Raw genomic sequence first — 111,147 nt, forward strand, 5'->3', positions numbered from 1 at the left:
AAGTCCGACGTGCGCACCAACCAGAACGCCACCAACAACATCTTCGGCTGAGCCTTCGCGCCCCGCTGACTGAATCCAGACACTGACTACCGATACCGGAGACCATCATGACCACGCTGACCATCCAGGACCTGTCCGCCGCCGCAACCCTCGACCGCAAGCGCATGCACGCCGTGCGCGGCGGCATGTCGTACCTGCCCTTCGCCGCCGTCTACATGCCGATCAAGGCGTTGGTCGACAAGAGCATCAGCGCCGTGCAGAGCATCGCGCAGATGCAGTCCGTCACCAACCTGAACGGCAATGGCTCGGCCTTCCTGGACCACGTCAAATCCGACGTGCACACCAACCAGAACGCCACCAACAACATCTTCGGCTGAAACCCGATGCGCAGCGCGCGCGGAGCCTGCCCGACCGCAGCAATCTCCGCGCCTGCCACCCCCACACCGATTCCAAGGAGCCCCATCATGTCAACCATCCTCGTCCGCGACCTTGCCCTGAGCAAGGAACTCGACCGTGCCTCGCTGGGTGCCGTACGCGGCGGCAGCTCGTGGCTCAGCCGCGGTGTCGGCGATGTCGGCCCGCTCGCCAACGTCACCGTCAACGTCAACCAGAACATCGCGCAGCTGCAAAGCATCAACGTCAACACGCTCAACAACAGCTTTGTCGGCCCCGGCGTCGGCCCGGTGCGCGTCAACGTCAACCCGTCGCAATGGGCCGGCAACTTTGCCGCCGTCTGAGCGCAGCGCGCGGCGGCCCGCGGCAGGATCGCGGGACCGCCTCGCCGCCTATACTGAAGCGGTCCCGCGGCCGCAAGGCCGTGGTCCCGCTTGACCGGAGACAGCCATGGCAGTGATCGTCATCAAGGATTTGCCCGACAGCATGGATCTCGACCGGCAGGCCATGACCACCATCCTCGGTGGCGGGCGCACTGCCGGCGGCCAGGCATGGCATGGCTTGCGGCGCCAGGGCGCCGCGCGCATCGTCGACTACCCGGGTGGCCTGCCCGGCAACCGCCATGTGATGCCGCGCGAGGCGCCGCTTGGCCGGCTGCCGCGCAAGTCCGCGGGCAAGGATGCCGGGGACTGAAAGCGACCGCCGGCCCAAATGAAAAGCCCGCCATCTCTGGCGGGCTTTGGATGCGGACGGGCCCGGACCGCCTGGGTCACGCGGTCAGCAGTTCGGTCATTCTGTATCCATGCAGGCTTCCCATGATTCCGCCCATGACGCGGACGCCCATCCGGACCACCCGGAGAGTCGCAGGAAGACTGGCGCCTGGAGTCAATGACCGCAGTGCTTGCCGCGAACAGCGGCGCAATGCCGCTGAAGGAGGTCAAGCGGGAGCGTTTTCGTCCGCCCCGTGCGGGCATCCTGTGTGCTCGCGCCTAAAGTATAGGCGGGGCATTTCCGCTTTCAACCAGCGGGCCGGTCACTGCTACGCAGGTGCTGCAGCGCAGACATATCCGGTTACGTTTTCGCAGTGCAACAAAATTCTGGCACTCTGCTATAATCCGCGCCGTGAGTTTCGCAACTGTGAGATCCGCCAAGCGCCCGGCTTGCTGCCGCGGCGAATCCGCTGCCCTCCCAAGCTCTGTTTCCTCGCTGCCGGACGCCTAGTCATCACAAATGGCCCCAGCCGCCCAGCAGAACGCACCGCTCACCTGACGTCGCCTCGTCTCCGATCCTGTTGAACAGCCTGAACTGAGCTGTTTGCCTGCCAGGGACATGGCCGGACCGCCCCGCGGTAACCAGCCACCACCCTGCCTGCCGCCGTACTGCCAGCTGTGTCTGTCGTAACGGCCTCACCGATTGGCGCCGAAGCCTTTTTAAGACTTTGCACTGCGCCCACCCCATTCTGCGTTTCGGGGTGCCATGCATTTATTTGACCATTCGACATGACCCAGCACGACATTCGTGCGGAGCAAGCTATTGCCTCCGCGACCGACGCTTCGATCACTTCCGACGCTGCCCAGAGCCCGCTCGACAAGCTCGACGCCCTGCTCAACCCCAGCCCGGCAGTTGAAGAAGCCCCGGCCGTGGAAAGCGGTTTCGCCAAGCTTGGCCTCGATGCGGCCATCCTGCGCGCCCTCTCCGAACTGAACTACAACACGCCCACGCCGGTGCAGGCCCAGGCCATCCCGGCCTTCCTGGCCGGCCGCGACCTGCTGGTCTCGAGCCAGACCGGCTCGGGCAAGACCGCCGCGTTCATGCTGCCCGCGATCCAGCGCATCAGCGAAATGCCGGCGCCGCAGCGCGCCACCGAGCCCGCCAAGCGCATGAAGGGCAAGCGCCCCCGTCCGGCCCCGGCCCAGCCGGCGCTGCTGGTGCTGACGCCCACGCGCGAACTGGCGCTGCAGGTGACCGAGGCCGCCGCCAAGTACGGCCGCAACCTGCGCCGCATCGTCTGCGCCAGCATCCTGGGCGGCATGCCCTACCCCAAGCAGCTGGCCATGCTGGCCAAGATGCCTGACATCCTGGTGGCGACGCCGGGCCGCCTGCTCGACCATATCGATGCCGGCCGCATCGACCTGTCGGCGCTGCAGATGCTGGTGTTCGACGAAGCCGACCGCATGCTCGACATGGGCTTTGCCGACGACATCGACGCCATCGTCAATGCCACCCCGGCTTCGCGCCAGACGCTGATGTTCTCGGCCACGCTGGATGCGCGCATCGCCCAGCTGGCGTCGCGCCAGCTGAAGGATCCGCAGCGCATCGAGATCGCCGCGGCCCGCGCCGACCAGAGCCATATCGAGCAGCGCCTGCACTTCACCGACGACATGTCGCACAAGGAGCGCCTGCTGGACCACCTGCTGCGCGACGCGTCGCTCAAGCAGGCGATCGTCTTCACCGCCACCAAGCGCGATGCCGATTCGCTGGCCGAGCGCCTGTCCGACACCGGCTTCTCCGCCGGCGCGCTGCACGGCGACATGACCCAGGGCGCGCGCAACCGCACCCTGACCGCGCTGCGCCGCGGCAACCTGCGCGTGCTGGTGGCCACCGACGTGGCCGCGCGCGGCATCGACGTGCCCGATATCACCCACGTGGTCAACTTCGACCTGCCCAAGCAGGCCGAGGACTACGTGCACCGCATCGGCCGTACCGGCCGCGCGGGCCGCTCGGGCATCGCCATCAACCTGGTCAACCACAACGACATGTTCCAGTGGCGCCGGATCGAGCGCTTCACCAACCAGCGCGTCGACGCGTCGGTGATCGAGGGCCTGGAGCCGCGCCGCGCGCCCAAGCCGCGCTCGAACTTCGGCGGCAAGCCGGGTGGCGGCCGCGGTGACTTCCGCGGCAACGGCGGCGGCAATGGCGGCTACCGTGGCGGCGAACGCAGCTTCGGCGACCGCAAGTTCGGCGGCGACAACCGCACCGGTTTTGGCGAGCGCAAGTTCGGTGGCGAGAGCCGCGGCTTCGGCAATCGCACGGAAGGCGCGCGCCCGTTCGGCGACGACAACCGTGGCGGCTTCGGCAACCGCGAAGGCGGCTACCGTGGCCAGGGCGGCGGCTACCGCGGCGCCAGCGACGGTGCCCGCGGCTTCGGCAACCGTGACGGCGGCCGTCCGTTCGGCGACGATCCGCGCGGCGGCTTCGGCAACCGTGACGGCAACCGCGGCTTCGGCGAAGGCCGCGGCAATGGCGGCGGCTACCGTGGCAATGGCGGCAGCGGCGAAGGCCGCAGCTTCGGCAACCGCGACGGCAACCGCGGCTTTGGCGGTGGCTTCGCCGGCAACGGCGGCAACGGCGGCAACCGCAACAGCCGCTCGCGCTACGAGCGTTGAGCGCGCGGTGCGCTGAGCGCACCTGCCGCATGACAAAACAGGGCACCCTCGGGTGCCCTGTTTTTTTGCTGGCGCCGCTACAACGCGCAGGTACGAAAGCCGATGAAGGACAGGTCGTCCTCGGGCAGCCTCGCCCAGCGCGCGCGCACATGGCGCAGCCGCGCCGGACTGGCGAACGAGACCGCGCGCACCGCCTGGTGCGTGCCGAAGCGCCCCACCATGTCGCCGTCGGACGGCGCGGCGACAAAGCCGGCATACGGCTCGTATGGCGTGGCGGTCCACTCGCGCAGCGCGCCCCACTGCAGGCCGCGGTTCTGGGTCGCGGCGAGTTCCCATTCCGATTCCGCCGGCAGGCGCCGGCCGGCCCAGACGCACCACGCCTGCGCCTCGTACAGCGTGACGTGGCGCACCGCCTCGTCGGGATTGAGCGTGCGCAGCGTGCCGAAGCGTTCCAGCATCCACGCGCGCGACTCCGGATGGCGCGACCAGTAGCGCGGCGCGGAGCGTTCCTGCGTCATCAGCCATTGCCGTCCCGCCGACGACCACCAGGCCGGATGCTCGTAGCCGCCGTCCTCGACGAATTCGAGGAACTGCGCGTTGCTGACCAGCGCCATGTCGATTTCGAACGCGGGCACGTAGGTCGGCTGAGGCGGCAACTCGTCAGGCCAGGCAAAGCCATCGGCGTCGCTCCAGCCGAGGGTGAAGCGCCCGCCCGGGAAATGCAGCGTGCCGCCATGACCGGCGGGCGGCGCCGGCGCCGCGCCGGCGGCCTCCGCGGGGGCCATGCCAAGCGCCTGCAGCAGCGCGGCCACGCCCTCGCCCTGCGCGTCTTCATGCAGCAGCGCGCGACGGTACGGGTACAGCGTCAGGTCGGTGTCGTCGGGCAGCAGCGCAATCCGGCGCAGCACGCCGTCGAGCACCTCGGCGGCATAGCGCTTGACCACCGCGACGTCGGGCAGCGCGATCTCCCAGCGCTCGTCGGGCCCGATGCGGTCGGGATCGAACCATTCATCGGCGCCGTCCAGCAGCGACGGCTCCGATGCCACCGGCACCGGCACGCCGCCGCGATCGACCTGGCGCACGCCGCGCAGGCACCACCACTCCGCATGCCAGGCAACGTGGCCGAGCGTCCACAGCGGCGGATCGGCATCGTACTGGCGCGGCACGTCCCAGGCGCGGCGGGTCTGCCCGAACGGCGCCAGCCACGCCAGCGTGCGGCTGCGCGTGTCGACCAGTGCCTGCGCCAGCCCTTCGCGCGGCAGCCGGCGCGGGTCCGACCACGTCGCCTTGCCGCCGGTGAAGTAGAGATCGGGAAGCATGGGAAAGCCGCTCATCGGGAAGTCCGCGCAGGGGGTGGAGGATGGACAGGCAGCGGTCCGGATGGCTGCGGGCGACCGGGGGCAGCCGTGGCCGGAGGTGGCGCGCCGTGACACGCCGCGCCGGACTGCGGCCATTATGACACTACCCGACCCACGGGCCGGTCAGCCGCGCGCGTGGAACACCGCGAACCAGCCGCGCGGGTCGGACCAGTACACCGGGTCGTCGAAACCGGCGGCTTCGAGCAGCAGCGCGAAGTCCTCCGGGCGGTATTTGTATGAATCCTCGGTATGGATGCGCTCGCCCGCGGCGAACTCGCGCGCGCCGCCGTCCCATTGCACGCGCACGTCGCGGCTTGCCTGCAGGTGCATCTGGATGCGCGAGGCCGCGCGGTCGAAGCTGGCCTGGTGGCGCCAGTCGTCCAGCGCGAAATCGGTGCCGACGATGCGGTTCACGTTGCGCAGCACATTGCGGTTGAAGGCCGCGGTGACGCCCAGCGCATCGTCATAGGCCGATACCAGCGTGGCTTCGTCCTTGTGCAGGTCCACGCCGATCAGCACGCCGTCGCCGCGCCCGGCCGCGCCGCGCAGGCGCTGCAGCAGCGCCAGCGCCTCCACCGGGGCGAAATTGCCGATGCTCGAGCCCGGATAGAAGAACAAGCGCCTGCCGCGCCTGACCTGGGCCGGCAGGTCGAACGGCGCGCACAGGTCGGCGCCCAGCCCGAGCATCGGGATCTCGGGATGCTGCTGCTGCAGCGACGACAGCGTCGCGCGCAGAAACTCGACCGAGATATCCACCGCCACGTACTGCGCCGGGCGCAGGCTGCCGAACAACCGCGCCGCCTTCTCGCAGTTGCCGGCGCCCAGGTCCACCAGCACGCAGCCGCTGCCCGCGCGTGCGGCGATGGCGGGCGCCGCGCTGGCAAAGATCGCGGCCTCGGTGCGGGTCGGGTAGTACTCGGGCAGGTCGGTGATGGCTTCGAACAGGCGCGAACCCAGCACGTCGTAGAAGAACTTGGGACTGATCGCCGCCTGCGCGGCGCGCAGGCCGGACAGCACCTGCTCGCGCAGCGCGCCGCTGTCTTCGCGGTACTGCTGCACGAACTCCGGCTGCGGCGGGCGCTGCGCGCGGCCGTTGGCCAGCGCCACCAGCGCCGGCGGCGCCACGGCATGGCCGTTATGGTGGTTCAGGGGCGGGAGGGGGGTCTGTGGAGCTTTGTGGCGCGAGGGCGGGTTGGGCGGGTTCGGGACAACCGGCATGTCGTTTCCTTGTGTGGTCGCAAATGGGCACTGCTTCACTGCGTATTCCCCAAGGCCGCGCTGTGCATGTCGTGCGCGCCGGTCTCCGCAATGCGCGCCTGTGCTGTCCGGGGCGCATCGGTCGGAGCCGAACCTCAAGGATAGGCCGATCCGGCGGATCGCGCAGCCCCATGGCCGGGCCCGATACAAAATCGCCATCCACGCGGCGGCGCCCTGGCGTGGCCGGATGGCGCGACGGGGCGAGACGATTACGGCACCCGTGCGAACTTGAGTCAGTATCTTTCCTAATGGGGCATGTCCCTTGCAGTTCGTTTATAATCCCGCCCAACGCGGCCCTGAACCGGCCGTGCCCTCAAAGGGGAGTAGCTCCGGGGCTGATGCCCTTAGCACAATCGTCATTCCGGGACCGCAGTCCCCGGTTGTGCTGACTACCGGCGCGCATACCGCGCCAGTGGTCGAGCAAGACCTTTGCAACCTGGACTTCATGGTTTGCAAAGGCGCCCCCACGCTCCCGTGCCCGTGAATCCAGGCGAACCCAATGCGCGCGCTTGCGCTGATTCGTACCTGAGGAGAGTTCATGGAGTGGTTTACCGATCTGTTCACGATGCAGTTCCTGACGGCGCTGCTGTCCATCGTCGTCATTGACCTGGTGCTGGCCGGCGACAATGCCATCGTGATCGCGCTGGCGGCACGCAACCTGCCGCCCCACCTGCAGAAGAAGGCCATTATCTGGGGTACCGTGGGTGCCGTGGTGGTCCGCTCGGCCATGACGATCGGCGTGGTCTGGCTGCTGAAGATTCCGGGCCTGATGCTGGTGGGCGGCCTGGCGCTGGTGTGGATTGCCTACAAGCTGCTGTCCGACGAAGGCGACGGCGACGAGCATGGCAGCGGTGCCTCGACCCTGTGGGGCGCGATGAAGACCATCATCATCGCCGACGCGGTGATGGGCGTGGACAACGTGCTGGCCGTGGCCGGCGCCGCGCACGGCAGCTTCCTGCTGGTGGTGCTGGGCCTGCTGATCTCCATCCCCATCGTGGTGTGGGGCTCGAGCCTGGTGCTCAAGCTGATGGCCCGCTTCCCGGTCATCATCTACCTGGGCGCCGGCGTGCTGGCGTTCACGGCGGTCAAGATGATCGTGCACGAGCCGATGATCAAGGCGTTCTTCGAAGCCAACCCGGTGGTCAACTGGGGCCTGTACGTGCTGATCGTCGGCGGCGTGCTGGGCGCCGGCTACCTGGTGCAGAAGCGCCGCGAGCAGCAGCAGGAACCGGCCGGCAGCCACTAAGCCTGCCCCGGCGCCAGGGCCCCGTGCCCTTGCCCTGCCGCAAAAGACGGGCCGCCCGGAGGGGCGGCCCGTCTTGCTTTAAAATGCCAGCTTTGCGGGCCCACGCGCCCGCGCCACCTTCCATCCCGCCCCGCGCCGATGAAACAGTACCTCGACTTCATGCGCCATGTTTACGAGCATGGCACCGACAAGGCCGACCGCACCGGCACCGGCACGCGCTCGGTGTTCGGCTACCAGATGCGCTTCGACCTGCGCGAAGGCTTCCCGGTGGTCACCACCAAGAAGCTGCACCTGAAGTCGATCATCTATGAACTGCTGTGGTTCCTGCAGGGCTCGACCAACGTGCGCTGGCTGCAGGAGCACGGCGTCACCATCTGGGACGAGTGGGCCGACGAGCACGGCGAACTGGGCCCGGTCTACGGCTCGCAATGGCGTTCGTGGCCCGCGCCGGATGGCCGCCATATCGACCAGATCTCCGAGCTGGTGGCACAGATCCGCGCCAACCCGGATTCGCGCCGGCTGATCGTGTCGGCCTGGAACGTGGCCGACATCCCGCGCATGAAGCTGCCGCCCTGCCACGCGTTCTTCCAGTTCTACGTGGCCGACGGCCGGCTCTCGTGCCAGCTGTACCAGCGCAGCGCCGACATCTTCCTGGGGGTGCCGTTCAATATCGCCAGCTATGCGCTGCTGACCCACATGATGGCGCAGCAGACCGGGCTGGAAGTGGGCGACTTCATCTGGACCGGCGGCGACTGCCACCTGTACAACAACCATTTCGAGCAGGTGCAGACGCAGCTGGCGCGCGCGCCGCTGGCGCTGCCGCAACTGAAGATCCTGCGCCAGCCCGACAGCCTCTTCGACTACCGCTACGAAGACTTCGAACTGGCCGGCTACCAGTCGCACCCCGCGATCAAGGCACCGGTGGCCGTATGACGCTGCTGACACTGGTTGTAGCGCGCGCCCGCAACGGCACCATCGGCCGCGACAATACGCTGCCGTGGCGCCTGCCGGAAGACCTGGCGCACTTCAAGCGCACCACCATGGGCGCGCCCGTGATCATGGGGCGCAAGACCTGGGATTCGATCGGCCGTCCGCTGCCGGGGCGCCGCAATATCGTGGTCAGCCGCAACCCGGACCTGCGCATCGAGGGGGCCGAGGTGGCACCCTCGCTGGAAGAAGCCCAACGCCTGTGCGTGGGCGCCGAGCAGATCTTCCTGATCGGCGGCGCGCAGCTGTATGCCGAGGCCATGCCGAGCGCGGACCGGCTGGTGGTGACCGAGATCGATGCCGATGTGGAAGGCGATGCTTTCTTCCCCGCGATCGACCCGACGCAATGGCTGGAGGTCTCGCGCGAGACGCATCATTCGGAGGCGAACGGCTTTGACTATGCGTTCGTCACGTATGAGCGGCCGCCGTCGGAAGAATCGTGACCGGCGCATGAAATAAAGAAAGCGGGCCTTGGCCCGCTTTTTTCTGGGCGGTCGATGCTGCTCAGTTGCCCGCGATCGTCATCTGCTCGAGCAGGATCGAGCCGGTCTCCTTGGTGCCGCGCACCAGCGCATCCGCGCCGATCGCGACGATCTGCCGGAACATCTCGGCCATGTTGCCGGCGATGGTGATTTCCTCGACCGGATACTGGATCACGCCATTCTCGACCCAGTAGCCCGACGCGCCGCGCGAATAGTCGCCGGTGACGTAGTTGACGCCCTGCCCCATCAGCTCGGTCACCAGCAGGCCGGTGCCAAGCTTGCGCAGCATGGCGGGGAAATCGTCGCCGGGCTGGCTCAGGCTGCTCGACAGCGTCAGGTTGTGCGAGCCGCCGGCATTGCCGGTGGTCTGCATGCCGAGCTTGCGCGCCGAATAGGTGGACAGGAAATAGCCCTGCACCACGCCGTCCTTGACCACGTCGCGCTCGCGGGTGCGCACGCCTTCCTCGTCGAACGGCGCGCTGCCCATGGCGCCGGGGGTATGCGGCTGCTCATGGATCTGGATATGCGGGGCGAACACGGCCTGGCCCAGCGAATCGCACAGGAAGGTGGACTTGCGGTACAGCGCGCCGCCCGACACCGCCTGCACGAAGGCGCCCAGCAGCCCCGCGGCCAGCGGCGCCTCGAACAGCACCGGGCAGCGGCGCGTCGACAGCTTGCGCGCCTGCAGCCGCGCCAGCGCGCGCTCGGCGGCGTAGCGGCCGATGTCCTCGGGCGCGGCCAGCGCCAGCGGCGAGCGCTTGGACGAATACCAGTCGTCGCGCTGCATGCCGCTGCCGCTGCCGGCGATCGGCGCGCACGAGATGAAATGGCGCGAATACGGATAGCCGCCGGTGAAGCCGCGCGTGGTCGCCAGCACGAACTGCGAATGCTGGGCCGAGACGCTGGCGCCGTCGCTGTTGCGGATGCGCGGCGATACCGCGAAGGCCGCGGCCTCGGCGCGGGTGGCGATGTCGATGGCGGCTTCGGCGTCGAGCGCCCACGGGTGGAACAGGTCCAGGTCCTGCGGCGCGCGCTCGAGCAATTCTTCTTCGGCGAGGCCGGCGCAGTCATCCTCCGCGGTGAAGCGGGCGATGTTGTAGGCCGCTTCGGCGGTGGCGCGCAGCGCGGCCGGCGAGAAGTCGGAGGTGCTGGCGTTGCCGCGGCGCTTGCCGATCATCACCGTGACCCCGACCACCTTGTCGCGGTTCTGCTCGATGGTTTCCACCTGCCCCTTGCGCACCGACACCGACAGGCCGCTGCCTTCGGAGATCTCGGTGGCGGCGTCGGTCGCCCCCAGTTCGCGTGCCACCCGCAGCACATCGGCGGCCATCTCGCTGAGCTGGGCCTGGGTGTAGGTGAAATGCGCGGTCTGTTCGGCGATCTGGTCCATGCTGGGCGGGTGTCATCAAAAGTCCAAGCGGCAATCATAGCAAGATAAAATGCCGGGCATGACGCGAAATTCCCGTAACTCCCAAGGCGCGCGCTTTCCCGGAGGCTTTGCCCCCGAGCCGGAAGACGACGAACCGAAAAGCAAGTCGCAGCGCAAGCGCGACATGACCGCCCTGCAGGACCTCGGCGCCGAACTTGAAGCACTGCCCAAGGACCGCCTGGCGCGCGTGCCGATGCCCGAGGCGCTCGCCGATGCCATCCATGAGGCGCGCCGCATCAACAGCCACGAAGGCAAGCGCCGCCAGATGCAGTACGTCGGCAAGATCATGCGCGGCCTCGAGGACGAAGAGGTCGAGGTGATCCGGCAAGCGCTGGAGGGCTTCAAGGGCACCAGCAAGGCCGAAACCGCCCGCATGCATCTGATCGAGCGCTGGCGCGAGCTGCTGCTGGCCGACGACGCTGCGCTGACGCGTTTCCTCGGCGAGCATCCCGGCATCGACGTGCAGGCGCTGCGCAACACCATCCGCAACGCACGCAGGGAAAAAGAGCTGGGCAAGCCGCCGCGCTATTTCCGCGAGCTGTTCCAGGCAATCAAGACGGCGCTGGACCTGAAGGACGGCAAGGGCCGCGCCGCCGACGAACCCACCCCCGACCATCCGGAGCCCGAGGCATGACCCAGACCACCCAGCCGGTTGTCCGCCACCACCCCGACGAACTCGTGGTCGGCTTCGTTTCGATCTCGGACCGCGCCTCGGCCGGCACCTACCAGGACGAGGGCATCCCGGCGCTGCGCGACTGGTTCGGACGCACGCTGACCTCGCCCTGGCAGGCGGTGGAGCGCCTGATCCCCGACGAGCAGGCGCAGATCTCGCGCACGCTGATCGAGCTGGTCGACGTGGCCGGCTGCGACCTGGTGCTGACCACCGGCGGCACCGGCCCGGCGCGCCGCGACGTGACGCCCGAGGCCACGCTGGCGGTGGGCACCAAGGAAATGCCGGGATTCGGCGAGCAGATGCGCCAGGTCAGCCTGCATTTCGTGCCGACCGCGATCCTGTCGCGCCAGGTGGCGGTGGTGCGCGAGACCGCCAGCCGCGCCGCGCTGATCATCAACCTGCCCGGCCAGCCGCGCGCCATCCGCGAAACCCTGGAAGGCCTGCGCGATGCCGACGGCAAGCCGGTGGTGCCAGGCATCTTTGCCGCGGTGCCGTACTGCATCGACCTGATCGGCGGCCCGTACATGGAAACCGACGAGGCCATCGTCAAGGCCTGGCGTCCCAAGAACGCCGTGCGCGCCAAGCCCGCGGCCTGATCCGCACGGTCCGCCCGCCGGCGCGCGCCGAGCGGGCATGCCGCCTCAGCGCAGCCCGAGGTACAGCCCGACTGGCACGAACACCACCGCGGCGATATTGCCGAGCAGCACGATCGACGCGACCTGGTCCGGCTCCTGCCGGAAATGGTCCGCCACCAGGAAATTCAGCACCGCCGGCGGCAACGCCGCAAACACGAACAGCAAGCCGCGCTGCAGCTCGGTCAGCGGCACCCACTGCGCCAGCGCCAGCGCCACCGCGATGCCGGTCAGCGGGCACACCGCCGCGCCGACCAGCCCCATACCCCAGTTGCGCAGGCTCACATCCTTCATGCGCACGCCCAGCGCAAACAGCATCAGCGGCACTGTGGCATCGCCCAGCAGCTTGACCGACTGGTAGACCGGGTCCGGCAGCGTGAACCACGGCCGCGCCAGCGCCAGCGCCACGCCCGCCACGGTGGCCAGCACCATCGGGTTGCGGGCGATCTGCGCCAGCGACGCATGCCGGTTGACGATCTTCATGCCGATGGTGAAGTGCATCAGGTTCGACGCCGCGAACAGCGCCACCGCCGGCGCCAGCCCGGCCGGGCCGAAGGCGAACACGGACAGCGGCAAACCCATGTTGCCGCAGTTGTTGAACATCATCGGCGGCACGAAGGTGCGCGGATCGACCTTCATCCAGCGCGCCAGCCCCCACGCCAGCACGCCCGAGCCCAGCACCACCGCCACCGCGCAGCCCAGCAGCACCAGCTGGTCGGCCAGCACGAAGTCCTTGCTGACGAAGGCCGACACCACCAGCAGCGGCGCGATCACGTCCAGCGTGGCGCGGTTGATGCCGGCCATGTCCGGATGGGCCTTGCGCCCGTACAGCCACCCGACCAGGATGATCAGGATGACCGGCGTGATGATGGAGACGATGCGCTCGAACATGGGCAGGCGGACGGGAACGCGCCGCCTGCACGGCACGGCGCGCCGGGAATGGTGATGGGCTTGCGCGAGCCGCGCTCCGCTTACTGCGCCGGCGTGCCGGCGGCCGGGGCCTCGCCGGAGGGCGCCGCGCCGGGCGCGGCGTGACGGATAAAGTGGGTGCGGTAGTAGCGCAGCTCTTCCACCGACTCCAGGATGTCGGCCAGCGCCGTATGCAGCTGGCGCTTGACGAAGCCCTTGTGGATGGCCGGCTCCCAGCGCTTGCACAGCTCCTTGAGCGTCGACACGTCGAGGTTGCGGTAGTGGAAGAACGCTTCCAGCTTGGGCATGTAGCGCGCCATGAAGCGACGGTCCTGGCAGATCGAGTTGCCGCACATCGGCGACTTGCCCGCCGGCACCCAGCGCTTGAGGAAGGCCAGCAGCTCGGCTTCGGCCTGCTCTTCGGTCAGGGTCGAGGCTTTGACCTTGTCGATCAGGCCCGAGCGGCCGTGGGTGCCCTTGTTCCAGTTGTCCATGCCGTCGAGCACGGCATCGCTCTGGTGGATCACCAGCACCGGGCCTTCGGCCAGGATATTCAGCTCGGAGTCGGTAATCACCACCGCCACTTCGATGATGCGGTCGGTATCCGGCTGCAGGCCGGTCATTTCCATGTCCAGCCAGATCAGGTTGTTTTCGCTTTTGACGGATTTGGCGGCGGCTTGGCTTGTCATCGGGACTGCGGGAGATAGGGATTTGGGGAAAGCGGCCGCGGCGGCGCCGGGCGCGAACAATTTATAATTCTCGCATATCCGTCCGGGATGGCTGATCGCGCACCAGTGCGGCGCCGTTTCCGGAATTCCCGGACCGCCGCCTGCCCCACCCTGCGGCGCGGTCCCCACGGGCACCCGTCGCCTGCAACGCCGGGCGCCCGCACCCACAAGGCGCTTGCCGATGTTCACGATTGTCTTTCTCGCCGCCCTGGTGCTGATGGTGCTGACCAAGCTGTGGCTGGCCGCGCGCCAGGTGCGCCATGTCGCGCAGCACCGCGCCGCCGTGCCGGCGCGCTTTGCCGACACCATCAGCCTGGCCTCGCACCAGAAGGCCGCCGACTACACCATCGCCCGCACGCGGCTGTCGATGCTGGAGGTGCTGGCCGGCGCCGCGGTGCTGATCGCCTTCACCATGCTGGGCGGGTTGCAGTGGCTCAACCAGTTCTGGCTGGGCGTCTTCGGCCCGGGCTATGCCTACGGCGTGGCGCTGGTGGCCAGCGTGGCGCTGATCGGCGGCCTGGTCGACCTGCCGTTCTCGCTGTATGGCCAGTTCGGCATCGAGCAGCGCTTCGGCTTCAACAAGATGACCTTCGGGTTGTGGCTGGCCGACCTGGTCAAGATGCTGCTGGTGGCCAGCGCGCTGGGCCTGCCGCTGCTGCTGGCGGTGCTGTGGCTGATGGATCGCGCCGGCTCGCTGTGGTGGGTGTGGACCTGGCTGGTGTGGATGGCCTTCAACCTGTTCCTGCTGGTGGTGTTCCCGACCTTTATCGCGCCGCTGTTCAACAAGTTCGAGCCGCTCGACGACGCGTCGCTGCGCCAGCGCATCGAAAGCCTGATGCAGCGCTGCGGCTTTGCCAGCAAGGGGCTGTTCGTGATGGACGGCAGCAAGCGCAGCGCGCACGGCAATGCCTACTTCACCGGCTTCGGCGCGGCCAAGCGCATCGTCTTCTTCGACACGCTGCTGTCGCGCCTGACGGGCGACGAGATCGAGGCGGTGCTAGCGCACGAGCTGGGCCACTTCAAGCGCCGCCACGTGGCCAAGCGCATCGCCGTGACCTTCGCGCTGAGCCTGGTGTTCCTGGCGCTGCTGGGCTGGCTGGCGACGCGCAGCTGGTTCTACACCGGGCTGGGGGTGGCGCCCAACCTGGGCGTGTCCAACAGCGCGCTGGCGCTGGTGCTGTTCTTCCTGACGCTGCCGGTCTTCACCTTCCTGCTGGGGCCGCTGTCGAGCCAGTCGTCGCGCCGCCATGAATTCGAGGCCGATGCCTTCGCCGCCGACCAGACCAACGCCAGCCACCTGGTGTCGGCGCTGGTGAAGCTGTACAAGGACAATGCCTCGACGCTGACGCCCGACCCGCTCTACAGCGCCTTCTACTACTCGCATCCGCCCGCGGCGCAGCGGATCGACCGCCTGCTGGCGCACGCATGAGCCGCGCCACGCGTCACCGCAACGCCGGCGGCGGCACCCACGCCGGCACCGCCACCGAATCCGCGCTGATCGTCGCCGCCCATGGCCGCCACTACGTGGTCGAGCTGGGCGACGGCGCGCGCATGCACGCCTTCCCGCGCGGCAAGAAAAGCGACTGCGCGGTGGGCGACCACGTCAGCGTCGAGCGCGCCGCCGCCGACCAGTGCGTAATCACCGGGGTTTCGCCGCGCAAGAACCTGCTGCACCGCTCGGACCAGTTCAAGTCCAAGCTGCTCGCGGCCAACATCGACCAGGTCATCATCGTGCTGGCCACCGAGCCGGGATTCTCCGAAGACCTGCTCGGGCGCGCGCTGGTATCGGCCGAGGCGCTCGGGATCCGGCCGCTGGTGGTGCTCAACAAGACCGACCTGCCCGAACGGCTGGAAGAGGCGCGCGGCCGCCTGGCGCTGTACCGCGGGCTGGGCTACGACACGCTGGAACTGTCGGTGCGCGCCGATCCGGCGCAGGCGCTGGCCGCGCTGCGGCCGCGCGTGGCGGGGCTCGCCAGCATCCTGATCGGGCAATCGGGCATGGGCAAGTCGTCGCTGCTGAACCTGCTGATCCCGGGCGTCGACGCGCAGACGCGCGAGATCTCGGCCAAGCTCGATTCCGGCAAGCACACCACCACCTTCACCCGGCTCTACCACCTGCCGGCGGACTGGGGTACCGTCGATGGCCGCCAGGGGGCGCTGATCGATTCGCCGGGCTTCCAGGAATTCGGGCTCTACCACCTCAGCGAGGGCATGCTGGAACGCGCCTTTCCGGAATTCCGCCCGTTGCTGACCGCGTGCCGCTTCTACAACTGCCATCACGTCAACGAGCCCGGCTGCGGCGTGCTGGCCGCGGTGGCCTCCGGCGATATCTCGGAGCGCCGGCACCAGCTCTACACGCAGCTGCTGCACGAATCCAGCCAGCAGAAGCCGTGGTAAGGTAAGCGCACCTGGGTTCCCGGTGCGCTGTCATGAAACTGCTGTTGTCCGCCACGTCCCTCGTCCACGCGGCCCATTGCCAGAACGTGCTGCGCGCGGCCGGCATCCGGGCGGAGCTGCGCAATACCTGGCTGGCCGGCGCGACCGGCGAGATCCCGTTCCGCGAGAGCGCGCCGCAGGTGTGGCTGGTCGATGACGAGATGGAGGCGCAGGCGTGGGCGGTGCTCAATGCCGCGGCCAACCCGGTGCCGGGGCCCAGCTGGCAATGCGACCGTTGCGGCGAATGGCACGAGGCGCAGTTCGGCGCGTGCTGGCGCTGCGGCGCGGCGCGCGGCTAACCTGCCTCGATCGACCGGCCACTTGCCGGTCAGGCGCTCAACCCACCCACAGCGCCAGCGACAGCATCGCCAGCAGCAGCATCCACAACACCACCGCGCGCCACACCAGCCCCACCGCCGATTGCAGCGTGCGCACGCCGGGCTCGGTGCCGAACTCGGGCGGTGCCGGCTCAGGGCCGCCGTTGGCGCCGTCGGCGTCTTCCATGCCGGGCGCATAGTCCACCGCCGGGCCGGCCACGCTGGTGCGCAGCACCACCGTGGAATCGTCCTCGGCCAGCGGCGTGCCCAGGCGCACGCCCAGCGCGCCGCCGCCGCTCGCCAGCAGGATGCCGTTGACGGCATCGTTCCACTTGCGCGCATGGTTGCGCCAGGCGTAGACCGCGTCCTCGAAGTTGCCGACGATGGCAAAGCCGATCGAGGTCAGCCGCGACGGAACCCAGTCCAGCAGGTAGAAGGCGCGCGCGGCAAAGCGGCCCAGCGCCGGGCTGCGCTCGGTCGACGGCAGGTTCCAGTGGCGGCCCAGGTATTCGGCGGTGCGGTACAGCACCACGCCACCGGGGCCGACCGGCACCAGGAACCAGAAGAACACGCCGAACACATGCCGGTGCACGGCGATGATCGCCGCTTCCAGCGTATGGCGCACGATTTCGGACACCGGCATCTCGACCGTGTCGAGCCCGGTCCACTCGTGCAGCAGCGTGCGCGCGGTATGGAGGTCGTCGCGGTTGAGCGCCTCGTGGATATCGGTGAAGTAATGGCTGAACTGGCGGAAGCCCAGCGTCATGTACAGCACCAGCACGTTCCACGCGAGCGTCAGCGCCACGCTGATCGACGCCAGCAGGTAGTGCACCACGATCACCGCCAGCGTCAGCGGCAGCACCACGGTCAGCCAGGCCAGCGCGGCGTCGCGCGGGCGGCCGGTGTCGAAGGCGTGCTCGGCGCGGTCGCCGAGCGCGCGCACGATCTCGTAGATCGGGTTGTTGCGGCCCAGGGCGCGGAACTGCTCGGCAATCAGCGCCAGGAGAATGGAAACAAAGGTCATCTTGGTACGGGGTGCTCCAAGGGCACGCCGGCCCGTTGGGGCCGGCCGGCGCGACTGGCCAGCGATGTGCCGGCGCAGGCGCAAGGCATAGCGAGAAGATAGCACAGCGCTACCCGCCGGCACCCGCGACGCGCCGCGCCAAAGGCAAAAGCCCGCCATGGGGCGGGCTCTTGCATGGGGCCGCAAGCGATCCTCAGGGCAGGTCGAACACCAGCACTTCGGCGCCATCGCCGCCGGACAGCGCGACCTCGGCCACGTCTTCCAGCCGGGCGGCGTCGCCGGCCTCGAGCGCCTTGCCGTTGACCGTGACCCGGCCGCGCGCCACGTGCACATAGGCGCGGCGCCCCGGCGCCAGCGCCAGCGTGGCGGCCTCGTCGCCGTCGAACAGGCCGGCGTAGAGCCGGATGTCCTGGTGCACCAGCACCGAGCCGTCGGCGCCGTCGGCGCTTGCCACCAGGCGCAGCTTGCCGCGCTTGTCGGCCGCGTCGAAGTGCTTTTCCTCGTAGCCGGGATCGATGCCGTTTTCGGCCGGGATGATCCAGATCTGCAGGAAGTGGGTGGTGTCGTGCGCGGCGTGGTTGTATTCCGAATGGCGCACGCCGGTGCCGGCGCTCATGCGCTGCACGTCGCCCGGGCGGATCACGCTGCCGTTGCCCATGCTGTCCTTGTGCGCCAGCTCGCCTTCGAGCACGTAACTGATGATTTCCATGTCGCGGTGGCCATGGGTGCCAAAGCCCATGCCCGGCGCGACGCGGTCTTCATTGATCACGCGCAGCGGCCCGTACTGCACATGCTGCGGGTCGTAGTAGTCGGCGAATGAGAACGAATGATAGGACTTCAGCCAGCCGTGATCGGCGTACCCACGCTCTGCGGACTTTCTGATTTCAATCATTTTGATGGCCCTCCTTGAGCCTTTTCGCCGACAGCACCGTCTGGCTAACCGTGTCGCGGCATGTGTTTTCGCTTTGGATGCTAGGCAGTTTAGGCCTTCAGGCGTATATTTACGGGGACCACCTTAGAAGCAGTCATTCAGAATTTCTGAACATGGCCCTCTCGCTAGAATCCCTCGAAGTCCTCGACGCCATCGAACGCAAGGGCAGCTTTGCCGCCGCCGCCCACGAGATGGGCAAGGTCCCCTCCGCGCTGACCTACGTGGTGCGCAAGCTGGAAGAAGACCTCGACGTGCTGCTGTTCGACCGGCGCCGCCATCGCGCCGAACTGACGCCCGCCGGCCGCGCCCTGCTCGACGAGGGCCGCCACCTGCTGCACGCCGCCGACGACCTCGCGCGGCGCGTCAAGCGCCTGGCCACCGGCTGGGAGGCCACCCTCACCATCGTGGTCGACGATCTGATCAACTTCCGCGCGCTGCTGCCGGTGATCCACGATTTCTATGCCGAGAACACCGCGACCCGGCTGCGCTTTTCCAAGGAAGTGCTGGGCGGCGCGTGGGACGCCCTGGTCAGCAACCGCGCCGACCTGGTGATCGGCGGCGCCTACGATGCGCCCAGCACGCAGGGCTTCCAGATCCGGCCGCTGGGGTCGGTGCCCTTTGTCTTCGCCGTGGCCGCGCATCATCCGCTCGCCACCGAGGAGGGCCCGCTCACCACCATCCAGATCGCCAAGCATCGCATCGTCGCGGTGGGCGATACCTCGCGCAACCTGCCGGCCCGCACCCATGGCGTGCTGGCCGGCCAGGACGTGCTGGTGGTGCCGACCATGCGCGACAAGCTCGAAGCGCAGATCCGCGGCCTCGGCTGCGGCTGGCTGCCGGCGCCGATGGCGCAGCCGCATATCGAAAGCGGCGTGCTGCAGGCGCGCGAAACCGTCGAGGTGCGCGCGCCGGGCAACTTCAAGGTGGCATGGCGCACCAGCAACCGCGGCAAGGCGCTGCAGTGGTGGGCCGGCAAGCTGGAAGACCCGCGCCTGGCGCAGGCGCTGCTGCAGCAACCCGACTTCGCCGGCTGAGGGCGGGCTGATGGCAGAGCGGGCTGCAACCGCAGTGCAGGAGAGCGCCGCGCGCGGCTATCGCGGCCGCTTCGCGCCCTCGCCCACCGGGCCGCTGCACATGGGCTCGCTGGTGACCGCGCTGGGCAGCTGGCTGGATGCGCGCGCGCATGGCGGGCAATGGCTGGTGCGCATCGAGGACATCGACACGCCGCGCTGCGTGCGCGACGCGGACCACGACATCCTGCGCACGCTGGAGCGCGTCGGCATGACGCCCGACGAGCCGCCGGTGTGGCAGAGCCGGCGCGAGCCGCACTATGCCGAGGCGCTGCGCCGGCTCGATGCCGCGGGGCAGCTCTACCCGTGCGGCTGCTCGCGCAAGGAGATCGCCGATTCGCTGGTGCACGTGCGCGAGCGCCACCAGACCCTGGGCTATCCCGGCACCTGCCGCCACGGCCTGAACGGCAAGCTGCCGCGCGCGTGGCGCGTGCGCGTGCCGGACGGGCCGGCCGCCGTCGTGTGCTTCGACGACCGCTGGCAGGGACGCCAGTGCCAGAACCTCGAAACCGAGCTGGGCGACTTCGTGCTGCGCCGCGCCGACGGGTTGTGGGCCTACCAGCTGGCGGTGGTGGTCGACGACGGACTGCAGGGCATCACGCATATCGTGCGCGGCGCCGACCTGCTCGACTCCACGCCGCGGCAGATCCACCTGCAGCACCTGCTGGGGCTGCCCACGCCGGCCTACCTGCACGTGCCGGTGGTGGTGAACCAGGCCGGCGAGAAGCTCAGCAAGCAGAGCGGCGCACAGCCGATCGACACCAGCGCCCCGCTGGACGCGCTGCGCGAGGCCGGCGCGCACCTGGGACTGTCGAATCCCGCCGGCACGGTCCAGGACTGGCTGGCGCGGGCCACCGACGGCTGGCGCGAGCGGCTGGCCACGCTGCCGCTGCCGGCATCGGTCTAGCCGCCGCAAAAACAAATGGCCCGCGCAGGCGGGCCATTCATCGGAACGACAATCCGTTCAGGACTTGCGCGGCACACCGCCGAGCAAGGCCGCCACCGGCCGCTTGGGCGCCTGGCGGCCGCGCGTGAGCGCGGCGGCGACTTCGTCGGCGGCCTTGGCCTGCGCCGCGCTGGCGGGGCTGGGCTCATACGGGCGCGAGAAGAATGGGTCGTCCGAAGCGCGGAAGGCCTGGCGGCTGGCGCCGTGGTCGTGGCGGCGCGGACGGTCTTCGCTGTCGGCGCTGCCGCGCGCGCGGCGCACGTCGCTGCGCTCGCGGCGGCGCTCGCCGTCGGCCTGGCGGGCACGCTCGCCGGTGGGATCGAAGCCCTCCAGCTTGCCGCGCGGGATGCTGCGCTTGATCAGCTTTTCGATATCGGACAGCAGGCGCTCGTCATTGCCCGGCACGTAGATCGACAGCGCATCGCCGCTGGCGCCGGCGCGGCCGGTCCGGCCGATGCGATGCACGTAATCCTCGGCGCTGTACGGCACGTCGAAGTTGATCACGCACGGCATGTCGGGGATATCCAGCCCACGCGCCGCCACGTCGGTGGCGACCAGCGCATCGATGGTGCCGCTCTTGAAGCCGTCGAGCGTTTGCATGCGCTCGGTCTGGGTCTTGTCGCCATGGATCGCGGCGGCGTTGATGCCCTCGCGCTCCAGGTGGCGCGCCAGCCGCGAGCAGCCAATCTTGCTGTTGACGAAGACGATGCACTGGCGCGACATGCCCTGCGCCGCGCGCTGCTTGAGCAGGTGCACCACCGCGGCCTGCTTGTGGCCGTCCTCGACCTGGTACACCGCCTGGCGCACGTTCTCGTTGGTCGAGTTGCTGCGTGCCACTTCGATGGTGACCGGCTGCTTCAGGTAGCTGGAGGCCAGCCGCTTGATTTCCGGCGAGAACGTGGCCGAGAACAGCAGCGTCTGGCGCTGCGCCGGCAGCAGGTTGATGATGCGCTGCAGGTCCGGCAGGAAGCCCATGTCGAGCATGCGGTCGGCTTCGTCCAGCACCAGCATCTGCACCTGCGACAGGTTCACCGACTTCTGCTGCACGTGGTCGAGCAGGCGGCCGGGGGTGGCCACCAGGATCTCGACGCCGCGGCGCAGCGCGTCGGTCTGCGGGTTCATGTCGACGCCGCCGAACACCACCGTGCTGCGCAGGTCGGTGTGCTTGGCGTAGCGGGCGACGTTGTCGTAGACCTGGTCGGCCAGCTCGCGCGTCGGGGTCAGCATCAGCGCGCGCACCGGGTGGCGCGCCGGCGAAGCGCTGGCATTGGCCAGCGGCAGCAGGCGCTGGATGATCGGCAGCGCGAAGCCGGCGGTCTTGCCGGTGCCGGTCTGCGCGGCGCCCATCACGTCCTTGCCCAGCAGCACCACCGGAATGGCCTGCGCCTGGATCGGCGTGGGAGAGGTATAGCCCTGCTCGGACAAGGCCCGCAGGATGCGCGCGTCGAGGCCGAAGCTGTCGAAGGTCTGCACGGCGGTCGCAACCGCGGTGGTAGGTTCTGGTGCGTTCGTAGTGGTCATGGGTATCGGTATTGGCGGGAGGCGAACCCGGCACAAACGGATACGCGTCTGGAACTCATCTCGCCCTGAATCTCGCCTGGCGCCAGGGAGTTTCCGGCGCGGCCCTGCTGGCTACAGCATTTGGCCAAGAGAATCAAAGACTTAGATTTTAGCACCTCTGCCCGCGCAGTGGGCGCTCCAGCGCCGCCGTGCGGCGCACGCGACAAGCCGGCGCCAGCGGCTGGCGCACGCGCACATTGTCAAGACATTGTCATATCGGCCAAGCAAGATGCCGGCGGCGCGGCGGCCATGCCGGACCGCGCGCCTTCTTCACATCGAGACCGACATGGACTTCGAGCTGTTTCGCCTGACCTGCCAGCAATTCCTGCGCACCTCCAGCCAGTTCCTGGGACTGGCAGCGGCCGGCCGCCAGGCCACGCTGCCGATACCGGCGCTACCGACGCTGCCGGCGAGCCAGCCGCAGGGCCGGCAGCCCGCCTGAACCGCAGCGGGCCGCCGGCTCGTCATCCGCACGCTCAGTCGCCGCGGATGCCGTTGTCCTGGATCACCTTGCCCCACTTGCTGTAGTCGGCCTTCATGCGCGCGGCCAACTGCTCCGGCGGCAGATAAGCGGCCACGGTACCGGCGCCCAGCATCTTCTGCTGCACGGTCGGATCGGCCAGCGCCTTCTTCAGCTCGGCCGACAACGTCGCCACCACTTCCCTGGGCGTGCCGGCCGGCGCCAGCAGCCCGCCCCATGCGGTGGCGTCGAAGCCCGGGAAGCCCTGCTCGGCCACCGTCTTGACCTCCGGCGTAAAGCTGACGCGCTTGTTCGAGCCCACCGCGATCGGGCGCAGCTTGCCGGCCTTGATATGCGGCAGCGCCGCGATCATGTCCGAGAACATCATCGGCACCTGGCCAGCCAGCAGGTCGGAGATCGCCGGCGCGCTGCCCTTGTAGGGCACGTGCTGGACGTCGAAGTTGCCCAGGTTCTTCAGCAGCTCGGTCGACAGGTGGCCGAAGCTGCCGTTGCCCGCGCTGGTGTAGTTGAGCGCGCCCGGCCTGGCCTTGGCCTTGGCGATGTACTGCTGCAGGCTGGTCACGTCCGGCATCGCCTGCGGATTGACCACCATCACGATCGGCAGGTCATAGGCGGCGCCGATCGGCGCGAAATCCTTGAAGATGTCGTAGCCCTTGCGGTTGATCAGGTGCGGCGCCAGCAGCGTGGGCGTGGCCAGCACCAGCAGCGTGTAGCCGTCGGCGGGGCTCTTGGCGACGTTCTCGGCGCCGATGGTGCCGGAGGCGCCGGGGCGGTTGTCCACCACCACCGGCTGCTTCAGCGTTTCGCTCATCTTCTGGCCGATGATGCGCGCGGCGGTGTCGGTCGGGCCGCCCGGCGGGAACGGCACCACCAGCCGGATCGGCTTGCTGGGGTAGGTTTCGGCCAAAGCGGGTGCGGCGGCGAGCGGCAGCGTGGCGCTCAGGAGCACGGCGCCCAGGCGGCGCTGGAAGGTACGGCGGCTGGTGTTCTGCATGGTGTGACTGTGTCCTCGGGTGAATCGCGGTGAATCAGAATCGGTTTTCTGGTGCGGCGGCCGTTACAGCCGCATGGTGCCGGCCTGGAACAGCCGTGCATCCATCTGGCGCAGGTCGGGCGCCACCGCCACCGGCGTGGCGCACTGGTCGAGCACGTCGCGCTGCAGGTCGACACCGGGAGCGATCTCGACCAGCGTGAGGCGCGCTTCGCCGACCTCGCTGGGGCGCATCTCGAACACCGCGCGCTCGGTGATGTACACCACCGGGATGCCCAGCGATGCCACGTAGGGGCCGTTGAAGCTCAGGTGCGACACCTCCGGCACGATCTTCTTGACGCGGCCCTCGCGCACGATCCGCAGGCTGCCGTCGCCGGCGCGCACTTCCAGCCCGCCCGCCGTCAGCGTGCCCATGAACACCACCGCACGCGCGCTCTGGGTGATGTTGATGAAGCCGCCGACGCCGGCAATCAGCGCGCCCTCGCCTTCACCGAACTTGCTGACATTGACGTTGCCCTGGCCATCCAGTTCGGCCAGACCCAGGATCGCCAGGTCGATGCCGCCGCCTTCGTAGAAATCGAACTGCGCGGGCTGGTCCACCACCGCTTCGGGGTAGGCCGAGGCACCGAAGCTGAGGCCATCCGCGGGCGTGCCGCCGATGGGACCGGCTTCGACCGTCAGCGTGAAGCCGTCCAGCCCGGCCTGGTGCGCGAGCATCCCCACCGCGGCCGGCATGCCGACCCCCAGGTTGACCACGCGCGGCGCGCGCCGCGCCAGTTCCATCACCGCGCGGCGCTGCACGATGGTGCGCGCGTCGAGCGGCACGGCCTCGGGCGACGGAGCGGCGGCATCATCTGCGTCATCGGCAGCGCCCTCGCCCTGCCACGGCGTGACGTAGGCCGGGTTGAAGGATTCCGCGAACGTCATCTGGTGGTTGGCGGGGTTGTCGCAGACCACCACGTAGTCGACCAGGATGCCGGGAACGTGGATGGCCTGCAGGATCTCGTGGTGATCGACCAGGCTTTCGACCTGTGCGATCACGATGCCGCCCGAGTTGTGCGCCGCCTGCGCCAGTGCCAGCAGTTCATGGTGGAAGGCTTCGCGGTGGGTGCTGAGGTTGCCGCGCGCGTCGGCGGCGGTGCAGCGGATCAGCGCGCAGTCGATCGGGAAGCTGGGGTAGAACAGGTATTCGTCGCCGCGGAACTCGACCGCATCGACCCAGCACGCCTTGCCCTCGGCGATGGCGCGGCGCGCGCGCTGGTTGACAGCGCCGCCGTGGTAGCGCGCGTCCTGCGCGGTGCGCGGGTCGACAAAGGTGTGCAGGCCAATTTTCGTCATCACGCCGGGCTTGCCGCCGGCAATGGCGCGGTACAGGTGGGTCAGCACGCCCTGCGGCAGGTTGTAGCCCTCGCACTGCTCGGCCATCGCCAGCGTGGCCAGCCGCGTGGCCGAGCGCCAGTGGCCGCCGACCACGGTGGCAGTCATGCCGGCGTTGCCGAAATGGTTCACGCCGCGCGCGCCGCGGTCGCCCTGCCCGGCCGAGTAGACCAGCGTCAGGTCGCGCGGCAGGCCGTGCTGCAGGAAGCGCTGCTCCAGCGCCTCGGTCACGGCCTCGGCATGGCCGGCGCCGACAAAGCCCGCGCTGGCCACGGTCCAGCCATCCTGCACGAGCGCCGCCGCTTCACGCGCGGTGATTACCTTCATCGCTGTCTCCGTTTCTGGTCGTACCGTCCCGCATCGCTGGCGGCACGCTTTCCGTGAATTCGTTTTGCGAACATTTGTTCGGAAAACGCTATCATACGGAGATGCTGCCGCTCGGCGCAAGCCCTCCGCAAAGGCATCGACCAGCACGTGCCTGATCGTTCATTTCACCACCGCTCTCTGCCAGACGCCCTATGCCGCAAGCCGAAACCGCCAAGAAGGAAGAACTGCTGGAATCGCTGAGCAAGGGCCTGGCGCTGCTGCGCCTGCTGGGTGCTGGCGCGGAGCGCCTGACCATGCAGGAGGTCGCCGACCAGCTCGACGTGACCCGCGCCGCCGCGCGCCGGCTGCTGCTGACGCTGGAGCACAACGGCTACGTGGCGCAGGACGGCCGCCACTTTGCGCTGACGCCGCGGGTGATGGAACTGGGCTACGCCTACTTTGCCTCGATGAGCCTGCCGCAGATGGCGCGGCCCTACCTGCAGCAGCTATGCGAGTCCCTGGGCGAAAGCTGCTCGCTGGGCGTGCTCGATGCCGAATCGGTGGTGCTGGTGGCGCGCGAGGAGCCGCGCCAGCTGCTGCGCGTGGACATGGCGCTGGGGCGGCGTATGCCGGCGTACGCGCATTCGCTGGGCCGGGTGCTGCTGGCTGGCCTGGACGACACCGCGCTGGAGGCCTACCTGGCGGGCGCGACGCTGCGCAAGCTGACGCCGTTCACGGTCAGCTCGCGCACCACGCTGGCGCGCACGCTGCGCCAGGTGCGCGCCGATGGCTACTGCGTGCTGGTCAGCGAACTGGTCGACGGCTACGCCGGGATCTCGGTGCCGCTGCGCGACCAGGCCGGCAAGGTGGTGGCCGGGCTGGGCTTCAGCATGGTCCTGGGCAGCCGCGACCGGGCCCACCTGGAAACGCGCTTCCTGGCGCCGCTGCGCGAGGCCGCCGCCCGCATCGAAGCCATCCTGCAGGCGCGCTGAGCCGCGGCCCGGCCAAATTAGAAAAGCCCCGCGTGCCGGGGAGGCAGCGGGGCTCAAGCGGTAGCGGGGCAATCGGTTCGACCACCCACGCCGTCGATCTTGGCGCAACGCGCCGGCGCGGGCATCCCCCAAATGCGGGCCATTGCATGCGCCGTGGCGGGCAGGCCGCAGGCGCGCCCTGCAAAGCCAGTCAATCATGGCCCGGTCACACGCTTGCAGGAATCCGGGTTTTCTCCGAGCGGGTTTTCGCCAGCTTCCGGTCGGCGGCCGGATGCGGTCTACTGGTCTCACATCGACGCCCCTGGCACCGCCCCCACGCCGGATTGCCACCGCCGATGGTGCTGTAACACTAGTCCAATGACCGGGAGACAGACCATGGTGACGAAAAAAGAAGAGGCTTTCGTACTGAAGAACCTCCTCGCGCTTGCCGCAGTGGAAACCCTGGGCGGCGCGATCGCCCTGGGCATGGTCTTCCACCTGATCTGAGCCGCCGCTGCGGGCGCGCGGCCATGCCGGCGCCCGGTCCGATCACGCCTCGACAATCACCTCGAAGCCGCCGAAGATCATCCGCTGCCCGTCGAACGGCATCGGATCCATGCCCTCCTTCAGCCGCGGGTCCGCCATCGCCGCCTTCATGCCGGTGTCGCGCTTCTCGCGCGACGGCCACAGGATCCACGCGAACACCACCGCTTCATCGTCCTTGCGCTGGACCGCCATCGTAAAGGACGTGACCTTGCCTTCCGGCACATCGTCGCCCCAGCATTCCACCACCTGCAGCGCGCCATGTTCCTTGAACACTGCGGCGGCCTTTTGCGCCACCTCGCGATATCGGTCGCGGTTGGCCTGGGCAACGGCGAGCACAAAGCCATCGATATAGGACATGGGCATCCCTCCTGGTCAGGGTGATCGGTCGCGTCCGCCCGGACGCGAATACGTCTGACTACCATAGTCGATCGCCGCGGCCTCGGCGCGCGATGTGCTGCACGCGCGGTCTGCCTCGCCTATCATGGAGTCGCGCAAGCGCCGCCGCAGCCACTGCCCGGGGCGGCCGTGCACAGTAACTGGAGACCCCCGCATGACCCGAATCACCGATCCGTCCGGCGCCGAACTGTCGCAGCTCGACCTGGAACTGCTGCGCCGGTCGATTGCGCTGTCCGACGAATCCAGGGCCCGCGGCCGCCATCCGTTCGCCGCGCTGGTGGCCGACGCGGCCGGCAATGTCATCGCCAGCGCCGGCAATAATTCGATGCCGCCCGAAGGCGACCCGACCCAGCACGCCGAACTGGTTGCCGCCGCGCAGGCCGCGCGGGTGCTGCCGCCCGAACAGCTTGCCGGTTGCACGCTCTACACCAGCGCGGAGCCGTGCTGCATGTGCGCGGGCGCGGTCTACTGGACCGGCATCGGGCGCGTGGTCTATGCGCTGTCGGAACACAAGCTGCTGGGGCTGACCGGCGACCATCCGGAGAACCCGACCTCCTCGCTGCCGTGCCGCGAAGTGTTTGCGCGCGGGCAGCGCAAGGTCGAGGTGGTGGGGCCGGTGCTGGAAGACGAAGCCGCGGCATCGCACGCGGGCTTCTGGCAGTAGCGCGGTATCCGCCGTCCGCCTCCCGGGCGGACGGCATCGGGAAGGCATCCGACCCTGTCATCGGCACGTCACCACGCCTTCCTACACTCGCCTGGCTCCGGCTCGCAGCAGCCGCCATCACAACCCAGCCAGGTGACTCCATGCTTCCCCGCAGACTGCCCACAACCCTGGCCGCCATGCTGATCGCGGCGGCATTGCTCGCCGCCTGCGGCGGCGACGGCGGCCCCACCCTGTCGCCCACTGCAACGCTGGCGCCGAGCGCCGAGCCGGTCAAGCCGGGACAGCCCGGCAAGCCGGACCAGCGCCCCGATCCGGTGATCCGCTGCGCGCCCTGAACCTTCCGCCAGTCCCCACGCCAATCCCGACAAGACCATGGTCTCTCGCCGCAATTTCCTGCAGGCCGCAGCCGGCACCGGCTTTGCCGCCGCCGCGCTGGCCGCGTTCCCGCCCAGCATCCGCAAGGCCCTGGCCATTCCGGCCAACAATGCCACCGGCACCATCCAGGATGTCGAGCACGTGGTGATCCTGATGCAGGAGAACCGCTCCTTCGACCACTACTTCGGCACGCTGCGCGGCGTGCGCGGCTTCGGCGACCGCTTTACCATCCCGCTGCCCGGCGCGCGCCAGGTATGGCAGCAACAGCGCGCCAGCGGCGCGGTGCTGACGCCGTACCACCTCGACGGTACCAGCAACAACGCGCAGCGCGCCGCCGGCACCCCGCACGCGTGGCTCGACAGCCAGCAGGCCTGGGACCACGGCCGCATGGCCAACTGGCCGACGTACAAGACCAGCACGTCGATGGGCTACTTCAGGGAACAGGAAATCCCGTTCCAGTTCGCGCTGGCCAACGCCTTCACGCTGTGCGACGCGTACCACTGCTCGATGCATACCGGCACCGATGCCAACCGCGCCTTCCACCTGACCGGCACCAACGGCCCGACCGCGGCCAACGTCGCCTTCGTCAACAACGAGTGGGACGCGATCGACGGGCTGCCGGCCTCGGCCAACACCGGCTACACCTGGAAGACCTATGCCGAGCGCCTGGAAGACGCCGGCATCAGCTGGATCTGCTACCAGAACATGCCGGACGAATGGGGCGACAACATGCTGGGCGCGTTCCAGCAGTTCCGCAAGGCCAACCTGGCGTCGGGCTATCCGGTCTCCAGCGGCGGCGCGCCGGGCGCGCCCTATGCCGACACCGGCCAGCCGCTGCCGTACCACGCCTACGATGCCGCCACCGACAATCCCGGCAACCCGCTCTACAAGGGCGTGGCCAACACCCTGCCCGGCACCCGCCCCGACGAGTATCTCGATGCCTTCCGCCGCGACATCCGCGAAGGCCTGCTGCCGCAGGTGTCGTGGATCAACGCGCCGTCGATCTACTGCGAGCATCCCGGGCCCTCCAGCCCGGTGCAGGGCGCCTGGTTCCTGCAGGAGGTGCTGGACGCGCTGACCGCGGTGCCCGAGGTCTGGAGCAAGACCGTGCTGCTGGTCAACTTCGACGAGAACGACGGCTATTTCGACCACGTGCCATCGCCCTCGGCGCCGTCGCTGAATCCCGACCAGACCCTCGCCGGCAAGTCGACGCTGAGCGATGCCGAGATGCAGGCCGAGTACTTCAACCAGCCGGCGCCGCCGGGCAGCCGCACCCAGCCCGCGGCGGACGGCCGCGTCTACGGCCCGGGGCCGCGCGTGCCGCTGTACGTGATCTCGCCGTGGAGCCGCGGCGGCTGGGTCAACTCGCAGGTGTTCGACCACACCTCCGTGCTGCGCTTCCTGGAGACGCGCTTCGGCGTGGCCGAGCCCCATATCAGCCCGTTCCGCCGCGCCGTGTGCGGCGACCTGACCAGCGCCTTCAACTTCAGCACGCCCAACAACGAGGCGCTGCCCACGCTCGGCGGCCGCACCACGCGCAGCGACGCCGACCAGTTGCGCCGCGCGCAGCAGGCCCTGCCCGCGGTGCCGCTGCCCGCCGACATGCAACTGCCGCAGCAGGCTGCCGGCACGCGCCCGTCGCGCGCGCTACCGTATGAGCTGCACACCAGCGCGCGCTGCAGCGCCGTGGGCCAGGTCGAACTGGTGTTCGCCAACACCGGCACGCAGGCCGCGGTATTCCACGTCTACGACCGCCTCCAGCTGGGACGCATCCCGCGCCGCTATATGGTGGAGGCCGGCAAGTCGCTCAGCGATAGCTGGCATGCCTTCCAGGACAATGCCGGGCAATACGACCTGTGGGTGCTCGGCCCCAACGGCTTCCATCGCCATTTCCGCGGCGACACCCGCCGCATCGGCGAGACCGGCATCGCCCCAGAGATCCGCGTCTGCTACGACATTGCCAACGGCGACGTCTATGTCGACCTGATCAACCCCGGCGACAAGGCCTGCCACTTCCTCATCGAGCCGCTGGCCTACCGCGGCGATGGCCCGTGGAAAGCCAGCGTCGGTGCCAACAGCAGCAAGTCGCAGCACTGGCAGCTGGAGCAAAGCGGCCAATGGTATGACTTCGCGGTGACCTGCGACGCCGATCCGGCCTTCTACCGCCGCTTTGCCGGCCGGGTCGAGACCGGCCGGCATACGGTGAGCGATCCGGCCATGGGGACCGCGGCGCAGGGCTGAGGCAGCGGGCCCGCGCCGCCGCGCGTGGTTCAACCGTCCTGCGCCGCGCGCTGTCCCGCCGCGCCCGCGACGGCACGCGACGCGCCCGGCTCGGCCAGCGCCGACTGAAGCCACTGCGTCCAGGCCGGCATCAGTGCGGCGCTCATTGCCGCGAGCTGCGCCGCGCAGGTCTTGCCGGCCTCCTGCCAGTCTGTCAGCGCGCGCAGCAGCGCCAGGCTGATGTCGTTGCCATCGCGTGCCTCCCCCACGTCTTCGAGACAGCGCGCCAGCGCCTCGCGAACGGCGTCGTGGTAGCCGGCCCTGGCCTGCGACGCGCGCGCGGCCAGGTCGGCCTCGATGGCATCCAGGCCGCGCCACGCGTGCGCGACGCCGGCCAGGTCGAGGCGGTCGCGCTGCGCGCGCCACCATTGCGCTTGCTGTGCGGCGCGTTCTTCGGCATATCGGTTCAGCACGGCCAGCGCCTGGCGCGCCGGCGCCCGGGCCGCGGCCGGATCGGCGGCGCTGAATGGTGACTGCGCGAGCACGGTGGCGGCTTGCAGCTGGCATAGGGTCAGGTCCAGCGCGGTACGGCTGGCGCTTGCCCATTGGGCTTGCAGGATCGAAAGCATGGCGGATCTCCTTGCGGTGGAGCAGTGGATCGAAGGGGCCGGAACGGCAGCGCTCACTGCGGCGCGGCGCCAAGTCGGCGGACCATGCGCATGACCGCGGACATCTGCGGCGCCTCGCGCGAGAAGAAGTCCGGCTGGGCCGGGTCGTCGCTGGTATAGCCCCAGAAATCCCAGCACCCGAGCGGGTTATGCCGCGACGCCACGACCTGCGGAAACAGCACCACGATGCGGTTGGCCTCGGCGCTCTCCAGGTAGCCGGCGCCACGGACGAAGCGTTCGCCGATGGTGCCCTCGCCCTGCAGGCAGCCATGGAAGGCCACGTGCACGCGGCAAGCCGCAGCACCGCCGTCGCCGCCCGCGCCGCACTCGCGCGGCACGTAGGCATAACCGCTGTCGGCCAGCAGCGCCTTGCCGCCGGGATCGAAGGCGCGCTGGTCAAAGCGCAGCAACTCGCCCGCCGGCCGCGCCGCCGGCTTCAGCGCACCATAGATCCACTGCAGGATCTGGCGCGCCTGCTCGAGCCCGCAGTTGTTGATGTAGGGCGATGCGCTCACCGCGCAGGCGGCGTCGCCCGCCTGGCTGGTGATGAAGGCATGGCCGGCCGCGACATCGGCCACATACTGCAGCTGCGACGCCGGCACACCGGCCAGGGTATAGAACCGCCCCACCTGCGCGGCGACGCGTGGCAGCACGGTCTGGTCGCGCGTGCCGGAAAACACGTAGACGCGCTGCCGCGCGAGGTTCTGCACCGGATCGATGCGGCCATCGCGGGCAAAGGTGCGCGCCGCGTCCACCGCCGCCTGCGCATCGGGGCCGGTATCGCCGACCGGCTGCATGCACTGGGTCGCTGCGGCAGTCGCGGGCGGCGTGGGCGCGAACAGGCCGGCGCAGTAGAACGGTCCGCCCGCGACCACGCCGGCGCCGACCATGGTGCCGGAATACGCCACGTGGAACTGCGTGGCCATGAACGCACCGGACGACAGCCCCGACACCGAGGTCTGCGCCAGGTCCGCGCCCAGCGCGGGCAGCGCCTGCGCGGCGAGGCCCCCGCTGACGCCGAGCGCGCACGCTGCGGCAAGTGCCCGGTAGCGGGCGGTTGGCTTGCATCGAATCATGATGGCTCCAGCACGGCGACGGGAATCGGAGCGCCGCGCGGATCGCGGCAGGCAGCACGCTGGTCGCCATGCGGCGGCTGCGTGGACCATTGTCGGGAGCCACCGCCACGCCGGGCCATTGGGCAAATGCGGTAGCGCGCCACACTGCCATGCACGCGCTATGCATCGCGGGTCTGCTGCGGCGGCAACTCCAGCCATCCCCGCTGCACGCTCAGGAACAGCAGGGCGCACACATTGCTGGCGCCCGCCTTCTGCAGCAGCCGGGCCCGATGCGTGCGCGCGGTCTGGTCGCTGATGCCGAGCGCGCGCGCGATTTCCTTGTCGCTCAGGCCGCGCCCGAGCCATTCCAGATATTCGCGCTCGCGTTGCGAGAATGGATTATCCGCGGCTGCCGGCCCGCTTTTTTAAACAGCTCATGCTGGCGCGCGAGATAGTACAGGGTCAATTGCGAGGATTTTCGCAATTGCATTTTCGCGAGCAAATGCTCACGGTGCTTGCGCGCCGTGGATACGGAAAATGCGAGACGTGCGGCGATCTCGCGATCGCTCATGCCGCGCGCAATAAAGGCGAGCACCGTCTCTTCCCGAGTGGTGAGATTCATGCGGAGGACTCCATGCGATGGAACGAGTGGTTCCGTCGCAGGAGCGGCAGCCGCGCGTCTATCTGTGCATCAGTGCATCACAGGACCCTTCGTGCAAGGCTAGTGCGGACCTACGAGCGGAACCGGGGACAGCCCGGCCGGGCTCCAGATCACTGCTTTTGTTTTCGAACTCTTGCGGTGTTGCGCCGGCATGGGATTGCGCACTTCCCGACGGTGCGCTCCGGAATTTCCGGATGCCGGCAGCAGAGGCGAATTCTAGGTGCTGGTTTTTATATTTAAAAGCCCATTCATGCTGCGCGATATTTAACTCTGATTGTTGTCCGGCATTATCCACTGCCAATACCGCATTTGCCCAATGGCGACGGCGCGCCGGAAAAACCAAGAATGATTCCACCTGTCCGGTGCCGCGCCATGGCGCAGCAACGCGGCAGGCGCGGCATCCGGAGCCAGCCCTGCGCGGCCCGCCGCCCTCGCTTCCTCAATCCACGCAGTCATTCAAAGGAGTCGTCATGACCTACCCCATCCACGCCGCCGTCCTGGCGCCGCAAGGTGTGCTCGGCAATCTCGTCAGCGGTATCGGCAGCCTGCTGCCGTTCGCCGCGCAGCCGATGCTGGTGCCCCAAAGCGCGATGACCGACGCGGTTGCTCCGGCGGTGCGAGACGGCGTGCAGGCCGTGGTCACGCACTATGTGAACCCGGTGATCGGCCATGCGGCCGGCGCCGCCGCCGGCGCGCTGGCCCAGCATATTCCGTTCCCCGAGCCCGTTCATACCGGCCCGATCGGCAACGCGATCTCGGTGCATGCGCCGGGATTCATCCAGGCGGCCGGCACTGCTGTGGGCTATCCGACCGCTGCCATCCATGGCGCCAACATCGTTCGCGAAGGCGCGCGCTACCTGCCGTTTTCCGCCATGCCCGCAGTCACGCTGGCACCGCAGGGCGTGTTCGGTTCGCTGATCGGCGCGGTGGCACCGACCCTGGGCCATGCCGTCGGCGGCCTGCTGGGCAATGCCAACGTGGGCCAGCAGATCGGTACCGTGGCCGGCCATCTCGGCGGCCTGCTGCCGTTCTCGGCGCAGCCGCAGGCGGCGCTGGCACCGCAGGGCGTGTTCGGCTCGCTGATCGGCGCGGTGGCGCCGACCCTCGGCCATGCCGTCGGCGGCCTGCTGGGCAATGCCAACGTGGGCCATGGCCGGCCATCTCGGCGGCCTGCTGCCGTTCTCGGCGCAGCCGCAAGTGGTCTATGCCTGAAGGCGCATGACGTCCTGGGCATGACCGTGGCGCTCGACGGCGCCGCCGCGGGCCGGCGTACGCGCCGGCCCGCCCGAATCGATGCGCGCGCCGCCTGGCGCCGCGGTGGAGACAGCAAATGGAACGAGACAAGAAAGGCGAGGCCGTGGCGCTGGACGCCGGCCGCAAGCAATACCTGATCGCGCCGCGGCGCCACGTACTGGCCCGGCAGGCGGGCGTGGCGCCGATGTCGGCCAGCGAACTGCACAGCACGGTGACGCAGCTGCCCGGCGTTGAAGTGGTGCATGTGGTCGAAGGCCACAAGAACACGCACCTGCATTCGGTACGGCCCGACGAGGCCGCCCACACCTATGTGGTCAAGCTCGACGCCGCGCACGCGCAGATGCTGCAAGCCACGGCGCCGCCGCACATGATCGTCGAGGAAGACCATCCCCTCGGCTATGGCCGCAAGGCCGAACTCGAGACCTCGGACCGGCTGCATCCGCAATCGGCGTTCGATGGTCCGGTATCGCGCGAGGTGCTGGTGCGGGTGCTGGGCACCGGCGACACGCCGCTGCCGGGCGTGGCCATCACGCTGGCGGGCGATGGCTTCCCCGCAACCGCCACCACCGATGCCAGCGGCGAAGCAACGCTGACGCTGGTGCAGCAGCAGCCCGGCCCGGCGCGCTCGCTGTTCGTGCGGCCGCTCAGTGGCTACTGGAACAAGTACCTGCTGTCGCCCAATGTCGTTTCCGGCCAGGCCAATGTGATACGCGTGACGCCGCTGTCGCAGCCGAATCCGGACGTGCCGCCGCAAGGTCGCTTTGGCTGGGGCCAGCGGCTGATGGGGCTGGACCAACTCACGCGCAGCTTCGGCGGCCGCGGCGTGCGCGTCGCCGTGGTCGACTCGGGCGCCGATGCCGCGCACCCGCTGCTGGCGCATATCCGTCATGGCATGGACTTGACCGGCACCGGCACCAACGCCAACGACACCTGGCGCCTCGACACCATCGGCCACGGCTCGCACTGCGCCGGCGTAGTCGGCGCGCGGCCGCAGCCGGGTGCGCCGGCCTCTGCCAGCGCAGAGGCCCAGGCCACCATGCTCGGCTTCGCACCAGAGGCGGAAATGCATGCGCTCAAGATCTTTCCAGGCGGGCAGTTCAGCACGCTGCTGCGCGCGCTGGACTACTGCATCGACCACGACGTCGACGTGGTCAACCTGAGCCTGGGCGCGCCCCAGCCGTCGCAGGCGGTCGAGCAGAAGCTGATCGAAGCCGTGCACAGCGGCGTGGCCTGCATTGTCGCTGCCGGCAACTCGGGCGGACCGGTGCAGTACCCGGCGGCCTCCGCGTCGGTGCTGGCGGTCTCGGCGCTGGGCCTGCAGAGCGAACTGCCGCACGACGTGTGGGAACGAACCCAGGTAGTGCAGCACGCGGCCACGCGCGCCGGGCTGTTCGCGCCGACGTTCTCGTGCTTCGGCCCGCAGATCGCGGTGTGCGGCCCCGGTGTGGGAATCATCTCGACCGTGCCGGGCGCCGCCTTCATGCCCGACTCCGGCACCTCGATGGCCGCGCCGCATATCGCCGGGCTGGCCGCGCTGCTGCTGTCCGATCCGCAGCTGGCGGCGTGGATGGGTCCGCGCGGACCGCGCCGCGTCGCGGCGCTGTTCCAGCTGATCCGCGCCATCAGTTCGCCGGTCGTTGCGCACGATCCCGAGAACCGCTTCGGCAGCGGACTGCCGCAGCTGCAGAACCTGCAGCGCCTGCTGGGCCGGCCGCAGTAGCACGCACCGCCCGCCCGCGCGGGAAACCACGCGGCCCGGGCCACCGGGCCGCCCTCCTACTTCCACAGATCATGCGCACGCTCGACTTCACCGCCGCGCCGTTGCGGCGCGCCGCTGCCGCGGCCGCCGAACCCCTCGCGGCACCGCCCCGGCTTGCCGCGGCGACGGCTGCCCCGTTGCCGCTCGATGGCCAGCTGCGCCGCGAATGCGAGGCCATGGCCAGCCATGCGCTGCGGCTCGGCATCGCCATGCCGGCCGGCTGGACCATGCTGCTCGGCAGCGCTCACGAAGCGGTCGCGGCAGCGTCGGCTTCGTCGCAGCAGCAGGCCGGGACGGGCCTTGCCGCGCAGCAGCTCGCACAACTCCACCAGGACCTGGCCCGCGCCATCGCGCCCGCCACGCCGCAATGCATCACGCTGCTTGACGATGAGCGCCGCCGCGCGCATCCGCTGGCCTGCCTGGGACCCGTGCCGCTGGTGCGCGCATTGACCGGGACCGCGGTGTGCTGCCTGGTGGCGGTGGTACTGACCGGCTTGCCGGCAGAGGTGTCGATGGAGAACATGCGCGCCGGCATCCTGGCCTCGTCGGGCCGCACGCTGCTGTTCAACATGCTGTTCCTGCTGTTCTGCGCCGGGCTGGGGGCCTCGTTTGCGTCGCTGTTCCAGGTGCACGGCTACATCGCCAGGGGCACCTATGACCCCAAGTACGACGCCGCCTACGCCGCGCAACTGATCCTTGGGATCATGTCCGGGCTGATCCTGGTCGAGATGCTGCCGCCGCAGTTGTTCGATTCGGCCGGCATGCGCAGCTTCGGCAAGCCGGCCTTGTCGATGCTGGGCGGCTTCTCCGCCACCGCGGTGCATCGCCTGCTGCAGCGCATCGTCGAGATCGTCGAGACCGCGGTGCGCGGCAGCACGCCGCGCGAGCCGCGCAAGGAGTAGCGCCATGCTGTTCCTCTACAGCCTGCCCAGCACCGGCATGGCCGCCATCGTGGTCACGACCATCGTCGCGGTGGTGCTGGCCGGCTATGCGGTCGCGCGCCGCTTCGCGCTGATCGAGCTCGATGCCGAGCAGCGCGCAATGGCGGTGTCGATGGTCTCGATCATCACCACCATCAACTCGCTGCTGGTCGCCTTTGCCGCGATCAACGTCTGGGACACCTACAACGCCGCCGACCGCACCGTCGCCGCGGAAGCCACCGCCGCGGGCGAACTCGCGCGCGACCTGGCCGCATTCGACAGCAGCGCCGCCGATGCCGCCGCGGCGGCATTGCGCACCTACCTGGTGATGGTGGTGCATGAGGAATGGCCGCGCATGCAGCGCCTGGGCAGGCCCGATGCGCACACCGAGCAGCGCTTCGACGCGATGTTCGATCTGGCCAACCGGATCCGTCCGCTCGACAGCCGCCAGACCGTGCTGCTGGGCGAAGTGCTGATGCGCGTCAACGAGATGGTCAAGTACCGCCAGCAACGGATCCTGACGCTGCATGCGGCGATGCCGAACACCTTGTGGGGCGTGATCCTGATTGTCAGCGCCCTGTCGTTCGCGCTGCTGTACGTGCTGCCGGCAACGCCCTTCAACCTGGCGCTGATCACCGCTTGGGCCATCACCATCGGCCTGGCGTTCTTCTTCCTGCTCGCGGTCGACCGGCCCTTCGCCGGCGAATTCAGCGTCAGCGCCGACCCGCTGCAGCACACCATCGACACCCTGGTGGCAAACGGCATGTGGCCGGAGTCGCAACCGGCGTCACAGCCGATGCCATATGCAGCGCCATAACGGCACGCCGCAACGGCCGCCATCACAACAAGGAGACACGAGATGCAGATGACCCCGGAACAATTCCGCGCCGCCACCGGACTGAGCGAGCCGCAATGCGAGCGCTGGTTCGCGCGCCTGTGCGAAGCGATGCAGGCGTACGACATCACCGGCGCGGCGCGCATGGCCGCGTTCCTGGCGCAGACCGGGCACGAGTCGCTCGGCTACCAGTTCACGCATGAGCTGTGGGGCCCGACGCCGGCGCAGGCGCTGTACGAGCCGCCGTCGCGCAAGGCCATGGCGCTCGGCAATGTGCGGCCGGGCGATGGCAAGCGCTTCCGCGGCCGGGGGCTGATCCAGATTACCGGCCGCGCCAACTATGCGGCATGCGGCGCCGCGCTCGGCGCCGACCTGACCGGCACCCCCGAACTGCTGGAACAGGACGCCTGGGCCGCCCGCTCGGCGGCATGGTGGTGGCGCACGCACGGTTGCAATGCACTGGCCGACAGCGGCGACTTCATCGCGCTGACGCGGCGCATCAATGGTGGCACCAACGGACTCGAGGACCGCCTGCGCCGCTGGAAGGTCGCCACCGCGGCGCTGGCCTGAAGCGACACGGCATCCATGAAAAAAGGGGCTACGGCATTTACCGTAACCCCTTTTCACTGCATTGGTGGGCCTCCCGTGAGTCGAACACGGCACCAACGGATTATGAGTCCGCTGCTCTAACCAGGCATGAGCTAGAGGCCCTTGGAAGCGTTTAGTTGCCTTCCAGGAAACTCTTCAGCTTGTCGGAGCGGCTCGGGTGGCGCAGCTTGCGCAGTGCCTTGGCCTCGATCTGGCGGATACGTTCGCGCGTGACGTCGAACTGCTTGCCGACCTCTTCCAGCGTGTGGTCGGTGCTCATTTCGATGCCGAAGCGCATGCGCAGCACCTTGGCTTCGCGCGGCGTGAGCGAGTCCAGCACGTCCTTGACGACGTCGCGCATGGAACCGTGCAGCGCCGCTTCGGCCGGGGCCAGCGTGTTGGTGTCCTCGATGAAGTCGCCCAGATGGGAGTCGTCGTCGTCACCGATCGGCGTTTCCATGGAGATCGGTTCCTTGGCGATCTTCATGATCTTGCGGATCTTGTCTTCCGGCATCTCCATCTTCTCGGCCAGCGTTGCCGGATCCGGCTCGTTGCCGGTTTCCTGCAGGATCTGGCGCGAGATGCGGTTCATCTTGTTGATGGTCTCGATCATGTGCACCGGAATACGGATGGTGCGCGCCTGGTCGGCGATCGAGCGCGTGATGGCCTGGCGGATCCACCACGTGGCATAGGTCGAGAACTTGTAGCCGCGACGGTATTCGAACTTGTCCACCGCCTTCATCAGGCCGATGTTGCCTTCCTGGATCAGGTCGAGGAACTGCAGGCCGCGGTTGGTGTACTTCTTGGCGATCGAGATCACCAGGCGCAGGTTGGCCTCGGTCATCTCGCGCTTGGCTTCGCGCGCGCGGCGCTCGCCTTCCGACATCTTGCGGTTGACGTCCTTCAGTTCCTTCAGCGGCAGCACCACGCGCGCCTGCAGGTCGATCAGCTTCTGCTGCAGCTCGTGCACGGCCGGCACGTTGCGCTCGACGATGGTGCTGTAGCCCTTGCCGTCGGCCACCACGGTGTGGATCCACTCGAGGTTGGTCTCGTTGCCCGGGAAGCGGGCGACAAAGTCCGAGCGCGGCATGCCGCACTTGTCGACCACGATGTTCAGGATGGCCCGCTCGAGCTTGCGCACTTCGTCGACCTGGCCGCGCAGCGTGTCGCACAGGCGCTCGACGTTGCGGGCGGTGAAGCGGATGCCCATCAGCTCGGCCTGGATCGCTTCCTGCGCCTTGACGTAGGGCTTGGACTTGTAGCCTTCCTTCTCGAACGCACGGCGCATCTTGTCGAACTGCTCGGCGATCACGCGGAATTTCTCCAGCGCGTTCTGCTTCAGTTCTTCCAGCTGGCGCGCGGACGCGCCGGCGCCGGCGCCGCCTTCGTCGTCATCGTCCTCGTCGCCTTCCTCGTCTTCGTCGGACTCGAGGTCCTCGTCGTCGGCCGCCGCGGCCGGGGCCGACGGGGCTTCCGGGGTTTCGTCGGCGTTCGGGTCGATCAGGCCGTCGACGAACTCGTCGATCTTGATCTCGTCGTTGGCGACGCGCTCGGCATGGGCCAGGATCTCGGAGATGGTGACCGGGCACGCCGAGATCGCCATCACCATGTCCTTCAGGCCGGCCTCGATGCGCTTGGCGATCTCGATTTCGCCTTCGCGCGTCAGCAGCTCGACCGTGCCCATCTCGCGCATGTACATGCGCACCGGGTCGGTGGTGCGGCCGAACTCGGAGTCGACCGTGGACAGGGCCGCCTCGGCCTCTTCCTCGGCTTCTTCCTCGCTGGTCGCGGACGGTGCGTTGTCGTTGAGCAGCAGCGTCTCGGCATCCGGCGCCTGTTCATAGACCGCGATGCCGATGTCGTTCAGCGTCGCGACCAGGGTGTCGATCGTTTCCGAATCGACCATGTCGTCCGGCAGGTGATCGTTGATTTCCGCGTAGGTCAGGTAGCCGCGCGACTTGCCCAGCTTGATCAGCGCCTTGAGCTTCTGGCGACGCAGCTCGAGCTCTTCCTCGGTGCCTTGCTGGGTCGAGGCGAACTCCTTGAGCAGGGCCTTTTCCTTGGCCTTGCGGTCCTTGGCTTTCTGCTTTTCGGTCTTCGGCGCCGCCGGGGTTGCCGGCGCGCGCGTATCGTTCTCGTAAAACTCTTCGGTCACGTCGTCTGTTGTGCTGTCGTCGTGCTGCATCTCGGCCTTGGGCTTGCGGCCACGCTTTTTCGGCTCCGGCTTGATTGCCGGCGCAGCGGGACGCTCGGATGCAACGGATGCAGGTGTCGCGGCACGCGCCTTGGCGGCCGTCGCGGCCGCGCCTTGCTTGGCGCCTCCGCTCTTGGCGCCGGCGGCTGCCGCTCGCTTGCTCTCGACTTCGGTATTCTGCTGTTTCGCCACGGTGATACTCTTGCCTTTCACTGGTGCAGATGCTGCTGCAGATGCGGCGACCTTGCCGCTCGTACTGGCGCTCTTGCCGCTCTCGCGTGCCGAAGTCGAGGCCTTTGTCTTTTCGGATGTGCGGGTTCTGGTGGGAGTCGTCACGGCGGGCGCTTGCGCGCGGCGCACGGACTTTGATGGCGCAGACCGGGCTGGCGTCTTGACGGTCGCGGTCGATGTCTTCGCCGCCGTGGTTTTCACAGACGCCTTGCCGCTCCCTGATTGGGGAGCTTTAGAGGTAACCCTTTCGGTTGCTTTGGCCTTTGCCATTGGCACGCTCACTTTCACCAGAACTGGAGAGAAAGATTTCGCAATCCAAACCGGCTATTGTAGCACGCCACGCATAGCCGGCTCCCTGTCAGGTGAGGTTTTCACCTGAAAAATCAAGGCTTAAGCTCGGCGCGGCCGGGCCCGGTCCCTGATCCACTGCTTGTCCAACGCTTGTTGCCGCCTCCCGGTTGAAGGCCAGGGCGCCCGCTGGCGCCTCAGCCCAGTTGGCGCCGCCGGTGGATTTCGCCCACCAGCCAGCGCATGCGCTGCTTGGCTGCCTCGTCGGCCGTGCCGGCGACCACCTCCGCCTGCAGGCTGTCGAGTTCGCGCCGCAGCGGCTCGGCCAGCAGCTTGGTGATGGCCGCATCGAATTCCTGTGTTGCAGGTGTCTCTTCAATCTCCTCGCGCAATACCACCGTGCGCGCCGCGGCATAGACCTCGGCATACGGCGACTGGGCCAGGTGCTCGCTGAAGGCCGCGAAATTCACTTCGCCCTGGACGCCGTCGCACGCGCTGACCAGGTGCGCCAGCACTTCGCTGTCGCCACCCTCGCCTTCCAGCAGCAACGCCCGGGCATCCTCGTCGAGCCGTGCCGACAGCGTCGGGTAGCACATCAGCAACTGGATCACCCGCTGCTCCAGCCCGGTCGGGGCCTGGCGGCGCGCGCGCGGGCGCGGCTGGGCGAAGCGCCCGACCCGTGCCGGATCACTGCGCAGGCCGCAGATCGCCTCGATCTCCGCGGGTGTGGTACCAGTGGCATCGGCAAGTTCGCGCACGATCTGTAGCCGCAGCCCGCCCGCCGGCATCGCCTGCAGCAGCGGCTTGGCGTCGTACTGGGCGCGGGCGCGGCCCTCGGGCTGGCGCAGGTCCAGTTCCTCGGTCACCGACTGCAGCAGGAAGCGCGACAGGGGCATGGCATTGCGCACCTGCGCGGCGAAGGCCTCGGTGCCCTCTTCGCGCACATAGCTGTCGGGGTCGTGCTCGGCCGGCAGGAACAGGAAGCGGATGGTCTTGTTGTCGGCCACGTGCGGCAGGCAGGCTTCCAGTGCCCGCCTGGCGGCGCGCCGCCCTGCCAAATCGCCGTCGAACGAGAACACCACCGCGTCGGCCTGGCGCAGCAGCTTCTGCACGTGCACAGGCGTGCACGCCGTGCCCAGGGTGGCGACGGCGTTGGCAAAACCGAGCTGGGCCAGTGCCACGACGTCCATATATCCTTCGACCACCAGCACATAGCCGGTTTCCCGGATGGCATGGCGGGCCTCGAACAAGCCATAAAGCTCGGTGCCCTTGCTGAAAAGCGGGGTCTCGGGCGAATTCAGGTACTTGGGCTCGCCCTGCCCCATGACGCGGCCGCCGAAGCCGATTACCGCGCCCTTGGTGTTGCGGATCGGGAACATGATGCGGTCGCGGAAGCGGTCGTAGCGCCGCGGCTTGCCGTCGGCGTCGCGCTTGTCACTTTCGATCAGCAGGCCGGCCTCGACGAGCGGCGCGGCCACGTTGTCGTCGCGGTAGCTGCCGAACACCGCTTCCAGGGCCTGCCAGTCATCGGGCGCATAGCCAAGTCCGAACTGACCGGCGATCTCGCCCGTCAGTCCGCGCCCCTTCAGGTACTGGATCGCCTGCGGCGCGCCGCGCAACTGGCGGCGGTAGAAATCGGTGGCGCGGGTCATGGCGTCGGACAGCGCCACCGAGCGCGCCTGTTGCTCGGCGCGCTGGCCGGGGGGCAGGCGGTCGCGCTCTTCCGGCACGGTCATGCCGACCGACTGCGCCAGCTCGCGCACCGCCTCCGGATACGACTGGCCGGAAAACTCCATCAGGAAGCCGATGGCCGAGCCGTGCGCGCCGCAGCCGAAGCAATGGTAGAACTGCTTGGTCGGCGACACCGTGAACGACGGGGATTTCTCGTTATGGAACGGGCAAAGTCCCATGAAATTGGCGCCGCCCTTCTTCAGCTGCACATACTTGCCCACCACATCGACAATGTCGACACGGTTGAGCAGGTCCTGAATAAAGGATTGCGGAATCACCCGACTGACCGTCCTGAGGCTTGGCCGTCCCTGGCGGGCGGCCTTTTTAGGAATGCGTGACCGGTGCGGCGCCCGGCTGCTATCGGAATATTGTAGTGCAGCACGGAACGGCTGCCCGGATTGCTTCACTTCTGCGCGCAAGCTCCGCTATCCGCGGCGATCTTGCGCGCATCATGCCTGCAATCGATTAAATCAGCACTTACTTTGGCGCCAGTGCGGCCTTGACCAGGGCCGATACCGCGGTCATGTCGGCGCGGCCGGCCAGCTTGCCCTTCAGCACGCCCATGACCTTGCCCATGTCCTGCGGGCCCGCAGCGCCGGTGGCGGTCACGGCTTGCTGTACCTCGGCGGCCACTTCCTCGTCCGACAGCGCGGCCGGCATGTAGACCTTCAGCACCTCGACCTCGGCCAGCTCCTTGTCCGCGAGGTCGTTGCGGCCGGCCTGCTGGAACTGCGCGATCGAGTCCTTGCGCTGCTTGATCAGCTTTTCGACCACGGCCAGCACGGCGGTATCGTCCAGCTCGACGCGCTCGTCGACTTCGCGCTGCTTGATCGCCGCCAGCAGCAAGCGGATGGTGCCAAGGCGCTCGGTCTCGCGGGCGCGCATGGCGGTCTTCATGTCTTCGCTGATACGGGCTTTGAGGGACATCTTGATCTTCCAGAAAGTGGGCAGGCACTTACACATGGCGGCGGATGCCGCTCCTGCAAGGCCCATAACGCAAAAACCCGCCGAGCCTACGCCACAGCGGGTGATGGGCAAGCGCGAAGCCGGTATCAGTACAGCTTCTTCGGCAGCATCTGGCTGCGGATGCGCTTGTAATGGCGCTTCTCTGCCGCAGCCTTCTTGCGCTTGCGCGCGGCGGTGGGTTTTTCGTAAAACTCGCGGGCCCGCAGTTCCGGGAGCAACCCGTTCTTCTCGATGGTGCGCTTGAAACGGCGCAGGGCAACTTCAAAAGGCTCGTTTTCCTTGAGGCGGATCGTAGTCATTTGGCCGGAAAATGAAAGTATTTTCGGGATGGCGGCGTTACGAAGTTCTGGATTGTAGCACCAACAATCTGGCGCGGAAGTGGCGTGCAACTGGCGTGCCGCGTGTGATTCAGGCAGCACGATACCGCCTGGCTCAAGCTGCCGATTGCCCGGCGCGGGCCTGCCGTGCCGCCTCCGCCGCGGCCTGCCCCGCCGCCACCGCGGAGGCCCAGGCCCACTGGAAGTTGTAGCCCCCCAGCCAGCCGGTCACGTCGACCACTTCGCCGATGAAATACAGGCCCGGCACGTCGCGGGCCATCATGGTGGCCGACGACAGCGCGCGCGTATCCACCCCGCCCAGCGTGACCTCGGCCTTGCGGTAGCCCTCGGTGCCGGACGGCACGATGCGCCAGTCGTTGAGCGCGCCGCCGAGCTTGCGCAGGGCCTTGTCGGTCACGTCATGCAGCGGCATCGTCGCCGCCACGCCCGCGGCCGCGCACCACGCCTCGGCCAGCCGCGACGGCAGCCGTTGCGCCAGCAGGTTGCCCAGGTGCTTGCGGCTGCCGGCCTTCTGCTCGAGCAGCCAGGCGGCGGCGTCCTCGCCATCGAACAGGTCGATGGCGACCGGCGTGCCCGGACGCCAGTAGCTGGAGATCTGCAGCACCGCCGGGCCCGACAGGCCGCGGTGCGTCCACAGCAAATCCTCGCGGAAGGCGCCCGCGGCCTTGCCGCTGCCGGTGGCGATATCGACTTCCAGCGAGACCCCCGCCAGCGGCACGAACGGCGCCCAGTCCTTGCCATCGAAGGTCAGCGGCACCAGCGCCGGGCGGGTCTCGACGATGCCCAGCCCGAACTGCCGCGCAATGCGGTAGCCGAAGTCGGTGGCGCCGATCTTGGGGATCGACAGGCCGCCGGTGGCCACCACCACGGCGCCGGCCCGAACCGTGCCCGCGGCGGTCAGCAGCAGGAAGTCATCGCCCTCGCGCCGGATCTCCGCCACCGTGCAGCCGGTCTGCCAGCGCACCTGCCCCGCGTCGCATTCGGCGCGCAGCATGGCGATCACGTCTTCGGCGCTGTCGTTGCAGAACAGCTGGCCGCGGTGCTTCTCGTGCCAGGCGATGCCATGACGGCGCATCAGCGCCACGAAATCCTGCGGCGTGTAGCGCGCCAGCGCCGAGCGGCAGAAGTGCGGATTGGACGACAGGTAGTTGGCGGGGCCGGCCTGCAGGTTGGTGAAATTGCAGCGGCCGCCGCCCGAGATGCGGATTTTCTCGGCAAGCCGGGTGGCATGGTCGATCAGCACCACGCGCGCGCCGTTCTGGCCCGCCACCGCGGCACACATCATGCCCGCGGCGCCGGCGCCCAGTACGGCCACGTCATACCGGCCGGTCCGGGACTGGGCTGCCCCGCTCATTGCACGCCTCGCGAATCCATGTGTCTTGCCACCGCCTGAGAAAGGGCAGATTGTAGCGAAAAGCGCGCCGCGCGCCGCTGTGCTACCCTGCGCGCTTCCCGCAAACCCTTGTTTCGACGGCCGTTTCCCGGAGACGGCGTCATGGCTCCCATGCTTGTCCTCGGCATTGAATCTTCCTGCGACGAAACCGGCCTCGCGCTCTATGACACCGGCGCCGGCCTGCTCGCGCATGCGCTGCACTCGCAGATCGCCATGCACCGCGACTACGGCGGCGTGGTCCCCGAGCTGGCCTCGCGCGACCATATCCGCCGCGTGCTGCCGCTGCTGGAGCAGGTGCTGGCCGACGCCGGCCGCACCCGCCAGGACATCGACGCCATTGCCTTCACCCAGGGCCCGGGACTGGCCGGCGCGCTGCTGGTCGGCGCCTCGGTCGCCAATGCGCTCGGCTTCGCGCTGAACGTGCCGATGGTGGGCGTGCACCACCTCGAAGGCCACCTGCTGTCGCCGCTGCTAACGCGCGAGCCGCCGCCGTTCCCGTTCGTGGCGCTGCTGGTGTCCGGTGGGCATACGCAGCTGATGGAAGTGCGCGGCATCGGCGACTACGCGCTGCTGGGCGAAACCCTGGACGATGCCGCCGGCGAAGCGTTCGACAAGACCGCCAAGCTGCTCGGCCTGGGCTACCCGGGTGGGCCGGAAGTGTCGCGCCTGGCCGAGTTCGGCGTGCCCGGCGCCTTCGAGCTGCCGCGGCCGATGCTGCATTCCGGCAACCTGGATTTTTCCTTTGCCGGCCTGAAAACCGCGGTGCTGACGCAAACCCGCAAGCTGGCCAATACCTGCGAGCAGGACCGCGCCAACCTCGCGCGCGCCTTTGTCGATGCGATCGTCGACGTGCTGGCGGCCAAGTCGATGGCGGCGCTCAAGCAAACCGGCCACAAGCGGCTGGTGGTAGCCGGCGGCGTCGGCGCCAACCGGCAGCTGCGCGAACGGCTGGACCAGGTTGGCAGGCAGCGCAAGCTCGAGGTCTACTATCCTGACCTGGCGTTCTGCACCGACAACGGCGCGATGATCGCGTTTGCCGGCGCGATGCGCTTGCAGGCCGCGCCGGAACTGGCGCGGCATGAGTACGGCTATGGCGTGACGCCGCGCTGGGACCTGGCGGATATCCGCCTGCCTTCCGCGGCCTGAACCGGACCAAATAAATAGCCACCGCATGCGGTGGCTATTTCCATTGCAGCGACCACGCGGTCAGTCGACGCGCTTGTCCCGCTCGATCACCGCATACGCGCTGTGGTTGTGGATCGACTCGAAGTTCTCCGCCTCCAGCACATAGGCCACGATGCGCTCATCCGCATTCAGCCGCATGGCGATGTCGCGCACCAGGTCCTCGACAAACTTGGGATTCTCGTAGGCACGCTCGGTGACGAACTTCTCGTCGGGCCGCTTGAGCAGGCCCCACAGCTCGCACGACGCCTCTTCCTCGGCCATGCGCACCAGCGCCTCCACCGGCAGCTCGCCGGCCAGCTCCACGTTCATGGTGATATGCGAGCGCTGGTTGTGCGCGCCATACTGCGAGATCTTCTTCGAGCACGGGCACAGGCTGGTCACCGGCACCAGCGCCTTCAGGAACACCCGCGTGGCGCCGTTGCGCACTTCACCTGTCAGCGTGACCTCGTAGTCCAGCAGCGACTCCACGCCGGACACCGGCGCGATCTTGCTGATGAAGTACGGGAACGTGACCTCGATGCGGCCGGCCTCGGCTTCGAGCTTCTCCAGCATCTTGTCCAGCATCAGCCGGAAGCTGGCCAGCTCCAGCGGCGCCCGCTCTTCTTCCAGCAGCGCCACGAAGCGCGACATATGCGTGCCCTTCTGGTCGGCGGGCAGGTGCACGTCGAGGTTGAAGGTGCCGACGGTCGGCACGATGCCGGTCGGGGTCTTCAGGGTCACGGGATAGCGCACGCCCTTCACGCCGACTCGCTGGATCGGGATCTGGCGGGTGTCGGGGCTCGACTGGACGTCGGGCATGATGAAGGCGGGGTTGATGTCATTCATCTACGGTTTCCTCCAGGGTTGCGCAGCCTGGCGCAAGCCCTTACGGTCGCGGCATTTTCGCAGTCCCTCCATGCCGCGCAACGAGTGTGAAACCACGGGACCCGGCACTGTCGTGCCGACCCGCAGCTGCGAACACAAAAATCGGAGTGTAAGGGAATTCGGACGCACCCGTGGCGCGGCGGCCCGAATCCCCTCGGGATGGCAGGTGATCAGGCCACGCGCGAGGCGACCGTGACCTGCGGCTGGTCGAGCCCGAAACGCTCACGCACCGAGCGCTCGATGCCGGCCGCATCCAGGCCGCATTGCTGTAGCAGGTAGGCCGGGTCGCCATGGTCGACGAAGCGGTCGGGCAGGCCCAGCGTCAGCACCGGCTTGTCGATGCCGGCCTCGGCCAGGGCCTCGAGCACGGCGCTGCCGGCGCCGCCCATCACGCTGCCCTCTTCCACCGTCACCAGGTAGTCGTGGTCGGCGGCCAGGCGCTTGACCAGCGCGACGTCGAGCGGCTTGACGAAGCGCATGTCGGCCACGGTGGCGTCCAGCGCCTGCGCCGCGCCCAGCGCCGGCTGCACCATCGAGCCGAACGCCAGCATGCCGACGCGATGCCCGGCGCGCGCGCCGCCCTCGCGGCGCACCACGCCCTTGCCCACCGGCACCGGCGCCAGGTCGGCGGCGATCGCCGCGCCCGGGCCGGAGCCGCGCGGATAGCGCACGGCGGTCGGGCAGTCCTGCTGGAACGCCGTGGTCAGCAGCTGGCGGCACTCGTTTTCGTCGGACGGCGTCATCACCATCATGTTGGGGATGCAGCGCAGGTAGGCGATATCGTAGGCGCCCGCGTGGGTCGCGCCGTCGGCGCCGACCAGGCCGGCGCGGTCCAGCGCGAACACCACCGGCAGGTTCTGCAGCGCCACGTCGTGGATCAGCTGGTCGTAGCCGCGCTGCAGGAAGGTCGAGTAGATCGCCACCACCGGCTTCAGCCCTTCGCAGGCCAGGCCGCCGGCGAAGGTCACCGCATGCTGCTCGGCGATGCCGACGTCGTAGTAGCGCTCCGGGAAGCGCTGCTCGAACTCGACCATGCCCGAGCCCTCGCGCATTGCCGGGGTGATGCCGACCAGGCGCTTGTCGGCCGCGGCCATGTCGCACAGCCAGTCGCCGAACACCTGGGTGTAGGTCTTGCGCGCGGGCTTGGCGGCCGGGCGGATGCCTTCGGCCGGATTGAACTTGCCGGGGCCGTGGTACAGGATCGGGTCGGCCTCGGCCAGCTTGTAGCCCTGGCCCTTCTTGGTGACCACGTGCAGGAACTGCGGGCCGCCGCCTTCGAGCGCGCGCTCGCGGATATTCTGCAGCGTCGGCACCAGCGAATTCAGGTCGTGGCCGTCGATCGGGCCAATGTAGTTGAAGCCGAACTCCTCGAACAGCGTGGCCGGCACCATCATGCCCTTGGCATGTTCCTCGAAGCGCTTGGCGAACTCCAGCACCGGCGGCGCCACCGACAGCACCTTCTCGATGCCCTTCTTGGTGGCGGCGTAGAACTGGCCGCTCAGCAGCCGCGCCAGGTGCCGGTTGAGCGCGCCCACCGGCGGCGAGATCGACATGTCGTTGTCGTTGAGCACCACCAGCAGCGGCAGGTCCTTGTAGACGCCGGCGTTGTTCAGCGCCTCGAAGGCCATGCCCGCGGTCATCGCGCCGTCGCCGATCACCGCCACCGAGACCCGCTTCTGGCCCAGCGTGCGCGCGCCCAGCGCCATGCCCAGCGCGGCCGAGATCGAGGTCGACGAGTGCGCGGTGCCGAAGGTGTCGTATTCGCTCTCGCTGCGGCGCGGGAAGCCCGAGATGCCGCCCCACTGGCGCAGCGTGCGCATGCGCTCGCGGCGTCCGGTCAGGATCTTGTGCGGATAGCTCTGGTGGCCCACGTCCCACACCAGCCGGTCGTCGGGGGTGTTGAAGACATAGTGCAGCGCGATGGTCAGTTCGACCGTGCCCAGGTTGGACGACAGGTGGCCGCCGGTCTGCGAGACCGATTCCAGCACGTAGGCGCGCAGTTCGTCGGCCAGGGTCTGGAGCTCGCGCCGGTCGAGCTTGCGCAGGTCCGCGGGGGCGTCAATCTTGTTGAGGAGTGCGTAGGTCATGATGTCCGTTCGGCCGGCTCTAGTTTAATGCGTGCGCAGCACGATCAGGTCCGCCAGGTCGCGCAGGCGCGCGGCGCGCTCGCCGAAGCCGGCCAGCGCCTCGTACGCCTCGGCGCGCAGCGATCCGGCCAGTTCGCGGGCCGCGTCCAGCCCCAGCAGCGACACGTAGGTCGGCTTGTCGTGCGCGGCGTCCTTGCCGGCGGTCTTGCCCAGCGTCGCGGTATCGGCGGTGACGTCCAGAATATCGTCTACCACCTGGAACGCCAATCCCACCGCCGCCGCGTAGCGGTCCAGCGCGGCCAGGCCCTGAGCATCGATCTCGCCACACAGCGCGCCCATGCGCACGCTGGCGCGCAGCAGCGCGCCGGTCTTCATGCGGTGCATGGCCTCGAGCGCGTCGCGCGTCATGGCCCGGCCCACGTTCTGCAGGTCGATCGCCTGGCCGCCGGCCATGCCGGCCGAGCCCGACGCCCGCGCCAGCTCCGCCACCAGCTGCAGCCGCACCGCGGGCGCGATCGGCCCGGCTTCCGCCAGCACGATGAAGGCCTGGGTCTGCAGCGCATCGCCTACCAGCAGCGCGGTGGCCTCGTCATAGGCCTTGTGCACAGTGGGGCGGCCGCGGCGCAGGTCGTCGTCGTCCATGCACGGCATGTCGTCGTGGACCAGCGAATAGGCGTGGATCATCTCCACCGCGCAGGCAGCTGCGTCGCAGGCCGCCGGGGCCGCGCCGCTGACCTCGCCGGCGGCATGGACCAGCAGCGGGCGCACGCGCTTGCCGCCGCCCAGCGCAGCATAGCGCATCGCTTCGTGCAGCGTATGCGGCACCGTGCCGGCGTCGGGCAGCGCGGCCTGCAGGGCGGCCTCGGTGCGCACGCCCTGCGCCTGCATCCATTGTGCGAAGTCGCTCATGCCTCGTCCGTCCCCTGTGCTCCATTGGCACCGTTGCCTTCGCCCGCCAGCGGCCTGAGCGCGTCGCCCTCCAGTACCCGCACCTGCTGCTCGACCCGCTCCAGCTTCTGCTGGCAGTAGCGCACCAACTCGGCGCCGCGGCGGTACGCTGCCAGCGAGGCCTCGAGCGGCAGCTCGCCGCTTTCCATGCTGGCCACCAGCGTCTCCAGTTCGGCCATCGCCGCCTCGTAGGAGGCGGGCGGCGCCGAGGCGGCGTCGGCGGTGTTGTCGGTCTGGACCGGAGCGGTCGTCGTTTTTGGCATATCAGGCCCTGGAAGCTGGAACCGGGGGAAACCCGGATGGGGAAGCCCGGATTTTACGCCAAAGCGCGGGCCTGGCCCCATCTTGCAGGGGGATACCGTGCCCCGATCGGGTGCTTCCGATGCAGAAGTGACTTGTGCGCTCGGGTCGTCTTTCCGAATGCGGCCGCTACGGCACCCCGATGACGACCCGGGTCGACTTTTTCGCTAAAAAGGCAAAAAAATCAGTCCCTTAACTTTTTGGGTCGGGTACAATCTTTCGTTCGCCGCCAGGGGTTGCAAGCGCATCCCGCCGGGCGGCAGTCTTTCCCAAATCGATTCCATTTTCGATGGTTGGGTTGTTCACTGCTTTCACCTGTTCATCTGGGAGTGGGGATAATGTCCAATCTCAGCACCGCGCTCAACCTGGCGCCGGCTGATACGCAACTGCCCGTCGGCGTCTACTTCGACGAAGCGCTGCATCAACAAGAACTCGAACTGCTGTTCAGCAATGGCCCGGGCTATGTCGGCCATGAACTGATGGTCCCGGAAACCGGCGACTACCACACGCTCAAGGCCGAGGACGAAGGCCGCATGCTGGTGCGCAACGCCGCCGGCGTCGAGTTGATGTCCAACGTCTGCCGCCACCGCCAGGCCATCATGCTGAACGGCCGCGGCAACAAGCAGAACATCGTCTGCCCCCTGCACCGCTGGACCTACGACCTGAAGGGCGAACTGCTCGGCGCGCCGCATTTCGACCAGCAGCCCTGCCTGCACCTGAAGCGCTCGCCGCTGCAGAACTGGAACGGCCTGCTGTTCGAGGGCCCGCGCGACGTGCGCGCCGACCTGGCGCGGCTGGGCGTGGCGCAGGACCTGAACTTCGACGGCTACATGCTCGACCACGTCGAGGTGCACGAGTGCGACTACAACTGGAAGACCTTTATCGAGGTCTACCTCGAGGACTACCACGTGGTGCCGTTCCACCCGGGGCTGGGCAGCTTCGTCTCGTGCGACGACCTCAAGTGGGAGTTCGGCGAATGGCACAGCGTGCAGACCGTCGGCCTGCACGCCGGCCTGAAGCGCCCCGGCAGCCCGACGTACCAGAAATGGCATGACGCGGTGCTGCGCTTCAACAACGGCGTGCTGCCCAAGCACGGCGCGATCTGGCTGACCTACTACCCCAACATCATGGTGGAGTGGTACCCGAACGTGCTGGTGATCTCGACGCTGCACCCGATCGGCCCGCGCAAGACCCGCAACGTGGTGGAGTTCTATTACCCCGAGGAAATCGCGCTGTTCGAGCGCGAGTTCGTCGAGGCCGAGCGCGCCGCCTACATGGAAACCTGCATCGAGGACGACGAGATCGCCGAACGCATGGACGCCGGCCGGCTGGCGCTGCTCAAGCGCGGCACCAGCGAGGTCGGCCCGTACCAGTCGCCGATGGAAGACGGCATGCAGCACTTCCACGAGTGGTACCGCCGCGCCATGGCCTACGCGGGCTAGTGCGATCAGCGCACAACGCAAGCTGCAACGGACCGCCACGGCGGTCCGTTTTGCTTTGGCAGGCGATGTGCGCTGCTAGAATCATTGTCCGGCGCGATCGGCGCGAGGCCGCAGAGCCCCGCTCGCGCGCCGGCCTTCTCTCCTTCGCTCCTGCCAGCTTCACCGCGCCCTCGCCATGCAATCGCTCTGGATGCTGTTCGCCGCCTTCGCTTTTTCGCTGATGGGGGTTGGCGTCAAGCTGGCGTCCGACCTGTACACCACCGGCGAGATCGTGTTCTACCGCGGCCTGATCAGCGTGGTGATCATGTGGGTGCTGCTGTCCTCGCGCGGGGTCTCGGTGCGCACGCCGTACATGCTGTCGCATATCAAGCGCAGCGTGTTCGGCGTGACCTCGCTGATGCTGTGGTTCACCTCGATCTCGCTGCTGCCGCTGGCCACGGCGATGACGCTGAACTACATGTCGCCGGTGTGGATCGCGCTGATCCTGGGCGCCAGCGCGGCGCTGGCCGGCACCGGCGGCAACGCCGACCGCCGCCTGGTGCTGGCGATCCTGCTGTCGTTTGCCGGGGTGATCTGCCTGCTGCAGCCGTCGGTGGGCAAGGACCAGCTGACCGGCGGCCTGGTCGGGCTGATCTCGGGCATCTTCACCGCATTGGCCTATGTCGAGGTGCGCCAGCTCGGCCAGCTGGGCGAACCCGAAGGCCGCATCGTGTTCTATTTCTCGCTGGTCGGCATGATCGCCGGGCTGGTGTGGATGCTGCTGGGCGGCACCAGCCCGCATACCTGGTACGGCGCCGGCCTGCTGCTGGCGATCGGCATCCTGGCCACGCTGGGCCAGACCGCGATGACGCGCGCCTACAAGCGCGGCAACACCCTGCTGACCGCCAACCTGCAATACGCCGGCATCGTCTTCTCCAGCGTGTGGGGCATGCTGATCTGGTCCGACCGCCTGAACTGGCTGTCGTGGCTGGGCATGGGGCTGATCATCGCCAGCGGCATCGCCACCACGCTGATGCGCGCGCGCCAGGGCACCGACGCCAAGCCCACGCCCGCCACCCCGGTCAAGTCGCCGGAGGCGGAAGTGCACCCCGAGGTGTAGCATTCGGTAAGCCCGACCGCCCCGGATTTCTTTCTCCGCTCGCTACAGGATTCCCATGCAGAAACCGCTGATTTCCGTCACCGCACTGCAGTCTCTGCTGGCCGGCCCCGGCCGCTGCGTCGTCGTCGACTGCAGCTTCGACCTGGCCGACCCCGCCGCCGGCCGCGAGGCCTACCGCACCGGCCACCTGCCCGGCGCCTTCTACCTGCACCTGGACAACGAACTGTCCGGTCCCAAGACCGGCCGCAACGGCCGCCATCCGCTGCCGGACGCCGACGACCTGGTCGCGCGCCTGCAGGCGCTCGGCATCGACGACGACACCCCGGTGGTCGCCTACGACGCCCAGGGCGGCATGTTCGCCGCGCGGCTGTGGTGGCTGCTGCGCTGGATCGGCCACGATGCCGTGGCCGTGCTCGATGGCGGCAAGGACGCCTGGGTCAAGGCCGGCCTGCCGCTGGAGCACGATGCCGCGGCAGAGCCCGAGGTTCCGGGCACGATCCGCCGCGGCAAGTCGCTGGTGCCGACCGTCGATGCGGACGCACTGGTCGACAATCTCGGCCAGGGCCGGCTGCTGGTGGTCGATGCGCGCGCGCCCGACCGTTTCCGCGGCGAGAACGAGACCCTGGACCCGGTCGGCGGCCATATCCCGGGCGCGGTCAATCGGTTCTTCAAGGACAACCTGGACGCGGAAGGCCGCTTCAAGCCGGCCGCGACCCTGCGCGCCGAATTCGGCGCGGTGCTGGGCACGCACGCCGCCGCCCAGGCGGTGATGCAGTGCGGCTCGGGCGTCACGGCCTGCCACAACCTGCTGGCGCTGGAAGCCGCCGGCCTGGGCGGCGCGGCGCTGTATCCCGGATCGTGGAGCGAATGGTGCGCCGATCCGGCGCGCCCTGTTGCTACCGGGGCCACCGGGCCGGCCTGAGCCGCTAGCGTGACGACGCCACGGGCGCGGCGTGGCCGTGAGCGCCGTGGCTGTGGCTTTCGTGCACGCCGTTGGTGATGAAGACGATGGCCGAGATCCCCGCGGCCACCAGCACCACCTGGATCGCCGACTCGCGCCAGCGCGGCTTGCGCTGCATCTGCGGCATCAGGTCGCTGACGGCGATATAGATAAAGCTGCTGGCCGCGATCACCAGCACGTAGGGGATCCACCCGCCCAGCTGGTCGAGCAGGAAGTACCCCACCACCCCGCCGGCGATCGCCGCCAGGCTCGACACCAGGTTGAAGGCAAAGGCGCGCGCCTTGGAGAAGCCGGCGTTGAGCAGCACGATAAAGTCGCCCACCTCCTGCGGGATCTCGTGCGCCGCGATCGCCAGCGCGGTGACCACGCCGATATGCGGATCGGCCAGGAACGCCGCCGCGATCACGATGCCGTCGGCGAAGTTGTGGAAGGTGTCGCCGACCAGGATGGTCAGGCCGCTGCGGCCCGCTTCCTCGCGGTCATGGCCGTGGTGGTGGTGGTGCCCGTCGCCCTCGTGATGGTGCGAATGGCGCAGCAGCGACAGCTTTTCCAGCAGGAAGAAACCCAGCAGCCCGGCCAGCAAGGTGCCGAACAGCGCGCGCGGATCAGCGCCGGACTCGAACGCCTCGGGCAGCGAATGCAGCAGCGCGGTGGCCAGCAGCACGCCCACCGAGAAGCTCACCATGCGCTCGACCACGCGGGACGCCACCGTCAGCGACAGCAGCGCCGCCCCGAAGATGCTGCCCACGCCCGAAATCGTGGCGGCGAGCAGGATATACAAAAGCGTCGAATGGATGATGGGCTCCCGGGGTAGCGGTGCCGGGCGGCCCCGCCGTTCCGCCCGCATCGCGTCGGGCGGCAAACGCAACAATGTTGCAATAACTCAAAGGCCGCATTGTACGTATCCGCCGGGACTTTGCAATCCTGCCGTCGGCCGCCCCCACGGGCGGGGGCCGCGTGCCAGGTCAGGCGACGCCGTACTGCCGGAACCAGTCCAGGCACTTCTGCCAGCCGTCCCTGGCATCGGCTTCGCGGTAGCTGGGCCGGTAGTCCGCGTGGAAGGCGTGGCCGGACTCGGGATAGACGATAAAGCGCGAGCGCCTGGCGTCCGGGTCGGACGACGACGCCAGCGCGGCCTTCATCCGGTCCACCTGCTCCAGCGGGATGCCGGTGTCCTTGCCGCCGTACAGGCCGAGCACCGGCGCATGGAGCTGGCCGACCAGGTCGATGGGATTCTTCGGCTTGATCGGCGTCGGCTCGGGCGAGAGCTGGCCGTACCAGGCCACGCCGGCCTTCAGGCGCTGGCTGTGCGCGGCGTAGAGCCAGGTTATGCGGCCGCCCCAGCAGAACCCGGTGATGGCCAGGCGCGAGACGTCGCCGCCATTGGCGCCGGCCCAGGCCACGGCGGCGTCCAGGTCGCCCATCACCTGCGCATCGGGCACCTTGGCGATGATTTCGCGCTGCAACTCCTGGATGGTGCCGAAGCTCTCCGGATCGCCCTGGCGCGCGAACAGTTCCGGCGCGATCGCCAGATAACCCAGCTTGGCAAAGCGCCGGCACACGTCGGCGATATATTCGTGCACGCCGAAGATCTCGCTGACCACCAGCACCACCGGCAGGTTCTTCTTGCCTTCCGGCTGGGCGCGGTAGGCCGGCATGCTGAAGCCGCCCGACGGAATCGAGACCTCGCCCGCGTTCAGGCCGGCAAAGTCGGTCTTGATCGCCTGCTGGGCCATCACCGGCAGCGCCGCGGCGGCAAAGGCGGAACCCAGCGCGGTCTTGACGAAGCCGCGGCGGTCGAAGGTCTGGCCGGGGACCAGGCTGTCCACTTCTGGTTTGAGCATGCTTGTCTCCAGGATCGTTGGTGGCTGGGCCGCCACGCGGCGCCCGCGCCCGATTTTAAGCAGACATGGAGAAAACATGGCGGCGCAGGCCCCGCTGGCGCCCCCACCCACAAGCGGGGGGCCGGGCCATGCGTCAGTGCAGCTTGACGCGCGGACTGGTCTTGCTGCGCAGCCAGTGCGAGACGGTGTCCAGCGCCATCCCCACCGCGCCGTGCAGCGCCATCACGTGCATCCGGTACAGCGAGGTGTACATGAAGCGCGCCATCAGCCCTTCGATAAACATCGAGCCGCCGATCAGCCCGCCCATCAGGCTGCCCACCGCGCTGAAATGCCCCAGCGACACCAGCGAGCCGAAGTCCTTGAAAGCGAACTGCGGCAGCGGCCGCCCCGCCAGCCGCGCGCACAGCGCCTCGTAGAGGAAGGTGGCCTGCTGGTGCGCGGCCTGCGCGCGCGGCGGCACCGCGGTCTGCTTCTCCGGCCACGGGCAACTGGCGCAATCGCCGAAGGCGAAGATGTCCGGGTCGCCCTCGCTCTGCAGCGTCGGGCCGACCACGACCTGGCCCTGGCGGCTGACCGGCAGGCCCAGGCCGGCCAGCACCGCGGGCGCGGTGATGCCGGCCGCCCACACCGTCAGGTCGGCGTCGATGGTCTTGCCGCTGGCGGTCAGCACGGCCTGCGGCGTGACTTCGGTCACGCGTTCGCTGGTGAAGACGTCGACATCCAGCTTCCTGAGCAGCTTGGCGGTCTCGGCCGAGACCCGCTCGGACAGCGCCGGCAGGATGCGCGGACCGGCCTCGATCACATGAATGCGCACGTCGCGGCGCGGATCGAGCCGGTGCAGGCCATAGGCGCTGAGCACGTGCGCGGTGTTGCGCAGCTCCGCCGACAGCTCCACGCCGGTGGCGCCGGCGCCGATGATGGCCACGTCCACGCGCGGACGGCCGTCCTCGCCGACGCGGCCGCGCCCGTTCTGGGCACGCACGCAGGCCGCGATCAGCCGCTTGCGGAAGCGCTCGGCCTGGGCCACGGTGTCCAGCGCGATGGCATGCTCGGCGGCGCCCGGCACGCCGAAGAAATGCGTGACGCAGCCGATCGCCAGCACCAGCGTGTCATACGGCAGTTCGCGCGCGGGCAGCAGCTCGGCGCCGTCCTGGTCGACGCAGGCCGACACCGAAATGGTCTTGCGGCTGCGGTCGATGCCGGTCAGCTCGCCCTGCTGGAACTCGAAATGATGCCAGCGCGCCTGCGCCGCGTATTCCAGCTGGTGGGTGTTGGGATCCATGCTGCCGGCGGCGACTTCATGCAGCAGCGGTTTCCAGATATGGGTGGGCAGGCGGTCCACCAGCACCACCTGCGCCGCGCCCTTGCGGCCGAGCTTGTCGCCCAGCTTCGTTACCAGTTCCAGCCCCCCTGCTCCGCCGCCGACGACGACGATGCGGTGCGTCCTTGTTTCTGTCATGGTCTACCTGCTGCGTTTTTGTAAATTCTTTGCCGGAGGCGCTTGCCGAGGCGTTTGCCACAGTCTGCTGCATTGCAGCATGGCTGGCAAGCGGGGCACGCTGACTCAGCAGTCGCTTCATTCGATACCACCACGCAGGGGCAGGGAGCCGGCCGGGCGCCGGCTCGCCAGGGGGCCAGTGCAGCCTCAGTGCGCTTCTTCCCAGTTGGCGCCGCTGCCGACTTCGGCCACCAGCGGCACGCGCAGCTCGGCCACCGTGCACATCAGTTCGGGCAAGCGCGCCTTGACCAGTTCCAGCTCGTGCTCGGGCACTTCCAGCACCAGTTCATCGTGCACCTGCATGATCTGGCGCGTCTGCAGACTGTCGCGCTCCAGCCAGTCCTGCACCGCGATCATCGACAGCTTGATCAGGTCGGCCGCGGTGCCCTGCATCGGCGCGTTGATGGCGGCGCGCTCGGCGGCCTGGCGGCGCGGGCCGCTGCCACCGTTGATGTCGGGCAGCCACAGCCGCCGGCCGAACACGGTCTCGACATAGCCCTGCTCGCGGGCGGTCTGCCGGGTTTCTTCCATGTAGTGGGCCACGCCTGGATAGCGCATGAAGTAGCGGTCGATGTAGTGCTTGGCGGCCTCGCGCTCGATGCCCAGGTTGCTGGCCAGCCCGAACGCGCTCATGCCGTAGATCAGGCCGAAGTTGATGACCTTGGCGTAGCGGCGCTGCTCGCTGCTGACGGCCTCGCGCTCGACGCCGAAGATCTCGGCGGCGGTGGCGCGGTGGATGTCCTCGCCGTTGGCAAAGGCGCGCAGCAGGTTCTCGTCGCCCGAGATATGGGCCATGATGCGCAGCTCGATCTGCGAATAGTCGGCCGACACGATCACGCTGCCCGGCTCGGCGATAAAGGCCTCGCGGATGCGGCGGCCTTCCTCGGTGCGCACCGGGATGTTCTGCAGGTTGGGCTCGGTCGACGCCAGCCGCCCGGTCACCGCGGTGGCCTGGCCGTAGCTGGTGTGCACGCGCCCGGTCCGCGGGTTGACCATCTTCGGCAGCTTGTCGGTATAGGTGGACTTGAGCTTGGACAGGCCGCGGTAGTCCAGCAGCAGCTTGGGCAGCGGGTAGTCCTCGGCCAGCTTCTGCAGCACCTCTTCGTCGGTCGAGGGCGCGCCGCTGGCGGTCTTCTTCACCACCGGCAGCTTCATCTGGTTGAACAGGATCTCGCCGATCTGCTTGGGCGAGCCCAGGTTGAACGGCTGCCCGGCGGCCTCGTAGGCCGACTGCTCCAGCGCCAGCATGCGCTGGCCCAGCTCGGCGCTCTGCGCGGCCAGGCGTTCGGCGTCGATCAGCACGCCGTTGCGCTCGACCTTCTGCAGCACCACCGAGACCGGCATCTCGATCTCTTCATATACCCGGCGCAGCCCGGCCGCGGCCTCCACTTGCGGGAACATCCGGCGATGCAGGCGCAGCGTCACGTCGGCATCCTCGGCGGCGTACTCGGTGGCGCGCGCCAGGTCGATCTGGTCGAAGCCGATCTGGCTCGCGCCCTTGCCGCACACCTCTTCATAGGTGATGGTCTTCAGGCTCAGCAGGCGCTCGGCCAGGCTGTCCATGCCATGGTTGCGGTGCGAGGCCAGCACGTAGCTCTGCAGCATGGTGTCGTGTGCAATGTTGCGCAGCTTGATGCCGTGGTTGGCGAACACATGGACGTCGTACTTCAGGTTCTGGCCGAGCTTGGGGCGGCTGGCGTCTTCCAGCCAGGCACGCATGCGTTCCAGCACGAACTCGCGTGCAAGCTGGCCGTGCTCGGGCAGGCCGGCCACGTCGGGGCCGCGGTGCGCCACCGGGATATAGCAGGCCTCGCCCGGCGCCGCCGACAGCGAGATGCCGACCAGCTGCGCCTGCATCGGATCGAGCGAGGTGGTCTCGGTATCGATCGCCACCAGCGGCGCCGATTCGATACGCCGCAGCCAGTCTTCCAGCATGCCCGCGGTGGTGACGGTCTCGTAGCGGATCTCGGTGGGCGCCGCGTCCTCGGCCGGCGCCGCGCCGGCCTCGGCCGACGGTGCGGGCGCATCGAACAGGCCACCCTGCGCGGGCGCGCTGGCCGCGGCGCGGGCACGGGCCTGGGCGCGCGCGTCGGGCAGGCTTTCACCGGTGGCTTCGCGCAGCCAGGTCTTGAAGCCATAGCGCTGGAAGAACGCCACCAGCTGTTCCTTGTCCTCGCCGGTCTCGCGCAGCGCGTGGAAGTCCGCGACCGACTTGCTCAGGTCGCAGTCGGTCTTGACCGTCACCAGCCGGCGCGCCATCGGCAGCCATTCCAGCGTGTTGCGCAGGTTCTCGCCCACCACGCCCTTGATGCCGGGCGCGGCCGCGATCACGCCGTCGAGCGAGCCATGCTCGGCCAGCCATTTGACCGCGGTCTTGGGGCCGACCTTGGGCACGCCGGGCACGTTGTCAACGGCATCGCCAATGAGCGACAGATAGTCGATGATGCGCTCCGGCGGCACGCCGAACTTGGCCACCACGCCGGGAGGATCGAGCACCTCGCCGCTCATGGTATTGACCAGCGTGACCTGCTCGTTGACCAGCTGCGCCAGGTCCTTGTCGCCGGTGGACACCACCGTGCGCACGCCCTGCTCCATGGCCTGGCGCGACAATGTGCCGATCACGTCGTCGGCCTCGACGCCGTCGACCACCACGATCGGCCAGCCCAGCGCGCGCACGGCCTCGTGGATCGGCTCGATCTGGCGCGCCAGGTCTTCCGGCATCGACGGGCGGTGCTCCTTGTAGGCCGGGTACAGGTCGTCGCGGAAAGTCTTGCCCTTCGCGTCGAACACGCAGGCGCTATACTCTGCCGGGTAGTCGTTGCGCAACTTGCGCAGCATGTTGATCATGCCGTAGATTGCCCCTGTGGGCAGACCCTCCCCATTCCTCAGGTCCGGCAAAGCGTGATAAGCGCGATACAGATAGCTCGATCCATCGACGAGCAAGAGTGTTTTTGGACTATCCGACATTCCCATGGACTCAAAATTGACTGGTGCCGCTGCAGGCGGTGCCTCGACCGCCCCCCTTGCTGACCCGGACGTTGCTGATATCTCCGGCGATACCGTACAACCCCCGCCGGAAGCTGCCTCCGAGCACGCCGCGGCCATTGCCGCGGCCGCCGATGCTGCTGCCGCGGGTCATCCGCCTGAAGTTGCTGCTGAAAAGGCTGCTGCGGCGGCGGCGCGCGCCAATCCGCGCAAGATGATCCCCAGCCTGCGTGCGCTGGCCGACGAAGACCGCGCGACCGCTAAGAAGGCGCGCGCCTCGTGGCAAATGTTCACGATTATGGCAGAGTTCATCGAGGCCACCGAGTACCTGTCCGAGATCCGCCCGGCGGTGTCGATCTACGGCAGCGCGCGCCTGCGCGAGGACTCGCCCTACTACCAGCGCACCATCGAGATCGCGCGGCTGTTCTCCGACGCCGGCTTTGCCGTGATCTCCGGCGGCGGCCCCGGCATCATGGAAGCGGCCAACAAGGGCGCGCACGCCGGCAAGTCCGCCAGCGTCGGCCTGAACATCGAACTGCCGCACGAGCAGCAGGGCAATCCGTACCAGGACATTGCCATGCGCTTCCGCCACTTCTTCACCCGCAAGGTCACCTTCGTCAAGAATTCCGACGCCTTTATCGTGATGCCGGGCGGTTTCGGCACGCTCGACGAGCTGGCCGAGGTGCTGACGCTGGTGCAGACCGGCAAGTCGCGCTCGGTGCCGGTGATCATGTTCGGCAGCCGCTTCTGGAAGGGCCTGCTGGACTGGTTCCGCTTCACGCTGCTGCCGATGGGCCTGATCGCCGAGCACGACCTGGACCTGATGAAGATCGTCGACGAGCCGCACGAAGTGCTGGAAGCGGTCTACGACTATTACGAACAGCGCGGCGGCGACAAGCCGATCCCGCCGAAGGAAGAGATGTTCTACCTGTAAGGCCGGGATCCGGGGACGCCGCGGCACTGCGCCACGCATGCGCCACCCGGCGCCGTGGCGCAGGTGCCCCCCGGGGCACGGGTGCGGCCTGTGGGGGGCAGGAATTGCTAGAATGGAACCTGTCCGTCTGCCAAGCCCGGCGCCGCCGGGTTGCAGACCAACCGCCGCATGCCGCGGCGCTGCGTGCCGTTTGCGCCGCAGCCCGCACAGGAGCATCTGATGACCTCCCCTTCTCCCGTCCGCCCGGTCCGGTCCACGCGCGCCGCCGCCGTGGCCGGCGAGCCTGAATCGCCTGCCAGGCGGTCCGTGTCCGGCCTGGCCGCGGCCGCGGCCGCCGCACTGGCGCTGGCGTCCGGCTGGGCCGTCGCGCAGGAAAGCAATGCGCTGACCCAGCAGGAACTGAACCAGATCAACAACCAGCCGATCGCCCCGGCCGCCAGGTCGCAGTTGAACCAGCCGCGCGAGCCGAGCTTCCAGCTGAACGAACGCGATGGCACCCAGGTGCGCGAGTACCGCGACAAGGGACGCGCCACCGACATCCAGGTCAGGTCGGGCTTCGGCACCAGGTACGAGATGAGCAAGCCGGAAGACAGCTCGCCCAAGATCCGCGAGCACGACGTCAACCGCGTGCCGTCGGTCAACCTGAAGTTCTGAACCCGCTTGCCCACGGCCTGGCCTGAGCGCCAGGCCGCGCCGGCCCTCCGGCAGTCATGCCGCGGCGGCGGCCCGGACTTTGTCCGCAACTGGCGCCGCCGCTTTCCGATTCGCTTCACACAACAAGTATGGCCGTATTCACCACGGTCTCGCAGGACGAGATCGCACGCTGGCTGCTGGATTTCGACCTTGGCGAAGTGCGCGACCTGCGCGGCATCGCCTCGGGCATCGAGAACAGCAATTTTTTCCTCACCATGGAGCACGAGGGCCAGACGCGCCAGTACGTGCTGACCATCTTCGAGCGGCTGTCGTTCGCGCAGTTGCCCTATTACCTGCACCTGATGGCGCATCTGGCCGAGCGCGGCATCCGCGTGCCCGCGCCGATCCCGGCGCGCGACGGCGAGATCCTGCGCCCGCTCAAGGGCAAGCCCGCCACCATCGTCACGCGCCTGCCCGGGGCGTCGCAGCTGGCCCCCGACGCGCAGCACTGCGCCGAGGTCGGCGACATGCTGGCGCGCATGCACCTGGCCGGCGCCGACTACCCGCGCCGCCAGCCCAACCTGCGCAGCCTGCCATGGTGGCAGCAGACCGAGCGCGAGATCCTGCCCTTCCTCGATGCCGGCCAGCGCGCGCTGCTGCAACGGGAAATCGCCCACCAGGCAGCGTTCTTCGCCAGCGCGGCGTACGCCAGCCTGGGCGAAGGCCCGTGTCACTGCGACCTGTTCCGCGACAACGCGCTGTTCGAGGAAGACCCCAGCGGCCGCCACCGGCTGGGCGGCTTCTTCGATTTCTACTTCGCCGGCAACGACAAGTGGCTGTTCGACCTGGCGGTCACCGTCAACGACTGGTGCATCGACCTCGCCAGCGGCGAACTCGACCCCGCGCGCGCGCAGGCGCTGCTGCGGGCTTATCATGCGGTCAGGCCGCTGACCGGGACCGAGGCCGCGCACTGGCAGGACATGCTGCGCGCGGGCGCGTTGCGCTTCTGGGTGTCGCGACTGTGGGACTTCTACCTGCCGCGCGAGGCCGACATGCTGCAGCCGCACGATCCGACCCATTTCGAACGCATCCTGCGCCGGCGCCTGGACGCACAACCCGCGAACCCCGAGAGCGCCCCGCTCCCCTGGATCTGACCCGTATGCAACTACTGGAAGTCCCTGCCAAGGAAGGCTACACCTGGTTCCGCCAGGGCATCTGGCTGTTCCGCAAGAACCCGCTGACCTTCCTGATGCTGCTGTTCGTTTACCTGATCGCTGCGCAGCTTGCCATCGTGGTGCCGCTGATCGGCATCATCGCGCTGCTGGTGGTCACCCCGGGCCTGTCGGTCGGCGTGATGACCGCCTGCCGCGACGTAATCCAGAACAAGCGGGTGCTGCCCACCGTGCTGCTGGCGGGCTTCCGCGCCAACGGCAAGGAAGCCACGCGCAACCTGCTGGTGCTGGGCGGCATCTACGCCGGGCTGGTCTTCATACTGGGGCTGATCGCCGGCGCGGTGGTCGACATGAGCGCGCTGGTGCCGATCGTGCTGAAGGAAGAAGCGCCGACCGCCGAGGCGGTGCGCCAGCTGTACTACGCCATGCTGATCGGCGCGCTGCTGTACACCCCGATCGCGATGATGTTCTGGTTCGCACCGCTGCTGGCCGCCTGGCACGGCGTGCCGCCGGTCAAGGCGCTGTTCTTCAGCTGGACCGCGTGCTGGCGCAACCGCGGCGCGTTCTTCACCTACGCGGTGCTGTTCGCGATGCTGCTGGTGGCGATCCCGTTCTTCCTGGAGGCGGTGTTCAGCGCCTTCGGCGCCGAGACGGTGCTGTCGTTCCTGGTCACGCCGTATTCGCTGCTGATGCTGGCGATCTTGTACTGCTCGTTCTATGCGACGTACCGCGGCTGCTTCAACGTGACCCCGCCGGGGGTAGAGCCGGCTGCGCCGGCCACGCCGGGGGCCTGACCACAAGCGCTTGCTACCCGATGGTTTGCTCCCTCTCCCGCTTGCGGGAGAGGGAGCAAACCAGCATGACGCGAGACGGCGCTCGCTACCTCAATCGATCGCGTCCAGCTTCGCCACCGCCAGCGCCAGCCACTTGGCGCCATGCCGCTTGAAGTTGATATTGGCGCGCGCATCGGCGCCCTCGCCTTCCAGCGCGGTGATCACGCCTTCGCCGAACTTGTTGTGGAACACCGACTGGCCGACGCGGAACCCGCTACCGGCTTCGCGTTTGGCATCGGCATAGCCGTTGCCGTTGTCCATGCCGCCGGTGGGCCGGGTGCCGGTATAGGGCACGTCCTCGGGCTTGCGGAACCAGTCGCGGCCCCAGGCATTGTCGCGTTCCTGGCGGCGCACGCCGCCGTAGCTCTGCGCCGGCGGGGTCAGCCACTTGAGCGAGGTCTCGGGCAGTTCCTCGAAGAAGCGCGAGCGCACGTGGTAGCGGGTCTGGCCGTGCAGCATGCGGCTTTGCGCGAACGACATGTAGAGGCGCTTGCGCGCGCGCGTGATCGCCACGTACATCAGCCGGCGCTCTTCCTCCAGGCCGTCGGGATCCATCATGCTGTTCTCGTGCGGGAACAGTCCTTCCTCCAGCCCGCTGATGAAGACCACGTCGAACTCCAGGCCCTTGGCTGCGTGCACGGTCATCATCTGCACCGCGTCCTGGCCGGCCTGGGCCTGGTTGTCGCCGGCCTCGAGCGAGGCGTGGGTCAGGAACGCAACCAGCGGCGTCATCACCACCGGCAGCGCTTCGGGATCGAGCAGCTGCTGGGACTGGTCGCCGTCGGCCAGCACCGGCGTGGCGGGCCCGCGCTCGGCCGGTATCACCGCGGCCAGCGCTTCCAGGCCGTAGCCTTCCTCGACCACGAAGGCCTGCGCCGCGGTCACCAGTTCCTGCAAGTTCTCGATGCGGTCCTGGCCTTCCTTCTCGCCCTGGTAATGCGTGATCAGGCCGCTGTGGTTGATCACGTATTCGACGGTCTCGGCCAGCGTCAGGCGGCGCGTGTCCGCGCGCATCTGGTCGATCAGCCGCGTGAACGCGGCCAGCTTGCTGCCGGCCGCGCCGGGCACGTAGGCCACCGCCTCGGCCAGCGCGCAGTCATACTGGCGCGCCATGTCCTGCAGCACTTCCAGCGAGCGCGCGCCAATGCCGCGCGCCGGGAAGTTGACTACCCGGCCGAAGGCGGCGTCGTTGCGCGGGTTCTCCAGCAGTTGCAGGTAGGCCAGCGCGTGCTTGATTTCGGCGCGCTCGAAGAAGCGCAGGCCGCCATACACGCGGTACGGAATGCCGGCCGAGAACAGCGCGTGCTCGATCACGCGCGACTGCGCGTTGCTGCGGTACAGGATCGCGATCTCGGCGCGGCTCGCGCCCTGCGCGATCTGGTCGCGGATCTCCTCGATGATCCAGGCGGCTTCCTGCCCGTCGGAGCCGCCCTGGAACACGCGCACCGGCTCGCCGTGGCCGGCGTCGGTGCGCAGGTTCTTGCCGAGGCGACGCGCGTTGTGCGAGATCAGGTGGTTGGCCGAATCCAGGATATGCCCGTGCGAGCGGTAGTTCTGCTCCAGCTTGATCATCCGGCGCACGCGGAACTCATGCTCGAAGTCGCGCATGTTGCCGACATTGGCGCCGCGGAAGGCGTAGATGCTCTGGTCGTCGTCACCCACGGCAAAGACCGCGGCGGGGTTCTGCGTGCCGTGGCCGGCCAGCAGCTTGAGCCACTGGTACTGCAGCACGTTGGTGTCCTGGAACTCGTCGACCAGCACGTGGCGGAAGCGGTGCTGGTAGTGCTGCCGGATGGCGTCGTTGTAGCGCAGCAGCTCGTAGCAGCGCAGCAGCAGCTCGGCGAAGTCGACCACGCCCTCGCGCTGGCATTGCATGTCGTAGGCGGCGTAGAGGTCGACGAAGCGCTTGTTGAAGTCGTCGTTGGCCTCGACGTCGGCCGGGCGCAGGCCCTGCTCCTTGGCGTTGTTGATGAAGTACTGCAGGTTCTTGGCCGGGTACTTCTCGTCGTCAACGTTGAGCGACTTGAGCAGACGCTTGAGCGCCGAGAGCTGGTCCTGGCTGTCCAGGATGGCGAAGGTCTGGGGCAGCCCGGCGTCGCGGAAATGCGCGCGCAGCATGCGGTTGCACAGGCCGTGGAAGGTGCCGATCCACATGCCGCGGGTGTTGATCGGCAGCATCGACGCCAGCCGGGTCTGCATTTCCTTGGCGGCCTTGTTGGTGAAGGTCACCGCCAGGATGCCCGCCGGCGAGACATGGCCATTCTGGATCAGCCAGGCAATGCGCGTGGTCAGCACGCGCGTCTTGCCGCTGCCCGCGCCCGCCAGGATCAGCGCCGGTTCGTCGGGCAGGGTGACGGCGGCTAGTTGTTCGGCGTTCAGGTTGGCAAGCAGGTCGGGCATCGGAAAGGCCTAATGGAATCGCCCGCAATTATACCGGGGGCCCCTGTTGCATGAATCACATCCGGCCCCGCCGCCAGGGCGCGCGCACGGGTCGCGGACCGGCCGCCGCCGGCCACGAAATAGGCACCACGCGCCCGCCCCCGTATAATTTGTGGTTTCACTGGCGCCAGGCCGGCCATCGCAGGCCGCCAGCGACCGCCAGGCGCAGGGCACCGCACCTGCCACGCATCCAGACGCCAACCTCGACATCCCAGCATGACCGCCCAAGACCAATCGCTTGCCAAGAGCTTCGAACCCGCCGCCATCGAGGCGAAATGGGGCCCCGAGTGGGAGAAGCGCGGCATCGCCAAGCCGACCTTCGACCCTGCCCGCCCGGACTTCGCGATCCAGCTGCCGCCGCCGAATGTGACCGGCACGCTGCACATGGGCCATGCCTTCAACCAGACCATCATGGACGGCCTGGCGCGCCACGCGCGCATGCTGGGCGCCAATACGCTGTGGGTGCCGGGCACCGACCACGCCGGCATCGCCACCCAGATCGTGGTGGAGCGCCAGCTCGAGGGCCAGGGCGTGTCGCGCCACGACCTCGGCCGCGAGAAGTTCACCGAGAAGGTGTGGGCCTGGAAGGAAGAGTCGGGCTCGACCATCACGCGCCAGGTGCGGCGCATGGGCGCGTCGATCGACTGGAGCCGCGAGTACTTCACCATGTCGCCCGAGATGTCGAAGGCGGTCACCGAAGTCTTCGTGCGGCTGTACGAGCAAGGCCTGATCTATCGCGGCAAGCGCCTGGTCAACTGGGACCCGGTGCTGGGCACGGCGGTGTCGGACCTGGAAGTCGACAGCGTCGAGGAAGAAGGCTCGCTGTGGCATATCCGCTATCCGCTGGTCGAGGCCGACGCCAAGGGCGGGCTGACCCACCTGACCGTGGCCACCACGCGTCCGGAAACCATGCTGGGCGACGTCGCCGTGATGGTGCATCCGGAAGACGAGCGCTACGCGCACCTGATCGGCAAGTCGGTGCACCTGCCGCTGACCGGCCGCCAGATCCCGGTGATCGCCGACGAATACGTCGACCGCGAGTTCGGCACCGGCGTGGTCAAGGTGACCCCGGGCCACGACTTCAACGACTATGCCGTGGGCCTGCGCCACAACCTGCCGCAGCTGTCGATCCTGACGCTCGACGCGAAGATCGTTGCCGACGCCCCCGCCGCCTATGCCGGCCTGGACCGCTTCGATGCGCGCAAGGCCATTGTCGACGACCTCGACAAGCAGGGCCTGCTGGAAGACGTCAAGAAGCACAAGCTGATGACCCCGCGCAGCGAGCGCACCGGCAGCGCGATCGAGCCGATGCTGACCGACCAGTGGTTCGTCGCCATGAGCAAGCCGGCGCCGGAAGGCACCTTCTACCCGGGCCGCTCGATCGCCGAGGTCGCGCTCGAGGCGGTGCAGAGCGGCGAGATCAAGCTGGTGCCGGAAAACTGGATCAGCACCTACAACCAGTGGCTGGGCAATATCCAGGACTGGTGCATCTCGCGCCAGCTGTGGTGGGGCCACCAGATCCCGGCGTGGTACGACGATGCCGGCAACTGCTTTGTCGGCCGCACCGAAGAAGAAGCTGCCGCCAAGGCGAAGGCCGCCGGCAGCACCGGCACGCTGCGCCGCGAGGAAGACGTGCTCGACACCTGGTTCTCGTCGGCGCTGGTGCCGTTCTCCTCGCTGGGCTGGCCCGAGGAAACGCCTGAGCTGAAGCACTTCCTGCCGTCGTCGGTGCTGGTCACCGGCTACGACATCATCTTCTTCTGGGTGGCGCGCATGGTCATGATGACCAAGCACTTCACCGGCAAGGTGCCCTTCCACACCGTCTACGTGCATGGCCTGGTGCGCGATTCGGAAGGCAAGAAGATGAGCAAGTCCGAGGGCAACACGCTCGACCCGGTCGACCTGATCGACGGCATCGACCTCGATACGCTGCTCAAGAAGCGCACCACCGGCCTGCGCCGGCCCAAGGATGCGCCCAAGATCGAGAAGAAGACGAAGAAGGAATTCCCCGAGGGCATTCCGGCCTTCGGCGCCGACGCGCTGCGCTTCACCTTCGCGTCGCTGGCCACGCTCGGGCGCAACATCAACTTCGATACCGGCCGCTGCGAGGGCTACCGCAATTTCTGCAACAAGCTGTGGAATGCGACCCGCTTCGTGCTGATGAACACCGAGGGCCATGACTGCGGCATGGGTCCGTGCAACCAGGACTGCGGCCCGGACGGCTACCTCGATTTCTCGCAGGCGGACCGCTGGATCGTGTCGCTGCTGCAGCGCGTGGAGGCCGAGGTCGAAAAGGGCTTCGCCGAGTACCGCTTCGACAATATCGCCAACGCCATCTACAAGTTCGTCTGGGACGAGTACTGCGACTGGTACCTTGAACTGGCCAAGGTGCAGATCCAGAACGGCACCGAAGCCCAGCAGCGCGCCACCCGCCGCACCCTGCTGCGCGTGCTCGAGACCGTGCTGCGGCTGGCGCATCCGGTGATCCCGTTCATTACCGAGGAACTGTGGCAGAAGGTGGCCCCGCTGGCCGGGCGCGCCAGCGGCGATGGTGCGGAAACCATCGCATTGCAGCCGTATCCGCTGCCCGCCGTCGCCAAGATCGACGAGAATGCCGAGCAGTGGGTCGCGCGCCTGAAGGAAGTGATCGATGCCTGCCGGAACCTGCGCGGCGAGATGAACATCTCGCCGGCCCAGCGCATCCCGCTCTATGCGGAGGGCGACAGCGCCTTCCTGAAGGCGGCGAGCGCACATATCCAGGCGCTGGCGAAACTTTCGGAGGTGCGGGTCTTCGAAGATGAAGCCTCCCTGCAAGCGGAGGGCGCCGGTGCGCCGGTCGCCATTGCCGGGGGCAACCACCTGCTGCTGAAGATCGAGATCGATGTCGCCGCCGAGCGCGCGCGCCTGTCGAAGGAAGTCGAACGCATCGGTGGTGAAATCGGCAAGTGCCGCGCCAAGCTGTCGAACGAGAGCTTTGTCGCCAAGGCACCGCCCGCGGTGGTGGCGCAAGAGACGCAGCGCCTGTCCGATTTCGAGCAAACGCTGGCCAAGCTGCAGGGCCAGCTGCAGCGGCTGCCGGCCTGACCCGAGGGTCAGTCAGGCGGCCTGCATCACGCCCCTGCCAGCCGGGGGTTCTGTGCGGCATCGTCGGACAGAACCGGACAGACGGCGCCCACGCTGGCTGGCAGGGTTATGGACTGGAATCTGAGAGGTACACCTGATATGGAAAATCGCGTCACCAAGGCTGTGTTCCCGGTTGCGGGCCTGGGCACCCGCTTCCTGCCAGCCACCAAGGCCAGCCCCAAGGAAATGCTTCCGGTGGTGGACAAGCCGCTGATCCAGTACGCCGTGGAAGAAGCCATGGCCGCCGGCATTACCGAGATGATCTTCGTCACGGGCCGCTCCAAACGTGCCATCGAGGACCATTTCGACAAGGCCTTCGAACTGGAAGTGGAGCTCGAGGCCAAGAACAAGCAGGCGCTGCTGGACGTGGTGCGCTCGATCAAGCCGGCCAACGTCGAGTGCTACTACGTGCGCCAGCCCGAGGCGCTGGGCCTGGGCCACGCGGTGCTGTGCGCGGCCAAGCTGGTGGGCGACACCCCGTTCGCGGTGATGCTGGCCGACGACCTGATCGACGGCAACCCGCCGGTGATGAAGCAGATGGTGGATGCCTTCAACCACTACAACTGCTCGGTGCTGGGCGTCGAGGAAATCACGCCCGAGCAGAGCCGTTCCTACGGCGTGATCGACGGCCGCGAATGGGACGAGGACGTGATCAAGGTTTCGGGCATCGTCGAAAAGCCGGCGCCGGAAGACGCGCCGTCCAACCTTGGCGTGGTCGGCCGCTACATCCTGACGCCGCGCATCTTCGACCACCTGCGCGAGCTCAAGCCCGGCGCCGGCGGCGAACTGCAGCTGACCGACGCGATCCAGTCGCTGCTGGGCCAGGAGCAAGTGCTGGCGTACCGCTACCAGGGCCGCCGCTATGACTGCGGCAGCAAGCTGGGCTACCTCAAGGCGACCGTCGAGTTTGCGCTGAAGCACCCCGAAGTGGGCACCGATTTCAGCGCCTACCTGGAATCGCGCGAACACCTGAACGGCCTGGGCCGCTGAGCTCGCCCGGACGGGTTACGAAGAAAAAGCCGCTTTCGAGCGGCTTTTTCCTTTTCGACCGGATGAACCCTCCCCTGCCCCGCGGGCGGGAACGGGAGCAATCCATCAGCGACGGCGCATGTAGAACACGAACACCTTGTCCACTTCAGAGTGCGACAGCAGCTCGTTGCCGGTCTGCTTGGCAAAGGCCTGGAAATCGCGCGTGGCGCCGGGATCGGTGGCCAGCACCTTGAGCACGTCGCCGCTGGCCATGTCGGCCAGGGCCTTCTTGGTGCGCAGGATCGGCAGCGGGCAGTTCAGGCCGCGCGCGTCCACTTCTTTCTGGAACTCCATTCGTCTCTTCCTCTGATGCTTGGGGGCTGGAGGCTGGCTGAAAAACCGGCCTTACCAGCGGTATTGTAGCGAAGCCCCGACCTGGCTGAAGTCGTGGGGTCGGCGCGGGTCCGGAATGTCGGCGCCGGTCTGGCGGTCAAAGAAGCGCACCGGGTAGCCCCTGGCGGCAAGCCAGTCGGCCACCGCGAAGCCGGTCCCGGCCGACCACACGCGCACGTCCTCGGGCGCCACCAGCTTGTATTCGGCCAGTTCCTCGGACAGTTCGACGGTGCCGGTCGCCTTGACGTGATAGGCGATGATCAGCTCGTTCTTGCGCATGAACTCGTAGACGCCGATCAGCGCGACCGACTCGGTATCGAGGTTGGTCTCCTCCTTCAGTTCGCGCGCCACGCCCAGCTCGGGCGGCTCGTCGCGCTCCAGGAAGCCCGTCACCAGCGCAAACATCTTTTCCGGCCACGCGGCGTTGCGCGCCAGCAGCAGCTTGTCCTGGTACTCCACCACCGCCGCCAGCACCGGCAGCGGGTTGTTCCAGTGCACGAAGCCGCAGTCCTGCTGCACGCAGGCGTGGCGTTCGCGCCCGGACAGCGGCAGCACCTCGAGCGGCGCGCCGCACTGCGGGCAGAATCGGTATGGCATGGGGGCTCCTGAAGTCTCGTCGTTATCAGTATGAATATGGCGGGAACTGGCCCCGCTATGCGCCGCAAGCAGCGCGCATGTCGGCGGCCAGCGCCTCCACGGTCTGCGGCTGCAAGTCCCAGGCGCACATGAAACGGCAGCCGCCCGCGCCGATAAAGGTGTAGAAGCGCCAGCCCTTTGCGCGCAGCGCCTCGATCGCCGGCAGCGGCAGCTCGGCGAAGACCGCATTGGATTGGGTCGGGAACATGATGCGCACACCGGGGATGTCGCGGATGCGCTGCTGCAGCAGTTGCGCCATCGCATTGGCATGGCGCGCGTTGGCCAGCCACACGTCGTTCTCGAGCAAACCCAGCCACGGCGCGGAGATGAAGCGCATCTTCGACGCCAGCTGCCCGGCCTGCTTGACGCGGTAGGCAAAGTCCTCGGCCAGCCGGCGGTCGAAGAACACCACCGCCTCGCCCACCGGCAGGCCGTTCTTGGTGCCGCCGAAGCACAGCACGTCGACGCCGGCACGCCAGGTGATTTCGGAAGGATGCACGCCCAGCGACGCCACCGCGTTGGCAAAGCGCGCGCCGTCCATGTGCACGCGCAGCTGGCGGCGCTTGGCGATGGCGGCGATGGCGCGCACCTCTTCGACGCTGTAGACGGTGCCGACTTCGGTCGACTGCGTCAGCGACACCACCTTGGGCTTGGGGTAATGGATGTCGGCGCGGCGCGTGACCAGCGCCTCGACCGCATCGGGGGTGAGCTTGCCATGCTCGCCCGGCGCGGTCAGCAGCTTGGAGCCGTTGGAGAAGAATTCCGGCCCGCCGCATTCGTCGGTCTCGATATGCGCCAGCTCGTGGCAGATCACCGAGTGGTACGACTGGCACAGCGCCGACAGCGCCAGCGAGTTGGCCGCCGTGCCGTTGAACACGAAGAACACTTCGCAATCGGTCTGGAACAGGTCGCGGATGCGGTCGCAGACCTTCTGCGTCCAGCTGTCGTCGCCATAGGCCTGCTCGTGGCCGCTGCCATTGGCTTCCAGGAAATACTTGAGCGATTCCGGGCAGAAGCCGGCGTAGTTGTCGGAGGCGAAGTGCTGCATGGTGTTCAGTGTGGAGCGGCCTGGCGCCTTACTTCTTGTCGGCCCACAGCTCGCCGCCGGTGGCCCAGTTCTCGCGCTTGATATCGGTAATGATGATGTCGACCGCCGACGGCGAGCAGCCCAGCGTTTCGCAGCTGACGCGGGTCACTTCCTCGACAAACTTGCGCTTCTGCTCGATGGTGCGGCCTTCAAACATTTCGACGTGGAAAGTCGGCATGCATTGCTCCTGTGCTTGATTGATTGTTGTGGTCCGGGCGGAAAAAATTTGTCCCTTCAGTCCCGGTAGGAAGGATCGATTCTATCCAGTTTGCGCAGCAGCGCGGGCCATTCCAGCACGCCCTCGACCGCGCCATCGTCATAGAGCTGCGCCGAGGTCTTGTCCGCCACGGCGGCGTCGGGCTGCACCAGCGCGCCGCCCGCCTGCGCCGCGATCTGGATTTCGCAGGCCTTGATCAGCGTCGCCATCAGCACATAGGCTTCGGCCACGGTGCGGCCCACCGTCAGCGTGCCGTGGTTGCGCAACAGCATGGCCGGATGCGTGCCCAGCGATGCGGTCAGCCGCGCGCCCTCGGCCGGGGTGAAGGCCAGCCCCTCGTAGTCGTGGCAGGCGATGCGGCCATGGAAGCGCATGGCGTGCTGCGACAGCGGCAGCAGCCCCGCCGCCTGCGCCGACACCGCGATGCCGGCGGTGTTATGCAGGTGCATCACGCACATCGCGTCGGCGCGCGCGGCATGCACCGCGGCGTGCAGCGCGAAGCCGGTCACGTTGACCGGATGCACGGTCTCGCCGACGACTTCGCCGCGGCCGTTGATCTTGACCAGGTCGCTGGCGCGGATCTCGTCGAAGGCAAAGCCGAAAGGGTTGATCAGGAAGTGATCCGGCTCGCCCGGCACCGTGGCCGAGATATGGGTGTAGATCAGGTCATCCCAGCGCTCGCGCGCGGCCAGGCGATAGGCCGCGGCCAAGTCGACGCGCACGCGCTGCTCTTCGGCTGAGACGGGATGGGAAGCGCCCGCGGCACGCGCGGGCTGCAAGGCAAAAGACATGGGGTCGCTCCTGCGCCGCCCGGCCTGGCGTGCCGGGTACGGCCCGGCCTTCTGTGCCGCGCCGCGGGACCGCGATGCCGGCTGACCGGCCCCGCAATCCCTCGCGCGGCGCGCCGGACGGCAAAGGCGATACTTTAGCGCACCTTGGCGCCCGGGCTCGGGCCGGTGCTTGCCGACTCCCCGGCTGCCGGCAGCGGCCACGCGCGCCGCATCCACGCGAACACCAGCGCGCCCAGCGCCAGTGCCGCCGCGGCACACGCGAGCGAACCGGCGAAGCCGCCGCTGCGCGCCACCAGCGCGGTCGCCAGCGGCGGGCCGGCGATCTGGCCGAGGCCGTAGGACGCGGTCATCAGTCCCATCAGCCGCGGTGCCTGCGGGCCCCACAGCCGCCGCGCCTCGCGCATCGCGAACGCCACCAGCGCGGTGAACGGCAGGCCCGCCAGCAGGCTGCTGAGGGCAAAGCCGGCGACGCTCGGCAACACCACCGCAATCGCCACGCCCAGCGCCTGCATACCGTACAGCAGCGCCAGCAGCTTGCGGTTGTCGTGCGCCATGCCGACCCGCGTCGCCAGGAACGCGCCCACCGCCACGCCTGCGCCGAAGACCGGCCAGAACAGGTCGGCCCACACCGTGCCGGGCAGCGCCTGGCGCGCGATCACCGGCAGGAAGGTCGCGGTGATGATGTAGCCGAAGCCGGCCAGGCCGTAGGCCAGGGTCAGTACCCAGGTCTGGGCATCGAGCCGCGCGGCGCCAGGCCCGGCATCCCCGGTACCCGGCGACGGTGCCGCTGCCGCCACGGCGGACGGCGCGGCGAAGACCCGCCAGACCGCCGCCGCCAGCACCGCCGCCAGCGCGGCGAATGCCAGCCAGCCGTGGTCGGCATGCCAGCCCGCTGCGACCATGCCGGATGCGCCCAGTCCGGTGACCACGATGCCCAGGCCCGGGCCGCAGAAGATCAGCCCGGCCAGCTCGGCCCGGCCCAGCTCGGCCAGGCGCTGCAGGCACCAGCCGGCGGTGTAGACCATCACCACGGCGCTGACCACGCCCGCGGCGGCGCGCCACAGCGACCACGCCGGCATGCCGCCCGGCAGGGCCATGCCCAGCGTCAGCAGCACGGTGGCCACCAGGCCCCAGCGCACCATGCGCACCGCATCGGGCTGGATAAACATGCAGACCGCGGCGCCGGCGAAATAGCCGATGTAGTTCACCGTGGCCAGCCACCCGCCCTGTTCCAGCGTGACGGTGCCGTCATGCAACATCATCGGCAGCAGCGGCGTGAAGGCGAAGCGGCCGATGCCCATCACCACCGCCAGCGACACCAGGCCCGCCAGCGCCACCGCGAACGGGCCGGCTGCATGGCCCGGCCGGGACGCGGCCGCTACGCACGCGGCAGGGGGCTTGGTCTCCAGGCTGTGCGGGGTCGGCATGATGGTGGCTGGGGGCAGCGGTTGCATTGCGATCCCTGTATGCTACGCTGCCATCATCATCCTGAAAAATGAATTATCAAGATGTCATGCATCTTGAATTCAGATGAATAACGCCGGAGCCTCGTCATGGACCTTGCCGCGCTCGAAATTTTCCGTGCCGTCGTCGAAGCCGGCGGCATCACCCGCGCGGCCGAGCGGCTGCACCGGGTGCAATCCAATGTCACCACCCGCATCCGCCAGCTGGAGCAGTCGCTGGGCGTCGAGCTGTTCGTGCGCGACGGGCGGCGCATGGTGCTGACCCCGTCCGGCCAGACCCTGTTCGACTACGCCTGCCGCATCCTGACCCTGACCGAAGAGGCGCGCCACGCGGTGTTGCCGGCGCGGCCGCATGGCCGGCTGCGCATTGCCTCGATGGAGAGCACCGCCGCGAGCCGCCTGCCCGGGGTGCTGGCCGCGTATCACCAGGCCTGGCCCGAGGTGCAGCTGGAACTGGTGACGCTGGCAACGCGGCAGGCGTTCGACGCGCTGGCGCGCTTCGAGGTGGACTGCGCCTTCGTCGCCGAGCCGCTGGCGGATCCGGCGCTGCGCGCGGTGCCGGTGTTCGAGGAAGAGCTGGTGGTGATCACGCGCGAGCACCACCGCCCGGTGCACAGCGCGGCCGACCTGGAGGTGCCGACGCTGCTGGCGTTCGAGCCGGGCTGCAACTACCGCGCGCGGCTCGAGACCTGGTACGGGACCGGCCCGGCGCCGACGCCGCGCGTGCTGCAGCTCAGCTCCTACCATGCCATCGTCGCCTGCGTCGCGGCGGGCATCGGTGCGGCGATCGTGCCGCGCTCCGTGCTGGGCCTGTACCGCGACCTGCCCGCCATCCGGCAGCACAGCCTGGGCGCGGCGGGCCGGGTGCGCACGCTGCTGGCGTGGCAGCCGTCGATGGCCAGCGCCGCGCTGCATGCCCTGGTCGAGGCCCTGCCCGAACTCACGCCCGCACCGCCCGGATCGGCGGGTCCCGAACTGGCGGCGGCCTGACCCGCGGGGTTGCGTGCAAGATGTGCCCGGTGGCCTACACTTGAAGTGGCGCCACCAAGGCACCTTGCCTGCCCTGCTCCTGCCATGAACCCTGCTTCCGCGTTGCTGCGGGCCTTCCGGCTGCTGTCCAGCCTGGCGCTGGCATGCTGCGCGCTTGCCTTCGGCGGCAGCGGCGCCGCGGCGCCGCCGGCGGGCACGGCCACCGCCACCGCCACCGCGCCGGTGTACGTGATCCCGCTGAAAGGCGCGGTCAGCCCGGCCAGCGCCAGCTTTATCCTGCGCGGCATGGCGCGCGCCCGCGAAGCCGGCGCGCAACTGGTGGTGCTGGAAATGGACACGCCCGGCGGGCTGGATGCGTCGATGCGCGACATCATCCAGGCGATCCTGGCCTCGCCGGTGCCGGTGGCCAGCTATGTTTCTCCCGGCGGCGCGCGCGCGGCCAGCGCCGGCACCTACATCCTCTATGCCAGCCATATCGCAGCCATGGCGCCGGGCACCAACCTGGGCGCGGCGACGCCGGTGCAGGTCGGCATCGGCGGCCCGCAGAAGCCCGACGCCCTGCCCGGCGCCAGCCCGGCCTCGGCCCCGGCCAGCGCGCCTGCCAGTGGCGACACCATGGCGCGCAAGCAGATGCACGACGCCTCGGCCTATATCCGCGGCCTGGCGCAGCTGCGCGGTCGCAACGCCGAATGGGCCGAGCGCGCGGTGCGCGAATCGGTCAGCCTGTCGGCCGACGAAGCCCTGGCGCAGCGCGTGATCGATGTGGTCGCGGCCGACCTGCCCGCGCTGCTGCGCCAGCTCGACGGGCGCAAGCTGACCACCGCCGGCGGCAAGGCCAGCACGCTGCACACGCGCAACGCCCCTTCGGTGACGCTGGAGCCGGACTGGCGCAACCGCTTCCTGGCCGTGATCACCGAGCCCAGCGTCGCGCTGCTGCTGATGATGATCGGCATCTACGCGCTGATCTTCGAGTTCTCCACGCCGGGCATGGTAGTGCCCGGCATCGTCGGCGCGATCTGCCTGCTGCTGGCGCTGTTCGCGCTGCACATGCTGCCGGTCAACTACGCCGGGCTGGCGCTGGTGGCGCTGGGCATCGGCTGCATGGTGGCGGAGCTGTTCCTGCCCACCTTCGGCGCGCTGGGCGTCGGCGGCATCATCGCCTTCGCCTTCGGCGCGGTGATGCTGATCGACACCGACGTGCCCGGCTTTGGCGTGCCGCTGCCGATGGTGGCGGCGATGTCGGCACTGTCGGCGGTGTTCGTGTTCGGCATGTCGGCGATGCTGGTGCGCTCGCGCAAGCGGCCGGTGGTCAGCGGTGCCGACACCCTGGTCGGCAGCCGCGGCGAGCTGCTCGATGACCTGCGCGAGGAAGGCTGGGCCAGCGTGCGGGGCGAGACCTGGCGCGTGCGCAGCGCCACGCCGCTGGCGCGCGGCACGCCGGTGCTGGTCACGGGACGCAGCGGCCTGGTGCTCGATGTGATCGCCGCCGGCAGCGCGCCGGACTCCTCTTCCCAACCGACGCCAGACAAGGGAGCCTGACCATGGCCTACGGATTCAGCTTCGGCGGTGTCATCTTCCTGCTGGCACTGCTGGTGATCACCTCGTTCCGCGTGCTGCGCGAATACGAACGCGGCGTGGTGTTCATGCTCGGGCGTTTCTGGAAGGTCAAGGGCCCCGGGCTGGTGCTGCTGATCCCGGCGGTGCAACAGATGGTCCGGGTCGACCTGCGCACGGTGGTGATGGACGTACCGCCGCAGGACGTGATCTCGCGCGACAACGTCTCGGTCAAGGTCAATGCGGTGGTGTACTTCCGCGTGGTCGATCCCGAACTGGCCATCATCCAGGTGGCGAACTTCCTGGAAGCCACCAGCCAGCTGGCGCAGACCACGCTGCGCTCGGTGCTGGGCAAGCATGAGCTCGACGAGATGCTGGCCGAGCGCGAAAAACTCAACTTCGACATCCAGCAGGTGCTGGACGCGCAGACCGACGGATGGGGTATCAAGGTCTCGAACGTCGAGATCAAGCATGTCGACCTGAACGAGACCATGGTCCGCGCCATCGCCCGCCAGGCCGAAGCCGAACGCGAGCGGCGCGCCAAGGTGATCCATGCCGAAGGCGAACTGCAGGCCTCGGAGAAGCTGCTGGAAGCGGCGCAGATGCTGGCGCGGCAGCCGCAGGCGATGCAGCTGCGCTACATGCAGACGCTGACGCAGATCGCGGGGGACAAGAGCTCGACCATCGTGTTTCCGCTGCCGATCGATTTATTGACGACGCTGGGCGGCGGCAAGGGAGCACCGGAAAAGTAAAAAAGCATGAAGGGCGCCGGGGCGCCCTTCATGCTTTTGTGACAACGTGGCCTCGACCGAGGGTGTACTCCCTCTCCCGCTTGCGCGAGAGGGGAGCAAACCCTGCCGATCAAACCTTGCTGGCCACCCACTCGCTGACACCCGCCAGCGCCTGCGGCAGCTTGGCCGGCTCGGTGCCGCCGGCCTGGGCCATGTCGGGACGGCCGCCGCCCTTGCCGCCCACCTGCTGGGCGACAAAATTGACCAGCTCGCCGGCCTTGACCTTGCCGGTGGCATCGGCGGTGACGCCGGCGATCAGGCTGACCTTGCCGTCGGCCACCGCGCCCAGCACGATGGCGGCGCTCTGCAGCTTGTCCTTGAGCTTGTCCATGGTCTCGCGCAGGGTCTTCACGTCGGCGCCGTCCAACTGCGCGGCCAGCACCTTCAGGCCCTTCACGTCAACCGCCTGCGCCGCCAGCTCGTCGCCCTGCGACGCGGCCAGCTTGCTCTTCAGGCGCTCCAGCTCCTTTTCCAGCGCGCGCACCTGCTCCTGCACCTGGCCGATGCGCGGCACCAGCTCGGACGGCTGCGCCTTCAGCACGGCGGCGGCTTCGTTCAGCCTGGCGTCCAGGCCCTGCAGGTAGTGCAGCGCGTTGTCGCCGGTGATGGCTTCGACGCGGCGGATGCCGGCGGCGACGCCGCCTTCCATCACGATCTTGAACAGGCCGATATCGCCGGTGCGGTGCACGTGGGTGCCGCCGCACAGTTCCTTCGAGGTGCCGATCGACAGCACGCGCACGTCGTCGGCGTACTTCTCGCCGAACAGTGCCATCGCGCCGCTCTTGACCGCGTCATCGAACGGCATGATCTCGGCGTGCGTGTCTTCGTTGCGCAGGATCTCGGCGTTGACGATCTCTTCGACCTGCCGGATCTGCGCGTCGGTCAGCGCGGCGTTGTGCGAGAAATCGAAGCGGGTCTTGTCCGCGTCCACCAGCGAACCCTTCTGCTGCACGTGGCTGCCCAGCACTTCGCGCAGGGCCTTGTGCATCAGGTGGGTGGCCGAGTGGTTGCGCACGGTGCGCGCGCGGCGCAGCGCGTCGACCTGCGCCGACACGACATCGCCGACCTTGAGCGCGCCGCCCTGCAGCGTGCCCTGGTGGCCGAACACGTCGGCCTGGATCTTGGTGGTGTCGGCCACCGCGAACACGGCATTGCCGGCCTGCAGCACGCCCTGGTCGCCGGCCTGGCCGCCGGACTCGGCGTAGAACGGGGTGTTGTCGAGCACCACCACGCCGGTCTGGCCCGGCTGCATGGATTGCACCGCGGCGCCATCCACGTACAGCGCGGTGACCCGGGCCTGCGGCAGTTCCAGCTTCTCGTAGCCGTGGAACACGGTCTTGTCGCCGGTGTACTCCAGGCCGGCGGCCATCTTGAACTTGCCGGCGGCGCGCGCCTGCTCGCGCTGGCGGTTCATGGCGGCGTCGAAGGCGGCCTCGTCCACGCCGATTTCCTGCTCGCGGCACACGTCCTGGGTCAGGTCCAGCGGGAAGCCGAAGGTGTCGTGCAGCTTGAAGGCGAGTTCGCCGTCCAGCGTCTTGCCGCCCTTGAGCTTGAGCTCGGCCAGCGCGGCGTCGAGGATGGCCATGCCGTTCTCGATGGTCTCGAAGAAGCGCTCTTCCTCGGCCTTCAGCACTTCGGTCACGCGCGACTGGGCTTCAGCCAGTTCGGGATAGGCCTGGCCCATCTGCTCGACCAGGTCCGGCACCAGCTTGTGGAAGAACGGGGTTTTCTGGCCCAGCTTGTAGCCGTGGCGGATGGCGCGGCGGATGATCCGGCGCAGCACGTAGCCGCGGCCTTCGTTGCCCGGGATCACGCCGTCGACGATCAGGAACGCGCACGCGCGGATATGGTCGGCGATGACCTTCAGCGAGTTCTGGTTCGGGTTGTCGATATGGGTCTCGCGCGCGGCGGCCTTGATCAGCGCCTGGAACAGGTCGATCTCGTAGTTGCTGTGCACGTGCTGCAGCACCGCGGCAATGCGCTCCAGGCCCATGCCGGTGTCGACGCACGGCTTGGGCAGCGGCGTCATGTTGCCCTGCTCGTCGCGGTTGAACTGCATGAACACCAGGTTCCAGACCTCGATATAGCGGTCGCCGTCTTCCTCGGGCGATCCCGGCGGACCGCCCCACACGTCGGGGCCGTGGTCATAGAAGATTTCCGAGCACGGGCCGCACGGACCGGTGTCGGCCATCTGCCAGAAGTTGTCCGAGGCATAGCGCGCGCCCTTGTTGTCGCCGATGCGCACGATGCGCTCGGCCGGCACGCCGACTTCCCTGGCCCAGATGTCGTAGGCCTCGTCGTCTTCGGCGTAGACCGTGACCCACAGCTTCTCGGCCGGCAGCTGGTAGGTCTTGGTCAGCAGTTCCCATGCGTACTGGATCGCTTCGCGCTTGAAGTAGTCGCCAAACGAGAAGTTGCCCAGCATCTCGAAGAAGGTGTGGTGGCGGGCGGTGTAGCCCACGTTCTCGAGGTCGTTGTGCTTGCCGCCGGCGCGCACCGAGCGCTGCGCCGAGGTGGCGCGGCTGTACGGGCGCTTGTCGGTGCCCAGGAACACGTCCTTGAACTGCACCATGCCGGAGTTGGTGAACAGCAGCGTCGGGTCGTTCGCCGGCACCAGGCTGGACGAGCGGACCACGGTATGGCCCTTCGATTCGAAGAACTGCAGGAACTTGCTGCGAATGTCTGAGACTTTCATGGGATGGCGGACGCTTGCCCTGGCGTGGCCGGGCGCGACGAATCAGTATGGGATTTGCAAACCGTTGATTATACGGGCAAGGCAGGCCGCCGGGCAGGTCAGCCACGGGGCCCGGGAAGCGGCCGGCTATCGCCCAAATCCCGCCGCCAAACGTGCAGCTTTAATCACTTATGACAGCACCGGTGGTTTGCCGGTGGTACAGTGCAGCCAACCCCGCCGCCCCGTTTCCTGGGCGTGCCGACCGCCCGCATTTTCGGACCAACCCCCGCCTTGCCGTCTGCCTCGAATACCGCCATGGGAGCCTTGAGCCATCTCCGCGTCCTCGACCTCACCCGCGTCCTTGCCGGGCCGTGGTGTGCCCAGAACCTTGCCGACTTCGGCGCCGATGTGATCAAGATCGAGCGCCCCGGCGCCGGCGACGACACCCGCACCTGGGGCCCGCCCTGGCTCAAGGACGAAGACGGCCGCGACACCGCCGAGGCCGCCTACTACCTGGCCGCCAACCGCAACAAGCGCTCGGTCACGTGCGACATCAGCACCCCGGAAGGCCAGCAGATCGTGCGCGACCTGGCCGCGCAGAGCGACGTGGTGCTGGAGAACTACAAGGTCGGCCAGCTCAAGAAATATGGCCTGGACTACGACTCGCTGAAGCAGGTCAAGCCCGACCTGGTCTATTGCTCGGTCACCGGCTTCGGCCAGACCGGCCCGTACGCCGCGCGCCCGGGCTACGACTTCATCATCCAGGGCATGGGCGGCTTCATGAGCCTGACCGGCGAGCGGGACGACCTGCCCGGCGGCGGCCCGCAGAAGGCCGGCGTGGCGATTTCCGACCTGATGACGGGCCAGTACGCCACCATCGCGGTGCTGGCGGCACTCGCCCACCGCGACCGCACCGGCGAGGGCCAGTACATCGACATGGCGCTGCTCGACGTGCAGGTGGCCATGCTAGCCAACATGAACACGAATTACCTCGCCAGCGGCGAGGCGCCGCGCCGCTGGGGTAACGCGCATCCGAACATCGTGCCCTACCAGACCTTCCAGGCCGCCGACGGCTGGATCATCGTCGCGGTCGGCAACGACGGGCAGTTCCGCAAGTTCGTCACCGACGGCGGCAAGCCCGAGCTGGCCGACGACCCGCGCTTTGCCACCAATCCGCAGCGCGTGGCCAACCGCGACGTGCTGGTGCCGATCCTGGCCGAGATGGTGCGCCCGCGCACGCGCGCCCAGTGGATCCGCGACCTGGAAGCCGCGGGCGTGCCGTGCGGCCCGATCAACACGCTCGACGACGTGTTCGAGGACGACCAGGTCAAGGCGCGCGGCCTGCGCGTGGACCTGCCCCACCCGAGCGCGGGCGATGTCAGGCTGGTCGGCAGCCCGATCAAGATGAGCGCGACGCCGCCGCAGGCGCTGCGCCACCCGCCGCTGCTGGGCGAGCACACCGACACGGTGCTGGCCCAGACGCTGGGCTACAGCGCCGCGCAGATCGCCGCGCTTCGTGCAAAAGGTGTGCTGTAAGATTCTCCTCCTGCCGGCGCCAGGCCAGCCCTGCCGCCGGTGCTTTCCGGAAGTTCAGTTCCCACTGACGTACTTTCCATGGGCCCGCGCCCTCCGCGCGGGCCTGCGCAAAGCAAAGGAGAATTCATGCTGACCGATGCCATCCTGGCCTTCCTGCATTTCCTTGCGATCTTTGTCCTGATCACGCTGATGGCCGCCGAGGCCGTGGCGCTGCGCCCGGACCTGACCCCGGCCACCGTGCGGCGACTGTCGCTGTACGACCTGTTCTATTTCCTGTCGGCGATGCTGGCGCTGGCCACCGGCCTGCTGCGCCTGTTCTACGGCGCCAAGGGCGCGGACTTCTACCTGCACAACCCGTGGTTCCACGCCAAGATGGGCGTGTTCGTGCTGATCGCACTGTGCTCGCTGCCGCCGACCCTCGCCATCGCGCGCTGGCGCAAGCAGGCGCGCCGGCTGCCCGATTACGTGCCGCCGCCGTCCGAGATCAAGGCGGCGCGGCGCTGGGTCATGATCGAATCGCACCTGGTGATCCTGCTGCCGCTGTGCGCCGTGATGATGGCCCGCGGCATCGGGGCCCGCTGAGAATCCCTATCCCTCTTGTCCTCCGCAACATGCTGAAGAAACTGCTTGCCGCCGCGCTGACCGCGGCCCTGGTGCCGGCCGCCGCCGTTGCCGCCACCAACGCCTATCCCACCAAGCCGGTCCGTTTCGTCGTGCCTTACCCGGCCGGCGGCCCGCTCGACACCGTGGCGCGCGCCATCGGCGACAAGCTGCGCGACAGCCTGGGCCAGCCCGTGATCGTGGAAAACAAGCCCGGCGCCGGCGGCAACCTTGGTGCGGACTACGTTGCGAAGCAGCCGGCCGACGGCTACACCATCGTCATGGGCGCGGTGGCCACGCATGCCATCAACCCGACGCTGTTCAGCAAGATGCCGTATGACCCGGTCAAGGATTTCGCGCCGATCACGCTGGTTGCCGACGTGCCCAACGTGCTGGTGATGCACCCGGGCAAGGCCGCCGAGCTGCATATCGACAACGTGCGCGATCTGGTCGCGTACGCGCGCAAGAACCCGGGCAAGCTGGACTACGCCTCGGGCGGCAACGGCAGCGCGGGCCACCTGTCGGGCGAGCTGTTCAAGAGCATGGCGAAAGTCAGCATGGTCCATATCCCCTACAACGGCGCGTCGCCCGCGCAGCTGTCGGTGCTGTCGGGCCAGACCGACCTGATCTTCGACAACCTGGCCTCGGCCTCGGCCAATATCAAGGCGGGCAAGCTCAAGGCCTTCGCCGTCACCACCGCCGGCCGCGCCGCGTCCTTCCCGGACCTGCCGACCATTGCCGAGGCCGGCAAGGGACTGGGCCTGGAAGGCTTCGACATTTCAACGTGGTTCGGCGTGTTCGCGCCGGCCAACACGCCGCGCGAGATCGTGGAAAAGCTCAACCACGAGATCGTGGCGATCCTGAAGACCGACGACATGAAGGCCCGCCTGGCCCGCATCGGCGCCCAGCCGGCGCCGACCACGCCTGAGCAGTTCGCGGCGCTGATCCAGAAGGAACTGAAGAAGTATGCGCAGATCGTGAAGGTGTCTGGGGCGAAGGTCGACTGACCCCCAAACAGCGAGAGGAAGAACGGTTCTGGGTGCTCCCAAGCCGCACGAGCTAGCCTTAGCAAGGTGTTCTCCCTCTCCCCTCACCGGGAGGGGAGCAAACAGGCAGGGATTACACAGCTTCGCGGCTCTCGCCCCCCTTGCGCCGCCGCCCCCACAGCTTCCCGCCCGAATCCCCCTCCAGCCGCGGCAGCAGCAATCCCACCTGCACGATCTGCGCGCCCTCCATGCGCGTCACCGTCAGCGGCAGCCCGGCGATCTCGACGCTGTCGCCTTCCACCGGCGGCGACGTGAACGCGCGTTGCATCGCACTTTCCAGCGTCAGCGGCTCTTCGTCCGGCGTTAGCGCGCGCGTGCCGTAGAGCGCGGCCACGTCGCGCAGCGGCGCGTCGCCCGACAGCAGGAAATCGTGCGAGACCTGTTCCCAGGTGGGCGCGCGGCCCGGCGTCTGGAACAGCGCCGACAGCAGCGGCAACGAGACCGTCGGTCCCAGCACGCAGACTGCATCGCCGGCGCGCAATACTGTCTGGGCCGGGTCGGCCAGCGCGTCGTCGCGCGCCACCGTCATCAGCCGGCAGCGCGGTGGCAGCTCCAGCTGGTCGGCGCGCACGTTCTCGACCGGGGCGTTGGGCCCGACCTCGAACTGCATCACTTCCAGGATCGGCGCGCGCGTGCCGCGCAGGCGCGAACGCGCCAGCGGCTCGGGATAGCCGGGACGCAGCACGCGTGCCAGCCGCGCCGCCGCCGCCACGGTGGTGCCCTGGAACAGCAGGCTGGCCAGCACCACCGCGAAGGCAAGGCGGAACAGCAGCCCCGACTGCGGCACCTCGCGCAGCAGCGGGAACAGCGCCAGCACGATCGGCACCGCGCCGCGCAAGCCCATCCAGGCGATAAAGCCGGTCTCGCGCGCATTGAAGCGGAACGGCAGCAGCGCCAGCCATACCGCCACCGGCCGCGCCACCAGCATCAGGAAGGCCGCCACCGCCACCGCGGCGCCGGCGACTTCCCAGATCCGGTGCGGCGACACCAGCAAGCCCAGCAGCAGGAACATGGCCGACTGCGCCAGCCACGCCATGCCGTCCATGGCGCGCATGGTGTCGGCGGTAACGGCGCGCTCGCGGTTGCCGATCAACATGCCGGTCAGGTACACCGCCAGGAAGCCGCTGCCGCCGGCGCTCTGCACGAGGGCAAAGACCATCGCGCCGCCCGAGCACAGCAGGATCGACTGCAGCCCTTCGGCCACGCGCGTGCGCTCCAGCACCAAGGCCAGGCAATAGCCCAGCGCAAGGCCAAGCACGCCCCCCACGCCGAACTGCACCAGCAGCCGCAACACAAGTTCCAGCGGCGTCAGCCCCCCGGGCGCGGTCAGCCATTCGATCAGCGTCAGCGTCAGGAAGATCGCCATCGGGTCGTTGATGCCGGATTCGATCTCGAGCACGCTCGCGACCCGGTCCTTGAGCCGGATGCCGCTGCTGTTGAGCGTCGAGAACACCGCGGCGGCATCGGTCGAGCCGACGATGGCCCCCAGCAGCAGCCCCAGCCGCCAGTCGATGCCCAGCAGCCAGGCGGCGAAGATCCCCACCAGCGCGGCGGTCACCAGCACCCCGACCGTGGCCAGAGACAGAGACGGCTTGAGCGCCACGCGAAAGGTGGCGAAGCGGGTGCGCAGCCCGCCGTCGAGCAGGATGATGGCCAGCGCCAGGTTGCCGACCAGGAAGCTGAGCCAGGTATCGGAGAAACGGATGCCGCCGGGGCCGTCCACGCCGGCCAGCATGCCCACGGCCAGAAACACCAGCAGGACCGGCACGCCGAAGCGCGCCGAGAACGCGCCCAGCACGATGCTCAGCGACATCACGACGCCGCCGAGCAGGATGACATGGTCGATGCTTTCCAAAACGCTCCTTGTGTTGCCCGGGACTTCGCCTGCGGAAGCTTTCAGGACCTTTCAGGAACTTTCAAAACCTTTCAGAACCTTTCAGAACCCTTCCGCCGCAGCGGCCGCGGCGGCGCGCCAGACCGTTCCGGATGATAGCGCAGCGGCCCGGGTCGCTACCCGCCAGGCCGCCTGCAGCTTGGCGCAGCGGCACTTTTAAGCGTGTTCTCACTAGGGGATACCCGAACCATGACCCCATTTGCAGACATCTGAAAGGTAGCTGAAAGGTCGCCCCCTTACCTTCCACCCTGCCCGCCGGAAGGCCTCCGGAATTCGCCGCATTGATGCATCGCAACAAAGGCAACGCACAGAGGCCCGCCGCAGATTTCAAGCAGTCTTATCGAGGAGATTCACTTTGCGCATACGTAGCCAAAAGGACTTTGCCTCCGGCCTGATGTTCATCCTGGTCGGATTCGGCTTTTCCTGGGTCGCGCGCGGTTATTCCATGGGAACCGCCGCAAAAATGGGACCGGGATACTTCCCGTTCTGGCTCGGCATCGTGCTCGCCCTGCTGGGCGCGCTGGTGCTGTTCGGCTCGCTGTCGTCCAAGGCGGAAGAAGACAGCCTGGCCCGCTGGGACATCAAGACGCTGTTGTGGATCCTCGGTTCGGTGGTGCTGTTCGGCCTGCTGCTCAAGCCGCTGGGCATGGTGCTGTCGGTGCTGGTGCTGGTGCTGGTGTCGTCGATGGCCAGCCACGAGTTCAGCTGGAAGGGCGCCATCCTGAACGCGGTCATCCTGGTGCTGATCAGCCTGGGCGCGTTCGTGTACGGCATCAACCTGCAGATGCCGGTGTGGCCGGCTTTCCTGGCAAGCTAAGGAGGCCGCCAACATGGAACTACTCACCAACCTGGGTCTGGGCTTCTCCACCGCCCTGACCTTCCAGAACCTCGCGTACGCCTTCCTCGGCTGCGTGCTGGGCACGCTGATCGGCGTGCTGCCGGGCCTGGGGCCGCTGGCCACCATCGCCATGCTGCTGCCGGTGACCTACACGCTGCCGCCGGTGGCCGCGCTGATCATGCTGGCCGGCATCTACTACGGCGCCCAGTACGGCGGCTCGACCACAGCCATCCTGGTGAACCTGCCTGGTGAATCGTCGTCGGTGGTGACCACCATCGATGGCTACCAGATGGCCAGGCGAGGGCGAGCGGGGGTGGCGCTGGCGACCGCGGGCCTGGGCTCGTTCTTCGCCGGCTGCGTCGCCACCATGATCCTGGCCGCGTTTGCCGCGCCGCTGTCGGAACTGGCGTTCAAGTTCGGCCCCGCCGAGTACTTCTCGCTGATGGTGCTGGGCCTGATCGGCGCCGTGGTGCTGGCCTCGGGTTCGCTGGTCAAGGCCATCGCCATGATCGTGCTGGGCCTGCTGCTGGGCCTGGTCGGCACCGACGTCAACTCGGGCGCCGCGCGCTTCTCGTTCGACGTGCCGGAACTGACCGACGGCCTGAACTTCGTCTCGGTGGCAATGGGTATCTTCGGCTTTGCCGAAATCATCGCCAACCTGGAGCAGAAGGAACACCGCGAGACCTTCACCGACCACATCACCAACCTGTTCCCGACCAAGGACGACTTCAAGCGCATGATCCCGGCGGTGCTGCGCGGCACCGCGCTGGGCTCGGCGCTGGGCATCCTGCCGGGCGGCGGCGCCTCGCTGGCCTCGTTCGCGGCGTACTCGCTGGAGAAGAAGACCTCCAAGTACCCGCAGGAATTCGGCAAGGGCGCGATCGAAGGCGTGGCGGGTCCGGAATCGGCCAACAACGCCGCTTCGCAGACCTCGTTCATCCCGCTGCTGACGCTGGGCATTCCGCCCAACGCTGTGATGGCGCTGATGGTGGGGGCGATGACCATCCACAACATCCAGCCCGGCCCGCAGGTGATGACCAGCAACCCGGCGCTGTTCTGGGGCCTGATCGCCTCGATGTGGATCGGCAACCTGATGCTGATCGTGCTGAACCTGCCGCTGATCGGCATCTGGGTGAAGCTGCTGAAGGTGCCCTACCGCTACCTGTACCCGGCCATCCTGACCTTCTGCTGCATCGGCGTGTACTCGGTCCAGAACACCACCTTCGACGTGTTCCAGACCGCTGCCTTCGGCGTGATCGGCTACCTGTTTATCAAGCTGCGCTGCGAACCCGCTCCGCTGCTGCTCGGCTTCGTGCTGGGGCCGATGATGGAAGAGAACTTCCGCCGCTCGCTGCTGCTGTCGCGTGGTGACTTCAGCGTGTTCGTGACGCGGCCGCTGTCGCTGGGCCTGCTGATCGCCGCCGCGGTGCTGGTCGTGATCGTGGCGCTGCCGTCGATCAAGGCCAAGCGCGAAGAAGCGTTCCAGGAAGAATAAGCAGGGAACATCGCCGGCCTGGCGCCGGCGGCAACAAAGCTGAAGGGCACCGCGAGGTGCCCTTTTTTTCGTGCGCCGCCCGTCGCCAGTGGCCGCTAGGCCCCGAACAGTTCGCTGCAGGCCGCCCGCACCGCCGCCGTGACCTGCCCGCGGCCGTGGTCGCGCCGCTCCAGCATGCCGATCTGGCGCATCACCGGCTCGCCGTTGACCAGCAGCGGCAGCACGCGCAAGGCGTCGTCGTCGCGCCAGCGCGCGCGCCGCAGCAGCGGCACCACCGTCACCCCCACCTCCTGCCGCACCAGCTCGACCAGCGCCTCGATCGCGTTCAGCTCCAGGAACTCATTGACCTTCAGGTGGGCGCGGCGCAGCGCGCGCTCCACCAGCACGCCGGTGCGCTGGCTGCGGTCGAAGCGCAGATAGGGATTGGCCGCCAGCGCCTCGCGCGCGTCGCGGCCCGGGCTGCCGCGCGCGGCGATGGCCACCAGCGGCTCCTGGTACAGCGGCGTCCAGCGCAGCGTGCCCGGCACGCGCGCGGCGCCTTCCACCAGGATGGCGGCGTCGAGCTCGCCGGCTTCCACCTGCGCCGCCAGCTCGATCGACTTGGCGCCGACCAGCCTCACATCGAGGGCCGGATAGGTGCGCTTCATGCGCGCCACCGCGTGCGACAGGCCGCCCATCACCGACACCACCGCGCCCACCGCGACCGCGCCGGCCATGGCTTCGGCCGACGCCAGCGGCAGCCGCATCTCGTCATACAGCGCCAGCAGCTTGCGCGCCTGCGGCAGCAGCGCGCGGCCATCCGCATTGAGCACCGCCACGCGGCCGTTGCGGTCGAACAGCTCGCGGCGCAGCTCGGTCTCCAGCGCACGCATCTGCAGGCTGACTGCGGCCTGGGTCACGGCCACCTGCGCCGCGGCGGCGGCGAACGAGCCGTGCTCGGCCACGGCGACGAAGGTTCGGAGGAAACGGACAGTGCTCATGCTGCACACCAGGCACGGAACGCCCGTGTCGCCATGGCGTTCGATACTTAAAAAATTCTTGCGACATCGGAAAGAAATATTAGCTTTCTTTGTGACCGGCGGCACGGAATAATGAAGGCCGATCATCAATCCGCCCTGCGCCTGATTCTCGGAGACACCCATGACATCCTGGCTGCGCCGCCTCGGCACCGGCCTCGGCATCGGCCTGTGCCTGGCCGCCACCCCCGCACTGGCCGACAGCTACCCGAGCAAGCCGATCCGGCTGCTCGTGCCCTTCCCCGCCAGCGGCGCGACCGACCTGCTGGCACGCGCCATCGCGCAGAAGGTGGGCAGCAACATGGGCCAGCAGATCGTGGTCGACAACCGTCCTGGCGCCGGCGGCGCGATCGGCTCCGACATGGCCGCCAAGGCCGCGCCCGATGGCTATACGCTGCTGATCGCCACCACCAGCACGCATGCGATCGGGCCGCATATCAATCCCCGCCTGCCGTACCAGACCGAGACCGACTTCACGCCGGTGGGCCAGGTCGCGATCGCCACCAACGTGCTGGTGGTGCCCAACAGCCTGCCGGTAAAGAACGTGCGCGAGCTGGTCGACTACGCCAAGAAGCATCCCGGCGAGCTGAACTACGCCTCGAGCGGCAATGGCACCGTGGTGCACCTGACCACCGAAGCGTTCAAGACGCAGGCGGGCGTGTTCATCACCCACATCCCCTACCGCGGCACCGCGCTGGCGGTGCCTGACCTGATCTCGGGCAAGGTGCAGGTGCTGTTCGACAGCATCGTCTCGGGCCTGCCGCATGTGAAGGACGGCAAGCTCAAGGCGCTGGCGGTGACCAGCGCCAAACGCTCGCCGCTGGCGCCGGAAATCCCCACCGTCAGCGAATCGGGCCTGCCGGGCTTCGTCTCCGATACCTGGTTCGGCATCTATGGCCCCAAGGGCATGCCGGCCGATATCGTCAACCGCCTCAATGCCGAGTTCAACAAGGCCATCCAGTCGCCCGAGGTGAAGGAACGGCTGGCCAAGCTGGGCGCCGAACCGGTCGGCGGCACGCCCGCCCAGTTCGCCGCCATGGTGAAGCAGGACAGCGCGCGCTGGGGCAAGCTGATCAGGGATCGCAAGATCACGGCAGAATAAACACGCCACCGAGCGCCCCCGCGCGCACCGAGCACAAAAGGACATACCCATGCAGAACTTCAACTGGACCAACCCCTACCCGTCCGTGCGCATTCCGCTGTTTGCGCGCAACGTGGTCTCGACCTCGCACCCGCTGGCCGCGCAGGCCGGCCTGCGCATGCTGCTCAAGGGCGGCAATGCCGTCGATGCCGCCATCGCCGCGGCCGCCGCCATCACCATCGTCGAGCCGGTGTCGTGCGGCCTGGGGAGCGACGCCTTTGCCATCCTGTGGGATGGCAAGTCGCTGCATGGCCTGAACTCGTCGGGCGTGGCGCCGGCGGCATGGAGCCCGGAATACTTCAAGGCCAAATACGGCACCGACGCCAACGGCCTCGCCAACCGCCCGATCCGCGGCTGGGACTCGGTCACCGTCCCCGGCGTGGTGGCCGGCTGGGCCGCGCTGCACGAGCGTTTCGGCAAGCTGCCGTTCGCGGATCTGATGGAACCCGCGATCGAGATCGCCGAGCGCGGCTACGCCGTGCCGCCGGTGGTGGCGCACAAGTGGGCCGCCGCGGTGCCTGAGCTGAAGGACCAGCCCGGCTACGCCGAGACCTTCATGCCCAACGGCCGCGCCCCGGCGGTGGGCGAGAAGTTCACCATGAAGGACGCCGCCGAGACCCTGCGCCAGATCGGCGCGACCCGCGGCCGCGCCTACTACGAAGGCGCGATCGCCGAGAAGATCGCCGCCTTCAGCAAGCAGTGCGGCGGCGCGATGACGCTCGACGACCTGCGCAACTACCAGCCCGACTGGGTCAAGCCGATCAGCAAGTCCTACCGCGGCTACGAACTGCACGAGATCCCGCCCAATGGCCAGGGCATCGCCGCGCTGATCGCGCTGGGCATCCTCGACCAGTTCGACCTGGCCTCGATCCCGGTGGATTCGGTCGATTCGCAGCACCTGCAGATCGAAGCCATGAAGCTGGCCTTCGCCGACCTGTACCAGTACGTGGCCGATCCGCGCAGCATGGAAGTCACGCCCGAACAGATGCTGGACGACGCCTACCTGAAGTCGCGCGCCAAACTGATCGACATGCAGCGCGCCACGCATTTCAACTTCGGCATGCCCAAGGTCGGCGGCACCATCTACCTGACCGCGGCCGACGAGAACGGCATGATGATCTCGTTCATCCAGTCGAACTACATGGGCTTCGGCTCGGGCGTGGTGGTGCCGGGCACCGGCATCAGCCTGCAGAACCGCGGCGTCGGCTTCTCGATGGATCCCAGGTCCGCCAACGTGGTCGCGGGCGGCAAGCGTCCGTTCCACACCATCATCCCGGCCTTCCTGACCAGGAACGGCCAGCCGGTGATGAGCTTCGGCGTGATGGGCGGCGACATGCAGCCGCAGGGCCACGTGCAGACCGTGGTGCGCATGCTCGACTACAACCAGCAGCCGCAGGCGGCCTGCTGCGCGCCGCGCTGGAAGGTCAACCGCGACTTCACGCTGGACGTGGAAGGCACCATGGACCCGGCCACGGTCGAGGGCCTGAAGGCGCGCGGCCACCAGCTCAAGTCGGTGGACGATCCGTACATGGACTTCGGCTCGGGCCAGTTCATCTGGCGAATGTCGGACGACGCCGAGCACGGCTATGTCGCCGCCAGCGACAGCCGGCGCGACGGGCAGGCGGTGGGGTTCTAAAGCAAAAAAAGGAGCGCGGTTTTGGGTGCGCCAACGCCGCCCGAACTCGCTCAAGCAAGGTGTTCTCCCTCTCCCCTCTTGGGGAGAGGGACCGGGGTGAGGGGTGGGCCAGCAAGGTACCAAACGGGGCGAAGCCTTCGGTTTTCACCCACGGGCGTCAGCCTTTGACCCGCCGGCCCTCTCCCCCGCCCCTCTCCCGCAAGCGGGCGAGGGGAGCTTGCTGCAAGCGGCAGCGCGAGAATTGTGCGTTACATTGACGCTTTCGCCTCCCAGCCCCACTGCCCAGCCTGCCATGACCCCGCACGCCATCACCACGCTGGCCGAACTGGAAGCGCTCTACGCGCAACCGGCGGCGCCCTCGCTGTCCAAGCAAGTCGATTACCTGCACCCGCATTACCGCGCCTTTATCGAGGCGGCGCCGTTCTGCCTGCTGTCGACGGTGGGCCAGGACTGGGCCGAATGCTCGCCGCGCGGCGACGCGCCCGGCTTCGTCCAGGTGCTGGACGAGCGCACGCTGCTGCTGCCGGACCGGCGCGGCAACAACCGCATCGACAGCCTGCGCAATATCGTTGCCGATCCGCGCGTGGGCCTGCTGTTCGTGATTCCCGGCATCAACGAGACTATCCGCGTCAACGGCACCGCGCAGATCAGCGTCGATCCGGCGCTGATCGCGCGCTGCGTGGTCGACGGCAAGGCGCCGACCACGGTGCTGGTGATCACGGTGCAGGCGGTGTTCTTCCAGTGCGCCCGCGCGCTGATCCGTTCGCGCCTGTGGGCCGCGCAGTCGCAGGTCGCGCGCCAGACCCTGCCGAGCAACGGCGAGATCCTGGCCACGCTGAGCGGCAACGCCATCGACGGCGCCGCCTATGATCGCGAGCTGCCCGAGCGGCAGCGCACCACGCTCTACTAGCGCGACAGCCACTCCGGCGCGTGCGTGCCGAGCGGCTCGGACGGCAGCGTCCAGCGCGCCGGCGTCCCGGAGAGCTGCGCGGCGTGGCGCACCACCGTGAGCATGCCGAAGCCGGACGGCACCGCTTCGAGCAGGTCGGCCACGTCGTCGATCTTCTGCTCTGGCGCCTTGAGCCCGTCCGTCACGCGCCCCAGCCCGCGCAGCCACTGCCCCACCTGCGCCAGCGACACGCGCACATGCCAGCTGCCGCCCTCCACCGCGCGCCGGTGCAGCGCGGCCATCGCGCCGAACGCCAGCAGGTAGCCCGCGGCGTGGTCCAGCACCTGGGCTGGCAACGGCCGCGGCGTGTCGCTGCCCGCGGCTTCCGCCTCGGCGTGGTTGAAGCCGGTGGCGGTCTGCACCAGCGAATCGAAGCCGCGCTTGTGCGCCCACGGCCCGACGTGGCCATACGCGCTCAGCGACACATAGATGATGTCCGGACGGGCGCGCGCGGCGGCCTCCGGGCCGACGCCCAGTTCGGCCAGGCCGCCGGGCCGGTAGCCTTGCACCAGCACGTCGGCGCCGTGCAGCAGCTTGTGCAGCGTGCGCTTGTCGTCGGCATCGCGCAGGTCCAGCTGGCAGCTGCGCTTGCCGCGGCCGGTGTCGATCACCAGCGGCGCGATCGACGGCAGGTGCGGCGCGGTCACCAGCAGCACGTCGGCGCCATGCGCGGCCAGCGTGCGGCCCGCCACCGGGCCGGCGATGATGCGGGTGAAGTCGAGCACGCGCACGCCCGACAGCGGCTGCGCGTCCGCGGACAGCGGCGCCGGCAGCGGCTGCGGCGGGGCATCGCCGATCCGCTCCAGCGTCACCGGCGGCAGGCCGCGCAGCGCCGCGGCTTGCGGATGGCGGTCCCATTCGTCGAAGCTGCGCAGCGCAGCCACGACCAGCCCGGCGTCGGACGCGGCCGTTTCGAACGCCTCGGCTTCCCATTTTTGCAGCGCCGCCTGTACCGCGTCCTTGTCATAGGCGCATCCGAGCAGGCGCAGCACGCCGTCGCGGTGATGCGGGAAATTGGTGTGCAGGCGGACCCAGCGGCCGTCGCCGCAACGGTAGATGCCGGCGATCCGGTCCCACAGCTCCGGTGCCGGGCCGCCATCGACGCGCAGGTAGCGCTCGCTGCGGAACTCGGTGATGGCGTGGCGCATGTCGACGCTGACCTGCTGCCAGCGGCCGCTGCGGCCTTGCCACAGCGTGGCGGCGGCTAGCGCCGACGCGGCCAGGCTGGCCTGCGCCGCGGTGCCCACGGCAAAGCTCGAAGGCAGCACCGGCTCGGCGCCATCCAGGCGCAGGTGGGCCAGCGCCCCGGCGGGCAGGCCGGCATCGCGCCATAGCGCGGCCACGACATCGTGGGGCATGGGCGGCACTTGTGCCGCAACGGTGGGGGCATTCATGGGCGTTCCTGATGCGATGGGTCACGCTCCATGCTACTCCGACACATCACTTTGCGGTGCGGCGGCCGGCGCCGGCAACGGACAAGACCACAAATGAGCCGGTGCTCACGGCGTGCGGCGCCGCCGGCACGGTAAAATCCCGCTATTGGCATTCCGCCACGCAATCCGACGACCCGGCCCCACGCCCTGCAGGCGCTTGCGGCCGGCCAACCGGCGCCATCATGAGCCACGACAACAAGCCTACCGACAGCACCCCAGCCGCCTCCAACTTCCTGCGCAGCATCATCGACCAGGACCTCGCCGCCGGCACCTACGCCGGGCGCCAGGACCAGCAGGGCGAGCCGCTGCCGGCCGTCATCACCCGCTTCCCGCCGGAGCCCAACGGCTACCTGCATATCGGCCACGCCAAGAGCATCTGCCTGAACTTCGGGCTGGCGCGCGACTACGGCGGCCGCTGCCACCTGCGCTTCGATGACACCAACCCGGTCAAGGAAGACACCGAATACGTCGACTCCATCATCGACGCCGTGCACTGGCTCGGCTTCTCCTGGGACAGCACCGGCAAGGACGGCGCCGCGCAGCCGCACCTGTACTACGCCAGCGATTACTTCGACCAGCTCTACGCCTTTGCCGAGACGCTGATCGAGCGCGGCGCCGCCTACGTCGACAGCCAGTCGGCCGAGCAGATCGCCGCCAGCCGCGGCAATTTCTCCGAGCCGGGCAAGGCCTCGCCCTTCCGCGACCGCAGCGTAGAGGAAAACCTGCAGCTGTTCCGCGACATGCGCGCCGGCAAGTACGGCGACGGCGAGCACGTGCTGCGCGCCAAGATCGACATGGCCGCGCCCAATATCGTCATGCGCGACCCGGTGCTCTACCGCATCCGCCACGCGCATCACCACCGCACCGGCGACAAGTGGTGCATCTACCCGATGTACGACTTCACGCACTGCATCTCGGACGCGCTGGAGAACATCACCCACTCGCTGTGCACGCTGGAGTTCGAGAACAACCGCCCGCTGTACGACTGGGTGCTGGAGCACCTGCGCGACAGCGGCGTGTTCCGCGACCCGCTGCCGCACCAGTATGAGTTCGCGCGGCTGAACCTGACCTACGCCATCACCAGCAAGCGCAAGCTCAAGCAACTGGTCGACGAAAAGCGCGTCGATGGCTGGGACGATCCGCGCATGCCCACGCTGGTGGGCGTGCGCCGCCGCGGCTACACGCCGGAATCGATCCAGCTGTTCTGCGACCGCGTCGGCGTGGCCAAGGCCGACAGCTGGATCGACATGAGCACGCTCGAAGGCTCGGTGCGCGACGACCTCGACGGCCGCGCCGCCCGTGGCGTGGCCGTGCTGGACCCGCTCAGGCTGATCATCGACAACTACCCCGAAGGCCAGAGCGAGGAATGCTCGGCGCCGGTCCACCCCAAGAAGCCGGAACTGGGCAAGCGGGTGTTCCCGCTGTCGCGCGAGCTGTGGATCGAGCGCGAGGACTTCAACGAGACCCCGCCCAAGGGCTACTTCCGCCTGTTCCCCGGCAACAAGGTGCGCCTGAAGTACGGCTACGTGATCGAGTGCACCGGCGTGGACAAGGACGCCGACGGCAACGTCGTGGCGGTGCACGCCAACTACCTGCCCGACACCAAGAGCGGCACGCCGGGCGCCGACAGCGTCAAGGTCAAGGGCGTGATCCACTGGGTCAGCGCGGCGCATGCGTATGAAGCCGAGGTGCGCCTGTACGACCGCCTGTTCAGCGATCCCAACCCGGATGCCGGCGGCAAGAACTTCCTCGATGCGCTCAACCCGGATTCCAAGCAGGTGATCACCGCCTACCTGGAGCCGGGCCTGCGCGAGGCGCAGCCGGAAGACCGCTTCCAGTTCGAGCGCCATGGCTACTTTGTCGCCGACCGCAGCGATTCGACGCCGGGCAAGCCGGTGTTCAACCGCATCGTCGGCCTCAAAGACAGCTGGGGCAAGTAATGGGCAGACCTGGCAAGGCAGCGGTGCAGACCATCACCTTCCCGCTCGAGGGCGAGTTCATCGCCCTCAATGACCTGCTCAAGCTGGCGGGCGTGTGCGACAGCGGCGGCGCCGGCAAGGCGCTGGTCGCGGCCGGCGAAGTCTCGGTGGACGGCGCGCCCGAATCGCGCAAGACTGCCAAGATCCGCGCCGGGCAGGTGGTGGGCCTGGCGGGCATCGAGATCCGCGTGGTCGCCGCCTGACCGCGCGGCCGGCCGGCGCGCCGCCCCGTGCGGCCGGCGCCGGCACCGCAACCGAAAGGATGACTATGCCGATCGCTTTCTGGTGCGTGCTGCTGGCCGGCGTGCTGCCGCTGGCGACGGTGGCCATCGCCAAGGCCAGCGCGCCGGGCTACGACAACCATGACCCGCGCGGCTGGCTGGAACGGCAATCCGGCCGCGCGCGCCGCGCCGACCTGGCGCACCGCAACCATTTCGAGGCCTTCCCCTTCTTTGCCGCGGCGGTGCTGAGCGCCACCTTGCTGCAGGCGCCACAGGCCCGCATCGACGAACTGGCGATGGCCTTCATCGCGGTGCGCCTGCTCTACACCCTTTGCTACATCACCGACCGCGCCACCCTGCGCACGCTTTGCTGGACCATCGGCTACCTGACCGTGGTGGGGATCTTCCTGCTGCCGGTCTTTGTCCACTGACGCCCATGGGCCTGCGCGCGCTGGTGCTCGTGGCTGCCATCGGCATCACCGCCGCCCACGCGGCGCCGGTCGAGTACACCCTGGATCCGGCCCATACCACCGTCTATTTCTCCGCCAGCCATTTCGACCGCAGCTCGGTGCGCGGGCGCTTCGGCAGGATCGACGGCCGCCTGGTCTATGACGCGGACAGCGGCGCCGGCGCCATCGACGTGACCGTGGACCTGGCCTCCGTCGATACCGGCAACCGCACGCTGGACGGCGTGCTGCGCTCGGCGCAGTTCTTCGATATCGCTGAGCATCCGCTGGCGCGGCTGCGCGCCGACCGCTTCCTGACGGAAGCCGGCCATCTCTCCGTCGTCGAGGGCGAACTGACACTGCACGGCGTGACCCGGCCCGTGCGCCTGACGGCCGAGCGCTTCCGCTGCGGCGAGGTCACGCTGTTCGGCGTGCGCCGCCAGGTCTGCGGCGGTGACTTCCGCGCCGAAGTGCCGCGCAGTGCCTTCGGCATGACCCGCTTCCTGCCCGACGTCGGCGACATCGTGACGCTGCAAGTGGCGGTCGAGGCATCGCCTGCCGCAAGCCTTCCGCGCTGACTCCGCGCTTACCCTACTCGTCACCTGCGCCACAAATTTCTCTTGTAGAATCAGCGCTTTGCAAAATCCCTGCCACGCCCGTCCGCGTGTGCGGCGACGCGAGACAGAGACCATGTTCGAGATTCATTCCGGCGACATCGTGGCCGCCGCGCTGGCGGCTGCCGGAGCCTGCCTGGCCTGCAGCATTCCGGGCGACTTCCTGCGCCGCTTCCCGCTGTGGGCAGTGCGCACCTACGGGCGCGGCGCGCTGCTGATGCCGTTCCTGGCGATGATGGTCGGCACCTGGCTGTTTCGCCTCGGACTGGCCGGCCAGCTCGACACCCCGCCGGGCCAGGCACTGCTGGTCGCCGCGGCCTTCCTCGGCACCCTGCTGGTGTCGGCGCTGCTGCGCTTCTACCTGAAGGAATACCGCAAGCGCTGAGGCGCGGGCTTTGAATCGACGGGGTTGAATCGCGTATGATGCGGCCTTTTCCGTCGTACGCACCCCAGCCCGGGGCGCCTGCCGCTTACCTGACCTCATGGCGCTCAAATCCACCATCTTCAAGGCCGAACTGTCCGTGTCGGACATGGACCGGCCCTACTACGGCAGCCACAGCCTGACCATCGCCCAGCACCCGTCCGAGAACGACGCGCGCATGATGGTGCGCCTGCTGGCCTTTGCCTGCGAAGCCAGCGAAACCCTGGCCTTTACCCGCGGCCTCGACGAACCCGACGAGCCCGACCTGTGGGACAAGCGCCTGACCGGCGACATCGCCCATTGGGTCGAACTGGGCCAGCCCGACGAAGCCCGCCTGAAACGCGCCGCCGCGCGCGCCGAACGCGTGACCGTCTACACCTACAATGCCGCGAGCGCGCGCGAATGGTGGAAGGGCATGGCGGGCAAGGCCGGCAAGCTGCGTAACGTCACCGTCTACAATGTCCCGGCAGAGGCCGTCGACGCGCTGGCCGCGCTGGCGCAGCGCGCCATGCGCCTGTCGGTGACGATCCAGGACGGCGATATCTGGGTGGCCGACGACGACCGCAACGTACAACTGACGCTGGAAGTGCTCCAGCGCGCCCAAGCCTGAGCGCAGCGGCGCTGCGCTCATCTTCCCTGTCCACGTCTTTTCCATCGCAAGGAAACCACGCCATGCAAACCACGCCCTCTGGCCTGCAATACGAAGACACCACGGTCGGCTCCGGCGCCGAAGCCACCGCCGGCAAGCACGTCACCGTGCACTACACCGGCTGGCTGTACGAGAACGGCCAGGCCGGCCGCAAGTTCGATTCGAGCAAGGACCGCAACGACCCGTTCGTGTTCCCGCTGGGTGCCGGCCATGTGATCCGCGGCTGGGACGAGGGCGTGCAAGGCATGAAGGTCGGCGGCGTGCGCCGCCTGATGATCCCGGCCGACCTGGGCTATGGCGCGCGCGGCGCCGGCGGCGTGATTCCGCCGAACGCGACGCTGCTGTTTGAAGTGGAACTGCTGGCGGTTTAAAGCTAGCGATTCAGGCCGGCGCCGCCGCTCCCGCGCCAGCAGGAGCGGCGTCCCGGCCGAAGCATTCAGCCCGGACGCCCTGCCCGGACGCTCTCAGAAACCGATGGCGGCGTTGCCGACATCGACGCGGACCTTGTCCCGGTCCAGCAGCCGCGCCGCATGGCGCGCATAGTCCTGCGCCCAGGCAGCATCGCCGGAGAAGCGCGCTTCTCCAGAGAACTTGGCGACATTCAGGATCTTGTCGATCACCAGCACCTTGCCCACCGGGCTCGATGCCTGGCAGTCCAGCTCGGTGTATTCCCGGTCGAACCAGCGCCAGGCGGCATCCTCGGTGACCGCGGCCAGCTCGTCCGTGCCGACCGTGAAGTCATATTCCTTGCCGCTGCCGAACACCACCGTAAGCGTACGTGCCATCGCAGGTTCCCCCTGGGTTGGATTGAGGCCCCATTGTAAGGACTCGGCGGCGCCAGCGGCGCGCCATTGCGCCGCATTTCGCTCGGGCCTGACCACCGACAAGGCGCGCCGCCGCACCGCCATCGCACGTGGCAACGGCGACACGCGGCCGCGACCGTTGTCTGGCGCCCACACCGCGACCGCTGACTCGGACAATTCCGAGTAAAAGTGCCACTTGTGGCATTTCCGCGACCCGCCCGGGACGCCGCTTTGATTTATGCTTGCAGCATGGGCATCACGCGACAGGACCTCGAATCCGACCGGCTGCGCACCTCGCTGTGCAGCACCCCGGTTGCGTCCTCGCTGTTGCCCGAGGCCGCGCTGGAACAGTCGCTGGCCGATACGCTGGCGCGTCGCCCCGACGATCCCGCGCTGGGCGGCGATGTCTGGGTGTTCGGCTACGGCTCGCTGATCTGGAACCCGATGGTGGTGCACACCGAGCGCCAGCGCGCCACGGTGCACGGCTACCACCGCGGCTTCTATCTCTATTCCCGCATCAACCGCGGCACCTGGGACAATCCCGGGCTGGTGCTGGGCCTTGACCGCGGCGGCTGCTGCCACGGCATGGCCTTCCGCGTGCCCAGCCATGTGGTCGAGCAGGAGTTCCGGGTGCTGTGGCGCCGCGAGATGCTGACCGGCGCCTACCATCCGCGCTGGCTGCGCATCCGCGTTGGCGCCGCCGGCGCGCCGGAGCAGCGCGCGCTGGCCTTCGTCATGAACCGCTCCCACGAGGCCTACGCCGGCCGGCTGCCGGACACCAGCGTGGTGGAGCGGCTGCGCCACGCTACCGGCCTCTACGGGCCGGCACGCGAGTACCTGCAACAGACCCTGCTGGGACTGGCCACCAACGGCGTCGACGATCCCTACCTCGGGCGGCTCTGGCGCCAGTTGCAAGCGGGCGATGCCGCCGATGCCGCCGATGCCGCCGAACCTGCCGGCGGCCAGGTGCCGGACCACGCCACGCTGCCGACCAGCCCTCACGAAACCGTCTGAGCCCAGGAGCTGCCGCCATGACGCGCCCCGCCGCCCGCACCCGCAGACAGGCACTCAATGAGTTGCTGGGGCTGGTGGGCGTGCTGATGGGCGGCGGGCTGCTGGCGGCGCAGGGCGGCCAGACCCTGGCGGCGCGTCCCGCCGGCGGCGCCGCCAACCCGCCCGCGCCGCGCCTGCCGCGCGCCCCCGCCACGCAGGCGCCGGCACGTCGCGACGCCATCGGCACGCTCGACCGCAACCTGATCACCGCCGCCAGCGCCGGCGACCAGGCCCTGGTGGCGCGCCTGCTGGCCGCCGGCGCCTCGGCCCGCGCCGCCGACGAACGTGGCCACAGCGCGCTGCTGGCGGCCGTGCAAAGCCGCCACACCGAGGTCGCGCGCACGCTGATGCTGGCCGGCGCCGACGTCAACCTGAAGGATGCCGATGCCAACAGCCCGTTCCTGCTGGCGGCCGCCACCGGCCAGGCCGACATGGTGCGGCTGGCGCTGGCGCACGGCGCCGACCTCGCCAGCACCGACCGCTACCATGGCACCGCGCTGATCATGGCCAGCCAGCAGGGCCACGTGGAAGTTGTGAAGCTGCTGCTCAAGGCCGGCATCGCCGTCGACCACGTCAACGACCTGGGCTGGACCGCGCTGCTGGAGGCGGTGATCCTGGGGGACGGCAGCGCGCGCTACGAGGATACGGTGCAGCTGCTGCTGGACGCGGGCGCCGACGCCAACCTGGCCGACCGCGAAGGCGTGACGCCCACGCGCCATGCGCGCCAGCGCGGCTACAAGACCATGGTGAAGATGCTGATGCGGGTGCGCGGCCATTGAGCCCGGGACGCGCACAAAAAGAAAAAAGGCTGGTCGCCGGACCAGCCTTTTTCATGCCACGGCTGCGCGGACTCAGGCCGCCGGCGCCGTGCCTGCGGCAGGATTGCGTGCGTTCTCGCTTTCCTGCAGCTGCCGCCACATCACCTTGCCGGTGCCCGACTTAGGCAGCGCCTCGACGAACTCCACCACGCGCGGGTACTTGTAGGCGGCCATGTTGTCCTTGGCCCAGTCGATGATCTGCTCGGGCGTGGTCTTGCCCCTGGCATGGGCGCGCAGCACCACCACCGCCTTGACGGTCTCGCCGCGGTACGGGTCGCGGGTGCCGATGATGCAGGCTTCCTGCACGTCCGGGTGCTTGTACAGCAGGTTCTCGACCTCGGCCGGCCACACCTTGAAGCCCGACGCATTGATCATGCGCTTGAGCCGGTCAGTGATGAAGTAGTAGCCCTCTTCGTCCATGCGGCCCAGGTCGCCGGTGCGGAAGAAGGTCTTGCCCTCGAACTCGATGAAGGCCTCGCGGGTGGCATCCTCCTTGCCCCAGTAGCCCTTGAACACCTGCGGGCCGCTGACGATGATCTCGCCGATCTCGTTGGGCGGCAGTTCCTTGAGCGTGACCGGGTCGATCACGCGCGCGTCGGTGTTGAAGGTCGGCACGCCCAGGCACTGCAGCTTGGGCCGGTCCGACGGGTTGCTGTGGGTCGGCGCCATGGTCTCGGACAGGCCATAGCCCTCCAGGTAATTCAGCCCGAACTGCTCGCGCAGGCGCTCGGCCACCGCCTGCGGCATGGCCGCGCCGCCGCCGCCGATATAGCGCAGGCTCGACAGGTCGAATTCGGCCAGGTTGGGGCTGGCCAGGAAGTCGATCACCATGGTCGGGATATTGGTCCAGTGCGTGACCTGGTAGCGCGAGATCAGGCGCCCCGCCACTTCGCGGTCCCAGCGCGGCAGCATCACCACGGTGGCGCCGCTGTAGATCGGGCCGTTCATGCCGTACTGCATGCCGGTGACGTGGAACAGCGGCAGCACCGACAGCACCACCGACTCCGCGCCCGAGCCCGACCAGGTCGCGCCGCCGACGATGTTGTGCATCACCGAGCGGTGGGTGTGGATGCAGCCCTTGGGAAAGCCGGTAGTGCCCGAGGTGTACGGCATCACCGCCATGTAGTCCGGGCCGGCGGTATGCGGCCCCGGCTGCAGGCCGGCGCCGAGCGCGTCGGCCCACGTGGTGGCGCCGGCGGGCAACGGATGCGGCGTGGTCAGCCAGGCCGGCGGCGCGTCTTCCGGATGTTCGTGGGCCGGCGGCAGTGCGTCGGCGTATTGAGTGACCAGCAGGTGCTGCAGGCGCTGCGCCGGCTCCAGCTCGGCCTGCGCCTGCTCGACGCCGGCGGCGAGGTCGGCGGTGAAGATCGCCACGCGCGCCTGGGCGTCGGTGACGTAGTGCTTGAATTCCTCGGCGCGGTTCATCGGGTTGACCGGCACCACCACCGCGTCGGCGCGCAGGATGGCGTAGTAGCTGACGATGAACTGCGGACAGTTCTGCATGTACAGCAGCACCCGGTCGCCCTTCTTCACACCCGCCTTCTGCTGCAGCCAGCCGGCCAGCGCGGTGGCCTGGTCTTGCAGCTCACGGAAGCTGATGGCGTTGCCGAAATAGCGGATCGCGGCCTTGTCGGCATAGCGCAGCGCCGAGACCTCCAGGTTGGCCCACAGCGACGTTTCCGGCAGCACGATGGCGGGCGGCAGGCGCTTTGGCCAGAACTGGAAATGCGGGCGGTCGGGGTTCGGCATGAAGGGTCTCCTGTGCGGTCTCGCGGACCGGGTCTGTCGTATGGTCAAGGACTATAACCGAACGATCGTTCTATTTTCAACCGGTGACTTCCCGCACGGCGCAGGTCCGAGGGCGGCCGCGGGCGTTGCAATCGGCGCCTTCGCCCTCACAATAAGGGGTATCGATTCCCTTTTCTCTCCCGACCAGGATTCCCCATGAGCGACGTCACCCTGCAGAATTTCGAAACCGAAGTGATCGACGCCTCGCGCCAGATGCCGGTGCTGGTCGATTTCTGGGCGCCTTGGTGCGGCCCCTGCCGCACGCTGGGCCCGATGCTGGAACGCCTGGAAGCCGAAGCGAACGGCCAGTGGAAGCTGGTCAAGGTCAATGTCGACGAGAACCAGGAGCTGGCCGCGCACTTCGGCGTGCGCAGCATTCCCCATGTGGTGGCGATCGACGACGGCCAGGCGGTGGACCAGTTCACCGGCGTGCTGCCGGAATCGGGCCTGCGCGAGTTCCTGAGCCGGCTGGCGCCGGGCCAGGCCAGGTCGCCGCTGGCCGACGCGCTGGCACTCGCCGCCGCCGGCAACCGCGACGGCGCCGAGACCTTGTTCGCCGATGCGATCGCAGCCGATCCGGAATCCGATGCCCCGCGCCTCGCCTATATCGGCTTCCTGCTCGACGGCAACGCCGTCGACCGGGCCCGGGCCGAGTTTGCGGCACTGTCGCCACGGGCGGAACAGGAAGCTGGCTATGGCGCGCTGCGCACGCGCATCGATGCGATGGAGAACGCCGCCGGCCTGCCCGATGCGGCCACCCTGGCCGGGCGCATCGAAGCCGATCCGCGCGACCTCGCCGCGCGCCTGGACCTGGCTCGGCTGATGATCGCGCAGCAGCAATACGAGCCGGCGCTGGAACAGCTGCTGGCGATCGTGCGCGCCGACCGCGGCTTCGACGACGATATCGGCCGCCGCACCATGCTGTCGGTATTCGAGATGCTGGCCGACCGGCCCGAGGTGGTGTCACGCTGGCGCCGCCAGCTGAGCACGTCGCTGAACTGACGGTGACGCGGGCCCGGCGCGGTAAACTGGCGCATTCTCAGCTCCACCACCTCCGCGATTCACCCCGCTGCCATGACCGCGCCCCGCCTGATCGACTTCAAGACCGCACCCGCCCCCAGCCACGACCGGCCGCGCCCCGACCGGCTGGTGGCGGGCAATCCGGACCGCACCACCTGGACGCACTACAGCGCGCAGCATGGCGATTTCGATTGCGGTATCTGGGCGTGCGAGCCGGGCGCGTGGCGCATCGCCTTCCCGGCGGGTAAGGAAGAGTTCTTCCACGTCATCAGCGGCCGCATCCGCATCAGCGACGACAGCGGCCAGGCCAGCGAATTCGGCCCTGGCGATGCCTGCGTGATCCCGGGCGGCTTTACCGGCGTGTTCCAGGTGCTGGACCCGGTGCGCAAATACTTCGTGGTGATCGACCGCGATGCGGCGCGCCCGGCCTGAGCGCCGGGCCCGCGGCGATCACGCCGCCGTGGCGGGACCTTCGATCAGCGTGAAGCCGTTTTCTCGCATATGCTCGACCATCATCGCGTCCATCGACTTGACGTGATGGTCGAACCAGCCTGACAGCTCGGCCACCAGCCGGCGGCCAAGCTGGAATTCGGCATCGCTGTGCACCTTGTCGCGCACCGCGACGGCCACCGCCAGCACCTGCTGGTGCTCGCCCGCGTGGCAATGGCGCGGGCCGAACCCCATGGCCTCCATCCACTGCTCTTCCTGGGCGAAATGATGGCGGGTGTGGTCGATCCAGGCGTCCATCGCCGCCAGGAAGGCGTCGTCGTCGGCGCCGGCGACCGCCGCCAGCAGCTGCACGAACTCGGCGTGGGTGGCGTCGGTGACCGGTTCGCCCAGGTGCAGGTGGTCCGGCAGGCCGGCGGAGGAAAGCTGGTCTTTGGCGTCCATGGGGAGGGGCGGCAAGCGTGGAGAAAAACGGCAAGGATACCGAATCGGCGCGAGTCGGGCCTGATCTGGCGCAAGCGAGCGGGTATGCTGTGGGCAATGCGGCCGGTCCGTCACCCTACCGTCTTACGCTCATGCCACGACTGATCTTCTTCTGCGGCCATGCCGGCACCGGCAAGACCTCCCTGGCCCACCGCCTGATCGGCCCGCTGATGCAGGCCACCGGCGAGCCGTTCTGCCTGCTCGACAAGGACACGCTGTACGGCCGCTACAGCGCCGCGGCCATGGCCGCCATCACCGGCGATCCCGACGACCGCGACAGCCCCGCCTACCTGGAGCACCTGCGCGACCCCGAATACCAGGGCCTGCTCGACACCGCGCGCGAGAACCTGGCGCTGGGCATCAGCGCGATCGTGATCGGGCCGCTTTCGCGCGAGGTCCGCGCCCACCTGCTGAACGACCCGGACTGGCTGCACGTGCCCGCCGGCACCACGGTGCGCACGGTCTGGGTCCACCTGCCCGAGGACGAGGCCCACGCGCGCATCATCCGGCGCGGCAACCCCAACGACGCCTACAAGCTGGCGCACTGGGATGCGTACCGGACCCGGCGCTTCATGCCGGCGCCCGTCGACTATCCGGAACTGATCTTTTTCGACAACCGGGCACCGGAGCAGGCCGACATCGACGCGCTGCTGCGCGCGCTGAGCGCCTGAACGCGCGGCGGCGCAAGTCCTCAGCCGCGCGCGATCGCGCCGATCACCGCCGACGCCGCGACAAAGCCGAACACCGCCGTCACCGCCACCGACGAGCCGAAGCCGGCGCAGGCCAGCCCTTGCGGCCCGCGCGCGGCGGACTGGCCCGGCTGCACCTCGAGCGGCGGTGCCTCGTCGATCTCGCAGGCCTGCTGCTCGGGCTCCGGATATTGCAGCGGCTCGTCGGAATAGACCGCGGCGATGCCGAACTTCTTTTTCGGGTCGCGGGTAAAGCCCCACTGCTTGCGCAGGCCGGCGCGCACCTTGGACAGCAGCGGGTCCTGGATCGTGCGCGCGAGGTCGTCGATGCGCACGCGCGTGGGGTCGAGCTGGCCACCGGCGCCGCCGCAGGTGATCACCGGCACGCCCTGACGCCGTGCCCAGCCCAGCATGGCGGTCTTGACCCGCACCGCGTCGATGGCGTCGATCACATAGTCATAGCCGGCGCCGAGCAGGTCCGGCACGTTGTCGGCGGTAACAAAGTCGTCGACCTGGGTCACGCGGCAACGCGGGTTGATGGCGACGATGCGCTCGGCCATGGCCTCTACCTTGGCACGCCCGTAGGCGTCGCCCAGCGCATGGATCTGTCGGTTGGTGTTGGACAGCGCGATATGGTCCAGGTCGATCAGCGTGATGCGGCCCACCGCGTTGCGCGCCAGCGCCTCGGCCGCCCAGCTGCCGACCCCGCCGATGCCGACCACGCACACGTTGGCCGCCTCCAGCCGCGCCAGCCCGGCGGCCCCGTACAGCCGCGCCACGCCGCCGAAACGGCGGTGGTAGTCGTCGTCGGCCGGGCTTTCGTGGGTCAGCGGCTCGGGCAGGCCAGCCAGCTCGTGTGCGGCATCGTTCATACGGAAAGGAGCGAATCCGGGGACGCGTGGCCATGCCACCCACGCCAATGCCGGCGCAAAAAATCCGGCATTTTCCGGCGGCGATGTCAGCCAGTCCCCGACAAGGACGGGAAGCGCGCAACTATACAATAGACCTGCAGTGGTCCGTTCGCCGCGCCGCGCGGTTTCCGCGGGCCCTCCCCCCGCCAGCCAGGAGCCCGCCTCATGCCCGTGCGCCGCAAGGTCGTTCTGTGGAGTGTCCTGACACCGGTCGCGCTGATCGCGCTGCTGGTGGTCGTGATCCTGACCTTCGACTGGAACCGGATCAAGCCCTGGCTCAACGACCGCGTCTCCGAAGCCATCGGCCGCCCCTTCGCCATCAATGGCGACCTCACCGTGACCTGGCGCCGCGGCGAGGGCGAGCAAGGCTGGCGCACGCTGGTGCCGTGGCCGCGGCTGTCGGCACGCGACATCACCGTCGGCAACCCGGACTGGGCCGCGCAGCCCCATATGGCGACCGTGCGCGAGCTGATCTTCGTGCTGCGCCCGCTGCCGCTACTGGCCAACGAGATCGCGGTGCCGACCATCGTCATCGACAGCCCGGCGGTATGGCTGGAACGCCTGGCCGACAGCCGCAACAACTGGACCTTCGACACCGGCCCGAAAAAAGATGGCACCTCGAAATGGCAGCTGGATGTCGGCGAGGTGGTGCTGGCGCGCGGCAACCTGGCGCTGACCGACCAGCTCAAGAAGATCTCGCTGCAGGCGGAACTCGACACCATCGGCAACGCGCCGCTCTATGACAAGGCGCGCGATGGCGCGCTGGTCGAGCCGCAAGCCTCGGCCGTGCCACCCGGGCCGCCGGGCAGCGCCGCCCAGGCGGCCTCGGCGCCGCGGGCCGGCGGCCCGGCCTCCGCGGCGCCCGCCAACGGCGGCGACGGCCGCTATGGCGTGCGCTGGAAAGCGACCGGGCGCTACAACGAAGCCACCATCAATGCCAGCGGCAAGGCCGGCACGGTGCTGAGCCTGCGCAATACCGACGTGCCGTTCCCGATCCAGGCCGATGTGCGCGTGGGCACCACGCGCGCCCAGATCGAAGGCACGGTCACCAATCCGGCGCACCTGGCGGCGCTGGACGTGCACCTGACCCTGGCCGGCGACAGCATGGCCAGGCTCTATGCGCTGACCGGCGTGGTGCTGCCGTCGACGCCGCCGTACCAGACCCGCGGCCGGCTGATGGCGACGCTGCGCAAGGAAGGCTCGATCTACGAGTACCAGAAGTTCACCGGCCGCGTCGGCGGCAGCGACCTGTCCGGCACGCTCACCTTCACCAAGCGCGACCCGCGCCCGCTGCTGGCCGGCAACCTGGTGTCGAATGAGCTGCGCTTTGTCGACCTGGCCCCGCTGATCGGCGCCGACGCCAAGCCCGGCCGCCCGGCCAAGGACAGCCCGGTGGCCCAGCCGGCGGACAAGGCGCTGCCGGTGGCGCCGTTCCGCACCGAGCGCTGGGACGAGATCGACGCCGACGTGCACTTCACCGGCAAGCGCATCATCCGTGATGCCGAGCTGCCGATCACCGACCTGGTCACGCACCTGAAGCTGCAGGACGGCGTGCTGCTGCTCGACCCGCTCAACTTTGGCGTGGCGGGCGGCAACCTGGTGTCGACGGTGCGGCTCGACGGCAAGCGCGAGCCCATGGGCGCGATGGTCGACCTGAAGGCGCGGCGCATGAAGCTCAAGCAGCTGTTCCCGACCATCGACCTGATGCGCGCCAGCATCGGCGAACTCAACGGCAGCGCCAAGCTGTCGGCCACCGGCAATTCCGTGGCGGCGCTGCTGGGCTCGTCCAACGGCGAGGCGCGGCTGCTGGTCGAGAACGGCACGGTCAGCAAGTTCCTGCTCGAGGCGATCGGCCTCAATGTCGGCAGCCTGGTGGTCTCGAAGCTGTTCGGCGACAAGCCGGTGCAGATCAACTGCGGCGTCAGCGACTTCGCCATGACCGACGGCGTGGCGCGCGCGCGCACCTTCGTGCTCGACACCCAGGACGCGGTGATCGAGACCACCGGCGGCATCGACCTGCGCAGCGAGCGGCTGGCGCTGACCATCCACCCGGACTCCAAGGGCCTGCGCGTCTTCTCGCTGCGCTCGCCGCTGTATGTCGGCGGCACCATGAAGAACCCGCGCGTCAGCCCCGATATCGGCGTGCTGGCGCTGCGCGCCGGCGGCGCGCTGTCGCTGGCGCTGCTGGCGCCGGTCGCCACCGCGGTGCTGCCGCTGCTCGACCTCTCGCCGGGCGGCGACGACACGCAGTGCGCCAAACTGCTGGCCGAACTTCGCAAGCGCCCCACCGCGCCGCCGCCGGGCAAGACCTACAAGGACCCGAAGGCCGCGGCGGCGCCCGCCGACGCCACCGGCGCGACGGAGACAAGCCGGTCCGGCGCGGAGGCCACGGCCAGGCGCCCTGGCCAGCCCGCGGCCGAAGCCCGTGCCGGCAAGCCGCCCGCTGCCAGCCGTCAAGAACCGTCCCGGCCCGCCGCCCAGCGCCCGCCGCAGCGCCCGGCCAACGAACGCGCGCCGCAACGCCCCGGCAACGACCGATCGTTCTACCAGGGCGGATAGATGCACTCGCCACCCGGGCCCCTCGCCGTTTAAACAAAATCGCAACACTTGGCGCCACTGCGGCAAGTTGACGCACGTTGTCGTTGTGCCGCGACGCGCTCAGGCGCATAATTAAACGGCCATTTACAAGAAGCTCAAGCATGGCAAGCATTGACTGCGACGCGGGCTCGCCCGTGTGGCATCCTTGAAGGTGCGGCTGCGGCCGCCCTTTGTTTTTGCTGCCTGTTTTGCGCCATTTTCCGATTCACCGCTCTGGTACGGCACCCGGCCGGCACCGGACGCGCCTCACCGACGCTTCGCCCCGCCCCATGACGCTGACGCATGCCGCCGTCCCGCCGATCACCTGGCTGATCGCACTGACGGTGTGCAACCACGTGGCCTTCAATGCCAGCCGCGTGGTGGTGTCGCTGTTCGCGATTTCCCTCAAGGCCTCCACCGTCACGCTGGGCGTGCTGATGTCGCTGTACGCGCTGCTGCCAATGCTGCTGGCGATCCGCGCCGGCAAGCGGATCGACCAGATCGGCCCGCGCAAGCCGATGATGGCGGGCTCGCTGATGGTGGTGGCGGGCACGCTGCTGCCAGCGCTGTGGCACGAACTGGGCGCGCTGTACCTGTCGTGCGCGCTGATCGGGGTCGGCTTCATGCTGGTCCAGGTGGCGATGCAGCTGCTGATCGGACAGGTCTCGACCGATGCCACCCGGCTGCGCAACTACACCTGGCATGCGCTCGGGCTGTCGGTGTCCGGCACGCTCGGGCCGGTGGCGATGGGCTACGTGATCGAGCATGCGGGCTTCCGCCCCGCCTTCGCCGTGCTGGTGGTGGTGGCATTGGCGGGTCAGGCCGGCCTGCAATGGGTGCGGCCGCGGCTGCCTGCGCGCGGCGGCAACGCCGGGCGCATCGCCATCGCGGACGGCACCCGCCATTCCACGCTGGACCTGCTGCAGCATCCCGAACTGCGCGCGGTCTTCGTCGCCAGCGCGGTGCTGTCGGCCGCTTGGGACCTGCACGCGTTCCTGATCCCGATCCAGGGCTCGCGCATCGGGCTGTCGCCGTCGTCGATCGGCTGGGTGCTGGGCGCTTTCGCCATCGCCACCTTTGCCATCCGGGTGGCGATGCCGGCGGTGTCGCGCCGGCTGTCGGAATGGAAGATCATCCGCGCCGCCCTGCTGGTGGGCGCGCTGGCCTACCTGGCCTACCCCTTCGTCGCGCACTTCTGGCTGATGTGCGCACTGGCCTTCGTGCTGGGCCTGGCGCTGGGCAGCGCGCAGCCCAATGTCATGAACATCCTGCACGCCGCGTCGCCGCACGGCCGCGCGGGCGAGGCGCTGGGCCTGCGCTCGGCGGTGCTGAACACCAGCCAGGTGGTCTGGCCGCTCACCTTCGGCGTGGTCGGCACGGCCCTGGGCATGCTGCCGATCTTCCTGTCGATGGCGGGCGCGATGGGCGCGGCCGGCTACTATTCGCGGCGCCAGGGACGCAAGGCGCTGGCGCCGCCGGCACGCTCCGCCACGGGCGGGTGACACGCACGGGTGGCGAGACCGATACCGCTTGTCGCCGCGCAAATGCGGCCCCCGATGCATTCGCTATACTCGAATCAGCCGGACCTGCGGCCCCGCCCCCGGGCGCACCGCGCTTCCAGACCGATTCCCTGATGATTGCGACATGACCCAACTTGCCGACCTGCGCCGCACCTACGTTCTCGGCGCGCTGTCCGAAGCCGACGTGGCCCCCGATCCGATGCACCAGTTCAAGCGCTGGTTCGACGAAGCGGTCACGGC

The 111,147-nt window shown here is 68.6% G+C and carries 105 protein-coding genes and 1 tRNA gene (2 of these 106 cut by a window edge); 62 read left to right on the forward strand and 44 right to left on the reverse strand.

Annotated features, from left to right (window positions below; all coding sequences use genetic code 11):
• The 5 genes from CBM2588_RS12215 to CBM2588_RS12235 form a co-directional block, all read left to right on the forward strand.
• On the forward strand, window positions 1-51 hold the final stretch of the coding sequence (locus CBM2588_RS12215) for a hypothetical protein (RefSeq protein WP_062801216.1). The gene continues 219 nt to the left of window position 1, outside the view; the window shows 51 of its 270 coding nt (coding positions 220-270); its start codon lies off the left edge, out of view; its stop codon occupies window positions 49-51.
• A 56-nt stretch (window positions 52-107) separates the two neighbouring features.
• Window positions 108-377 (forward strand): hypothetical protein, encoded by a 270-nt coding sequence (locus tag CBM2588_RS12220; protein WP_115680723.1) that lies wholly within the window; start codon window positions 108-110, stop codon window positions 375-377.
• Between the two features lie 87 nt (window positions 378-464).
• Window positions 465-737, forward strand: a complete 273-nt coding sequence (locus tag CBM2588_RS12225; protein ID WP_062801221.1) for a hypothetical protein — start codon at window positions 465-467, stop codon at window positions 735-737.
• A gap of 106 nt (window positions 738-843) precedes the next feature.
• The gene (locus CBM2588_RS12230) at window positions 844-1,086 is read left to right on the forward strand and encodes a hypothetical protein (protein ID WP_115680724.1); all 243 of its coding nucleotides are present in this window, start codon (window positions 844-846) and stop codon (window positions 1,084-1,086) included.
• A gap of 806 nt (window positions 1,087-1,892) precedes the next feature.
• Entirely contained in the window at window positions 1,893-3,779 is a 1,887-nt protein-coding gene (locus tag CBM2588_RS12235) for a DEAD/DEAH box helicase (RefSeq protein ID WP_115680725.1), read from the forward strand.
• 77 nt (window positions 3,780-3,856) lie between these two features.
• Here the strand turns inward: CBM2588_RS12235 and CBM2588_RS12240 are convergent, their stop codons facing one another.
• Entirely contained in the window at window positions 3,857-5,113 is a 1,257-nt protein-coding gene (locus CBM2588_RS12240; protein ID WP_115680726.1) for an SUMF1/EgtB/PvdO family nonheme iron enzyme, read from the reverse strand.
• A gap of 147 nt (window positions 5,114-5,260) precedes the next feature.
• Window positions 5,261-6,355, reverse strand: a complete 1,095-nt coding sequence (gene egtD, locus CBM2588_RS12245) for an L-histidine N(alpha)-methyltransferase (protein WP_115680727.1) — start codon at window positions 6,353-6,355, stop codon at window positions 5,261-5,263.
• A gap of 577 nt (window positions 6,356-6,932) precedes the next feature.
• Here egtD and CBM2588_RS12250 point away from each other — a divergent pair.
• The 3 genes from CBM2588_RS12250 to CBM2588_RS12260 all read left to right on the forward strand — a co-directional run bounded on the left by CBM2588_RS12250 (window position 6,933) and on the right by CBM2588_RS12260 (window position 9,070).
• Window positions 6,933-7,640, forward strand: coding sequence for a TerC family protein (locus tag CBM2588_RS12250; RefSeq protein ID WP_115680728.1), 708 nt, complete (start codon window positions 6,933-6,935; stop codon window positions 7,638-7,640).
• A gap of 138 nt (window positions 7,641-7,778) precedes the next feature.
• Window positions 7,779-8,573: a thymidylate synthase gene (locus tag CBM2588_RS12255; protein ID WP_115680729.1), complete on the forward strand. Its 795-nt coding sequence runs from the start codon at window positions 7,779-7,781 to the stop codon at window positions 8,571-8,573.
• Window positions 8,570-9,070 carry a dihydrofolate reductase gene (locus tag CBM2588_RS12260; protein WP_115680730.1) on the forward strand — a complete coding sequence of 167 codons (501 nt, stop codon included), beginning with the start codon at window positions 8,570-8,572 and terminating at the stop codon, window positions 9,068-9,070. The genes CBM2588_RS12255 and CBM2588_RS12260 overlap by 4 nt, the downstream gene beginning before the upstream one ends.
• A gap of 61 nt (window positions 9,071-9,131) precedes the next feature.
• On the opposite strand, the gene pmbA is transcribed toward CBM2588_RS12260, so the two are convergent.
• Window positions 9,132-10,499: a metalloprotease PmbA gene (pmbA, locus tag CBM2588_RS12265; RefSeq protein WP_115680731.1), complete on the reverse strand. Its 1,368-nt coding sequence runs from the start codon at window positions 10,497-10,499 to the stop codon at window positions 9,132-9,134.
• Between the two features lie 58 nt (window positions 10,500-10,557).
• Here pmbA and yjgA point away from each other — a divergent pair, with 58 nt between their 5' ends.
• Entirely contained in the window at window positions 10,558-11,172 is a 615-nt protein-coding gene (gene yjgA, locus CBM2588_RS12270) for a ribosome biogenesis factor YjgA (RefSeq protein WP_306437240.1), read from the forward strand.
• On the forward strand, window positions 11,169-11,807 hold the full coding sequence (mog, locus tag CBM2588_RS12275) for a molybdopterin adenylyltransferase (protein ID WP_115680733.1): 639 nt from the start codon (window positions 11,169-11,171) through the stop codon (window positions 11,805-11,807). The genes yjgA and mog overlap by 4 nt, the downstream gene beginning before the upstream one ends.
• A 45-nt stretch (window positions 11,808-11,852) precedes the next feature.
• On the opposite strand, the gene CBM2588_RS12280 is transcribed toward mog, so the two are convergent.
• Both CBM2588_RS12280 and orn read right to left on the reverse strand, forming a co-directional pair.
• Window positions 11,853-12,734 (reverse strand): AEC family transporter, encoded by an 882-nt coding sequence (locus CBM2588_RS12280; protein ID WP_115680734.1) that lies wholly within the window; start codon window positions 12,732-12,734, stop codon window positions 11,853-11,855.
• Window positions 12,735-12,814: 80 nt separating this feature from the next.
• Window positions 12,815-13,441, reverse strand: coding sequence for an oligoribonuclease (gene orn, locus CBM2588_RS12285; RefSeq protein WP_115680735.1), 627 nt, complete (start codon window positions 13,439-13,441; stop codon window positions 12,815-12,817).
• Window positions 13,442-13,661: 220 nt separating this feature from the next.
• On the opposite strand from orn, the gene CBM2588_RS12290 reads away from it, so the two are divergent.
• The 3 genes from CBM2588_RS12290 to CBM2588_RS12300 are packed head-to-tail and all read left to right on the forward strand — an operon-like array spanning window position 13,662 to window position 16,215.
• Window positions 13,662-14,909 carry a M48 family metallopeptidase gene (locus CBM2588_RS12290; RefSeq protein ID WP_115680736.1) on the forward strand — a complete coding sequence of 416 codons (1,248 nt, stop codon included), beginning with the start codon at window positions 13,662-13,664 and terminating at the stop codon, window positions 14,907-14,909.
• Window positions 14,906-15,877, forward strand: a complete 972-nt coding sequence (gene rsgA / locus CBM2588_RS12295; RefSeq protein WP_115680737.1) for a ribosome small subunit-dependent GTPase A — start codon at window positions 14,906-14,908, stop codon at window positions 15,875-15,877. The genes CBM2588_RS12290 and rsgA overlap by 4 nt, the downstream gene beginning before the upstream one ends.
• A gap of 32 nt (window positions 15,878-15,909) precedes the next feature.
• On the forward strand, window positions 15,910-16,215 hold the full coding sequence (locus CBM2588_RS12300) for a putative signal transducing protein (protein WP_062801252.1): 306 nt from the start codon (window positions 15,910-15,912) through the stop codon (window positions 16,213-16,215).
• A gap of 37 nt (window positions 16,216-16,252) precedes the next feature.
• On the opposite strand, the gene CBM2588_RS12305 is transcribed toward CBM2588_RS12300, so the two are convergent.
• Together CBM2588_RS12305 and CBM2588_RS12310 are read right to left on the reverse strand one after the other, a co-directional pair.
• The gene (locus CBM2588_RS12305; RefSeq protein ID WP_115680738.1) at window positions 16,253-17,257 is read right to left on the reverse strand and encodes a CobD/CbiB family protein; all 1,005 of its coding nucleotides are present in this window, start codon (window positions 17,255-17,257) and stop codon (window positions 16,253-16,255) included.
• A gap of 193 nt (window positions 17,258-17,450) precedes the next feature.
• Complete coding sequence (locus CBM2588_RS12310; RefSeq protein ID WP_115680739.1) at window positions 17,451-18,149, reverse strand: pirin family protein; 699 nt, start codon at window positions 18,147-18,149, stop codon at window positions 17,451-17,453.
• Between the two features lie 152 nt (window positions 18,150-18,301).
• Between CBM2588_RS12310 and CBM2588_RS12315 the strand changes: the two genes are divergently transcribed.
• Window positions 18,302-19,222 (forward strand): LysR family transcriptional regulator, encoded by a 921-nt coding sequence (locus tag CBM2588_RS12315; protein ID WP_111521403.1) that lies wholly within the window; start codon window positions 18,302-18,304, stop codon window positions 19,220-19,222.
• A 10-nt stretch (window positions 19,223-19,232) separates the two neighbouring features.
• Window positions 19,233-20,165, forward strand: a complete 933-nt coding sequence (gene gluQRS / locus CBM2588_RS12320) for a tRNA glutamyl-Q(34) synthetase GluQRS (protein ID WP_115680740.1) — start codon at window positions 19,233-19,235, stop codon at window positions 20,163-20,165.
• Window positions 20,166-20,222: 57 nt separating this feature from the next.
• Here gluQRS and CBM2588_RS12325 read toward each other — a convergent pair whose 3' ends face one another.
• Window positions 20,223-21,725: a DEAD/DEAH box helicase gene (locus tag CBM2588_RS12325; protein ID WP_115680741.1), complete on the reverse strand. Its 1,503-nt coding sequence runs from the start codon at window positions 21,723-21,725 to the stop codon at window positions 20,223-20,225.
• Window positions 21,726-22,050: 325 nt separating this feature from the next.
• Here CBM2588_RS12325 and CBM2588_RS12330 point away from each other — a divergent pair, with 325 nt between their 5' ends.
• On the forward strand, window positions 22,051-22,206 hold the full coding sequence (locus tag CBM2588_RS12330) for a hypothetical protein (RefSeq protein WP_172583585.1): 156 nt from the start codon (window positions 22,051-22,053) through the stop codon (window positions 22,204-22,206).
• A 34-nt stretch (window positions 22,207-22,240) separates the two neighbouring features.
• On the opposite strand, the gene CBM2588_RS12335 is transcribed toward CBM2588_RS12330, so the two are convergent.
• Both CBM2588_RS12335 and CBM2588_RS12340 read right to left on the reverse strand, forming a co-directional pair.
• Window positions 22,241-23,239, reverse strand: coding sequence for a Bug family tripartite tricarboxylate transporter substrate binding protein (locus CBM2588_RS12335; protein WP_115680742.1), 999 nt, complete (start codon window positions 23,237-23,239; stop codon window positions 22,241-22,243).
• Window positions 23,240-23,302: 63 nt separating this feature from the next.
• Window positions 23,303-24,940, reverse strand: a complete 1,638-nt coding sequence (locus CBM2588_RS12340) for an acyl CoA:acetate/3-ketoacid CoA transferase (protein ID WP_115680743.1) — start codon at window positions 24,938-24,940, stop codon at window positions 23,303-23,305.
• A 191-nt stretch (window positions 24,941-25,131) separates the two neighbouring features.
• Between CBM2588_RS12340 and CBM2588_RS12345 the strand changes: the two genes are divergently transcribed.
• Window positions 25,132-25,911 (forward strand): IclR family transcriptional regulator domain-containing protein, encoded by a 780-nt coding sequence (locus CBM2588_RS12345; RefSeq protein WP_115680744.1) that lies wholly within the window; start codon window positions 25,132-25,134, stop codon window positions 25,909-25,911.
• A gap of 528 nt (window positions 25,912-26,439) precedes the next feature.
• Here CBM2588_RS12345 and CBM2588_RS12350 read toward each other — a convergent pair.
• Window positions 26,440-26,793: a DUF1428 domain-containing protein gene (locus tag CBM2588_RS12350; protein ID WP_018005374.1), complete on the reverse strand. Its 354-nt coding sequence runs from the start codon at window positions 26,791-26,793 to the stop codon at window positions 26,440-26,442.
• A 193-nt stretch (window positions 26,794-26,986) separates the two neighbouring features.
• Here CBM2588_RS12350 and CBM2588_RS12355 point away from each other — a divergent pair, with 193 nt between their 5' ends.
• The 3 genes from CBM2588_RS12355 to CBM2588_RS12365 all read left to right on the forward strand — a co-directional run bounded on the left by CBM2588_RS12355 (window position 26,987) and on the right by CBM2588_RS12365 (window position 30,112).
• The gene (locus CBM2588_RS12355) at window positions 26,987-27,496 is read left to right on the forward strand and encodes a nucleoside deaminase (protein WP_115680745.1); all 510 of its coding nucleotides are present in this window, start codon (window positions 26,987-26,989) and stop codon (window positions 27,494-27,496) included.
• Window positions 27,497-27,636: 140 nt separating this feature from the next.
• The gene (locus CBM2588_RS12360) at window positions 27,637-27,831 is read left to right on the forward strand and encodes a hypothetical protein (protein ID WP_115680746.1); all 195 of its coding nucleotides are present in this window, start codon (window positions 27,637-27,639) and stop codon (window positions 27,829-27,831) included.
• 37 nt (window positions 27,832-27,868) lie between these two features.
• Window positions 27,869-30,112, forward strand: coding sequence for a phosphocholine-specific phospholipase C (locus tag CBM2588_RS12365; protein ID WP_115680747.1), 2,244 nt, complete (start codon window positions 27,869-27,871; stop codon window positions 30,110-30,112).
• A 29-nt stretch (window positions 30,113-30,141) separates the two neighbouring features.
• Here the strand turns inward: CBM2588_RS12365 and CBM2588_RS12370 are convergent, their stop codons facing one another.
• The 4 genes from CBM2588_RS12370 to CBM2588_RS12385 all read right to left on the reverse strand — a co-directional run bounded on the left by CBM2588_RS12370 (window position 30,142) and on the right by CBM2588_RS12385 (window position 32,436).
• Entirely contained in the window at window positions 30,142-30,720 is a 579-nt protein-coding gene (locus CBM2588_RS12370; RefSeq protein ID WP_115680748.1) for a hypothetical protein, read from the reverse strand.
• Between the two features lie 53 nt (window positions 30,721-30,773).
• Window positions 30,774-31,835, reverse strand: a complete 1,062-nt coding sequence (locus CBM2588_RS12375) for an extracellular catalytic domain type 2 short-chain-length polyhydroxyalkanoate depolymerase (RefSeq protein WP_115680749.1) — start codon at window positions 31,833-31,835, stop codon at window positions 30,774-30,776.
• 158 nt (window positions 31,836-31,993) lie between these two features.
• On the reverse strand, window positions 31,994-32,185 hold the full coding sequence (locus tag CBM2588_RS31530; RefSeq protein WP_115681478.1) for a response regulator transcription factor: 192 nt from the start codon (window positions 32,183-32,185) through the stop codon (window positions 31,994-31,996).
• Window positions 32,161-32,436 (reverse strand): response regulator transcription factor, encoded by a 276-nt coding sequence (locus CBM2588_RS12385; RefSeq protein ID WP_115680750.1) that lies wholly within the window; start codon window positions 32,434-32,436, stop codon window positions 32,161-32,163. The genes CBM2588_RS31530 and CBM2588_RS12385 overlap by 25 nt, the downstream gene beginning before the upstream one ends.
• Window positions 32,437-32,945: 509 nt before the next feature.
• Here CBM2588_RS12385 and CBM2588_RS12390 point away from each other — a divergent pair.
• The 5 genes from CBM2588_RS12390 to CBM2588_RS12410 all read left to right on the forward strand — a co-directional run bounded on the left by CBM2588_RS12390 (window position 32,946) and on the right by CBM2588_RS12410 (window position 37,813).
• On the forward strand, window positions 32,946-33,866 hold the full coding sequence (locus tag CBM2588_RS12390; protein WP_231942135.1) for a hypothetical protein: 921 nt from the start codon (window positions 32,946-32,948) through the stop codon (window positions 33,864-33,866).
• Entirely contained in the window at window positions 33,806-35,449 is a 1,644-nt protein-coding gene (locus CBM2588_RS12395) for a S8 family serine peptidase (protein WP_115680751.1), read from the forward strand. Before CBM2588_RS12390 ends, CBM2588_RS12395 begins: the two co-directional genes overlap by 61 nt.
• Window positions 35,450-35,520: 71 nt before the next feature.
• Window positions 35,521-36,390: a hypothetical protein gene (locus tag CBM2588_RS12400; RefSeq protein WP_231942136.1), complete on the forward strand. Its 870-nt coding sequence runs from the start codon at window positions 35,521-35,523 to the stop codon at window positions 36,388-36,390.
• Window positions 36,391-36,394: 4 nt separating this feature from the next.
• On the forward strand, window positions 36,395-37,225 hold the full coding sequence (locus tag CBM2588_RS12405) for a DUF4239 domain-containing protein (protein WP_115680752.1): 831 nt from the start codon (window positions 36,395-36,397) through the stop codon (window positions 37,223-37,225).
• Between the two features lie 48 nt (window positions 37,226-37,273).
• Entirely contained in the window at window positions 37,274-37,813 is a 540-nt protein-coding gene (locus tag CBM2588_RS12410; protein ID WP_115681480.1) for a glycoside hydrolase family 19 protein, read from the forward strand.
• 62 nt (window positions 37,814-37,875) lie between these two features.
• On the opposite strand, the gene CBM2588_RS12415 is transcribed toward CBM2588_RS12410, so the two are convergent.
• Window positions 37,876-37,954, reverse strand: a tRNA-Ile gene (locus CBM2588_RS12415).
• Between the two features lie 10 nt (window positions 37,955-37,964).
• Window positions 37,965-40,238, reverse strand: a complete 2,274-nt coding sequence (rpoD, locus tag CBM2588_RS12420) for an RNA polymerase sigma factor RpoD (RefSeq protein WP_172581750.1) — start codon at window positions 40,236-40,238, stop codon at window positions 37,965-37,967.
• On the opposite strand from rpoD, the gene CBM2588_RS12425 reads away from it, so the two are divergent.
• A complete protein-coding gene (locus CBM2588_RS12425) occupies window positions 40,228-40,635 on the forward strand; it encodes a hypothetical protein (RefSeq protein ID WP_231909593.1) in 408 nt (135 codons plus the stop codon). The two genes, rpoD and CBM2588_RS12425, sit on opposite strands and share 11 nt — an antisense overlap.
• A 106-nt stretch (window positions 40,636-40,741) precedes the next feature.
• Here the strand turns inward: CBM2588_RS12425 and dnaG are convergent, their stop codons facing one another.
• From dnaG to CBM2588_RS12445, 4 genes are all read right to left on the reverse strand, one after another.
• Complete coding sequence (dnaG, locus tag CBM2588_RS12430; RefSeq protein WP_115680754.1) at window positions 40,742-42,553, reverse strand: DNA primase; 1,812 nt, start codon at window positions 42,551-42,553, stop codon at window positions 40,742-40,744.
• A 199-nt stretch (window positions 42,554-42,752) separates the two neighbouring features.
• Entirely contained in the window at window positions 42,753-43,202 is a 450-nt protein-coding gene (locus tag CBM2588_RS12435; RefSeq protein ID WP_115681481.1) for a GatB/YqeY domain-containing protein, read from the reverse strand.
• Window positions 43,203-43,327: 125 nt separating this feature from the next.
• Window positions 43,328-43,540 carry a 30S ribosomal protein S21 gene (gene rpsU, locus CBM2588_RS12440; protein ID WP_012353470.1) on the reverse strand — a complete coding sequence of 71 codons (213 nt, stop codon included), beginning with the start codon at window positions 43,538-43,540 and terminating at the stop codon, window positions 43,328-43,330.
• Window positions 43,541-43,673: 133 nt separating this feature from the next.
• Complete coding sequence (locus CBM2588_RS12445) at window positions 43,674-44,933, reverse strand: NAD(P)/FAD-dependent oxidoreductase (RefSeq protein WP_115680755.1); 1,260 nt, start codon at window positions 44,931-44,933, stop codon at window positions 43,674-43,676.
• A 150-nt stretch (window positions 44,934-45,083) separates the two neighbouring features.
• Between CBM2588_RS12445 and tsaD the strand changes: the two genes are divergently transcribed.
• The gene (gene tsaD, locus CBM2588_RS12450) at window positions 45,084-46,118 is read left to right on the forward strand and encodes a tRNA (adenosine(37)-N6)-threonylcarbamoyltransferase complex transferase subunit TsaD (RefSeq protein ID WP_115681482.1); all 1,035 of its coding nucleotides are present in this window, start codon (window positions 45,084-45,086) and stop codon (window positions 46,116-46,118) included.
• A gap of 60 nt (window positions 46,119-46,178) precedes the next feature.
• On the opposite strand, the gene folE2 is transcribed toward tsaD, so the two are convergent.
• The 4 genes from folE2 to CBM2588_RS12470 all read right to left on the reverse strand — a co-directional run bounded on the left by folE2 (window position 46,179) and on the right by CBM2588_RS12470 (window position 50,319).
• Entirely contained in the window at window positions 46,179-46,982 is an 804-nt protein-coding gene (folE2, locus tag CBM2588_RS12455) for a GTP cyclohydrolase FolE2 (RefSeq protein WP_115680756.1), read from the reverse strand.
• A 209-nt stretch (window positions 46,983-47,191) separates the two neighbouring features.
• Window positions 47,192-49,108, reverse strand: coding sequence for a 1-deoxy-D-xylulose-5-phosphate synthase (gene dxs / locus CBM2588_RS12460; protein ID WP_115680757.1), 1,917 nt, complete (start codon window positions 49,106-49,108; stop codon window positions 47,192-47,194).
• 24 nt (window positions 49,109-49,132) lie between these two features.
• Window positions 49,133-50,017 (reverse strand): polyprenyl synthetase family protein, encoded by an 885-nt coding sequence (locus tag CBM2588_RS12465; protein WP_092307059.1) that lies wholly within the window; start codon window positions 50,015-50,017, stop codon window positions 49,133-49,135.
• On the reverse strand, window positions 50,014-50,319 hold the full coding sequence (locus CBM2588_RS12470) for an exodeoxyribonuclease VII small subunit (RefSeq protein WP_115661532.1): 306 nt from the start codon (window positions 50,317-50,319) through the stop codon (window positions 50,014-50,016). The genes CBM2588_RS12465 and CBM2588_RS12470 overlap by 4 nt, the downstream gene beginning before the upstream one ends.
• A 375-nt stretch (window positions 50,320-50,694) precedes the next feature.
• On the opposite strand from CBM2588_RS12470, the gene CBM2588_RS12475 reads away from it, so the two are divergent.
• The 3 genes from CBM2588_RS12475 (at window position 50,695) to CBM2588_RS12485 (ending at window position 53,819) form a co-directional block, all read left to right on the forward strand.
• Window positions 50,695-51,798 (forward strand): aromatic ring-hydroxylating oxygenase subunit alpha, encoded by a 1,104-nt coding sequence (locus CBM2588_RS12475; RefSeq protein WP_115680758.1) that lies wholly within the window; start codon window positions 50,695-50,697, stop codon window positions 51,796-51,798.
• Window positions 51,799-51,973: 175 nt separating this feature from the next.
• Window positions 51,974-52,897 (forward strand): DMT family transporter, encoded by a 924-nt coding sequence (locus CBM2588_RS12480; protein WP_062801305.1) that lies wholly within the window; start codon window positions 51,974-51,976, stop codon window positions 52,895-52,897.
• Window positions 52,898-52,952: 55 nt separating this feature from the next.
• Window positions 52,953-53,819 carry a sulfurtransferase gene (locus tag CBM2588_RS12485; RefSeq protein ID WP_115680759.1) on the forward strand — a complete coding sequence of 289 codons (867 nt, stop codon included), beginning with the start codon at window positions 52,953-52,955 and terminating at the stop codon, window positions 53,817-53,819.
• A gap of 4 nt (window positions 53,820-53,823) precedes the next feature.
• On the opposite strand, the gene CBM2588_RS12490 is transcribed toward CBM2588_RS12485, so the two are convergent.
• From CBM2588_RS12490 to polA, 4 genes are all read right to left on the reverse strand, one after another.
• Entirely contained in the window at window positions 53,824-54,705 is an 882-nt protein-coding gene (locus tag CBM2588_RS12490) for a ZIP family metal transporter (RefSeq protein WP_115680760.1), read from the reverse strand.
• Window positions 54,706-54,823: 118 nt separating this feature from the next.
• On the reverse strand, window positions 54,824-55,702 hold the full coding sequence (locus CBM2588_RS12495; protein WP_115680761.1) for a dienelactone hydrolase family protein: 879 nt from the start codon (window positions 55,700-55,702) through the stop codon (window positions 54,824-54,826).
• A gap of 133 nt (window positions 55,703-55,835) precedes the next feature.
• Window positions 55,836-57,161, reverse strand: a complete 1,326-nt coding sequence (locus CBM2588_RS12500) for an NAD(P)/FAD-dependent oxidoreductase (protein ID WP_115680762.1) — start codon at window positions 57,159-57,161, stop codon at window positions 55,836-55,838.
• A gap of 186 nt (window positions 57,162-57,347) precedes the next feature.
• Window positions 57,348-60,167 (reverse strand): DNA polymerase I, encoded by a 2,820-nt coding sequence (gene polA / locus CBM2588_RS12505; RefSeq protein WP_115680763.1) that lies wholly within the window; start codon window positions 60,165-60,167, stop codon window positions 57,348-57,350.
• A 4-nt stretch (window positions 60,168-60,171) separates the two neighbouring features.
• On the opposite strand from polA, the gene CBM2588_RS12510 reads away from it, so the two are divergent.
• The 4 genes from CBM2588_RS12510 to CBM2588_RS12525 all read left to right on the forward strand — a co-directional run bounded on the left by CBM2588_RS12510 (window position 60,172) and on the right by CBM2588_RS12525 (window position 63,718).
• Window positions 60,172-61,119 (forward strand): TIGR00730 family Rossman fold protein, encoded by a 948-nt coding sequence (locus CBM2588_RS12510; RefSeq protein WP_231942137.1) that lies wholly within the window; start codon window positions 60,172-60,174, stop codon window positions 61,117-61,119.
• Window positions 61,120-61,338: 219 nt separating this feature from the next.
• Window positions 61,339-61,773 (forward strand): hypothetical protein, encoded by a 435-nt coding sequence (locus tag CBM2588_RS12515; RefSeq protein ID WP_115681483.1) that lies wholly within the window; start codon window positions 61,339-61,341, stop codon window positions 61,771-61,773.
• A 128-nt stretch (window positions 61,774-61,901) separates the two neighbouring features.
• Window positions 61,902-62,906: a homoserine kinase gene (locus tag CBM2588_RS12520; RefSeq protein ID WP_115680764.1), complete on the forward strand. Its 1,005-nt coding sequence runs from the start codon at window positions 61,902-61,904 to the stop codon at window positions 62,904-62,906.
• Window positions 62,907-62,911: 5 nt separating this feature from the next.
• Entirely contained in the window at window positions 62,912-63,718 is an 807-nt protein-coding gene (locus tag CBM2588_RS12525; RefSeq protein ID WP_092307039.1) for a BPSS1780 family membrane protein, read from the forward strand.
• A 90-nt stretch (window positions 63,719-63,808) separates the two neighbouring features.
• Here the strand turns inward: CBM2588_RS12525 and CBM2588_RS12530 are convergent, their stop codons facing one another.
• A complete protein-coding gene (locus CBM2588_RS12530; protein ID WP_115680765.1) occupies window positions 63,809-66,157 on the reverse strand; it encodes a UvrD-helicase domain-containing protein in 2,349 nt (782 codons plus the stop codon).
• Window positions 66,158-66,412: 255 nt separating this feature from the next.
• Between CBM2588_RS12530 and CBM2588_RS12535 the strand changes: the two genes are divergently transcribed.
• Together CBM2588_RS12535 and galU are read left to right on the forward strand one after the other, a co-directional pair.
• Window positions 66,413-69,280 (forward strand): valine--tRNA ligase, encoded by a 2,868-nt coding sequence (locus CBM2588_RS12535; RefSeq protein ID WP_115680766.1) that lies wholly within the window; start codon window positions 66,413-66,415, stop codon window positions 69,278-69,280.
• Between the two features lie 138 nt (window positions 69,281-69,418).
• Complete coding sequence (galU, locus tag CBM2588_RS12540) at window positions 69,419-70,309, forward strand: UTP--glucose-1-phosphate uridylyltransferase GalU (protein WP_115680767.1); 891 nt, start codon at window positions 69,419-69,421, stop codon at window positions 70,307-70,309.
• Between the two features lie 105 nt (window positions 70,310-70,414).
• Here galU and CBM2588_RS12545 read toward each other — a convergent pair whose 3' ends face one another.
• From CBM2588_RS12545 to CBM2588_RS12570, 6 genes are all read right to left on the reverse strand, one after another.
• Window positions 70,415-70,642, reverse strand: a complete 228-nt coding sequence (locus tag CBM2588_RS12545) for a sulfurtransferase TusA family protein (RefSeq protein WP_010813669.1) — start codon at window positions 70,640-70,642, stop codon at window positions 70,415-70,417.
• Window positions 70,643-70,693: 51 nt separating this feature from the next.
• Window positions 70,694-71,278 carry an NUDIX domain-containing protein gene (locus CBM2588_RS12550; RefSeq protein ID WP_115680768.1) on the reverse strand — a complete coding sequence of 195 codons (585 nt, stop codon included), beginning with the start codon at window positions 71,276-71,278 and terminating at the stop codon, window positions 70,694-70,696.
• A 55-nt stretch (window positions 71,279-71,333) separates the two neighbouring features.
• Window positions 71,334-72,365, reverse strand: a complete 1,032-nt coding sequence (locus CBM2588_RS12555) for a threonine aldolase family protein (RefSeq protein ID WP_115680769.1) — start codon at window positions 72,363-72,365, stop codon at window positions 71,334-71,336.
• A gap of 28 nt (window positions 72,366-72,393) precedes the next feature.
• On the reverse strand, window positions 72,394-72,582 hold the full coding sequence (locus CBM2588_RS12560; protein ID WP_012353493.1) for a 4-oxalocrotonate tautomerase: 189 nt from the start codon (window positions 72,580-72,582) through the stop codon (window positions 72,394-72,396).
• A 56-nt stretch (window positions 72,583-72,638) separates the two neighbouring features.
• The gene (locus tag CBM2588_RS12565; protein ID WP_115680770.1) at window positions 72,639-73,412 is read right to left on the reverse strand and encodes a class II aldolase/adducin family protein; all 774 of its coding nucleotides are present in this window, start codon (window positions 73,410-73,412) and stop codon (window positions 72,639-72,641) included.
• A gap of 134 nt (window positions 73,413-73,546) precedes the next feature.
• The gene (locus CBM2588_RS12570) at window positions 73,547-74,839 is read right to left on the reverse strand and encodes a YbfB/YjiJ family MFS transporter (protein ID WP_115681484.1); all 1,293 of its coding nucleotides are present in this window, start codon (window positions 74,837-74,839) and stop codon (window positions 73,547-73,549) included.
• 126 nt (window positions 74,840-74,965) lie between these two features.
• Between CBM2588_RS12570 and CBM2588_RS12575 the strand changes: the two genes are divergently transcribed.
• From CBM2588_RS12575 to CBM2588_RS12585, 3 genes are all read left to right on the forward strand, one after another.
• Window positions 74,966-75,865: a LysR substrate-binding domain-containing protein gene (locus tag CBM2588_RS12575; RefSeq protein ID WP_115680771.1), complete on the forward strand. Its 900-nt coding sequence runs from the start codon at window positions 74,966-74,968 to the stop codon at window positions 75,863-75,865.
• Window positions 75,866-75,949: 84 nt separating this feature from the next.
• Window positions 75,950-77,404, forward strand: a complete 1,455-nt coding sequence (locus tag CBM2588_RS12580) for an NfeD family protein (protein WP_115680772.1) — start codon at window positions 75,950-75,952, stop codon at window positions 77,402-77,404.
• Between the two features lie 2 nt (window positions 77,405-77,406).
• A complete protein-coding gene (locus CBM2588_RS12585; protein WP_115680773.1) occupies window positions 77,407-78,171 on the forward strand; it encodes a slipin family protein in 765 nt (254 codons plus the stop codon).
• A gap of 109 nt (window positions 78,172-78,280) precedes the next feature.
• Here the strand turns inward: CBM2588_RS12585 and alaS are convergent, their stop codons facing one another.
• The gene (gene alaS / locus CBM2588_RS12590) at window positions 78,281-80,905 is read right to left on the reverse strand and encodes an alanine--tRNA ligase (protein WP_115680774.1); all 2,625 of its coding nucleotides are present in this window, start codon (window positions 80,903-80,905) and stop codon (window positions 78,281-78,283) included.
• A gap of 294 nt (window positions 80,906-81,199) precedes the next feature.
• On the opposite strand from alaS, the gene CBM2588_RS12595 reads away from it, so the two are divergent.
• The 3 genes from CBM2588_RS12595 (at window position 81,200) to CBM2588_RS12605 (ending at window position 84,027) form a co-directional block, all read left to right on the forward strand.
• Window positions 81,200-82,420, forward strand: coding sequence for a CaiB/BaiF CoA transferase family protein (locus tag CBM2588_RS12595; protein ID WP_115680775.1), 1,221 nt, complete (start codon window positions 81,200-81,202; stop codon window positions 82,418-82,420).
• A gap of 126 nt (window positions 82,421-82,546) precedes the next feature.
• Window positions 82,547-83,002 (forward strand): DUF2214 family protein, encoded by a 456-nt coding sequence (locus tag CBM2588_RS12600; RefSeq protein WP_115680776.1) that lies wholly within the window; start codon window positions 82,547-82,549, stop codon window positions 83,000-83,002.
• Between the two features lie 29 nt (window positions 83,003-83,031).
• A complete protein-coding gene (locus CBM2588_RS12605; protein WP_115680777.1) occupies window positions 83,032-84,027 on the forward strand; it encodes a tripartite tricarboxylate transporter substrate binding protein in 996 nt (331 codons plus the stop codon).
• A 112-nt stretch (window positions 84,028-84,139) separates the two neighbouring features.
• Here CBM2588_RS12605 and CBM2588_RS12610 read toward each other — a convergent pair whose 3' ends face one another.
• Entirely contained in the window at window positions 84,140-85,921 is a 1,782-nt protein-coding gene (locus CBM2588_RS12610; RefSeq protein WP_115680778.1) for a potassium/proton antiporter, read from the reverse strand.
• 394 nt (window positions 85,922-86,315) lie between these two features.
• Between CBM2588_RS12610 and CBM2588_RS12615 the strand changes: the two genes are divergently transcribed.
• Window positions 86,316-86,777, forward strand: coding sequence for a tripartite tricarboxylate transporter TctB family protein (locus CBM2588_RS12615; protein WP_115680779.1), 462 nt, complete (start codon window positions 86,316-86,318; stop codon window positions 86,775-86,777).
• 13 nt (window positions 86,778-86,790) lie between these two features.
• Window positions 86,791-88,293, forward strand: a complete 1,503-nt coding sequence (locus CBM2588_RS12620) for a tripartite tricarboxylate transporter permease (protein WP_115680780.1) — start codon at window positions 86,791-86,793, stop codon at window positions 88,291-88,293.
• A 95-nt stretch (window positions 88,294-88,388) separates the two neighbouring features.
• On the opposite strand, the gene CBM2588_RS12625 is transcribed toward CBM2588_RS12620, so the two are convergent.
• On the reverse strand, window positions 88,389-89,273 hold the full coding sequence (locus CBM2588_RS12625; RefSeq protein WP_115680781.1) for a LysR substrate-binding domain-containing protein: 885 nt from the start codon (window positions 89,271-89,273) through the stop codon (window positions 88,389-88,391).
• Between the two features lie 160 nt (window positions 89,274-89,433).
• On the opposite strand from CBM2588_RS12625, the gene CBM2588_RS12630 reads away from it, so the two are divergent.
• The 3 genes from CBM2588_RS12630 (at window position 89,434) to CBM2588_RS12640 (ending at window position 92,996) form a co-directional block, all read left to right on the forward strand.
• Window positions 89,434-90,411 (forward strand): Bug family tripartite tricarboxylate transporter substrate binding protein, encoded by a 978-nt coding sequence (locus CBM2588_RS12630; RefSeq protein ID WP_115680782.1) that lies wholly within the window; start codon window positions 89,434-89,436, stop codon window positions 90,409-90,411.
• Window positions 90,412-90,460: 49 nt separating this feature from the next.
• Window positions 90,461-92,086, forward strand: coding sequence for a gamma-glutamyltransferase (gene ggt / locus CBM2588_RS12635; RefSeq protein ID WP_115680783.1), 1,626 nt, complete (start codon window positions 90,461-90,463; stop codon window positions 92,084-92,086).
• Between the two features lie 292 nt (window positions 92,087-92,378).
• Window positions 92,379-92,996, forward strand: a complete 618-nt coding sequence (locus CBM2588_RS12640; protein ID WP_115680784.1) for a pyridoxamine 5'-phosphate oxidase family protein — start codon at window positions 92,379-92,381, stop codon at window positions 92,994-92,996.
• On the opposite strand, the gene CBM2588_RS12645 is transcribed toward CBM2588_RS12640, so the two are convergent.
• A complete protein-coding gene (locus tag CBM2588_RS12645) occupies window positions 92,993-94,429 on the reverse strand; it encodes a CoA transferase (protein WP_115680785.1) in 1,437 nt (478 codons plus the stop codon). The two genes, CBM2588_RS12640 and CBM2588_RS12645, sit on opposite strands and share 4 nt — an antisense overlap.
• 221 nt (window positions 94,430-94,650) lie before the next feature.
• Between CBM2588_RS12645 and CBM2588_RS12650 the strand changes: the two genes are divergently transcribed.
• From CBM2588_RS12650 to CBM2588_RS12680, 7 genes are all read left to right on the forward strand, one after another.
• A complete protein-coding gene (locus tag CBM2588_RS12650) occupies window positions 94,651-96,408 on the forward strand; it encodes a glutamine--tRNA ligase/YqeY domain fusion protein (protein WP_115680786.1) in 1,758 nt (585 codons plus the stop codon).
• Window positions 96,408-96,650, forward strand: coding sequence for an RNA-binding S4 domain-containing protein (locus tag CBM2588_RS12655; RefSeq protein WP_115680787.1), 243 nt, complete (start codon window positions 96,408-96,410; stop codon window positions 96,648-96,650). The genes CBM2588_RS12650 and CBM2588_RS12655 overlap by 1 nt, the downstream gene beginning before the upstream one ends.
• 65 nt (window positions 96,651-96,715) lie before the next feature.
• On the forward strand, window positions 96,716-97,099 hold the full coding sequence (locus tag CBM2588_RS12660; protein WP_115680788.1) for an MAPEG family protein: 384 nt from the start codon (window positions 96,716-96,718) through the stop codon (window positions 97,097-97,099).
• 5 nt (window positions 97,100-97,104) lie between these two features.
• The gene (locus CBM2588_RS12665) at window positions 97,105-97,692 is read left to right on the forward strand and encodes a YceI family protein (RefSeq protein ID WP_115680789.1); all 588 of its coding nucleotides are present in this window, start codon (window positions 97,105-97,107) and stop codon (window positions 97,690-97,692) included.
• 112 nt (window positions 97,693-97,804) lie between these two features.
• The gene (locus tag CBM2588_RS12670; RefSeq protein ID WP_115680790.1) at window positions 97,805-98,113 is read left to right on the forward strand and encodes a hypothetical protein; all 309 of its coding nucleotides are present in this window, start codon (window positions 97,805-97,807) and stop codon (window positions 98,111-98,113) included.
• Between the two features lie 97 nt (window positions 98,114-98,210).
• Complete coding sequence (locus tag CBM2588_RS12675) at window positions 98,211-98,759, forward strand: YaeQ family protein (protein ID WP_012353517.1); 549 nt, start codon at window positions 98,211-98,213, stop codon at window positions 98,757-98,759.
• A gap of 62 nt (window positions 98,760-98,821) precedes the next feature.
• Complete coding sequence (locus CBM2588_RS12680; protein ID WP_115680791.1) at window positions 98,822-99,169, forward strand: FKBP-type peptidyl-prolyl cis-trans isomerase; 348 nt, start codon at window positions 98,822-98,824, stop codon at window positions 99,167-99,169.
• Between the two features lie 93 nt (window positions 99,170-99,262).
• Here CBM2588_RS12680 and CBM2588_RS12685 read toward each other — a convergent pair whose 3' ends face one another.
• Entirely contained in the window at window positions 99,263-99,583 is a 321-nt protein-coding gene (locus tag CBM2588_RS12685; protein ID WP_115680792.1) for a hypothetical protein, read from the reverse strand.
• A gap of 267 nt (window positions 99,584-99,850) precedes the next feature.
• On the opposite strand from CBM2588_RS12685, the gene CBM2588_RS12690 reads away from it, so the two are divergent.
• Window positions 99,851-100,615 (forward strand): gamma-glutamylcyclotransferase, encoded by a 765-nt coding sequence (locus CBM2588_RS12690; RefSeq protein ID WP_115680793.1) that lies wholly within the window; start codon window positions 99,851-99,853, stop codon window positions 100,613-100,615.
• A gap of 17 nt (window positions 100,616-100,632) precedes the next feature.
• Window positions 100,633-101,433 (forward strand): ankyrin repeat domain-containing protein, encoded by an 801-nt coding sequence (locus tag CBM2588_RS12695; protein ID WP_115680794.1) that lies wholly within the window; start codon window positions 100,633-100,635, stop codon window positions 101,431-101,433.
• A gap of 72 nt (window positions 101,434-101,505) precedes the next feature.
• On the opposite strand, the gene CBM2588_RS12700 is transcribed toward CBM2588_RS12695, so the two are convergent.
• Window positions 101,506-103,221, reverse strand: a complete 1,716-nt coding sequence (locus CBM2588_RS12700; protein WP_115680795.1) for a long-chain fatty acid--CoA ligase — start codon at window positions 103,219-103,221, stop codon at window positions 101,506-101,508.
• A gap of 195 nt (window positions 103,222-103,416) precedes the next feature.
• Between CBM2588_RS12700 and trxA the strand changes: the two genes are divergently transcribed.
• Complete coding sequence (trxA, locus tag CBM2588_RS12705) at window positions 103,417-104,262, forward strand: thioredoxin (RefSeq protein WP_115680796.1); 846 nt, start codon at window positions 103,417-103,419, stop codon at window positions 104,260-104,262.
• A gap of 72 nt (window positions 104,263-104,334) precedes the next feature.
• Window positions 104,335-104,712, forward strand: a complete 378-nt coding sequence (locus CBM2588_RS12710) for a cupin domain-containing protein (protein ID WP_115680797.1) — start codon at window positions 104,335-104,337, stop codon at window positions 104,710-104,712.
• 18 nt (window positions 104,713-104,730) lie between these two features.
• Here the strand turns inward: CBM2588_RS12710 and CBM2588_RS12715 are convergent, their stop codons facing one another.
• Window positions 104,731-105,171 carry a bacteriohemerythrin gene (locus tag CBM2588_RS12715; protein ID WP_018008188.1) on the reverse strand — a complete coding sequence of 147 codons (441 nt, stop codon included), beginning with the start codon at window positions 105,169-105,171 and terminating at the stop codon, window positions 104,731-104,733.
• Between the two features lie 131 nt (window positions 105,172-105,302).
• Here CBM2588_RS12715 and CBM2588_RS12720 point away from each other — a divergent pair, with 131 nt between their 5' ends.
• On the forward strand, window positions 105,303-105,881 hold the full coding sequence (locus CBM2588_RS12720) for an AAA family ATPase (protein ID WP_115680798.1): 579 nt from the start codon (window positions 105,303-105,305) through the stop codon (window positions 105,879-105,881).
• Window positions 105,882-105,901: 20 nt separating this feature from the next.
• On the opposite strand, the gene tcdA is transcribed toward CBM2588_RS12720, so the two are convergent.
• Entirely contained in the window at window positions 105,902-106,771 is an 870-nt protein-coding gene (gene tcdA / locus CBM2588_RS12725; protein WP_115680799.1) for a tRNA cyclic N6-threonylcarbamoyladenosine(37) synthase TcdA, read from the reverse strand.
• A 204-nt stretch (window positions 106,772-106,975) separates the two neighbouring features.
• Here tcdA and CBM2588_RS12730 point away from each other — a divergent pair, with 204 nt between their 5' ends.
• The 3 genes from CBM2588_RS12730 to pdxH form a co-directional block, all read left to right on the forward strand.
• Window positions 106,976-109,369: an AsmA family protein gene (locus tag CBM2588_RS12730; RefSeq protein WP_115680800.1), complete on the forward strand. Its 2,394-nt coding sequence runs from the start codon at window positions 106,976-106,978 to the stop codon at window positions 109,367-109,369.
• A 308-nt stretch (window positions 109,370-109,677) separates the two neighbouring features.
• The gene (locus tag CBM2588_RS12735; protein WP_115680801.1) at window positions 109,678-110,889 is read left to right on the forward strand and encodes an MFS transporter; all 1,212 of its coding nucleotides are present in this window, start codon (window positions 109,678-109,680) and stop codon (window positions 110,887-110,889) included.
• A 142-nt stretch (window positions 110,890-111,031) separates the two neighbouring features.
• Window positions 111,032-111,147, forward strand: the 5' portion of a protein-coding gene (gene pdxH, locus CBM2588_RS12740) for a pyridoxamine 5'-phosphate oxidase (RefSeq protein ID WP_115680802.1). It continues 523 nt past the right edge of the window; 116 of the gene's 639 nt are visible here — the first part of the coding sequence; its start codon is at window positions 111,032-111,034; its stop codon lies beyond the right edge, outside the window.

The sequence above is a fragment of the Cupriavidus taiwanensis genome, from assembly GCF_900250075.1.
Lineage (GTDB): Bacteria > Pseudomonadota > Gammaproteobacteria > Burkholderiales > Burkholderiaceae > Cupriavidus > Cupriavidus taiwanensis_C.

Coding starts and splice junctions, on each gene's coding strand:
- CBM2588_RS12220 (WP_115680723.1), top strand. CDS start 108: ATGACCACGCTGACCATCCAGGACCTGTCCGCCGCCGCAACCCTCGAC.
- CBM2588_RS12225 (WP_062801221.1), top strand. CDS start 465: ATGTCAACCATCCTCGTCCGCGACCTTGCCCTGAGCAAGGAACTCGAC.
- CBM2588_RS12230 (WP_115680724.1), top strand. CDS start 844: ATGGCAGTGATCGTCATCAAGGATTTGCCCGACAGCATGGATCTCGAC.
- CBM2588_RS12235 (WP_115680725.1), top strand. CDS start 1,893: ATGACCCAGCACGACATTCGTGCGGAGCAAGCTATTGCCTCCGCGACC.
- CBM2588_RS12240 (WP_115680726.1), bottom strand. CDS start 5,113: ATGAGCGGCTTTCCCATGCTTCCCGATCTCTACTTCACCGGCGGCAAG.
- egtD (WP_115680727.1), bottom strand. CDS start 6,355: ATGCCGGTTGTCCCGAACCCGCCCAACCCGCCCTCGCGCCACAAAGCT.
- CBM2588_RS12250 (WP_115680728.1), top strand. CDS start 6,933: ATGGAGTGGTTTACCGATCTGTTCACGATGCAGTTCCTGACGGCGCTG.
- CBM2588_RS12255 (WP_115680729.1), top strand. CDS start 7,779: ATGAAACAGTACCTCGACTTCATGCGCCATGTTTACGAGCATGGCACC.
- CBM2588_RS12260 (WP_115680730.1), top strand. CDS start 8,570: ATGACGCTGCTGACACTGGTTGTAGCGCGCGCCCGCAACGGCACCATC.
- pmbA (WP_115680731.1), bottom strand. CDS start 10,499: ATGGACCAGATCGCCGAACAGACCGCGCATTTCACCTACACCCAGGCC.
- yjgA (WP_306437240.1), top strand. CDS start 10,558: ATGACGCGAAATTCCCGTAACTCCCAAGGCGCGCGCTTTCCCGGAGGC.
- mog (WP_115680733.1), top strand. CDS start 11,169: ATGACCCAGACCACCCAGCCGGTTGTCCGCCACCACCCCGACGAACTC.
- CBM2588_RS12280 (WP_115680734.1), bottom strand. CDS start 12,734: ATGTTCGAGCGCATCGTCTCCATCATCACGCCGGTCATCCTGATCATC.
- orn (WP_115680735.1), bottom strand. CDS start 13,441: ATGACAAGCCAAGCCGCCGCCAAATCCGTCAAAAGCGAAAACAACCTG.
- CBM2588_RS12290 (WP_115680736.1), top strand. CDS start 13,662: ATGTTCACGATTGTCTTTCTCGCCGCCCTGGTGCTGATGGTGCTGACC.
- rsgA (WP_115680737.1), top strand. CDS start 14,906: ATGAGCCGCGCCACGCGTCACCGCAACGCCGGCGGCGGCACCCACGCC.
- CBM2588_RS12300 (WP_062801252.1), top strand. CDS start 15,910: ATGAAACTGCTGTTGTCCGCCACGTCCCTCGTCCACGCGGCCCATTGC.
- CBM2588_RS12305 (WP_115680738.1), bottom strand. CDS start 17,257: ATGACCTTTGTTTCCATTCTCCTGGCGCTGATTGCCGAGCAGTTCCGC.
- CBM2588_RS12310 (WP_115680739.1), bottom strand. CDS start 18,149: ATGATTGAAATCAGAAAGTCCGCAGAGCGTGGGTACGCCGATCACGGC.
- CBM2588_RS12315 (WP_111521403.1), top strand. CDS start 18,302: ATGGCCCTCTCGCTAGAATCCCTCGAAGTCCTCGACGCCATCGAACGC.
- gluQRS (WP_115680740.1), top strand. CDS start 19,233: ATGGCAGAGCGGGCTGCAACCGCAGTGCAGGAGAGCGCCGCGCGCGGC.
- CBM2588_RS12325 (WP_115680741.1), bottom strand. CDS start 21,725: ATGACCACTACGAACGCACCAGAACCTACCACCGCGGTTGCGACCGCC.
- CBM2588_RS12330 (WP_172583585.1), top strand. CDS start 22,051: ATGGACTTCGAGCTGTTTCGCCTGACCTGCCAGCAATTCCTGCGCACC.
- CBM2588_RS12335 (WP_115680742.1), bottom strand. CDS start 23,239: ATGCAGAACACCAGCCGCCGTACCTTCCAGCGCCGCCTGGGCGCCGTG.
- CBM2588_RS12340 (WP_115680743.1), bottom strand. CDS start 24,940: ATGAAGGTAATCACCGCGCGTGAAGCGGCGGCGCTCGTGCAGGATGGC.
- CBM2588_RS12345 (WP_115680744.1), top strand. CDS start 25,132: ATGCCGCAAGCCGAAACCGCCAAGAAGGAAGAACTGCTGGAATCGCTG.
- CBM2588_RS12350 (WP_018005374.1), bottom strand. CDS start 26,793: ATGTCCTATATCGATGGCTTTGTGCTCGCCGTTGCCCAGGCCAACCGC.
- CBM2588_RS12355 (WP_115680745.1), top strand. CDS start 26,987: ATGACCCGAATCACCGATCCGTCCGGCGCCGAACTGTCGCAGCTCGAC.
- CBM2588_RS12360 (WP_115680746.1), top strand. CDS start 27,637: ATGCTTCCCCGCAGACTGCCCACAACCCTGGCCGCCATGCTGATCGCG.
- CBM2588_RS12365 (WP_115680747.1), top strand. CDS start 27,869: ATGGTCTCTCGCCGCAATTTCCTGCAGGCCGCAGCCGGCACCGGCTTT.
- CBM2588_RS12370 (WP_115680748.1), bottom strand. CDS start 30,720: ATGCTTTCGATCCTGCAAGCCCAATGGGCAAGCGCCAGCCGTACCGCG.
- CBM2588_RS12375 (WP_115680749.1), bottom strand. CDS start 31,835: ATGATTCGATGCAAGCCAACCGCCCGCTACCGGGCACTTGCCGCAGCG.
- CBM2588_RS12385 (WP_115680750.1), bottom strand. CDS start 32,436: ATGAATCTCACCACTCGGGAAGAGACGGTGCTCGCCTTTATTGCGCGC.
- CBM2588_RS12390 (WP_231942135.1), top strand. CDS start 32,946: ATGACCTACCCCATCCACGCCGCCGTCCTGGCGCCGCAAGGTGTGCTC.
- CBM2588_RS12395 (WP_115680751.1), top strand. CDS start 33,806: ATGGAACGAGACAAGAAAGGCGAGGCCGTGGCGCTGGACGCCGGCCGC.
- CBM2588_RS12400 (WP_231942136.1), top strand. CDS start 35,521: ATGCGCACGCTCGACTTCACCGCCGCGCCGTTGCGGCGCGCCGCTGCC.
- CBM2588_RS12405 (WP_115680752.1), top strand. CDS start 36,395: ATGCTGTTCCTCTACAGCCTGCCCAGCACCGGCATGGCCGCCATCGTG.
- CBM2588_RS12410 (WP_115681480.1), top strand. CDS start 37,274: ATGACCCCGGAACAATTCCGCGCCGCCACCGGACTGAGCGAGCCGCAA.
- CBM2588_RS12435 (WP_115681481.1), bottom strand. CDS start 43,202: ATGTCCCTCAAAGCCCGTATCAGCGAAGACATGAAGACCGCCATGCGC.
- rpsU (WP_012353470.1), bottom strand. CDS start 43,540: ATGACTACGATCCGCCTCAAGGAAAACGAGCCTTTTGAAGTTGCCCTG.
- CBM2588_RS12445 (WP_115680755.1), bottom strand. CDS start 44,933: ATGAGCGGGGCAGCCCAGTCCCGGACCGGCCGGTATGACGTGGCCGTA.
- tsaD (WP_115681482.1), top strand. CDS start 45,084: ATGCTTGTCCTCGGCATTGAATCTTCCTGCGACGAAACCGGCCTCGCG.
- folE2 (WP_115680756.1), bottom strand. CDS start 46,982: ATGAATGACATCAACCCCGCCTTCATCATGCCCGACGTCCAGTCGAGC.
- dxs (WP_115680757.1), bottom strand. CDS start 49,108: ATGACCTACGCACTCCTCAACAAGATTGACGCCCCCGCGGACCTGCGC.
- CBM2588_RS12465 (WP_092307059.1), bottom strand. CDS start 50,017: ATGAGCGACTTCGCACAATGGATGCAGGCGCAGGGCGTGCGCACCGAG.
- CBM2588_RS12470 (WP_115661532.1), bottom strand. CDS start 50,319: ATGCCAAAAACGACGACCGCTCCGGTCCAGACCGACAACACCGCCGAC.
- CBM2588_RS12475 (WP_115680758.1), top strand. CDS start 50,695: ATGTCCAATCTCAGCACCGCGCTCAACCTGGCGCCGGCTGATACGCAA.
- CBM2588_RS12480 (WP_062801305.1), top strand. CDS start 51,974: ATGCAATCGCTCTGGATGCTGTTCGCCGCCTTCGCTTTTTCGCTGATG.
- CBM2588_RS12485 (WP_115680759.1), top strand. CDS start 52,953: ATGCAGAAACCGCTGATTTCCGTCACCGCACTGCAGTCTCTGCTGGCC.
- CBM2588_RS12490 (WP_115680760.1), bottom strand. CDS start 54,705: ATGCGGGCGGAACGGCGGGGCCGCCCGGCACCGCTACCCCGGGAGCCC.
- CBM2588_RS12495 (WP_115680761.1), bottom strand. CDS start 55,702: ATGCTCAAACCAGAAGTGGACAGCCTGGTCCCCGGCCAGACCTTCGAC.
- CBM2588_RS12500 (WP_115680762.1), bottom strand. CDS start 57,161: ATGACAGAAACAAGGACGCACCGCATCGTCGTCGTCGGCGGCGGAGCA.
- polA (WP_115680763.1), bottom strand. CDS start 60,167: ATGTCGGATAGTCCAAAAACACTCTTGCTCGTCGATGGATCGAGCTAT.
- CBM2588_RS12510 (WP_231942137.1), top strand. CDS start 60,172: ATGGACTCAAAATTGACTGGTGCCGCTGCAGGCGGTGCCTCGACCGCC.
- CBM2588_RS12515 (WP_115681483.1), top strand. CDS start 61,339: ATGACCTCCCCTTCTCCCGTCCGCCCGGTCCGGTCCACGCGCGCCGCC.
- CBM2588_RS12520 (WP_115680764.1), top strand. CDS start 61,902: ATGGCCGTATTCACCACGGTCTCGCAGGACGAGATCGCACGCTGGCTG.
- CBM2588_RS12525 (WP_092307039.1), top strand. CDS start 62,912: ATGCAACTACTGGAAGTCCCTGCCAAGGAAGGCTACACCTGGTTCCGC.
- CBM2588_RS12530 (WP_115680765.1), bottom strand. CDS start 66,157: ATGCCCGACCTGCTTGCCAACCTGAACGCCGAACAACTAGCCGCCGTC.
- CBM2588_RS12535 (WP_115680766.1), top strand. CDS start 66,413: ATGACCGCCCAAGACCAATCGCTTGCCAAGAGCTTCGAACCCGCCGCC.
- galU (WP_115680767.1), top strand. CDS start 69,419: ATGGAAAATCGCGTCACCAAGGCTGTGTTCCCGGTTGCGGGCCTGGGC.
- CBM2588_RS12545 (WP_010813669.1), bottom strand. CDS start 70,642: ATGGAGTTCCAGAAAGAAGTGGACGCGCGCGGCCTGAACTGCCCGCTG.
- CBM2588_RS12550 (WP_115680768.1), bottom strand. CDS start 71,278: ATGCCATACCGATTCTGCCCGCAGTGCGGCGCGCCGCTCGAGGTGCTG.
- CBM2588_RS12555 (WP_115680769.1), bottom strand. CDS start 72,365: ATGCAGCACTTCGCCTCCGACAACTACGCCGGCTTCTGCCCGGAATCG.
- CBM2588_RS12560 (WP_012353493.1), bottom strand. CDS start 72,582: ATGCCGACTTTCCACGTCGAAATGTTTGAAGGCCGCACCATCGAGCAG.
- CBM2588_RS12565 (WP_115680770.1), bottom strand. CDS start 73,412: ATGTCTTTTGCCTTGCAGCCCGCGCGTGCCGCGGGCGCTTCCCATCCC.
- CBM2588_RS12570 (WP_115681484.1), bottom strand. CDS start 74,839: ATGCCGACCCCGCACAGCCTGGAGACCAAGCCCCCTGCCGCGTGCGTA.
- CBM2588_RS12575 (WP_115680771.1), top strand. CDS start 74,966: ATGGACCTTGCCGCGCTCGAAATTTTCCGTGCCGTCGTCGAAGCCGGC.
- CBM2588_RS12580 (WP_115680772.1), top strand. CDS start 75,950: ATGAACCCTGCTTCCGCGTTGCTGCGGGCCTTCCGGCTGCTGTCCAGC.
- CBM2588_RS12585 (WP_115680773.1), top strand. CDS start 77,407: ATGGCCTACGGATTCAGCTTCGGCGGTGTCATCTTCCTGCTGGCACTG.
- alaS (WP_115680774.1), bottom strand. CDS start 80,905: ATGAAAGTCTCAGACATTCGCAGCAAGTTCCTGCAGTTCTTCGAATCG.
- CBM2588_RS12595 (WP_115680775.1), top strand. CDS start 81,200: ATGGGAGCCTTGAGCCATCTCCGCGTCCTCGACCTCACCCGCGTCCTT.
- CBM2588_RS12600 (WP_115680776.1), top strand. CDS start 82,547: ATGCTGACCGATGCCATCCTGGCCTTCCTGCATTTCCTTGCGATCTTT.
- CBM2588_RS12605 (WP_115680777.1), top strand. CDS start 83,032: ATGCTGAAGAAACTGCTTGCCGCCGCGCTGACCGCGGCCCTGGTGCCG.
- CBM2588_RS12620 (WP_115680780.1), top strand. CDS start 86,791: ATGGAACTACTCACCAACCTGGGTCTGGGCTTCTCCACCGCCCTGACC.
- CBM2588_RS12625 (WP_115680781.1), bottom strand. CDS start 89,273: ATGAGCACTGTCCGTTTCCTCCGAACCTTCGTCGCCGTGGCCGAGCAC.
- CBM2588_RS12630 (WP_115680782.1), top strand. CDS start 89,434: ATGACATCCTGGCTGCGCCGCCTCGGCACCGGCCTCGGCATCGGCCTG.
- ggt (WP_115680783.1), top strand. CDS start 90,461: ATGCAGAACTTCAACTGGACCAACCCCTACCCGTCCGTGCGCATTCCG.
- CBM2588_RS12640 (WP_115680784.1), top strand. CDS start 92,379: ATGACCCCGCACGCCATCACCACGCTGGCCGAACTGGAAGCGCTCTAC.
- CBM2588_RS12645 (WP_115680785.1), bottom strand. CDS start 94,429: ATGAATGCCCCCACCGTTGCGGCACAAGTGCCGCCCATGCCCCACGAT.
- CBM2588_RS12650 (WP_115680786.1), top strand. CDS start 94,651: ATGAGCCACGACAACAAGCCTACCGACAGCACCCCAGCCGCCTCCAAC.
- CBM2588_RS12655 (WP_115680787.1), top strand. CDS start 96,408: ATGGGCAGACCTGGCAAGGCAGCGGTGCAGACCATCACCTTCCCGCTC.
- CBM2588_RS12660 (WP_115680788.1), top strand. CDS start 96,716: ATGCCGATCGCTTTCTGGTGCGTGCTGCTGGCCGGCGTGCTGCCGCTG.
- CBM2588_RS12665 (WP_115680789.1), top strand. CDS start 97,105: ATGGGCCTGCGCGCGCTGGTGCTCGTGGCTGCCATCGGCATCACCGCC.
- CBM2588_RS12670 (WP_115680790.1), top strand. CDS start 97,805: ATGTTCGAGATTCATTCCGGCGACATCGTGGCCGCCGCGCTGGCGGCT.
- CBM2588_RS12675 (WP_012353517.1), top strand. CDS start 98,211: ATGGCGCTCAAATCCACCATCTTCAAGGCCGAACTGTCCGTGTCGGAC.
- CBM2588_RS12680 (WP_115680791.1), top strand. CDS start 98,822: ATGCAAACCACGCCCTCTGGCCTGCAATACGAAGACACCACGGTCGGC.
- CBM2588_RS12685 (WP_115680792.1), bottom strand. CDS start 99,583: ATGGCACGTACGCTTACGGTGGTGTTCGGCAGCGGCAAGGAATATGAC.
- CBM2588_RS12690 (WP_115680793.1), top strand. CDS start 99,851: ATGGGCATCACGCGACAGGACCTCGAATCCGACCGGCTGCGCACCTCG.
- CBM2588_RS12695 (WP_115680794.1), top strand. CDS start 100,633: ATGACGCGCCCCGCCGCCCGCACCCGCAGACAGGCACTCAATGAGTTG.
- CBM2588_RS12700 (WP_115680795.1), bottom strand. CDS start 103,221: ATGCCGAACCCCGACCGCCCGCATTTCCAGTTCTGGCCAAAGCGCCTG.
- trxA (WP_115680796.1), top strand. CDS start 103,417: ATGAGCGACGTCACCCTGCAGAATTTCGAAACCGAAGTGATCGACGCC.
- CBM2588_RS12710 (WP_115680797.1), top strand. CDS start 104,335: ATGACCGCGCCCCGCCTGATCGACTTCAAGACCGCACCCGCCCCCAGC.
- CBM2588_RS12715 (WP_018008188.1), bottom strand. CDS start 105,171: ATGGACGCCAAAGACCAGCTTTCCTCCGCCGGCCTGCCGGACCACCTG.
- CBM2588_RS12720 (WP_115680798.1), top strand. CDS start 105,303: ATGCCACGACTGATCTTCTTCTGCGGCCATGCCGGCACCGGCAAGACC.
- tcdA (WP_115680799.1), bottom strand. CDS start 106,771: ATGAACGATGCCGCACACGAGCTGGCTGGCCTGCCCGAGCCGCTGACC.
- CBM2588_RS12730 (WP_115680800.1), top strand. CDS start 106,976: ATGCCCGTGCGCCGCAAGGTCGTTCTGTGGAGTGTCCTGACACCGGTC.
- CBM2588_RS12735 (WP_115680801.1), top strand. CDS start 109,678: ATGACGCTGACGCATGCCGCCGTCCCGCCGATCACCTGGCTGATCGCA.